Raw genomic sequence first — 81,560 nt, 5'->3', positions numbered from 1 at the left:
GGTGCTTTTGCCGTTACGCACCACCCCGTCAGTAGCTGAACAGGAGGGACAGCTGATAGAAACAGAAGCCACTGGAGCACCTCAAAAACACCATCATACACTAAATCAGTAAGTTGGCAGCATCACCGTTTTCCTGATATAAAATCAGAATCAAAATGTATCAAAAAAGATATATATATGTCTGCTGAATCTGGTGGTAATTATTATCGGATGTTTTTATTTTCTGGTTCTGGTTATTTTTATCAACCGAAAAAAGATGATGATAAGCTTATCGAATCAAATAACTCCACCAAGCTCAACCAGGATAAAAGCCATGAAAAAAATCACTATCATTAGTTTGTTTCTTATCTTACCTTTGAAAGCAAATATTATTCCATCTATATCATTACCAGATAAATTAAGTGAGTCGAAATATTCTGTAAGAATGCTTCGCATTGATGCAAGGATTGACTATCGCGTGGAAACCCCTGAGTGTAAGAACGTAAAATTTAATGATTACTTTTTCTTAAATGAAAATATTAAAGATCTCAATGATAAAAACCATGTTTATGATCCTGAGTTTTATCCAATTACATTATGGAGTTGTTCATATAGCAGAGAGGTGTATGATGTTGGTGAGTATGGCTCACATATACAGCACATCGTTTTTGATAAAAATAAAAACATATGGGTGATAGATGATGATGCAACAAAAACAAATAATAAATTTAAACCATCAGTTTTATATAATATAAGTTCAGTGAATGCACAGGGTTTCTTAATCATTGATGAGAATATTTCGGAGATGGATAAAACAATATACGAAGATGATAACATAAAAAAGAAATTTTATTTTTGTATGATTGATGGCTCACATGCTTTATGCGGCGCAGGCAGTTTAATCAGAAAAATAGATAATCAGTTGATTGATTTTACGCCATACATATTAAAGTCACTGGAAAGTATGGAGATTGGCGTTAATTAAAAAGGAATATCCGATATTAATATACTCTAAATAATTTGAGTTACAGGAATGCAGTAAATTTCCAGGAGTCTGGATGTTGGATACTGAGATGAGCGTATCATTAATGACGAGGTTACTCTGCGTTATTTAAGTGGTTCATGCCGCTTTAGTTCTGTCTTTGACACAGACGAGTGGCTTAAAATTTCAGGTGAGAGCAATTATCATTTTTCTGTTCCACTTGATAATATGTATCATTTTTATCAGGTCAGCATCGTTATAGTATACGTACAGTGGATTATTTAATCGTTGATAGAAACTGGCCTTCAAAACAAGAAAATTACTATCATGCGCTACGCCTGTTGACGTTTACGCCTAATAAGATATGCCAGAAAACAGATAATGGCAGGGTTATTCTTCAGCATAAAATTAACTGTCATAAGAATGGTAATGGCGACACAAAAAGAAAAACCATGAAATATAATGAAGGTACTTTTAAATATATGCTCAAAAAAATCATTGGCGCTCTCGCGTCAATTATTGGTGGGCTACTTGTTTTTTTATGTGTCTATTGGTTATTTCGTCTGGATACCTGGACAGAACGAGGGATTTATACAGGCATCTCTATATTTTTGGCTCTTATTCTCATAAAAATACTATCATTTTTCAATGATGAATAGACGGCAGGAAAAACCGTGAGTGTCTCACACCGATTCTTGCTGGATGTCAAATTTCGAAAGTCTGCTCTGCTGATACCCTATACAGAAGAACTGGTTCAACAATTATCAGACAGTAGCAGGAATCGAACCCACACCAGGCAAATCACGTAGATAATTCTGTAAGGGTTAGTTTTGTGGTGGTCTTGATAAACGGTAAAAAATAGCTTTAACAGTCCATTAGCCCAAAGGACTTCTCCAGGTCCGGGCACCAACCATTCAGATGCGGACGCCCTATGGCGTCCGTTTTTTATTTATAAAATCAACAAGTTACTCCGCTCTTCATGTTCACTACTGTTCATTAAAATATACTGGCAGCCACCGCTTTTTGTGGGTAAAAACGCCGGTTTTCTGCATAGCGCATGACGCTATTGAAACGTTATTTAGCAAATCCTGTCTGAACCAGAAATTAAGTCTCTGTTAACCTGCGCTATTACAGAAAATCATAGAACAGTTGTCTCAAAAGAATATCGTCCTGAAGGACGAGAACCCACGGCATTTTCAGGAGATGAGTCAACCGCGACAGAAAAAAATTATATTAATAATTTTTAATTATTTTTTAGAAATCCAGACAAGATTCAAATTAAAAACATTTATTTTCAATCGGTTATAAAAAATATCGCAACACACGTCACATTATTAACATGTGAATGATTGTGTTAAGTTAATGTAAATTGTATGTTTCAACATACCACTATTTTACTGCGTCCCGGCGCGCTCATCCGGATGGAAGGAGATAACATGTCAGCCTTATCAACTACTGGCCATAATGACGGGATCACTCTCCATTGTTTACAGAGCATTGCGCAACTCATTCCTCTGTCGTCGGCGGTTTTTTATCGTGTTAATGCTTATTTAAAGCCGGAAGCCTATGTTTTACATAACATTTCCAATAGCACACACCAACAATATCTGGAGCATTTTCAACCATTAGACCCGCTATCGCCTTCCCGGTTCGGCCAACAGGTTATTACCGTAGCGACGATGACGCCCGGTATCTGTGCCCGTCATCGCCATTATTATCATGAATTTATGCTACCTAATCATGTGTGCGACATGATTGAGATCTTTATTCGTCGGGGCCATCGTATTATCGCGGGCATTTCATTAATGCGCGATATACCTTTTTCCAGCGAAGAGCGTTTGCGAGCCCAGGCAGTACAACCATTACTGGGACTGGCAATTCATGATTTTCTTCAGGAAGACAACAATCTGACGTCAATATTGACCGCCAAAGAGCGTGAAATTGTGGGAATGGTCTGCGAAGGGGCCAGCAACAAATTGATTGCCCGTCAGTTGAATATTTCTCTCTCAACAGTGAAAACGCATTTACGTAATATTTTTGCTAAAACAGAAGTGATAAATCGCACGGAACTGGTTTCCCGAACCAGAATGTCCTCGGTACAATATTTACAGCATATGTGAAAGCGTTCTTTTTAACCCGCGTCAATTGCGGGTCTTTTCCCCATGTGTCATATGTGCCTGAATTAATACCACTCTCTGAGCTGATGCCGCAATAAAATGTCATATTATCTGGCGTCGGTATCCTGTTGCAGCCATTGATTCATGGCCTGATTGATCATATTTATCACACTAAGCAGAAGAACACGCTGGTGCCGCTCAAGCCGCAGATAACGGCGCAGCGGCGGCATTTTACAAACCACTTCGCTAGCAGCCCATAGCTCAATGCTGCAATACCATTCCTTATGATGTAAAACCAGAGTAAACCGACGATAATCCAGTTCACTCAGAGCCTGTTGTAAATTGGGGAAACGATTAAGATAGCTAATCAGCCCGGCGGTACTTTTACTGCCAGTAAAAATGACGGGATAACGTTTCAGCCATCCGGGCTGATGAGCGCGAATTTTGCCCTGCAAAGGATAATTGATTGTGCCTTTCACCCTGAATTCACAACTGTGAATACTGGCCATGAATAACCGTTTTTGCTGAACATGGCAGATAACCTGGGTAAATGCATTCAGATGCAGCACGGCGCTATGTTCGGTCAATTTTTCACAACGCCAGCCGCTCAAATCACGTAACACCATGTTCATTAATGTGCTCTTAAACCAGGGGACGGAGGACATCTGGCGTCATCTCTTCATTGTTTCGCTTTTCATAATTGCCCATCGCCCGTTCCACGACCTCTTCTACCGGAAGCGGGAGGAAAGGATTAACCCGTTGCACACATAATGTCCAGAATAAGGCATAGGCGGCAGTCAATCCAAGCATAATACCGAATGGTATAAGTACATCCCGACTGTTCATTCCTGGAGGCGCGATATTAATAATGGCGATAATAATACCCACGCTCGAAATAATCTGAGGTAAGGGAAACCAGGGGGCCCGGTAAGCGCGTGGTAAATCGGGGCGCCGAATACGTAAGATAACGACCGATAACGTTACCAGCAGATAAGCTACTCCCCAGGCGCAGACCGCAGCGAGGATCAGCGGAACAATGTGGTCGATATCACCGTTCAGATACCAGGCATGTAAACAGGGAATCGCAACACCGAATGCGATGGCGATGACCGGTGTTTTAAAGCGGGGGTGCAACCAGGTCAGAAACCGCGGCAAAGCGCCGTCCAGCGCCATGCCGTATATAATACGCGGTACTGCCGCCATCAGCGTATTAATCGTCGCACATCCCGCTAACAACAACCCCACGCCCAGCCAGTATTGCCCGACATGTCCCATGACACGATTGGCAAAGGCGGGAATAGCCATCGGCGTATCCAGTAAAAAGATATGGTTTGCCGCATCGACAACCACATTATTTACCTGCCGGTTAATCGCAGCACCATAGAGGAACATACAACCTGCCACCGCTAAAAGGCCAAGCGCCATCGCTCTGGGGATCGTACGATGCGCTTTTTTAATTTCCGGCGCCATTGGCGTTACCAGTTCACAACCGACGAACATAAACATCGCCATGCCAATATAACCAAACAGACCAGAAAGATTACTGACATCAAGCGGTGCGCCAAACCACCCGGAATGATGAGTGACCGGGGATAACAGGATCCCGCATAAACCGAAGATGGTCAGGGTAGTCCACATACCGAAAGTAAGAAATACTTCCACCTTGCCAAATACTTCAACACCAATGGCATTCAGTAACCCGAAAACCACTACCATGCCGACGCCAACCATCCAGGTATTGTGCTGCATGGCCACGTGCTCACTAACAGACTCAAAGTTCACCAGCGCCATGACGCCAGCGAGAATCGTTTCTGCCGTGCCGGCAAAAATGTGTACGATCAGGTAAGCGCAAAGCGCACCGGTGATAGCGAAAAAACGCCCCATCCCGCAGGAAATATAGTCGTAGACGGAGCCAGTCGTGGGAATGAGCGTTGCCGCTTCGGCAAAGGTGGTAATCTGCGCTTGCATCATAATAAATGCCAGTAATACCGCAAGGGCAAAGGTATCTCCCCCTGAGCCAAAACCACTGGTCACGGTCAGGATCACCGGGCTTGCCATAATCAGCCCGACGGAGCTGGCAAGTGTCGTGGGGAAACCAATAACGCCACGTTCAAGATGGCTGGCAAGTCTGTTTTTAAACATGGTCAACCTCTTCACTATTATTACAACAATAAATTACCGCTCCGGAATAACGTTTATTTATGGCAGGCAGCGCATCTAACAGGTATCGTCCTGAAGAGGGATAACGGTAAATAACGTTGTGACGCCGTCCCCGCATGCGCTAATAGCAAGTGGGGAGCGCGTTATTCTCCCCAGTGATGCCAACGCTACTGACGAACAATTAAAGGATTCAACCCTGTTTATGGCTTTCAACGTTTGCCAGATAATGTTTTACAAAACGGGGCGTTAAAACTTTCCATGCCACTTCGGTTCCCTGTTCAACAAACCAACTATCGCCCGGTGAAAAACGTATCGGTTCCTGACCCGCAACAGTGAGTTCCACTTCCCCTTCCAGCACGGTTGCGTGCTCGGTAAAGGGATAAATCATAGTGAAACCGCCGCGGGTCGATGAAAACAGTCCACAGGTAAATACGTCCTCAGGTTTACCGTAAATCATCGCAACGGCGACCTGGGGATCGCCTTCTGTTGGCAACGCCCCTAACAGGCTGACACTCCCGACTGGCTGTAATTCAGGAACAGGTTGATTGAGTTTAAAAGCGTGCATTAATGTTCTCCTGGTTAATTCCGGCCTTTCCAGAAACCGGCTGTTTGATGTATCAGTTTTCCCGCACTGACCAGCAATAGACGTAGACTGTCGCGACCATAAATTGTCGCGTGGGGAATGCTACTCATCAGACGATACCGCTCGGAACCGCCATTTATTCCTTCGGCCAGGATTTTGCATACAATATGGGAAGGCGTGACGCCAAATCCGGAATAACCCTGAACATAAAAAACATTATTGTGTTCACGAAGCGTGCCAATCTGCGGAAACAGATTCGCGCTACAGGCCATCGGTCCGCCCCAGGCAAAATCGATTTTAACGTCTTTCAAATAAGGGAAGACCTCCGTCAACAGAGTGCGGTTCCAGGCAGCAAAATCGTGCGGGGTATATTCAAGAAACCTTGTGGCGCTGCCAAACAGCAGACGGTTTTCTTTTGTGAGACGGTAGTAATTTATCACCGGGCGGATATCACTAAAAGCCCCGCGCAAGGGACTGATCCGCTCAACAAGCTCGCTGGAGAGAGGTTCTGTAGAGACCTGATAAGAATAAGTAACCAGCGTTTTCTTATAAATTTCTGGTTCCAGATTATTGAGAAAGCTATCACAGGCCCACAGCAATTTGGCCGCTTTTACGCTGCCCATCGCAGTACGTACCCGCACAGTTTTACCGTAACTGACCTCAACCACAGGTGAATATTCGAATATCTTCACCCCCAGCGAATTCGCAGCCTGAGCGGAGCCCAGCAATAAATTCAGCGAGTGGACATGCCCTCCCCCCATATGCTTGAGAACACCGCAGTAGACGTCGGAACCAATAACCTGCTGCACGTCTTTACCGGTATAGAGTTCAATATCGTCTTCCGGCGTAGCGGCTTTGAATTCTTTTTCCCATTGTTGCAGCGTTTTTAACTGCCGCTGGTTGTAGGCCAGATAACCATATCCGGGGACAAAATCAGCATCAATATGGTATTTACGAATTCGCTCCCGAATAATACCCGCGCCGAGGTTCGAGATTTTAAACAGCGTCTCCATTCCCGCTGCGCCTACATATTTTTTAACGGCTTCGATGTCGTGACCTATACCGGCCATTACCTGACCGCCGTTTCGTCCGGTGCCGCCATACCCAAGATGACGGGCTTCCAGAACGACAACATTAGTGATCCCCTGCTCCGCCAGTTCCAGCGCGGTATTGATGCCTGAAAAGCCACCGCCAATGATCACCACATCGGCATCAATATCCTCTTGCAGAGCAGGAAAATGCAACGGGTATTTTTTCGTCGCGCCGTAGTAATTCAACGCATCGAGTTTTGTATTCATCGCGTTACCTTGTCATCACGCTTGACTAAGAGCGCTATCACAGCACGGTAACGTTTTACAAAATATCGTCCGGAAGAATGACGTTCTTTGGAACGATATTCAGCCCCGAAAAAGTATGTTGGGATGGAAAAACGTACATTCCTGACCTACAGGCACTTCTGATGAGCGATGTGACATTACTTGCCGAAGTAACGACTTTTTTACGCCAACGACACGGACAATTTATTGCAGGTGAACGTCAGGCCGGAAACGGCACGAACTTCTCGGTCACTAACCCAGCCACAGGCAAAATCATCGCCGACGTTGTGTCGGCAACCCCTGCGCAGGCAGAACAGGCCATGCAGAGCGCCAGACGGGCGTTTGATGTCTGGCGTAAAATGCCAACGTTACAACGCGGCGCATTACTGCTGAAACTGGCTGATACTCTTGCCGCTCATCGTGAAGAGTTAGCTCAACTGGAAAGCGTCTGTTCAGGTAAAACGATTATGCTGTCGCGCGGTCTTGAACTCGATCAGTCAGTGGCCTTCCTGCGTTACTTTGCCGGTTGGGCAGGAAAAATAACCGGTGAAACGCTGAATGTCTCCCTGCCATCAATGGGAGAAGAGAGATACACAGCGTTTACCCAACGCCAACCCATTGGCGTGGTCGTCGGTATTGTGCCGTGGAATTTCTCAATTATGATTGCTATCTGGAAACTGGCCGCAGCGCTGGTATGTGGCTGCACCATCGTCATTAAACCAAGTGAATATACCCCGCTGACACTGCTGCGAGTCGCTGAGCTGGCTAAAGAGGCAGGTTTCCCTGATGGCGTAATTAACGTGGTAAACGGTGCTGGCGGTGAGATAGCGCAACAGCTGATCGCGCATCCAGATTGCGCCAAAGTGAGTTTCACCGGGTCAGTTGCGACAGGTGAGAAAGTCCGGCGTTCGGCAACATCGTCAGGAAAACGCGTTACCCTCGAACTGGGAGGGAAAAATGCGGCGCTGTTTCTCAATGATCTCTCGGCACAAGCCATGGTCAACGGTATTCTTGAAGCCGGTTATCTGAATCAAGGACAGATTTGTGCTGCCGCAGAGCGTTTTTATCTGCCCCAGGAAAAACTGGATACGGTCATGACGCTCCTCAGGCAACGGTTATCGGAGATCGTGCCCGGCTCGCCTTTAGATGAAAAAACGGTGATGGGCCCGCTGGCGAATCAGGTTCAGCTTGAAAAAGTGCTGCATCTGATTCAACGCGCACGGGAAGAAGGGGATACTATTGTTTACGGCGGTGAAACTTTACCCGGCGAAGGGTACTTTTTACAGCCGACGGCGGTAAAAGTGCGTAGTAAAAACAGTACGCTGATGCACGAGGAGACCTTTGGCCCTGTCTGTAGCTTTATCGGTTATCAGAATGAAAAAGAGGCGCTTTCGCATATTAACGCTTCGCCATTCGGCCTTGCTGCAAGTGTGTGGTCGGAAAATATGTCTAAGGCATTACGCTACGCTGAAGATATTGATGCTGGCATGGTATGGGTCAATATGCATACCTTCCTCGATCCCGCGGTACCCTTTGGAGGGATGAAAGGATCGGGTAGTGGTCGTGAATTTGGCAGCGCGTTTATTGATGACTATACCGAACTTAAATCGGTCATGGTCCGTTATTAACCATCCTGAAAATGATGCAGGCAGATCAACCATACCGAAAGGTGGACTGTCTGCCTGATTATCAGGTTCGTTCGCTGCGTTTTATTGCTTGTGGGTAATGTTAAACGCCCGGCCCGGCGTTCCTTCCTGCATTACTCGCGCCATCTACCGTTAGAGTAGGCTATCTCCAGTCTTAACGGTTCAGACTCATCCTGTAACATCGCTTCCAAAGACAACGCCAGCGTCTGATGATAGGCATCTTTTACACTGACTTTCAGCATGTTGATGCTCGGTTCATAACGTAAAATAGCAGCGCGAAGCTCACGGCAAAACCAGTTGAGAACCCGTTTGTCACCCACATTCACCTCGTGCCATTCCGGCATACCCCGAGTGAGCAGCGGCGGTAATGTCTCGCCACCTGGCACGGCGCAAGAGTTGAATAAACACATTAATTTGCGGCGTACCAATTCATGTGGGCTTATCCCCTCAACCAAGAGCCTGTCGAATAGCGCGACCGGAATGGTTGGCGTCATCATCATTTCCCTATCTGGTCCATCGCCAGATCCCATACTGACGTTCTGGACTCCTGTTGAGCGCCGTCTGGTTTCTCGGCAGTGATTTGCCATTCGATTTTCGTGAAGTTCAGCGACATCGTTTCCACCGGCTTACCGCCGGCGCCGCCGCTAACACTGAGTTGTGATATCAGCACGTTTGTCAGGGTATAAACGATAAGCGACCGCATTTTGCCGTCGTCATTGCGGCACAACGTCAGCACCGCGGTTCTAATTAGCCTCCCGCTACAGCAGTACTCATTGAGCACAGGCGTGGCGAGGTCGACAAATTTGGTGAGCGACATTTCACCAACATGCGCGCGCCCGGAAGTCCGCTCAGTGAGGCTAACATCGTTATTTACCTGCATTGCCACATTGTGGCTATAAGACATGATCTCTATCTGATCTTCAAAGCCTCCAACCTGGCTTTCGCCTTTGATATTGTCGAGCTTTAAAAAAATCGCATCCATGATTTATCTCCTTGTTGATCAGGTGGCAGTTCAGCAGCCAGACGAATACCGGCGGCCAACGCTTGTGACTCTTATTAAAAGCGCAACGACCAAAAAACACAGCGTGAAAAGCGCCAGGTTTGCAGGGATTTTGCCAACGTTTACCCACGTCTGATGAACGTTATTCCACTGGTTGCAATGCAATAGAGGGTTTTGGCCCGCTGTGGCCAAATACAATTGAGGTTATACTGAATGCTCTCTGCCATATTCAATCCCTTTTATCGCAAAGTATCCCTGGTGCCGGTATCACAGCGTCGTTATTCAAAAATTGACATTTCAGAATAATAATCAGCTATATATAAAAAACACATCAAAAAGCAAATATCAACTTAATTTTTACTTATTTAATAAAAAAATCCAAATTGATTTACATCAATTAACACATACAAAAACATTAAAAATCAAAGCGTTAAATAAAAATTAATCACTATGGGAATTTTATTTTTCTTAATACTCACATTATAAATGTTATTTGCTTATTTTCCTGTGAACACTAAAAAATGATTTAAATCAAAAAACAAACTATTCTCGTTGATTAACGTTTTGACCGAAATAAAAAAGATTTTATACGTCCCGGGATAGTCTCCCTTTCTGATGGATAATATGCATTAACGAGCGGGCAAACAGGTAACTTCTGCCCGGGTAATCCGTTACCCGACTGATATTAACATTGTCATGAGGTGATATCATTTGCCCGGCCAGCCATAATCATCCGGAACCGGCGCTACGCCACGAACATCAGGACGGAGCATTTTTTGTCGATCCTCTTCGTCATCCACCCAGACACTGGCTATCTCTTCACAGGTTGCAAACCATACGCCATCATGCCCTTTAATATGTTCAATCAAACGTGACAACATCATCATATGATGCCCATGACCGATTATCTGCGGATGAAGGGCCATCGCATATAAACCGTTTTCCTGATGGTGATAAGCATAGGTAAAAATATCCTTCCAGCGTCGCAGAACACCGTCAGTATCGCTCATCCCCTCCTGGTTGCCGGTATACGCCAGTGCGGGAAAATCATCCAGATACCAGCTAACAGGAATTTCCAGAATCGCGCTGGCCGGGCCTGCGATATTTCCCGTTTCCCAATTCACCTGCCAACGTTGAGGATGGTAAGGCACAAGATCTCTCGCCATCAGGCTACTGTCATAGAGAAAACCGGCTTCCTCCAGAAGATCCAGCGTATTCTCGCTATAATCCCAATAGGGAGAACGGTATCCCACAGGGCGTATGCCAAAATGTCTTTTATAACAGGCGAACGCCAGATCCATAAGTCGGCGTTCTGTATCACGATTCACCAGAGTCGGATTTTCATGATAGTAGCCATGGTGAGCGATTTCATGCCCGGCATCAAAAATCGCTTTACTGATTTCCGGGAAGGTGTCTACAGTGTGTCCGGGAATAAAAAAGGTGGTTTTGATATTATTTTCTTTAAACAATTTCAGAAGCCTTGGTACGCCAACTTGTGCACCAAACTCTCCTCGTGACATAAAGGATGGCGACGGTCGATTAAATCCGCCCAGCCATAAAGACTGAGCATCTACATCGACACCAAGATTGACCGCAATCCTTTTACCCTCAGGTAATTTTAAATATCCCATAACGACCTCCAGCTAATACATAGAAGGGACACATTCTGTTATTTAATGTGTGATGGCCAGATATTATATATGCCTGCTTTTCTGCGTCTGTCCTTGAACGTTGTTGCTGCCCCCCCAAGTCTATTTTCATATAGAACATCGAGGTTAATTTCTCCTGAAATGACATCCTCTTGATTGACGTGCGCCTCTGCGATAATACCTTGTGGATTTTTCCACACGACATCACAGGGGCTTAAAATTGAACTTCGGGCCCAGCAGCCTGGCAGTGGCCCGCCCGGGTTTCCGCCTAGGCAACAGTGAACAAGATAAATTTGATTTTCAATACAACGTGCGTGGCAACAATGCCTGACTCGCCAAAATCCCTGTTCAGTAAACGTAGCGGAAGGCGTTAAAATTAACTCCGCACCCTGTTCCGCCAGCGTCGCGGCACACTCCGGTATTTCTGCTTCATAACAAATATTAAAACCCACCTTTGCAAATGGCAGTTGAAAAACAGCCATTTTATCGCCTTCCTGAGTATACCAACCCCGTTCAGCCGGGAAGATATGCGTCTTACTGTGAGCATAATGTTCGCCATCGGGTCCCCATATATGCGCAACATTCTCATAGCGATCTGCTCCAGTCTGCTCCAGATGAGAGCCAGCAATAATGAACTGTCCTCTTTCTTTCGCTTCCTGTTGAAAAAGCTGCTTATAGGCATCCGTAAACTGATCAATTAAAGTTAGGTGTGAAATGGGTCTTTCTTGCCATTTTTTCAATAGTGTAAATAACTCAATGGTAAATAGCTCCGGGAAGATAACGACATCAGCCCCCTGACTTTTATTAAGAAGTATCCTTACCTTTGTTATGAAATCTTCAAAAGTGTTTATTTCAGTAACAATATACTGACAGGCTGAAACAGTAAAATTACGTGACATCGTGATATCCCCGGCATGAAATTTAAACTTAAATTAACGTATAGCGCATGGAGAATATTAGGGAGCGGACATTACGACATCAGGTTATTTTTTGTGAAGCTGCGCAAAATATATGGAGAAAAGAGTAGAAGCATTGAACCTTTATTTACATAAAGGGGACTTTATCGATGATCGCAGCGAGACAGAGAGTCGATAAAAATCCAGGCGAAAAACAATAACCCTTACCACAATATTATTTTCAGCATCTGAAAATAATCAGGCAAACTAAATGATAACGCGCTGGTATAAAACCAACGCGTATTTTTACCGATAAGGGTAATGAAGACGGCCACCCGAAGGTGGCCGTTAGAACCCGGTAGCGCTTCGCTTATCAGGCCAGTGAAACCGAGACAGCTTTAGCGGTGAGACGCCAGCGGCTGTTCCGTCATTGGCGGGTGGTGCTTTTCCGGATCTTTAATCAGTACCCACAGGATGATGGCGCCGATAATATCGAACAGACTGAGTGCAATGAAGAACGGGCCGTAACCGATAATAGCGACCAATGCCCCCATAAACAGGTTGAAGCTTAACTGTCCCATCCATGCCGCAGATCCTGCCAGACCGGCAACCGTCGCGACCTCATTTTTCTTGAACAGGTCAGCGCTCATGGTAATCACGACGGTAGACAGCGTCTGGTGCGCAAAACCGCCAATACTCATCAATGCAATGGCGACATACGGGTTAGTCGTAATGCTGACAAAACCGATCGAAATCATCAAAACAGCGCCGATGGTAAAGCTACAACGACGCGCATTGATCGTGGTCATGTGCATCTTTTCCATGAAGAACTTCGCCAGGAAACCGCCTGCAACGCAGCCAAAGTCCGCCGCCAGGAACGGCAGCCAGGCAAACATGGCGATCTCTTTTAACGGCAGATGCATCACGTTAATCAGATACAGCGGCATCCAGAAACTCAGCGTTCCCCATGCCGGGTCAGCCAGAAAACGGGTAATCGCCAACGCCCAGAAGTTACGCTTTTTAACGATCTCTTTAACGGCCGGTTTTTTATTATCGTCCTGGAGATAGCTTTCCTGGCCGTCTTCGATATAACGCAGCTCTTTGTGGGTGATCCACGGGTGTTTATTTGGCGAGTTATAAATCAGGAACCAGGTGATGGCGAACAGCACGCCGATCCCACCGGTAATCACAAACGCCATTTCAGTACCGATGCCGCTATCAGCAAAGGTCAGCATCGCCCAGACCACCAGCGGCGGCGCCAGCATCGCACCAATCGAAGTACCGATATTAAACAGGCCCCCCGCAATACCGCGTTCTTTCGTCGGGAACCATTCGGCGCTGGCTTTAATCCCGGCCGGAATCGCTGACGCTTCGGTTAGCCCCATCAGACCACGCAGAAATGCCAGGCTTATCCAGCCGCCGGCCAGCGCGTGCGCCATGTTAATCAGCGACCATAACAAGGCAAAGATAAAGAAGCCGATTTTCAGTCCGATGACATCCATCAAATAGCCGGTGATCGGCTGCGCAATGGTGTAACAAAGCTGGAAGGCGCTCACCACCCAGGAATATTGTTGCTCATCAAAATGGAGTTCTTTCATCATCGCTGGCGCCGCAACGCTAAGCGAGCTACGGGACAGGTAGTTTACGATGGTCCCTACGCAGACCAGGCCGATAATCCACCATCTTAATTTTGTCATCTTCATGATAAAGCCTCGTTAAAAAACATTAGCTCCGCGCCGTCTGACCTGTAGCGGGAAAACTGAAATCACAAAAATTGGTTGACCAATCAATATTTTCTCATCCGGACCGGTCAAAATCTGGCGGCAACTCCCGCACTTAATATTCTTGAAATAAATACATCAACTCATTTCAAGTTGAATGGTGAATGCTTTTCACCCAGCAAAAATTGACGCAGATCAAATAAATAAAATTGGCAGACCGTGAATGATGATATTTGTGATTTGGTTAGCCAATTTAGACAACAAGGTTGACATGAGGAAAATTTTGGTTGAATTTAGGGGTCAGAACGGGTTTACAAAGCACGTTTCGATGTTGGCTGGCAATGGGTCAACCACGAAGACGTTATCGCAAGAAGAGGAAACGAGATATGAAACAAACCTGGCGCTGGTACGGACCTAACGACCCGGTAACGCTGTCAGATGTACGCCAGGCTGGCGCAACCGGCGTGGTAACGGCGTTACACCATATCCCGAATGGAGAAATTTGGTCGGTAGACGAGATCCAGAAACGTAAAGCTATCGTTGAAGAGGCGGGTCTGGAGTGGTCTGTGGTAGAGAGCGTACCTATCCACGAAGATATCAAAACCCACACCGGTCAGTACGATTTATGGATCAAAAACTACCAGCAAACGCTGCGTAACCTGGCGCAATGCGGTATCTATACGGTTTGCTATAACTTTATGCCGGTACTGGACTGGACACGTACGGATCTGGAATACGTATTACCGGATGGTTCCAAAGCGTTGCGTTTTGACCAGATTGAATTCGCCGCGTTCGAACTGCACATCCTGAAGCGTCCGGGAGCAGAAGCCGACTATACGGCAGAAGAGATTGCTCAGGCAGAGCGGCGTTTCGCCACCATGAGCGAGGAAGACAAAGCACGTCTGACCCGCAACATTATTGCCGGTTTACCTGGCGCGGAAGAAGGCTATACGCTGGATCAGTTCCGTCAACACCTGGCGACGTATAAAGATATCGATAAAGCAAAACTGCGTGAACATTTTGCCTATTTCCTGAAAGCCATTATTCCGGTTGCCGACGAGGTTGGCGTGCGTATGGCCGTTCACCCTGACGATCCGCCGCGCCCTATTCTCGGCCTGCCGCGCATTGTCTCTACCATTGAAGACATGCAATGGATGGTGGAAACCGTTAATAGCATGGCGAACGGCTTCACCATGTGTACCGGATCTTACGGCGTGCGCGCCGACAACGATCTGGTTGATATGATCAAGCAATTTGGTCCGCGCATCTACTTTACGCATCTGCGTTCTACGCTACGCGAAGAGAATCCGAAGACCTTCCACGAGGCCGCCCATTTGCACGGCGATGTGGATATGTATGAAGTCGTTAAAGCGATTGTGGAAGAAGAGCACCGTCGTAAAGCCGAAGGTAGCGACGATCTGATCCCGATGCGCCCGGACCACGGTCATCAGATGCTGGACGATCTGAAGAAGAAAACGAATCCGGGTTATTCCGCCATTGGCCGTCTGAAAGGGCTTGCGGAAGTCCGCGGCGTCGAACTGGCTATCCAGCGCGCTTTCTTTAGCAAATAACCTTCTTTCGCATGGCGCGACGCGTCATGCGATTTCCCCTACTCAATGCAATAGCAACATGCCTCGCCCCGGAGATCGCGGGCGAAGACGTCGAATGACAGGAGTTTGCAATGGAACAGAATATCGCCACCGCCCAGGTTTCCGTCGCCCGCCCAAACTGGGACAAATCACGTCTGGTATCCCGTATTGTGCATCTGGGCTGCGGGGCGTTTCACCGCGCGCACCAGGCGCTCTTTACCCATCATCTACTGGAAAAGAGCGACAGCGACTGGGGCATTTGTGAAGTGAACCTGATGCCGGGTAACGACGCGCGGCTGATCGCGAACCTGAAAGCGCAAAATCTGCTGTACACCGTTGCAGAACGCGGCGCAGAAAGCACCGAACTGAAAATTATCGGTTCAATGAAAGAAGCGCTGCACCCTGAATTCGACGGCCATGCAGGGATTCTGGCGGCAATGGCGCGCCCGGAAACCGCCATCGTCTCCTTAACCGTGACCGAAAAAGGCTACTGCACCGACCCCGCCAGCGGCGAGCTTGATGTCAATAATCCGCTTATCCAAAACGATCTTGCCCATCCACAGCAGCCTAAATCCGCCATTGGCTATATTGTCGAAGCGCTAAACATGCGCCGGGAGCAAGGACTGAAAGCTTTTACCGTGCTGTCGTGTGATAACGTACGCGAGAATGGTCACGTCGCGAAGGCTGCCGTCCTCGGCCTGGCAAAAGCTCGCGATGCCGCCCTCGCCGCATGGATTGCCGACAATGTGACCTTCCCCTGCACCATGGTTGACCGCATTGTTCCGGCGGCGACCGAAGAGACGCTACAGCTGGTTGCCGACCAGTTAGGGGTTTATGATCCTTGCGCTATCGCCTGCGAACCCTTCCGCCAGTGGGTCATCGAAGATAACTTTGTGAATGGTCGCCCGGACTGGGACACCGTCGGCGCGCAATTCGTTGCAGACGTCGTACCGTTTGAGATGATGAAGCTGCGTATGCTTAACGGCAGCCACTCTTTCCTCGCCTATCTGGGTTATCTCGGCGGGTATGACACTATCGCCGATACCATGACCAACCCGGCTTACCGGCGCGCGGCGCTGGCGCTGATGCTTGATGAACAAGCGCCGACGTTATCAATGCCGGAAGGCACCGATCTGGAAGGGTATGCGAATTTGTTGATCGCGCGTTTCACTAACCCCTCGTTGAAACACCGCACCTGGCAGATCGCGATGGATGGCAGTCAGAAACTGCCGCAGCGTTTGTTGGACCCGGTGCGCCTGCACTTGCAACAGGGCGATGACTATCGCCGCCTGACGCTGGGCGTCGCCGGATGGATGCGTTACGTCGGCGGTGTCGATGAGCAAGGTAAAACCATTGATGTCGTCGATCCGCTGCTCGCGCAGTATCAGGCGATTCATCAGCAATATCAGACGCCGGAAGAACGCGTTCGCGGGCTACTGGCCATCGAGTCTATCTTTGGCAACGACCTGCCGAAGAACCACGAATTTGTGCAAGCCGTTACCGACGCTTACCAACAGCTATTGCAGAATGGCGCGAAAGCCACGGTAGAAGCGCTGGCTAAGTAAGGAGATAAATCATGGCTACGTTTATGACTGAAGATTTTCTACTGAAAAACGACATTGCCCGCACGCTGTACCATAAATACGCCGCGCCCATGCCGATTTATGACTTCCACTGCCATTTAAGTCCGCAGGAAATCGCCGACGATCGCCGTTTCGATAACCTCGGTCAGATCTGGCTGGAAGGCGACCACTATAAATGGCGAGCGCTACGAAGCGCAGGCGTGGATGAGTCGCTGATCACCGGCAAAGAGACCAGCGATTATGAAAAATATATGGCCTGGGCCAATACCGTACCAAAAACGCTGGGCAATCCGCTGTATCACTGGACGCACCTTGAACTACGCCGTCCATTTGGCATTACAGGTACGCTGTTCGGACCGGATACCGCGGAAAGTATCTGGACGCAGTGTAATGAGAAACTGGCGACGCCGGCCTTTTCCGCGCGCGGTATTATGCAGCAGATGAATGTGCGGATGGTCGGAACCACCGACGACCCGATAGATTCTCTGGAATATCACCGCCAGATAGCCGCCGACGACAGCATTGATATTGAAGTCGCGCCAAGCTGGCGCCCCGACAAAGTTTTCAAAATCGAACTGGACGGCTTTGTCGATTACCTGAGGAAACTGGAAGCGGCGGCAGATGTCAGCATTACCCGTTTCGACGATTTACGTCAGGCGCTCACTCGCCGTCTCGACCATTTCGCCGCCTGCGGCTGCCGCGCGTCCGATCATGGCATTGAAACGCTGCGATTTGCGCCGGTGCCCGACGACGCGCAGCTTGACGCCATTCTGGGCAAACGTCTGGCTGGCGAAACGCTGAGCGAACTTGAGATCGCCCAGTTTACCACGGCGGTGCTGGTCTGGCTGGGCCGTCAGTACGCCGCGCGCGGCTGGGTGATGCAGCTACATATTGGCGCGATCCGTAATAATAATACCCGGATGTTCCGCCTGCTGGGGCCGGATACCGGCTTTGACTCCATTGGCGATAATAACATTAGCTGGGCGCTCTCCCGTTTGCTCGACAGTATGGATGTGACCAATGAACTGCCCAAGACTATCCTCTATTGCCTGAACCCACGTGATAACGAAGTCCTGGCGACCATGATCGGTAACTTCCAGGGGCCGGGAATTGCCGGAAAAGTGCAGTTTGGTTCCGGCTGGTGGTTTAACGATCAGAAAGACGGGATGCTGCGCCAACTGGAGCAACTGTCGCAAATGGGACTGTTAAGTCAGTTTGTCGGGATGCTGACCGACTCCCGCAGTTTCCTTTCTTATACGCGACATGAATATTTCCGTCGTATTCTCTGTAACCTGCTGGGACAGTGGGCGCAGGACGGAGAGATTCCTGATGATGAAGCGATGCTAAGCCGTATGGTTCAGGATATCTGCTTCAATAATGCCCAGCGTTATTTCACGATTAAATAATCGCTATTAATCTGTGAGCACAGGTCTCAGGTATTTCGAGGGGCAGGAAGGCGGTAAGAGAGTGAGAAATTTAGCAGTAACGCACTTTTCCAGCCAAAGTCTGGCCGCCGATAAAAAGCAAAGATGTTGCTGATTAATCCCGAATCACTTACTAAGGTAAGTGATTCGGGTAAACAAACCCAGCCATCTTCTGCGTCATGCTTTTTTTCTCTGTCCGGAATAACTCCAGTGCAGAAAGTGTGATACATCAGTCCTATTGATAATGGCTCCTGTTGGTTATACGGTAATAACTCATGACTTCACAGTGTGGTTTCTTTTAACAAATCGACAGCCAGCATTTCCAGCTGGTTAACCACCTCATTACTGGATCGCTCCATTCTGTCGAGTTCTTGCGACATCGCATTCATATCGCCTGCGGCAAAATAGTTCAGCGCAGAGTGACCAGCGGTATGCACCTCTTTATGCGGCGCTTCCAGACTACGGAAACTGTAGTAATTGCTAAACTGCTGTCCTTCAAAGCCGTAGTACCATTTCCCCAGCCGACACTGATCGTGCATCGTTATTTTACTGTTTATGTCTTTATTTAAGAGTAATTTGTAGACTTCCATTTTCCAGATAACATGGTCAACTTTGACAATATTCAAAAACTGCACCGTAGAGATGTACTGCATGACCGATTTCATGCTCAGCGATTTATCGATGACGATGCCAATAGACTCCACAATTTGATTTATGTTAGTCGTAATATTATCAATAACCGGCTGTTGGTTATCCAGCACCTCACTCACTCTGGCCGTATTATCTTTGATTACAGAGGTTAACGTACTGACGCTTTTCGAACTGTGTTTAACATCTTCGGACAGGTTTTTCACCTCTTTCGAAATAACGCTAAAACCACGCCCGGCATCCCCTACGCGCGCGGCCTCGATCGCGGAGTTAATCGCTATCAAATTGGTCTGGTTAGCGATCTTCTGTATCTCTTTAATACACGCATTAATTTGCGTTAAGGAGGTATTTAAGTCGCCCATACGACAGCCAATATCCGACGAAGTCGTGCCAATTTCGGTGATAAATTCCACGAGCGATTTTAATGAACTTCTGGCTTTATCATTCTGTTCGTTAAGTTCATTAATGCGTTCTTTTTCAATGTTGAGCTGCTCACAGGACTTAATGATGGCATTACGAATGATATCGATCGTCGAGATCCCCATCAGAATTTTTTGACACAGTATCCGCTCATAAGGCTCAGGAGTATCCACCACCACGTCAGACGCATTAGCGCCAGATTCTGCTGCTGGCGGCGGTATTTTTACAACATTATTATTCCAGTGGCGCAAGCCTAATACTTTTTTAAACATATACCATTCTCCTTATTATATGTGGACATCCTGATCTATGCCTGGATAAAGTATTATCAACTCATGCTAACATAATGAAAAATCGGCTGTCATCTGCCATAACCATACGCTCACCAGAATAAGACAAAACGTCCACCAAACTTAAATAATTACAAAGTAAACTATTCAACAATACCATTAACAGTCATGATGGAAGTCGCTTCGCTTTATACGGAAATATTATTTACAAGGCTGACAACAATAGCTGAATAATAATTAACTGCATTTACTTAGGTGTAGCTATATCTCGCCACGAAGATTGCAGACAGGGTTTAAACGCAAACTTTTGCAATAGAAAAATAACCTAACGTAAACTTTTTATATGACCAATAATATCATTTGGACTCATCAATATATTATGCTGTCCGTTTACCAACCAAACAGGCATGACCTAAATCCAAAGGAATGGGCGCAGCGTAACCAGCCGCAAAAAGTATCGATTAGTCGAAAATCAGGAAACGGATGCGCCAACGCGGCGAGCGTCACCGCCTGCGTCAGGAAAGTTAAGAATAATTTGTGATATTATTTCTCATATGTTACCAGTAAATGGCAGGCTGATAGCCGTTCGCTGGTAAACACAACAGGCGGGATATCGGCACACACGCCGATATCCCGACGAGAATGCCCCCGTTACGCTTTGATGACGATTAACGGTTCAATATCGCTCTCTTTTTTAATGACTAATGAATCATCGCCGCGCAGGCACGTACCGCCGTAGTTACCGCCCACGGTAAACGTACAGACCTGAATATACTTCCCGGCGACCTTCGGCAGGCACCACAACTGCTGATAGATATTTTTCTGCGTGGCGAACTTGCCGCTGGTTTTATCCAGGAGCTCTTCCTGATGGCTCACCAAATCGATATTACTACCGCAACGTCCGGCGATCGGTTTTACCGCATAGCCGGTCTGCACCAGCTCATCGTTAACGGTAAAATCCGTGTCGAGCAAATAGCGATGATGCGGGAACAGCGACCACAGGATGGGCAGGATCGCTTTGTTACCCGGGATCACCGTCCACAGCGGTTCAAACACCAACACTTCCGGGCGCAGTAATACATCAATCAGCCGGACTTCATTTTCCGGGTGCCCGGTACGAATAGGCACTGCGGCATACTCCGTCTCGCTGACTTCGCGTATCTGCTCCATCGCCGTTTCCCACGCCCAGGTTTTCCAGACACAATTCACCAGCCGTCCGTCGCCATCGATCAACTGCCCAGCGTCATCCCAGCGCAACTCGCCCAGCCCGCGGAGAATTTTGCTCGCGAAACCGGCCTGATGCAGCGCCTGCTGCATAAACTGCGCGTGATAGTCCTCCTCGATATCATCATCCTGCATGATATGGACGAAAGGACGCGCTTTACTGTGTTTCCAGGCGCCTGCCAGCTCGTTAATTAAGCCCTCTGCCGGGTTATGCCCTTTACCGGTATAGCCCTGCTCAGCCCATTTTTCGAGAATTAATCCCGCTTCGGTATGGCATGATGCGGAATCGGCATTGTATTCATAGACTTTCAGCCCGCGTTCATCCATGCAGAAATCCATACGACCAGTGATCATATGGTGACGACGGCGCTGCCAGGAGAGGCGCAGGCGCGGCCAAAGAATTTTGGGGATATCGAATAGCGCCAGCAGATTATCGTCTTTTAAAACTTTGTCCGTGGCGTGCAGGTACATCAAATGCAACTCATTGGTCGCTTTGATAAGCTCCTGTTCAGCGCTCTCGGTGATGGTAAAATACTGGTACGGGTCCTGATTGATAACGTGTCCGTTCGCCTGTACATAGGCTTTTTGTAACGGATCGCGCTCATCCAGCCACTGACCGTCAAACTGACCTTTCTCTGGCAGTCTTGCGCCGCGAATCGCCAGCGACTGATTCGCGATGTCAGGCTGTGACAAACTGTATTGCGTGTCGTCGGTCTGGATCATCCAGCCTAAAATCGTCGTGTCATCAAAGGTGTCGCGCAGGGTGTAACACCCGTTTTCTACAACCATTTCCAGTTCGCGAGTCCACTGCTGCCCTGGCGGCAATGGCGTGTGGATAACGTTTTGCTCAGCAATACGAATTTTGTTATCCAGGAGCTGGGTGATAATCGCAACGTGCCCGGTTTCGTTAAACTCGCCGCCCTTTTGCCAGATGAGCAGCGCCCCGGCCTCCGGCGCGCGCGGCGAACCGTTCGGGAAGGCCTGCAAAGGCAAAATATTGTCATTCACGACCTCGCGCAGAAAACGCAGCGAGAAGATTTCCCAGGCCATGCCGACGTCAGTAAAAACAACGCCATAATTCAGAAAGAGGAAACGGCGGGCAAATTCCACGCACTGCCATTTATGCCCCATGTATTCATCGTCGATGTAGCTACGAAAAGCTGCGTCGTCGTCGTCCCACGGATCGAGGGAATTGTAATCTGAAGAGTAGATCGCTACGCCGCCGGGGGCGTAACCCAATAATGTCCCGAAGGGGGCATCCTGACTGGTGGTTCCTTTGCTCATGCACTTACCTCAAAACAAGACCGCCTGAGCAGCCTGGCGTGATTTCGCTCTGATTGTCTGCTCTGTGACACTAACCGGACAGAGGTCGACATAATCATACACCTCAATAAGGCACACTGAGGCCAGAAGGTTAAAATTTCACTCGCCGGAATGTCCCAATCGGTTAAATGTCCGGTTAGCAAGCTGCTACACTGCTTCAACACCACCACTGTGAAGGCAGGTCAATATGGCAGATAATACTTATCAACCCGCAAAAGTCTGGACGTGGGATAAATCCGGCGGCGGCGCGTTCGCTAACATTAATCGCCCGGTTTCCGGCCCGATGCACGACAAAACGCTGCCCGTCGGCAAACATCCGTTACAGCTCTATTCGCTGGGGACGCCTAACGGCCAGAAAGTGACCATTATGCTGGAAGAGCTCCTGGCGCTGGGCGTGACCGGCGCCGAATATGACGCCTGGTTGATTCGCATCGGCGAGGGCGATCAGTTCTCCAGCGGCTTTGTTGACATCAATCCGAACTCAAAAATCCCGGCGCTGCGCGATCACTCACACAACCCGCCGATTCGAGTTTTTGAGTCGGGCGCAATTCTTGTTTATCTGGCGGATAAGTTTGGCCATTTCCTGCCGCAGGATCTGGCTAAGCGCACAGAAACCCTTAACTGGTTGTTCTGGCTACAGGGCGCGGCGCCGTTCCTCGGTGGCGGTTTCGGTCATTTCTATCATTATGCGCCGGTAAAAATTGAGTACGCCATTAATCGCTTCACCATGGAAGCCAAGCGTCTGCTGGACGTGCTGGATAAGCAGTTAGCTCACCACCCGTATGTCGCGGGAGAAGAGTACACTATTGCCGATATGGCCATCTGGCCGTGGTTCGGCAACGTGGTGCTGGGGAATGTCTATGATGCAGCGGAGTTTCTGGATGCCGGAAGTTATCAAAACGTACAACGCTGGGCGAAACAGGTAGCCGAACGTCCGGCGGTAAAGCGGGGGCGCATTGTCAACCGGACCAACGGCCCATTGAACGAACAGCTTCACGAACGCCATGACGCCAGCGACTTCGAAAACCATACCGAAGATAAACGTCAAAGTTAAACCATGATGCCGGATGAGGTAGTAATGTCGTCATCCGGCATGGTATTCCCTGCTGACGCTTCGCTTATCAGTTCTGCGAGTGTGTCATATTCGGCGCTTCACTAAACCCATGTTGCATGAGAATCGACCTCGCCCGTGCTGATAGTAAAAAGTCGGCAAGCGTTTTTCCCTGCTCGCTCAGGCAGGCAAAGCCATATTCAGCCACGGGATTATAAGGTTCCGGGATATCAACCACTCGCAGCGAATTAACCAGCCGTAGCCTGGGAGCATAGCTGGCATAGCCGATAAAGATATCGGTGTAATCATGATTGATGAGCCATTCCGCCGCCAGCCGGCCCGCCGGTAACGGCAAAGTCTGCCTGCCGCCAACCAGCGCTACCGCGCGTTTTCGGACCGCTTCGCCCTCCTTGCCCATCCGCGAAAAAAGCTGTTGCGTATAATCGCCGGAAGGATCGCAACCTGCTGTTGAGGTGCCGATCCGCAGATCCCGCCGGGTTAACAGCGACAGCCAGTCCTCGCCTTCACGCATCGCCTGCGCCCGCACGCTCAGACACAAACGGTTCGTCGTAAAAGGCGCGACCCACAGCGCCCGCCCGCTTTCCAGCAGCGCCTGCGGATGCGCCAGGTTCGCCGAAGCAAAAAAGTCGCACGCTTCGCCCGCTTCGATGCGTTCACGTAACAACCCCGCCGGACCGAAATCACATACCGCATCCGCCTGAAACGCCGCCATTAGCTGCGGCCAGACGACACGCAAGCTCCCCGCAGCCAGTATTCGCATCACTGTACGCCCTGATAGTCAGTACGGTAAAAACGTTGATACCAGTCGTTAGCGGCCTTTTGCATGTCAATATCGTGGAATTTTTCCGGATAGAGTTTTTTCGCCATCCACAGTTCGCCGATTCCCACCGCCTCCGGCATCGGATATCCCCAGGCTTTGGCATAATCCGGCATCAGGTAAACCCGATGATGCTTCACCGCGTCAATGACCTGCCACTGGGGATTGTGCAGGATCTCATTGACGACCTTCGGATAGCGATTCTGGACAAAGATCACCTGTGGATCCCAGGCGATCACCTGCTCCATTGTCACCTGCTTAAAGCCTTTCACCGAGGATGCCGCTACATTCAGCGCCCCCGCATGGGCCATCATCAGACCGGTATATTTACCGGAACCGTAGGTGGTCAGCTCCGGATTCGCCATATAGGCGCGAACCCGCTCATTTTCAGGAACCGACTGCAAACGGTCGCTGACCATTTTGCGACCTTTATCCATCGCCTCAATCAGCGCTTTCGCCTCCTGCGGTTTATTGACGATATCGCCAATCAGCGTTATTCCTTCACGCAGCCCGCGGTTGTAAGCCTGCTCTTCATCGGCCAGGGTCGGGTTCATTTTAGCCTGCTCGCCAACAACATCATGGCGCAGCGAAATCGCCACCACCGGAATGCCAAGACGGCTGATCTTGTCGATCATCTCCTGCGGAGCGTAATTCGTGACAAACACCACCTGCGGGTGCAGCGCCACCAGTTTTTCAGGATCAACGTGCGTTAGATCGCCCAGCGAGGCTTTTTGCGCCAGTTCCGGCGCCAGACGCGCATAGCCGTCGCCTAATTGCTGTTTCCAGTTCGCCATGACCCCAACGATTTTGTCAGTGGCATTCATCTGTACAAGGAGATTGAGCGTTTGATGCTGGAGCACCACCACTCTGTCGACGGTGTCGGGAACCGTGACTTGGCGGCCAATTTGATCGGTAAAAGTACGCGCCGCCTGTGACATTAACGGCCAGCAAAAAAGCAACGCCAGCAGAGAGAGCTGGCGCAAAAATTTATTCATAGGTTTCGCCCCATAATCGATATATAAATAATTATACAACGATTATAGAGCGATATAATAGAGGTGATTAAGGGATCACGCGCTGGTTATGTCGTACTCCATGCGGCGCAGCGCATCTAACGTGGCTTTCGCTTCGTCTTCGTCAATGATGCTCATCGCAAAACCAACGTGTACCAATACCCATTGCCCTATCAGATCGGCTGGCTTACCTTCACAAATCAGAGCAATATTGACATCACGTTTGATGCCACACACTTCCACCTGCGCAAGCTGGTGAATATCATCTCCGACGGCCAGCACCTGACCGGGGACGCCAATACACATAATTAACCACCTGAAATAAAATGCGGGTTATTCGACCTCAATACTTTTTACTTTCAACGAATCGCCGGTATCCACCCGCAGGCGATCGCCATGACAATGCGGACATTGCGCGTCATGCCTGAGAATTTCCACCACCTGACTGCAATCCCAGCACCAGGCCTGGGCCGGTCTGTAGTCGATGTGCAATTCGCACCCTTGCGCTAAAGTCCCCTGGCAGGCGATGTCAAAGCTGAAACGAACCGCGCGCTCTTCAACGCACGAAAGCGCGCCTATCTCCAGCCATACGCCGGTGACGCGCGCCACGCCGTGCTGTTCTGCCTGCTGCTGAATAATTTCAACGGCGCTTTGGCAAAGAGACAGCTCATGCATTCTCACAGCTCCGACGGCCAAACAGCAACGCGCGCCGGCTTGTCTGCGGCGCATCAGGATTGCTTACCGGCAGGGATAGCAGCATCCGCGCGCAGTCATCCGCCAGCCGGACGCCCTCTTCCGGCGACAGGCTACGGGAAAGCGGCGACATCAACGAGCAGGCAAGATATTGCGAAACGCCTTCCAGTTCGCCAACGGTAAAGGTCATCGTGCCATAAGGCAGTTGCAGACCGAGTTTTTCACCGACGGTACGCCCGGGCCAGATCTGGTCCGGGCCAGGGAAGATTAATGCGCTTAACATCCACGGCGTAATTACCGTGCCCGTCCATTGTCCTTCAAACAACGTAAAATCAGAGACATGCACAGGCATAGTCGGATGCAGAAACGAAAGATCGTGCATCGAACGATGGGCTATCTCTTCAAACGCCGCCTGAACCCGGGCGACGGGCGCCGTGTCGAATCCGGAAAACGTTTCAGACATGCGCCGTCTCCTTAGGAATTGCTTCGACGCCGGATTCACGCAGCGCAGCAAGAACCTGCTCAAGCGCAGGTTCAATCATCGCTTCTACGGTTGGCGTTAAGCCGATGTGCGGTTCCAGCGACTGTGGAATAACGCCGACCAGGGTCAGTTTCTTCGGAAACTCGCCGGTAAAGCGGAGGGCCGACAATACGTCGGCCAGTCCAAGCTGATGGGGGGAGATTTTGTTGGTGAACAGCGCCGGAACTTCATCGTCGCGCAGTACCATAATGGTTCCCGGCGCGTTCTTTTTCGACACGATGGCGTCGGCAATGATCAAATGATCACGATTCGCCATATCGCCAAGAAGTTCCATTCCCGCCGTACCGCCATCCAGAATCTCAACGAAATCCGGCAGGGTGTATCGTTGCTCTAACGCTTCAACAATACGCACCCCGATGGCTTCATCGGTCAGCAAAATATTGCCGACCCCTAAGACTAATATCCGCATTACAAAACCTTCACCGAGACCACTTCATTGCCATCGGCGTCCACCACGTGCACCGCGCACGCCATGCAAGGGTCGAAGGAGTGGATGGTACGTACCACTTCCAGCGGCTTCGCCGGATCGGCGATCGGCGTACCGACCAACGACTGTTCGTACGGCCCCACGTCATCGTTGAAGTTACGCGGACCTGAGTTCCAGGTCGATGGCACCACTGCCTGATAGTTACTGATAATACCGTCTTTAATCACCATCCAGTGAGACAGCATACCGCGCGGCGCCTCCAGGAAGCCCACGCCTTTGAACTCGCCCGTCGCCGGAATGTTCGGCTTCACAAACGTGGTGTAATCGCCTTTGCCGATATTTACAATCAGCGCGTTGTATTGATCCTGCAATATGTTTTGCAGTTCACAACAGTGAACAGTACGCCCGATGATACGACCCAGCGTAGAGTGAAGTTGCGCCATTTCCAGCGTTTTGCCGGTCAGCTTCTGATAAAGCGCAATGATTTCATTGAGCTTGGCCTGGGTGGATTCACGACCTGCAGCCAGTTTACACAGCATGTTCGCCAGCGGCCCGACTTCGACGGTTTTGCCGTAGAATGTCGGCGACTTGACCCATGAGTATTTACCGTCATCCGACCAACCGTCGTAAGCCGGGATCGTAGTGCCTTCCCACGGCGCCTGCGGCGCTTCATCTTTGTACCAGGCGTGCTTCGCGCTCTCCTGAATACCTTTAATCAGGAATTCGTCGGAGTGAGAGGTGATCGGACGGTATGTCGACAGATCGGCATTGGTAATGTAACCGCCCGGGAACAGGAAACTGCCGTTTTTACCGTCGGTCGGGAATTCCGGCGCGCTCAGGTAGTTCACCGCGCCTTTGCCACGCTCCAGCCATTCCGGATAGTAGGCCGCGATGACTGCGGTATCCACTTTATACACCTGCTCGACAAAATCGCTCAGCTTATCGATAAACGATTTGATGTACATCAGGCGTTCAAGGTTCAACGTACCGATACTGTCGAGATTGATCGGGTTCGCCACCCCACCGACCGCCAGGTTCTGGATATGCGGCGATTTACCGCCCAGCAACGCCACCACGCGGTTAGCGTCACGCTGACATTCCAGCGCCTGCAAATAGTGGGCGACCGCAATCAGGTTGACCTCCGGCGGTAACTGCATTGCCGGGTGCCCCCAGTAGCCATTGGCGAAAATACCTAACTGACCGCTGGCGACAAGATCCTTGATCTTGTTCTGAACTTTCGTGAACTCTTGCGCGCTGTTCAGGTGCCAGCTCGACACGCCATCCAGCATCGCAGAAGCTTTTTCCGGATCGGCTTTCAGCGCAGAGGTAATGTCCACCCAGTCCAGCGCAGAGAGCTGGTAGAAATGGACAATGTGGTCATGGGTGGTATGCGCCGCCAGAATAATATTACGGATATACTGCGCGTTGACGGGAACATCAATATTCAGCGCGCTTTCTGCCGCACGAACGGAGGAGATCGCGTGAGTTGTCGTACAAACGCCGCAAATACGCTGCACAATCATCCACGCATCGCGCGGATCGCGGTTCTTCACGATCTCTTCCATACCGCGCCACATGGTGCCGGACGCCCATGCTTTGGATACGACGCCGTTCTCAATTTCGCAGTCAATGCGTAAATGACCCTCAATACGGGTTACCGGATCAATAGTAATTCTCTGGCTCATGCTTTGCTCGCCTCATGACGATTATGATCGTTTTGTTTTAAAGGAGGAAGTATCGGCAGTAGACGAATGAGTACGATGTATGCACAAATCTCAATAGCCACAAAACCAATAGAAATCAACAGCTCTTCCCAGGTTGGGAAGTAGTGGTAGCCGCCACCCGGGTTGAATGCCACCAGCGAATAGGTCAGACGCCACGTCGCGCAGCCCAACAGCGCGCTCAGCGCCGACAGGTACAGCATACGAGAGTCATTACGCAGTTTCGCCACACGCAGCACCACTAACGGGAAGACCATCAGGACGACTTCAATCCAGAACATAGCGGAGTAAAAATCGCCGGCAAACGCATAGGACAGCTTGTCGCGATAAATCAGTTCGCCAAAGCGCAGGACGACGAAAATCGCCAGCAGCACGCTGATGGTATTCGTCAGCTTAACAAACAAATTTTTCTCATCCGGACCGTTTCCTTTCAGGCCTGCCTGAACCAGCGAACCCTCAAATATGACAATAGAGAAGCCCATGATAAACGCGGTCAGAACCGAGAACAGCGGCAACATTTCATAGCTTTGCCATAGCGGATGCACTTTATAGCCCGCCGAGATCATCAATGACCCCATTGAGGACTGGTGCATCGTCGGCAGCAGCGCGCCCAGCGCGATAATAAAGAACATCACCTTATTCAGACGCTTGAGCGACACTTTCCAGCCCAGACGTTCAAACAGGGCAGGCGCAAACTCCAGCGCCATCACGCCGATGTAGATGGTCATACAGACCGCCGTCTCAAACAGTACCGAGTTCACGTTGAAGTGACCTGGAATGTAGAAGTACGGCAGGTTCCAGTAACGACCGACGTCGATAGTGATCGACAGGCCGCCCAGCGAGTAACCAAACAAGCTTGCCAGCAACGCCGGGCGCACCAACGGATGGTATTGCCCACGGTTAAAGACATACACCGCCCATGCCAACGCCCAACCGCCGCAGGCAAAGCCGGTGCCGATCAACAGGTCAAAGGCAATCCAGACGCCCCACGGGAAACCGCCGTTCAGGTCGGAAACGGAGCCCAACCCGAAGACCAGACGCTTCACGATAAGGAGCATACACAGGACGATTAACGGTCCAAAAATAATGACCGGTTTACTGATGATTTTTCCGCCCAGCGGTTTTGGATCATGACTCATGATCGTCTCCTCCATCGTGATGGTCGTTTTTGCTATTACGACGAACCAGCACGGTTAAGCCCGCCAGCGCAGCCAGGGGTAGTATCATGCCTTTATAAAGCGTGTGTTGAACATGCTCGGAGCGCGCTCCGGTTGAAAGGTCATCCAGCTTCGGCAGATCCAGATCTTCATAAGGAACGCCTGTCAGCACCAGCACCTGAGTACCACCGCCCTCTTTTTCACCGTAGAGGTGTGGGTAGTATTTAGGCACCGTATGCAGATAGGTGTCGTCCGTTTTCAACGTCTGGCGCGGATAGTGATATTCACTGCCTGGTTTGAGGGCCAGACGTTTTTTCGCTTCCGCCATCAGCTCTTCACGAGTACCGAAAATGACGGCCCCTGCCGGACAAACTTCCACACACCCAGGCAAACCGCCTTTATCCAGACGCTCAACGCCTTTCTGGTTACACAGCTCACACTTGTGAAGCGCGCCAAACGGGTTGTTGTAGTCGTACTTAGGTACGTTGTACGGACAGGCAACCATACAGTAACGGCAGCCGGTGCAGACATCTTTGTCATAGTGGACGATGCCGGTTTTCGGATCTTTTTTCAGCGCCGACACCGGGCAAACGGAAACGCAGTTAGGATCGACGCAGTGCATACACTGTTTCTTGATGTAGGCATAGCCGTTCTCTTCCTGATCTTTGTTCACGCCCGTGCCGCTACGCCATACCTGAATAATGTTATTGGTATACGGCGACAGCTTGTCGTTGTTCGACCAAGTCTGCTCCCCTTCCGGGTTACGCGCCGGGAAGTTGATATCCTGACACTTTGTGACGCAGGCCTGACAGCCCACGCACAGAGTGGAGTCATACAGCATACCCAGCGAACCTGGAATCGGCGGACGGTTTTCTGCAGCCGCATGGCTGACAGACGGCGCGGCGCCCAACAGCAATGCTCCACCGGAGGCTGCTTTAATAAAGTCACGTCTGTTCACGGTTATTCTCCCCGTGAGTCAGCGTTATCTTTCTTTTGCTGACGCCCCAGTTCACGTACCGCCATCACGCTGACGCCGGCAACCAGACCGACTACGCCGCCAAGCAGACCGACAGCGCCCGCAGAGATATTGCCGCCTTCTTTCATATTGACGTCAGGTTTCTCTGAACGCGGAGTTTGGTTTTCGACATGAGCAAGCTGGTGAATGCCCTTATGGAAGCCGATACCTTCTTCGTTACAGCCATAGCAAGGATGACCGATCGCCACTGGCCAGACGCCGCCAACGTCACAGAACTGTAACGTAGAACAGTTGCCCCAGGTTTCCGGCCCTTTACAGCCAAGATGGTAGAGACACCAGCCCTGACGGTGGCCTTCGTCGCCAAATTCTTTGGCAAAACGGCCTGCGTCGAAGTGTGGACGACGTTCGCAATGCTCATGAATCAGACGGCCATAGGCAAAGGTTGGACGATTTTTCGCATCCAGCTTCGGCGGCGTGCCGTAAGTGATGATATGCGCGACGGTCGCCAGGAAGTTATGCGGGTTTGGCGGACAACCTGGAATATTGATAACCGTTTTGCCCGGTAAGACTTCCTGCAGACTGACAGCGCCGGTTGGGTTTACGCCAGCCGCAGCAACGCCGCCCCATGCCGAGCAGGAACCGATAGCGATAATCGCGGCTGCGCCATCAGCGGCTTTGCGGATGTGATCCACGATCGGCTCGCCGGCAACCATGCAGTAGATACCGTTATCTTTTAGTGGGATAGAACCATCCACCACCAGAACATATTGCCCTTTATACTTCTCCAGAGCGTTATGTTTGTTTTCTTCGACCTGGTGACCGAATGCGGCGGAAAGTACCTCGTGGTATTCCAGAGAGATAGTCTCCAGAACGAGGTTTTCAACGGTTGGGTGTGTAGCACGAAGCAGTGATTCGGTACAACCGGTACACTCCTGAGCGCCAATCCAGATAACGGGCGGACGCTGTGGATTGGATACCGATTCTGCCATTTCTGCGGCGGCTTTGCTACTGAGCCCCATAGTAGCGGCCAGTGCTGCACAAAGCTTCATGAAATCACGACGGTTAATGCCGTGAGAAGTGATGAGAGTATTATCTCCAGTCATTTTATAGTTATTCCGTTACGAAGACCTGGCTTTTATTTTGCACTGTTCGCGAAGAAGTTATTGCGATCGGTACGCCATTTACCACACTTTTTTTATGGTTATGTGCGCCATAATACTTCGACGGAACAGTAAAACGAAGGGAAGAGGCGATAGTGTAATTAATTAAAGCAAGATAATACCCCTGTTGGATCAACCTTCGAGTCGATAACCGGCCATAAAGAAGCGAACCGCCATCCCGGAATGATTCTCTTTAAAGAAATCCATCACCATTTCTTTATCCAGACCATAGCGACGCGTCAGAATTCCAGCCTCCCACGCGCTAAGTTGACGATCGCCGGTCTTTTCGAACATACGGTGTGTAAAACCCAATACAAAGCCACGTTTATACTCAGAACAGAAATTCACCGCATGATGCGCGCTATATGCATATGGCGCGTGCAACCCGGCCATTAACCCTTTCCCAAAATGATTATTCATCTGACCTCCTTAGTCGCTATATAATAAATTATATAGCGACTAATTAAATGAAGGCCAGCGCATTACGCGCTTTTTTGCTTCACATCAGAAGGCAACCCATTCATCAGTAGACTGTGCGGGAGTCGACGCCATTCTCTGAACGCCAGGCGCCGCTTTCGCCGTTACGTGTTGTTGCGGCTCACTAGCGGAAAGCCGGAACTGCTGTACGGAGCGTTGCAAATCCTCCGTCTGCCGTTCCAGCGCCGCCGCCGCCGCGGAAACCTGCTCAACCAGCGCGGCGTTTTGTTGCGTAACGCTATCCATTTGCGTGATCGCCACGCCAACCTGAGAAATACCTTTACTCTGTTCTTCGGAGGCGGACGCGATCTGTTTCATAATCGTCGTCACTTCCGTGACGCCGCGCAGGATGGCGTCCATCGTCGCGCCGGTCTCCTGGACCAACTGCGCGCCCTGCGCTACGCGACGTACCGATTCGCCAATTAAGGCTTCAATTTCTTTCGCCGCCCCCGCGCTGCGGCTGGCCAGGTTACGTACCTCACCGGCGACCACCGCGAAGCCGCGTCCCTGCTCGCCCGCTCTGGCCGCTTCTACCGCTGCGTTCAAGGCCAGAATATTGGTCTGGAAAGCAATACTATTAATCACGGTAGTAATTTCGGCGATCTGCTGCGAACTGGCGGAAATACCGTTCATTGTTTCTACCACATCGGAAACCAGTTCACCGCCTTTTCCTGCCGTTAGCGAGGCGGCATCCGCAAGCTGACTCGCCTGGCGAGCGTGTTCGGCGTTCATTTTCACCGTTGCGGTAAGCTGTTCCATGCTGGCGGCCGTCTCTTCCAGCGCAGCGGCCTGTTCTTCCGTTCGGGAAGAGAGATCGTTATTACCGGTAGAAATTTCCGTCGCGCCGCGCCAGATATTGTCGCTTCCGGCGCGGATCGTACTCACGGCTTCGCGTAAACTGTCCTGCATCGCGCGCAGTAGCGGCACCAACCGGCCTACGCAGTTACGCCCCAACGCTTCAATCGGCTGGCTAAGATCGCCTTGCGCGATACGCTGAAACTGCTGACGGATACGCTCCAGCGGTTTCACCATCATTGCAACCAGATAGCGATCGGTAAAAATCAGGATAGCAATGCCCAGAATCACCGCCGTAATAAGCAGGATGCGGATGGTATAGGTTTTACCATCGACCATCACACGTGTGTTATCCAGCATGGCGCCAGCTTCATGACTAAACCGTTCCGCGCTGGCGCCGAACGCGCGGCTAAGTGCGGGCGTGACCGTACTGGCATGTTCGCTCCAGGCGGTCAGCGATCCTTGCTGCGCCAGTTGCATTTGAGGAACGACGCCTTTCTCCAGCAAGGCCTGCCAGTTGGACAAGACCTCCCTTGAGATATCAGGGTTCATCGGCCCTGGCGATAGCGCTTTCATCTCCTCCAGCTTCTGACGCATATTCTCGAGCGACTGCCGGGCGGGCGCAAAATCGGGCGTGCCGCCGCCGATTTTTACATCCATCGCGCGGCTAAGGCGGGTAACAAAGCGGAAATATTGATCGTTACCCTGGCTTAGCACCGTCATTTGCCGCACAAGATGCCGGTCAATATCATTTCCTTCCGAAACTTCGGATAAAGCATGGACGCTGTATAACCCCACCCCCGACCAGAGTAGACAAAAAAGTCCCAGTATCGTCAGCATGACCATACGAATAGTAAAGTTTTGCAGCAAACGCATATGAATTTCCTTGCTGAATATAAGAGATTAGTCATCAGACGATGACGCACTCTCGTTATCGGCAAGGCGCGGAGAATATATAATGCATTCTCCATTTTTTTACAGTTATCGCCGTTTACGTACCCGCAGATGTTATATATCTGTGAACGCAGAGAAAATCTTTTAGTCTTATTACTGGGTAAATGAATAGATGTAGTAAAAATATTGCGTAAGGCTGCAGGGAGACGCTTATCCGCCGTTAAAGAAGCGCTGTTTTACAGCCGGGCTCAGCATCCTTTGCCCGACTGCCCCGCCGTGGACGGCGGCTCAATGGTTATGTCGCGTCAATCTGTCCAGATAGCCCATCACGAACGCCGACAGGACAAAGGTCAGATGGATGATGACATACCACATTAATTTGTTATCCGGGACGTTTTTCGCATCCATAAACACGCGTAACAGGTGAATGGAAGAGATAGCGACTATCGATGCCGCCACCTTATTTTTTAGCGAAGTCGCATCCATTTTCCCCAGCCAGTTCAGCTTCTCCTTGCCCGCAGAGATATCCAGCTGAGAGACAAAATTCTCATACCCGGAGAACATGACCATTACCAGCAATCCGCCGACCAGCGTCATATCAACCAGCGATAACAGCACCAGAATCAGATCGGCCTCCGCCAGGGCAAAAACGTTCGGCAGAACGTGTAGAATTTCCTGGAAAAATTTTAGCGCTAAAGCGATCAGCGCCAAAGAGAGGCCAAAATACACCGGCGCGAGCAGCCAGCGAGACGCATACATTACATTTTCAAGAAAGCGTTCCATAGGGACCTGTCAGGTAACTAAAACCAGCAACAGTATATCTCAACCATGCAACATCAGATCAACATGCAGTTAAGAGCCTATCCCACCAGGCGTTATTGGCGCAGCCAGTTTGGACACGGACAGCGCGCAAAAACCGGAGCGTACACGTAGTACGTGAGGTTTGACTCGCTACGCTCGCCCTTCGGGCCGCCGCAAGCGGCGTTCAAAACGCTAACGCGTTTTGGCGAGCACTGCCAGGTCCAAAATGGCAAGTAAAATAGCCCTAATGGGATAGGCTCTAAATCTCATCCGGTTTAACCTGTGGGCGCTGATATTCCGGCCATACCAGCGCGACCAACGCCGGGTAGGCTTCAAGACTGAACTCACGAAAACACTGGCGTAAATTAAGGACGTCCAAATCCGAATACGGCACCTTTTCTCCGTTCAGACAACGCTTCTTAATATTGTCGTAATACTTATAAACGGCAGAGTTAAGGTCGCTGCAACGACGCTGTGCGTCAAATAATCCTGGCGTTTCATTCAACTCAGTCATTGTCATTCGTTTTATCGTTGCATGAAGGAAATCGATATATTCATGGTTAACGCGCCAGTACCATACCGGCGTTATCGAATTCATTAATACTGAGAAATGATCTTCGCCCTCTTCCTTTGTCATGGGTTCAGTTTGATTTAAATTTACGACTTTTCCACCAGGACGTTTTTTATTAACCTCCCACATCAGGAAGAGTATCGCGCCGGTCAGTAATAGCAATATAATAACAGAATAAAAAATACTGTTCATAGCAGGCTCCATTTTTTTTGATTTTAAAATTACGCCATGTTATTGTCAACGAAACCTACACTATTAAAAATAGTATACCACTGATCGTAAAGGATATTTAGTCATGCTTCCTGAGCATCTGGTTTCCTCTCATTTTCGCCTGTCATCGCCGCCCCCTGAAGCCACAGAAAACAGTAAAAATTTGCCTAAGGGAAAGACAAAACTCAGCGATTTCGAGCCCGATATTTTAATTAGCGCTAACGCTGCCGGGCAACACAGAAACGTATTATTTGAAGAACGCGACCGTCATATTAAAGAACGTCTGTATTGTGTGGCTAAAATTGAAACGTTTGCCCGCCTGATAAACGCACTACAGGCAGAAGGCGATATTGATGCCCAAACGCTAAGTAAAATACTGGCGGATAAAACCGCAATGATAAATGAAAAAGGCAATGCCATTTGGCTTAATTTAATCACTCGCGAAACCAATATGCCGCTATTTTATTCACTGGAAGATAAAGATGAAAGAAGTTGAAGACAATAACGTTTATTTGGCTTTAGACAACCATAAAAGTGATGAATTTATCTTAAAGCAAAATCTTGCAGCGCTAATCGCCAGTAAAAATGCCACCCTGGAAAAGGTAACGCAGGAGGTGGTATCCATACCGGCGGCGTTAGTGCGCCTGAAGTGGCAAAACCGACGGGAGATGTATGCGTTACAGGTCAAAGAGGAGATTTATGGCGCGACCATCAATGCCATTATCGAGCAGCATCCTGAATTACGAGACAAAATTATGTCTCGTCTTGAAAGTGACTGGCAGCATCTGCTGGCTCGCGAGACGGCAACCTTACGTCTGATGCGTAAGCTTTCCGATGGCGACTACCGGACGCGCAACGTCACCACCGTCGCACGGCAAGAAAAATAACCTTCATGGCTAGTTAACTCTGTTGTGAATACGGGCGAAGCATAAGGATCGTTCTGATTCTCCCTCTTACGGTAGTAAAAGTGTCTACGCTTAAAGGGTGTTCAACCTGAAGGGAGAAGCTCAATGTCTCATCTATACGACCCTACCACGCAGTATTACACCGGCGAGTATCCTAAGCAAAAACAGCCGGCGCCCGGCGTCCAGGCGAAAATGACGCCTGTTCCTGACTGTGGTGAAAAAAGTTATGTCGGCAGTGGTCGCCTTAAAGATCGTAAGGCGCTGGTGACAGGGGGCGACTCCGGGATTGGGCGCGCTGCCGCTATCGCTTACGCGCGTGAAGGCGCAGATGTCGCGATCAACTATCTGCCAGCGGAAGAAGAGGACGCCCAGCAGGTTAAAGCGCTGATTGAGGAGTGCGGCCGTAAAGCGGTGTTATTGCCAGGCGATCTTAGCGACGAATCTTTCGCCCGTTCGCTGGTCCATAAGGCGCGTGAAGCGCTGGGCGGGCTGGACATTCTGGCGCTGGTGGCCGGTAAACAGACGGCAATCCCGGAGATAAAAGATCTGACCAGCGAGCAATTTCAGCAAACCTTCGCCGTTAACGTTTTTGCTCTGTTCTGGATAACCCAGGAAGCGATTCCGCTGCTGCCAAAAGGCGCCAGTATTATCACAACGTCGTCTATCCAGGCGTATCAGCCCAGTCCGCACCTGCTGGATTATGCGGCAACCAAGGCGGCAATCCTCAATTACAGCCGTGGCCTGGCGAAACAGGTGGCGGAAAAAGGAATTCGTGTGAATATTGTCGCGCCTGGCCCTATCTGGACAGCGCTGCAAATTTCCGGCGGTCAAACCCAGGATAAAATTCCGCAGTTTGGTCAGCAGACGCCAATGAAGCGGGCCGGCCAACCGGCAGAGCTGGCGCCGGTGTATGTCTATCTGGCAAGCCAGGAATCCAGTTACGTTACCGCAGAAGTGCACGGCGTGTGCGGCGGGGAGCATTTAGGCTAACGCATGAAGTCGATTACGATGGCGCACTTCTGTTACGCAAGGCGCCATCTTAGGCAATAAAAAAGCCGGGTGGCGACTTCGCCTTACCCGGCCTACAGCATCAGCAGAATACTTATTTCGCTTTCGCGGTCTCTTCGCCGACCAGACCAATCTTGAGATAGCCCGCCTGATGCAGCATATCCATCACTTTCATCAGGGTTTCATACTCTACGGTTTTATCCGCGCGGAAGAAAATCGTAGTATCCTTTTTCCCTTCCGTCAGGGCCGTTAGCTCGGCAATCATCGTATCATCCGTCACCGGATCGTTACCGATAAACATGGTGTTATCCGCTTTCACCGACAGATAAACCGGTTTTTCCGGACGCGGCTGTGGCGTACTGGTAGAAGCGGGCAGATTCACCTTGACGTCCACCGTCGCCAGCGGCGCAGCCACCATAAAGATAATCAGCAGAACCAACATGACATCGATAAACGGCGTCACGTTGATTTCATGCATTTCGCCGTTGTCATCCAGGTTCTCGTTAAGACGCATTGCCATGACGCATTACCCTACCCGTAATTTCTGCGCGGCGCGTACCGGCTGCGCACTGGCGCTCGCATTCAGATCGAGATCGCGGCTTTGCAGCAGCAATACCTGCGCCGCCACGTCGCCCAGCGTTGCTTTGTAACTGCCTATCTGACGTGCGAAGATGTTGTAAATGACGACCGCCGGGATCGCGGCTACCAGCCCAATCGCCGTCGCCAGCAGCGCTTCCGCAATACCAGGAGCAACCACCGCCAGGTTGGTGGTCTGCGTTTGCGCAATACCGATGAAGCTATTCATAATGCCCCATACGGTGCCAAACAACCCGACGAAGGGGGAAATGGCGCCGATCGTCGCCAGATAACCGTTGCCTCGTCCCATGTAGCGGCCCACCGCTGCGACGCGACGTTCCAGACGGAAGCCGGTACGTTCTTTAATCCCTTCGTTATCTTCGCTGCCCTGAGAGAGTTCCAGTTCATTCTGCGCTTCATTGATGAGCTGTGCGCTGAGGCTTTTTGCGCTGAAACCTGCCGCAATGTCGGAAGCCTGATCTAAGGAGCGCGCATCGGCTAATTGCAATTGTTCGCGCTTTAAGCGGCGCTTTTGCGTGAAAAACTCAACGCTTTTACTGAAGAAGATAGCCCAGGTGACGACTGACGCCAGAATCAAACCAATCATCACGCACTTCACGACAATATCGGCGTGCTGATACATGCCCCAGACGGAAAGATCCGTCTGCATCAAATTATTACCCACTCTGTATCTCCAGGACGCAAATCACAAAATCTGAGCATAATAATATCAAAACAACGTCGAATTGATAGTCGTTCTCATTACTATTTACATACTGCCGCACCTTTACTGCTTTTTCTTTGCGCTTACGCATTAAAAAAGCCACCTGTTTTTATTTTGGCAAAATTTTCATCTGTATCACACGTCGCCAGGGTGCAGATGGTTATATTCATGCTAGTTTAGACATCCAGACGGTTAAAATCAGGAAACGCAACATGACGGATAAACAGTTGGATACCAAACTGGTAAACGCAGGACGCAGCAAAAAATACACGCTTGGCTCAGTGAATAGTGTGATTCAACGCGCTTCTTCACTGGTGTTTGACACCGTCGAGGCCAAAAAACACGCTACCCGCAATCGCGCCAACGGCGAATTATTTTACGGACGCCGGGGAACGCTGACTCACTTTTCGCTCCAGGAAGCCATGTGTGAACTGGAAGGCGGCGCCGGATGCGCGCTCTTCCCGTGCGGCGCGGCGGCGGTCGCCAACACCATTCTGGCATTCGTTGAGCAGGGCGACCACATCCTGATGACCAACACAGCCTATGAACCCAGCCAGGATTTCTGCAGCAAAATTCTCGGCAAACTGGGCGTGACGACAAGCTGGTTCGACCCGCTCATCGGCGCTGATATCACGCAACATATTCAGCCGAACACGAAAGTCGTTTTTCTGGAATCCCCCGGTTCTATTACCATGGAAGTACATGATATTCCGACCATTGTCAGTGCGGTCAGACGCGTCGCGCCAGAAGCCGTCATCATGATTGATAATACCTGGGCGGCTGGCGTTCTGTTCAAAGCGCTGGAGTTCGATATTGATATCTCTATCCAGGCGGGCACTAAGTATCTGATTGGTCATTCTGATGCGATGGTCGGGACTGCCGTTGCAAATGCGCGCTGCTGGGAACAATTGCGGGAAAACGCCTATCTGATGGGGCAAATGCTCGACGCCGACACGGCTTATATGACCAGCCGCGGTCTGCGCACGCTCGGTGTCCGACTGCGCCAGCATCAAGAAAGCAGCCTCAAAATCGCCGCATGGCTGGCGAACCATCCTCAGGTCGCGCGCGTTAATCATCCGGCCCTGCCGGGTAGCAAAGGTCATGCCTTCTGGAAACGAGACTTTACAGGCAGCAGCGGTTTGTTCTCCTTTGTGCTCAATAAAAAGCTGACCGAGGCAGAATTATCAGCCTATCTGGATAACTTTTCGCTGTTCAGTATGGCCTACTCCTGGGGAGGCTACGAATCGCTGATTATTGCTAATCAGCCGGAACAGATCGCCGCGATTCGTCCCGCAGGCGGCGTAGATTTTACCGGTACGCTGGTTCGGGTGCATATTGGTTTAGAGAGTGTTGATGATTTGATCGCTGATTTAGCCGCCGGCTTCGCCAGAATTGTGTAAAGTTGCCGGGGATGGACATATATGCAGACAATTTCCGTGGAAAAGTCTGCGTTTGTTGCGTCCGGGATCAAGGCATCCCGGACGATTCAGGAGTACAATAGGCGAATAAAAGCATAAATGCTGTTCCACAGGAAAGTTCATGGCTGTCATTCAAGATATTATCGCTGCGCTCTGGCAACATGATTTTGCCGCGCTGGCGAATCCACACGTTGTTAGCGTCGTCTACTTTGTCATGTTCGCCACGCTATTTTTAGAAAACGGTCTGCTGCCAGCGTCATTCTTACCTGGCGATAGTCTGCTGCTACTGGCAGGCGCGTTGATCGCCCAGGATGTGATGCATTTTTTGCCGACGATTGGCATTCTCACCACCGCGGCCAGTCTCGGCTGCTGGCTAAGTTATATCCAGGGACGCTGGCTTGGTAATACGCGTACCGTCAAAGGCTGGCTGGCGCAGCTTCCGGCAAAATATCATCAGCGCGCCACCTGCATGTTTGACCGCCACGGTTTGTTAGCGTTGCTTGCCGGGCGCTTTCTGGCGTTTGTCCGCACTCTGCTGCCAACAATGGCGGGTATTTCCGGCCTGTCCAACCGCCGGTTTCAGTTTTTTAACTGGTTAAGCGGCCTGCTGTGGGTGACTGTCGTGACCAGCTTCGGCTACGCGCTCAGTATGATCCCGTTTGTTAAGCGCCATGAAGACCAGGTAATGACATTTTTAATGATCCTTCCCGTCGCGCTACTGGTCGCCGGACTGTTAGGTACGCTGGTCGTGGTGATTAAAAAGAAATACTGTAACGCCTGACGTATCCATAATCGGCCAGGATGGCCCGGTTACGCTTCGTTGACCCGTGGCGGGATGCCTCACTTAGCTCCCTTGCATTGTCCGCATTCTTGCCGCATCTTCGCCCGGCGTAACGCCAAAATAACGTTTAAACTCCCGGCTAAACTGCGATGCGCTCTCATAGCCGACCCGCATCGCCGCGGCGCTGGCCTTCATACCGTCGTGAATCATCATCATCCGCGCTTTATGCAGTCGGTAGCTTTTTAAATACTGCAACGGCGAGGTGCTGGTGACCGCCTTAAAATTATGGTGAAACGCCGACACGCTCATGTTCGCTTCTGCCGCCAGTTGCTCAACATTCAGGTTCTCGGTGTATTTCATTTCGATCTGTTTAAGTACGCGACTGATCAGGCTAAAGTGCGTCTGGCGACTAACCAGTGCAAGCAGCGCCCCGCCGCGCGGCCCCATCAGCACATGATAAAGAATTTCGCGAATAATTTGTTTTCCCAGAATCCGCGCATCCAGCGGGCGCTCCATCACATCCAGCAATCTTTCCACCGCACATAAAATCTCGTCCGACAGCGTGGCGGAGTTAATCCCGCTGGCTGCCATCGGCAACTGGAAACGCTCATCTTCGCCAATGTCCATGAGCAACTCTTGCAGTTGCAGCACATCAATGTCGAGCCGAATACCGGCCAGCGGTACCTCCGGCGTCGCCCAGGTCTCACATTCAAAAGGGAGCGGTACGGTCAGTAAAAGATATTCATTAGCGTCATAACGAAACTTGCGCTTGTTAATATAGCCAATTTTATGGCCGGAAAAGAGAAATATGATGCCAGGCTGATACATGACCGGCGTGCGCGGCCCCGGTTCAACACCATACAACAGACGAATGCCCGCCAGCCGCTCGCTGATTATTTTATCATTATTTTTTAAATGATTAATTTTATCCGCCAACTGTAAGCAAATTGCTTCACGATTCATAACGCGCCATTTTTTCATCAAATCCACTCCGCTGGATTGTGCGCATTTTTAGCGATTTTCTCCAGCATTCTGGAGAAATAGGCAAAACATTGGCAGAAATGTGCATTGAGAGACATCCCTCACGAGACCACAATGATGGCCATCAGGCAGACAGCCGCCTGCCCTCTTTTTACCCACATAAGGGAATGAGCAATGAACAATTTCAAATTACATACCCCTACCCGCATTCTGTTTGGTAAAGGTGCTATCGTCGATCTTCGCGATCAAATCCCGCAGGACGCCCGCGTGCTGATTACCTATGGCGGCGGTAGCGTGAAAAAGACCGGCGTACTGGCGCAAGTTCAGGAAGCGTTAAAAGGACTGGATGTACGGGAGTTTGGCGGTATTGAACCGAACCCGTCCTATGAAACGCTGATGAAGGCCGTGCAGCTTGTGCGCGACGAAAATATTACCTTCCTGCTGGCCGTTGGCGGCGGTTCCGTACTGGACGGCACCAAATTTATCGCCGCAGCGGCGCAATATACGGACGGCGTCGATCCGTGGCACATTCTGGAAACCGGCGGTACTGAGATTCGTAGCGCAATCCCGATGGGGTCTGTGCTGACCCTACCGGCAACCGGCTCAGAATCGAACGCCGGCGCAGTCATTTCCCGTAAAACCACTGGCGACAAACAGGCCTTCCACTCCTCGTTCGTGCAACCGGTGTTTGCCGTACTGGACCCGGTCTACACCTATACATTGCCGCCACGCCAGGTTGCGAACGGCGTCGTGGATGCTTTCGTCCATACCGTTGAGCAGTACGTCACTTACCCGGTTAACGGCAAAATTCAGGATCGTTTCGCCGAAGGTATTTTACTCACACTGATCGAAGAAGGTCCCAAAGCGCTGCAAGAGCCTGAAAATTATGACGTCCGCGCCAACGTGATGTGGGCCGCTACTCAGGCGTTGAATGGCCTGATTGGCGCTGGTGTTCCGCAGGACTGGGCGACGCATATGCTGGGCCACGAGCTTACCGCGATGCACGGTCTCGATCATGCCCAGACGCTGGCTATCATTCTGCCTGCGCTATGGAACGAAAAACGAGACGTTAAACGTGCAAAACTCCTGCAATATGCTGAACGTGTATGGAATATCACCGACGGTTCCGACGACGAGCGTATTGATGCCGCCATTGCCGCCACCCGCCGTTTCTTTGAACAGATGGGCGTGCCTACCCACCTGTCCGATTACGGTCTGGATGGCAGCACTATTCCGGCGCTACTGGCTAAACTTGAGGCGCATGGATGCACAAATTTAGGTGAAAATCAGGATATTACGCTGGATGTCAGCCGTCGGATTTATGAAGCGGCGCGCTAAGGTTTTTTCGCCTCTGACTTTCGTTTTTGGCCATTTCGTCCAGACTTAAGTCACTTAGTCTCGCCGGCCCCGACTCCGGCGAGCCAATTAAAAGAGGAACACATCATGGCTAATCCAACCATTATCAGGCTACAGGATGGCAACGTAATGCCACAACTTGGGCTGGGAGTCTGGAAAGCAAGCAATGAAGAGGTGATCGCGGCGATTCATAAAGCGCTGGAGGTGGGCTATCGATCGATTGATACCGCCACAGCATATCAGAATGAAGAAGGCGTCGGCAAAGCGCTAAAAGCAGCGAGCGTAGCGCGGGATGAGCTGTTTATCACCACCAAGTTGTGGAATGACGATCAAAAACGTCCCCGCGAAGCCCTGCAGGAGAGTCTGAAAAAACTGCAGCTTGATTATCTCGATCTCTATCTGATGCACTGGCCTGTACCGGCTATCGATCACTATGTCGACGCCTGGAAGGGCATGATCGCGCTGCAAAAAGAGGGGCTGGTAAAGAGTATCGGGGTCTGTAACTTTCAGATCCATCACCTCCAGCGTCTGATCGATGAAACCGGCGTTACCCCTGTGATCAACCAGATCGAGCTTCACCCCTTGATGCAACAGCGCCAGCTACATGCGTGGAATGCGACGCATAAAATCCAGACCGAGTCCTGGAGCCCGCTGGCGCAGGGTGGCGAAGGCGTATTCGATCAGAAAGTGATTCGCGAACTGGCGGATAAATACGGCAAAACGCCCGCCCAGATTGTTATTCGCTGGCATCTGGACTGCGGGCTGGTCGTCATTCCGAAATCCGTCACCCCTTCCCGTATCGCGGAAAACTTTGCTGTCTGGGATTTCCGTCTCGATAAAGATGAATTAGGCGAGATCGCAAAACTGGATCAAGGAAAACGCCTCGGTCCCGATCCGGATCAGTTCGGCGGTTAAGCCGGATTTATCGCACGCCATGCCCGACGATGTCGTCGGGCTTTTTTGCATTCCGAAACATTAAGAAACAATTACGCGCATTTAACAGTATATTTCCCCCACACACAAGCGCAGAATTATTCTGATTTTGTGAATATTTATTCATATTTATTATGAATTTACTTAATACATATAAAATATTTATGGATGTGTGATTGTGGCGGAAAAAAAATCTCAGGGCGTCAAATGGCTCCCATTTATTCTTATTCTGGTTATCGCCGCCGGACTGTGGCAGCTAACGCCCCCTTCCGGGTTAAGCGCACCGGCCTGGCATTCCGCGATTATTTTTGTCGCGACGATCGCCTCTATCGTGGCGAAAGTGCTGCCTATTGGCGCGGTCGGTATTATCGGCATCACCGTCTTTGCGCTCGCCTATGCTGCCGGCGACAAAACGGCCAGCGGCGCGATTACCACGGCCTTGAGCGAGCTGAACAGTTCGCTGATCTGGCTTATCGTCGTCGCCTTTATGATTGCCCGTGGGTTTATCAAAACCGGGCTGGGTCGGCGTATCGCCCTACAAATGATCCGTCTGTTAGGTAAACGAACGCTGGGTCTGGCTTATGGCCTGGCGTTTGCCGATCTGATCCTCTCCCCCGCGATGCCCAGTAACACCGCGCGCTGCGGCGGCGTGATTTACCCGATCGCCGACTCGCTGGCGCGCAGCTTTGATTCACATCCGGAAGATGAGTCTCGCAGCAAAATCGGCACCTTTCTGATCACCTGTATTGGCAATGTTAACGACGTCACCGCCGCACTGTTTATGACCGGTTATACGGGTAACCTGCTGGCGGTAAAACTGGCGGCGAACGCCGGCGTTACGTTGAGCTGGGGAAGCTGGTTTATCGCCGCGCTCCTGCCTTGCCTGGTCTCTTTTCTTATCGTCCCGCTGCTGGTCTACTGGCTGACGCGCCCGGAAATTAAACATACGCCGGATGCGCCGGATTTGGCGCGCAAAGAGCTGGCGCAAATGGGCAGTATGACGCGCGGCGAGTGGCTCATGCTGGCGACCGTCGGCGTGTTGCTGGTGCTATGGATTTTTGGCAGCTCGCTCGGCGTGGATGCCACGACGGCCTCTTTTGTCGGTCTCTCGATTTTATTACTGAGCGGCGTGCTCACCTGGGAAGACGTTAAAAGCGAAAAAGGCGCCTGGGATACGTTGATTTGGTTTGCCGCGCTGCTGATGATGGCTAACCAGTTGAAGAAACTAGGATTCACCAGCTGGTTTGGCAACCTGATTGGCGACAGCATCGGCAGTACGATGCATGGAACCAGTTGGATAATCATCCTGCTGCTGCTTAACGCAGCCTATTTTTATACCCACTATTTTTTCGCCAGCGGCAACGCGCAAATCGCCGCGCTGTATGCGGTATTTCTGGGTGTCGGTCTGCATCTGAATATACCGGCAGCGCCGATGGCGCTTATGCTGGCGTTTACCAGCAGCCTGTACTGCTCTCTTACGCAGTATACCCACGCACGCGGCCCCATTCTATTTGGCGCCGGATATGTACCGACGGGCGTCTGGTGGCGAACGGGATTTATTATCAGCCTCTTTAATCAGGCGGTCTTTTTGACAGTCGGCCTCGCATGGTGGAAAGTGCTGGGTCTTTACTAAACTCAGTCGCGGAGATAATCGAGCGGTTAACCGTCTCTTCCGGCCCGACATTTGTCGGGCTTTTCGGAAATCATCAACTCCCCCCGTTAGCCCGCACTTGTTAATATTTACAACTCCGCCTCTTCATCAAGGATGTCATCATGAAAGCGTGGTCAACAGGGTCGTTGCCTCTGCTTCTTCTGCTATTTAGTACTGCGGTGTTTGCCGGAGAATCCCCGGAGCAGGCGATTACCCGACTGTATCAGCCGCTGGTGGAAAATAGCGACAAAATATTGTCAGGTGGATTTATCGTCGATTTACGGACGAATGCCAATGTGACAACGGGAGGTATAACGCCCTGGCTGAGCAATAATCTTCTTTGCCGCTGTCAGGACGAGATGTTTGTCTCCGCCGAATTGATTGATACCACGCCGCTGAATGCCGGACGTATTCATGCTCTGGTACAACTGACGCTTAATAAAGAGAACGTCGGCGCTCATCGCTTGTTAGGGCTAACGCTGGTTCGCGATCGCGACAGCGAACTCTGGTTAGTGGAAGATACCGACGACGGAAGCGAACTCCCCAAAAGTCTGCGCAGTGAAATCCGTGAAGATACGAGGATAAAAAGTACGGCGACAAGAGCTGAACCGGGGAGAGATTCATTCTCCTGGCCGATATCTATGGCGGCCTTGCTGGCCAATCCAGAAAAATACCATCTGCAAAAAATAGTGGTCATCGGCGTCGGAAATATCGAATTTGAAGGTAACGCGCTATTCCTTGATAAAGACGCTTGGTTGAATAACGTTGACGGCAACAGCCTGTGGCTGGATATCGGCTTTCCTAACCCGGTCATTACCCTCGCCAAAGCGCGTCAGCTTAACGGCGATTATGTGATGATCGCGGGAACGTTCGATATGGACATGAACGGCCATTTCGGCGCGTGGCCCGGCGGCATTACCGATATCACACGCTACGAGCGCGTAGCACCGCGGGCGGAAAATGAACGTAAAAGGCAGCAGGATATTAAAGAACTCGAGGCCGAAATGGCTAAACAAAAGAGTAAAAAATAATACTGCTTACAGACTCAGATCGGATGGATTAAACCGGGAATAAGGAAACGCCCAATGAAACATATCCTCCTCTTGCTCAGTTTTTTTTTGACGATTCCCGCGCTGGCGCGAACGCCGCCGTTATCGCCAGAGCAGACGGTCAGGCAGATTTACCATAGCTATGAAATAGAATCTGATTCCCTCTATTTTGGTGATACAACGGAAAAATCGCTTATTTCCACGCGGATGAAAAACGTCATTCTCCTGAACGATCGGTTGACCTTACCGGGCGATATTGGCTGGCTGGACTCCGATCCGCTTTGTGACTGCCAGGAATATGACCACCTGGTGTTGGAAAATATAACCATTCACCAGACGGATGTCTCTCATGCTGACGCCACCGTACAGTTTCGCCCTTTCAAAGACTCTCCGGAAGCCATCACACAAACGCTGAAACTGATCGCCGAAGGCGACCGCTGGCTTATTGACGATATTATCAGCCCGCAAGGCAGTCTCTGGCAGGCAATTAATAGCGAAAATCAGAAAACCCTTGCGTCGCTGCGATCGCTGCAAAGAGAGCGCCCGCAACATTTTGTCCGTGAACTTTTCAACCGTCTGGATGATTATAGCTGGCCGTGGACATGGGTTGTTTCCGCACAGTATCGCCAGGCGGTGAATGATTATTCTCAGACAGCATATAAAAATAATGATATTCCTGCATTTGGCCGCCTTAGCCATTTTGCCTGGCCGTGGCGCTGGACGACATCATCTGCGTATCGTAACGCCTTTCTTGCCGACGCCCCTATAACCATCGAACCTGATAACGATCAGGATACGGAAATGGAAACCGATAAGTTATATTTCTATGATAATCCGATATTTTTTGGCAAAGAATCGCAATTTGCCAGGTTGAATAGCATTCAGGTGATTGCAGAAAATAACGATCGCGCACGTATCCATGTCCGTTTTACGCTGACCGATTCGTCAACGAAAGTGCAGGATTTATTGCTTCACCGCACGCAGGGCCAATGGGAGATTGAAGACTTTATCCGCCCGGATGGCGGAAGCCTGCTAAAAGCAATGCAACAGACCACCCGCCGACGCTTATCTACTATTTCACCCAAATAAGAGAAAATTAAGGAACAATAAATGAAAAAATTTTTACTGTGGGAACCATTATTCTGGCGACCAGTCTGTTAAGCGGTTGCGTGAATGAAGAAAGAGTTAATCATTTGTCCTCTGATATTCAGACTCTGAATGCCAAAATAGACAGACTCCAGCGGGATATCAACGCCCTGCGCCCGGAGGTTTATGCGGCCAAAGCCGAGGCCAGTCGTGCGAACACGCGTCTTGATGCGAAGGATTTCTTCGATTGCCTGCGCCTGTATTCAGATTATTAAGCTGTTGCGTTGCTGGCTATCGCACAATAACAGGATATCGCCGGGTTCAGATCCATCCAGATAAACGAAGCGCCGTTTATTACGCTGGTACGGAGATTTCCCGCCAACAAACACAGGAGAAAACGATGACCGTTGCAGATACCGTATTGATTAACGGCAAAGTGGCGACAGTCGATCGTCATTTTCGTTTCACCCGCGCCATCGCGGTGAAAAACGGCTGGATCATCAACGTCGGCGAAGATGAAGAGATAAAAACACATATCGGCCCCGACACGCAGATTATTGATCTGCAAGGCAAGCTGATTCTGCCCGCCGCCCACGATGCCCATGTGCACATTAGCTGGTTGGCGGCGAGCTGGAAATGCGTTAATTGCAGCACGGCACGCACGCTGGAGGCGCTTTTAGCGCTGCTGCGCGAGCGAGCGGCAACAACGCCTCCCGGCCAGTGGATCCACGCCTGCGGCTTCAACCCCGCCATCATCGACAGCCGCCGCCCGCTGACGCGTCATGACATCGACAGCGCGACGCCCAACCACCCTGCCTTTCTGGCCCTCTGGGATGGTCACTCCTGCCTCGTCAACAGCAACGCGCTGGAGATCGTCGGCATCACCCGCGAGACGCAAGATCCCATCGGCGGGTACATTGGTAAAACGCCAGACGGCGAACCGGACGGCAACTTCCTGGATATCCCGGCGCTGCAATTGATTACACAAGCCATGCCGCGCCCGACGGTGGAAGAACTAAAAGAAAACATTATCGCGGCCCAGCGCTTTATGAACCGTGAAGGCTATGCCAGCTATACGGAAGGCGCTATGGGGCCGGGCGAGACGGGCGCCGCTGGCGTATCCGGCATTGCCGCTTACCGCCAGCTACTGGAAGAAAAAAAGCTCACGGCGCGCGTCTCTCTCGCCTTTTATGCCGCCGATAAAGGCGTTCAGTCTTATGAGATTTTAAAACACACGCTGGACGCCAGCGGGCTACCGGAATTCCCCGATAAAAACTGGCTGGACTGCCACAGCGTGAAGATATTCTGCGACGGCGTGCCGATGTCGCACACGGCGTGGATGAATCAGGATTACGCCGACAGGCCGGGTTGGGCTGGTCGTTCGGTATTTTGCGGCCCAACGGCCAGCGAAGAAGAACAAATTCAGGAATTTCATAAAATGGCCCTGCTGGCGCATCAGCGCGGCTACCAGTTAGCCGTTCACGCGGTCGGCGATAAAGCGGTAAAGGTCACCATCGACGGCTTCATTAACGCCATTCAAACCTGCCCTGGCCCGCAGCGCCGCCACTATGTGCTGCATGGTTCAATGGGGGATCGCGAAGATTTCGTCAAGGCGGCGAAATACGGCATTATCTTGTCCGAACAACCCTCCCCCAGCGGATCGGCATACGACTACGAGCGCCGGGCGCAGGTCTGCGGAATCAAAGGCGAAATCGGGAAGGGGCTGAAAGATATCATCGACCTTGGCGTCACGGTGGCGGGCGGCTCCGACGGTATTATGGATCTCGTCAACTGGCGGCAAATGGTGCAGGCGGCGGTCACGCGCAAATCGGCGTCCAGCGGCAAGATTATCCGCCCAGAGCTGGCGATAAGCGTGGCGGACGGCGTGCGAATGTACACTATCAATGCGGCGTATCAGGAGTTTCAGGAACAGGTTCGCGGCTCTATCGAAGTGGGAAAAGTAGCCGATTTTCAGGTACTGGACAGGGACATTTTCTCGGTGCCGCATGAGGATATCGGCAATAGCCAGGTACTGCTGACGATGGTTGACGGCAACATCGTCTGGCAATGCCAGGAACAGGTATTGCAGATAAGGAAAGGCGGATGAAAACCGGGCGGCGGTGTTTTTTCTTGTTAATACTTTGCGCTTTTAGCCAGGGCGCGCAGTGTAGTGAAACGCTTGCGCAGGCGATTATGCGTATTTACGGCTCCCCACAGGATCGGATGAATTATGACATCTGGCTGCGCGGTGAGATGTTAGAGAACCACCGTACCGCATCCGTCGCCAGCAAACCACTTTTTGACACGCCGGCTAATGCGCTGTGTTTTTGCCATAACCCAAACGATATCTCCGTTGAAATACGTCAGGCAAACTCCTTTGCCAGTGATAAATTCGCTGAGGCGGACATTACCCTGAAAGAAAAAAATCACTCGCGCTGGCTAACGCTTCAGTTGCATAAACCGCACGATCGCTGGCTAATTGCCGATGTTGATAATATCGATGATCCGCTGCCGTCACTGGGGCGACAGCTTCACAATGACACACAATTAAAATTATTAATCGCCCCGCAACTGGCAATCAATAATCAAAAAATTGCAGATGTTACTATTGCAGAATTACTTGCTCATCCAGACGAATACCATAGCAGAAAAGTTCGCATTCGTGGTCTGGTCCTCATTGGCTTTGAGCGCCACGCTATTTATGGCGATCCACAGCAAGATGGATTATGGCTGGAAAATTTTCTCGTGCCCTATACCGTAAGCCGTAACCACACAGAGGCGTCGATGGTGGTTGAAGGCATCTTTGATATGCGTGTATCCGGACATTTAAGTCATTATCCTGGTGGAATAACAAATATTACCCGTTATGAGAAAGTGCAGCCCACAAGGGCGAGTGCGGTTACAGATATTTCATTCACCGATCTTCTTCAGCATCCGGATCATTATCATCAGAAAAAAATACGTTTACGCGGATACGTTATTCTCGGTTTTGAACATGCGGCGATTTATGCCAATAAAGACGCAACGCAGAGAGAAAATGGATTTTGGTTGGGAAATTTCGTCACTAATATTCCTCTCGACCTCCAGAAGGACGGAGGATACGAGGTGCTGATTGAAGGCACTTTTAACAAAGACGGGCATGGTCATATGGGGCTCAGCGCAGGCGAGATAACCGACATATCTCACTACGAGACAATCACGCTCCCAGAAAACGTAATCCAGATTAAAAACCAGGGAGCAAAGGAATGAACAACACCCTGATTTTAAATAGCAATAAGATTTTCTCTTTACCGGGTTTATCGTCGATTTACGCAGTAATGCAAATGTCACTAAAAGCCACATCACGCCCTGGTTAAGCAGTCGGCTGCTCTGCAACTGTCAGGATTTCGAAAATCTGGCGCTGGAGGATGTCGATATCATGCCAAAAGACGCCAGCCACGTCGATGCAACCGCGCGCGTGCAGATTCAACTCACGCCTGGCGAAAACAAGACAGCTACGTTGTTCAGGCAGGAGATTGTGCTACAGGGTATTGAGGGGCACGGATGATTGCTGATGTGATTCGCGAACAAAGCGGCAGCCTGCTGGCGCAAATGCGCACGATAACCATCCGCATAGAAAAGGAATAAAAATATGTATCGTTCACTTTGCCCAATCTGCCGTGTAAACCGGCTAATGACGCCTCACGAAGTGGGCGACGTCTGCCCGTTAATGTCGGATTTCGGCTACGCCTCATCCAACCTATAGTCAACGGGATCGAAGCGCTGTCTGTGTTCACACTGCCTGCGACAATAACACCTGACAGGATAGGTTCTTAACGTCGGGTTACCTGAATATTACGGCCCGTAGCTAAAAAGCTCATATAGCCACCATCCAGGAACCGCAGCAATGATGCCAGCTAAAATGATTCCTGCACAAAACGATAGTCTGTTTTCACTTTTTTCAGAATTACATGCTTTAACGGCCAGTATGATTATCAAAATAGCCATTAGAGCAACGACAAAAAGACAAGGTATAATAATCATACCCATGATATCCCCTCCTCTGGGGCTGTGTGCAAGCATCATGCCTTAATCATTAAGGTAATATATAATTAATTTATACAATCAATAATATTGAAATAAAATATAAATCTCCCCGTAATTTAGCAATTACTAAAGACCGATACAATATATTTAGATGTCTGTTACTTCCAAAAACATTAGCTTCCAGAAGCAACAGATTCAAAGGTAATTAACGCCCTGCGCCTTTCCCGCGCTTCTTATTCGCAGCAAGCCCCTGCCGCTGATGTTCCACCGGCGTATGCTTGGTCAACGCCGGGCGCGTGTTGCGGTTCTGGCGACGCGCTTCGCGCATCTCTTCAATGGTCGGCGCAGGCACCAGACACTCACGGCGACCGCCAATCAAATGCTTTTTCCCCATCGCTTCCAGCGCCTGGCGAATCAGCGGCCAGTTCGCCGGATCGTGATAACGCAGCAGCGCCTTATGCAGGCGACGTTGCCTGTCTCCCTTCGGCACCACCACATCTTCACTCTTATAACCAATTTTACCCAGCGGGTTTTTGCCGGTGTAATACATGGTGGTCGAATTCGCCAACGGCGACGGGTAGAAGTTCTGCACCTGATCCAAACGGAAGCGGTGGCGCTTGAGCCACAGCGCCAGATTCACCATATCCTCGTCCCGCGTGCCCGGATGCGCGGAGATAAAATATGGGATCAGATACTGCTCTTTTCCGGCCTGTTTAGAGTAAAGGTCAAATAACTCTTTAAAGCGATCGTAGCTGCCCATACCCGGCTTCATCATTTTCGACAGCGGACCTTCTTCAGTATGCTCCGGCGCAATCTTCAGATAGCCGCCCACATGATGGCTTGCCAGCTCTTTAATGTAGCGAGGATCTTCTACAGCGATGTCGTAGCGCACGCCGGAGGCAATTAAGATTTTCTTAATGCCTTTCAGCTCACGGGCGCGGCGATAAAGATTGATCGTCGGCGTATGGTCAGTATCCATATGCGGACAGATATCCGGATAGACGCATGACAGGCGACGACAGGTCTGCTCCGCACGCGGCGACTTACAGCGCAGCATATACATGTTCGCGGTAGGACCGCCCAGATCGGAGATCACGCCGGTAAACCCCGGCACCGTGTCGCGGATCGCTTCGATCTCGTTGATGATAGAGTCTTCTGAACGGCTCTGAATGATGCGCCCTTCATGTTCAGTGATCGAGCAGAAAGAGCAGCCGCCAAAGCAGCCGCGCATGATATTGATCGAAAAGCGGATCATCTCATAGGCCGGAATACGGGCATTGCCGTAAGCCGGGTGCGGCACACGCTGATACGGCAGCGCAAACACGCTATCCATCTCTTCAGTGGAGAGCGGTATGGCGGGCGGGTTGATCCAGACATAGCGGTCGCCGTGTTTTTGCATCAGCGCCCGCGCGCAGCCAGGGTTAGTTTCGTGATGCAGAATACGCGACGCATGGGCGTACAGCACCTTGTCGCCTTTCACCTTTTCAAAGGATGGCAGCAGGATATAGGTTTTTTCCCACGGCTTCGGACGCGGCGGCTGCACGGTAATCGCTTTAGCTTCCTGCTTTTTCGGCGCGACCGGCTTGTTATCCGCGCACGGCAGATCCTCGCCATAGGGATGGGGAATTGGATCGATTTTACCCGGCGTGTCCAGACGAGTGGAGTCGACGCCGCTCCAGCCAGGCAGCGCTTCTTTAACCATAATCGCAGTGTTACGCACATCACGAATCTGATCGATGGTTTCGCCCATTGCCAGACGATGCGCCACTTCCACCAGTGGACGCTCGCCGTTGCCAAACATCAGCATGTCGGCTTTGGAATCGACTAACACCGAACGACGCACAGTATCAGACCAGTAGTCGTAATGCGCGGTACGGCGCAGACTGGCCTCAATGCCGCCAAGGATCACCGGGACATCTTTCCACGCTTCTTTGCAACGCTGGGTATAGACCAGCGTGGCGCGGTCCGGGCGTTTGCCCGCGACGTTATCCGGGGTGTAGGCGTCATCGTGGCGCAGCTTACGGTCAGCGGTGTAACGGTTGATCATCGAGTCCATGTTGCCGGCGGTGACGCCGAAGAACAGGTTCGGTTTTCCCAGACGCATAAAGTCGTCTTTGCTGTTCCAGTCCGGCTGGGCGATGATCCCCACGCGGAAGCCCTGCGCTTCCAGCATACGACCGCAAATCGCCATGCCGAAGCTCGGATGGTCGACGTAGGCGTCGCCGGTTACCAGAATAATGTCGCAGCTATCCCAGCCAAGTTGATCCATCTCGTCACGTGACATCGGCAAAAACGGCGCCGGCCCAAAGCAGGCGGCCCAGTACTGCGGCCAGGAGAAAAGGTCGCGATCCGGTTGGATCAGGGAGATAGCGCTCATATTGCTTCCAAAACGATTGGCAAAAAAATAATCAAAGGTCGGGGATTATAAGCCGTATCTATAGCGAAAATGAAGGAGATTATCGCCTTATATGCAGGGCTGGCGCGAAATAGAAACAACTTTCAACGGTCTGGCCTGAGGCGTTTGAAATTGGTCTTATGAATATCTCCAAATTGGTATGCAATTAATTATACCCACGTCTAAAAACGCAGTATCGTCATAACAACAAAAAGTAAAAAAACATCACATTATCAGCAATATATAAAAAAACTTCGCTGAATTGCCCACGACGCTGTTTTTACCATGACTTTCTTCTGTGAACCAGATCTCTTTCTTTGGTCTATTGATTAAATTAAATTGGCTGACAGAATTCAGGGGATAAAGAACACCATCACCACGCCTTTCCCCTACGCAACACCTTACGTATCAGCAGGTTATTAATTAATCAACGATAACCACAGGAATCCCAACCTATAAGGAAGCAGATATGAAAAACACACGTTCATTCACAACATCAGCGGTATTACTGGCCGGCTGTTTGCTGTTGGCATTTCCAGCGCTCGCCAAAACGACGCTGAAACTGAGCCACAATCAGGATAAAAGCCACGCCGTTCACAAAGCGATGAGCTATCTGGCCGATAAAGCGAAAGCCTATTCGGACGGCGAATTAAATATTCGTATTTACCCCAACGCCACGCTGGGCAACGAACGTGAATCGCTGGAATTGATGAACTCCGGCGCTCTGCAAATGGTGAAAGTCAATGCGGCATCGCTGGAGTCTTTTGCGCCGGAATATAGCGTGTTTAGCCTGCCGTTTTTATTCCGCGACCGCGATCACTACTACAACGTACTGAAAAGCGACTTAGGGAAACGCATTCTCGCGTCCTCCGAAAGCAAAGGCTTCGTCGGCTTAACCTGGTACGACGGCGGCGCCCGCAGTTTTTACGCTGGTAAGCCCATCACTCAACCCGACGATTTAGCCGGTATGAAAATCAGAGTGCAGCAAAGCCCCAGCGCTATCGCGATGGTGAAAGCGCTCGGCGGCGTGCCGACGCCGATGGCGCAAGGCGAACTCTATACCGCGCTCCAGCAAGGCGTGGTCGATGGCGGCGAAAACAACCCCGTGGTTTATGCCGATATGCGTCATGCGGAGGTGGCGAAATTCTATTCCCGCGACGAGCACACGATGGTGCCGGATGTCCTGGTCATCAGTACCAAAGTACTTAACAAATTGAGCGATAAAGAGCGGAAAGCGTTATATAAAGCCGCAGATGAATCCATGCAGCAAATGAAAGACGTCATCTGGCCCGCCGCGGAAAAAGAGGCTTATGAGAGCATGAAGGCCATGAACGCGACCGTTGTTGATATTGATAAATCCGCGTTCAAACAGCGTGTTAAGCCCTTGTTTGATGAGTTCCGCGCGAAAGATGCTCAGTCAGCGAAGGATCTGGAATACATCGAGAATATGTAAATCTGCCGGGCAGGGTTCTCCTGCCCTTTACAGGATGTAATATGCGAATACTCACCAATGCACTGAACAAAATACTGGCCGGGTGCTGCTGTATTATTCTGGCGGTCATGGTTGCCTGCGTATCCTGGCAGGTGGCGGCGCGCTTTATATTCAACGCGCCAAGCAGCACGCTCGACGAATTCACCCAGATTCTTTTTATGTGGATGATTCTGTTAGGCGGCGTCTATACCGCCGGATTAAAAAAACATTTAGCTATCGATTTGTTAGCGCAAAAACTCTCCCGAACGCCCGCCCTCGTGCTCGACAGTATCATTCAGGTGATTATTACCGTGTTCGCACTGATTTTTATGGTGTACGGCGGTGATATTATTGTTGAAAAAGCGGCGCACGTCAGCCAAATGTCCCCGGTATTAAAATGGCCTATGGATAAAGTCTATTGGGTCATGCCGATTAGCGGCGTCATCCTGGTGTACTACACCATTGTGAACGTTATTGATAATTATCATCAGCGCCATCTTCGCTAACGAGGGATATATGGACTTTGAATATATTTACCCAATAATTGTTTTATTTGGCAGTTTTGCCATTATGCTGGCGGTCGGCGTTCCTATTACATTCGCTATCGGGCTGTCGTCCTTATTCTCAATCCTGATAGCCCTTCCCCCGGATGCGGCAATCTCGGTTATTTCGCAAAAAATGACCGTCGGTCTCGATGGCTTTACGCTGCTGGCGATCCCCTTTTTTGTGTTAGCCGGCAATATCATGAATACCGGGGGAATCGCCCGGCGCCTGGTGAATCTGGCTCAGGCGTTAGTTGGCCGCCTTCCCGGTTCGCTGGCGCACTGCAATATTCTGGCGAACACCCTGTTTGGCGCGATATCCGGCTCGGCTGTCGCTTCTGCGGCCGCGGTGGGCGGCATCATGTCGCCATTACAGGAAAAAGAGGGCTACTCTCCGGCGTTCTCTACGGCGATCAACGTCGCTTCGGCGCCGATTGGCCTGATGATCCCGCCCAGCAACGTGCTAATTGTCTATTCGCTGGCTAGCGGCGGCACCTCTGTCGCCGCCCTGTTTTTGGCAGGCTACCTGCCCGGCATCTTAACCGCGCTGGCTTTAATGACGGTAGCGGCGCTGTATGCCCATCGCCACCATTACCCGGTTGCCGAACGTATCAACCTGCGGCAGTTTCTGTCGGTATTCCGCGATTCATTGCCCAGCCTGTTGCTGATATTTATTATTATCGGCGGCATTATCGGCGGCGTATTTACGCCAACAGAGGCCTCTGCGATCGCGGTAATCTATAGCCTGGCGCTGGCGGCCATTTATCGAGAAATTAATGTGAGTAAGTTGCGCGATATTCTGCTGGATTCGGTAGTAACCAGCTCTATTGTTCTCTTACTGGTCGGCTGCTCAATGGGAATGTCATGGGCGATGACCAATGCCGATGTTCCTGAACTGATTAATGAAATGATTACCAGCGTGTCCGAAAATAAATGGGTCATCTTGCTGATTATCAATCTCATTTTGTTATTCGTCGGGACATTTATGGATATTACCCCGGCTATTCTAATCTTTACGCCTATTTTCCTTCCCATTGCTCAACATCTGGGAATCGACCCTGTCCATTTTGGCATTATTATGGTTTTCAATTTAACCATCGGACTGTGTACGCCCCCGGTAGGCACTATTTTGTTCGTCGGTTGCAGTATCGGCAAAATCAGTATTGATAAAGTCGTCAAACCGCTATTACCGATGTTTCTGGCACTCTTTGTGGTCATGGCGATGATTTGCTACTTCCCGCAGTTGAGTCTGCTGCTTCCCACGCTGTTTGCTCCTTCCTGAAAACCCTGACGGGTCTGCGCTATTCAGACCCGTACTCGGACGCTTTACGACGCTGGATTCACCAGCATTTGCCCAATCGAGCCGCGGTCAGCCATTTCCAGCGTCTGGCTGTTGAAATAGAACGGGAAGTGCGGCCAGGACGGCTGACCGTAATAGACCAGCAATTCGACTTGCCCATCCACCCAGACGGTATCTTTCCAGCCTCTATCTTCCGGGAACGGCATAGCGCCGTTGACGTTACGAATCAGGAAAGAGACGCCCTCAATATGGAACGACTGCGGCATATCGGCGCGTACCGTCCAGCGCTCCCAGGTGCCTTGTTGGGCGGTAATATCAATGCGATTCACATCCCACAGTTGGCCGTTAATCCCCGGATCGTCGCCAAGACTGATGTCCCGACTGCGGACAGGCGCGCCGCTCATGATCTCCGTCGGCAACAGACGCATCGGCAGATTATCGGTCACCAGCGGCAGCAATCCGGTTGGCCGTAACGTCAGCACCAGGGTCGAAACCAGAATACTGGAAGGCTCAAAGAAACCGCGAATCCGATCGACTATGCTGGCCGCTTCCCCGCAGGTGATCGAGACTTCGTCGCCGTTGGTCATATCAACCAGGATTTCACGTCGCTCGCCGGGCGCCAGTGACAACTGTTTGACGGAAACCGGCGCAGGTAAAAAGCCCTGATCGCCTGAAATCACATGCAGCGCCCGGCCATCGCTCATCTGAAGCTGATAGCGCCGCGAGTTCGAGGCGTTCAACAACCGTAACCGCACCCAGCCGCGGGACACTTCGACATAGGGGCTTTGCGCGCCGTTCACCAGCAGAGTATCGCCGACAAAACCACCGCTTCCCGGTTCGCTATACTCCGGCGTCCCAAAGTTATCCAGCCGTTTATCCTGGATAATGACGGGAAAATCATCCACGCCGTAATGGTTCGGAATGGGCAGCGTTTTACTGATGTCGTCTTCGACCAGCCACATTCCGGCCAGGCCGTTATACACCTGCTGCGCAGTGCGGTTAGGCGTGTTAGCGTGATACCACAGCGTGGCGGCGCTCTGACGAATCGGCAACACCGGCGCCCAGTCCGCGTTCGGCGACATCATACGCGCCGGGCCACCCATCAGCGGCCCCGGCACCAGTAAACCAGCAACCGTCATGGAGACATTTTCTGCCAGGCGGTTGCTATAGATGAGTTTAACGTCATCGCCTTTCCAGACGCGGATTGTCGGCCCCAGATAACGACCGTTCACTCCCCAGACCGGCGCGCGCGTGCCTTGCGTAAAGGACCAGTGCGCTCGCTGTAGCGTCATAAACAACGGCTGCCCGCGACGGGACTCCAGCAACGGCGGAACAGGCAACGGCTGTTGCTGACCGGCAGCATTCGCCCTGAGGGGAATCGCGCCTGCACATAGTGCGATTCCCGATGCCTGAAGAAACTGACGCCGACTGAATGACATATAAGCTCCATGTAAAACAGGCTAAAGAGTTGTGCCTGAAAAAATGATTTCTACAATAACAGAGTAAGGCTGCTTAAACCTTACCGGTCGCTTCACGTTCCGCAACCTCTTTATCAAGTTCCGCGATTTTTTGCTCCATTAACGCACGGCAGTGGGCCGCCAGCTCGCGAACCTGATCTTTACCATATTCGCTGACGTCGACTGGCGGCAGCATTTCCACAATAACCAGTCCGTTGTTCAGGCGGTTTAGATTGACTTTGTTAGAGGTGTTGGAAACGCAGACAGGAATGATCGGCACACCAGCCGCGATAGCCGCATGAAACGCGCCGGTTTTAAACGGCAGCAGACCGCGTCCCCGGCTACGCGTACCTTCAGGGAACATCCAGATAGAAATACGGCGCTTTTTAAAATGGTTAACCACTGCCGCAATGGTGCTATGCGCTTTGGCGCGGTTATTACGGTCAATCAACAGATTACCGGTCAGCCAGTACAGTTGCCCAAAAAACGGGATCCAAAGCAGGCTTTTTTTCCCCACCGTCACCGTTGGCGGCTGCACAATATTCGCCGCCGTGACCATATCATAATTATTCTGGTGGTTAGCAATATAGATAGCATTGCCATAGTTTTCCGCGTCGGCGGGTTTGCGGCACTCCACTTTCAGGCCAAACAGCGGGGCCAGACGGCCGAACATATGTCCAAACGTCGCCACGTGTTTTGGGTTACGTGGGCTGAAAAGGCAGTAAATAGAACCGAAAACACAGACCAGAATGGAGTAAATAACGGTAACAATAAGACGAAAAATATATAGCATAACAACCTCTGAAGGCCTAAGAGCCCGGCATTCTACGTCACCTGAAATTCAGGTTAGGATTTTGGTAAGTGTGGCTCTCTGGAAAAACGTATTGTTAATCGCAATGCACGAATAAACAACGGTTTTACGGGAAATTTTAATGTTAATCCGATCTGAAACCGTAGGCCGGATAAGACGCTACTGCGTCGTCATCCGGCAACGGCAGAGCGCCGGATGGCGGCTTAGATGCCTTGTCCGGCCTACGGGTGCCCCTCTCTTACTCTTCGCTGTCGCCATGACTTACGCGATGCGGTGAATCAATCTCAATGCGATCGATACGCTGCAGGCCGCGCATTAATGTGCCACGGCGTCCGCGTTCGCCGACCACCTTCTGTAACTCTTCAGGGCGCAGTTTGATTTTGCGCTTCCCGACATGGATAGTCAGAGTGCTTTGTGGCGGCAGCACGTACAGGTGCGCCAGTCCATCATCGCCTTTCGCCGCTTCCGCAGAGGGGATATTAATGATCTTATTCCCTTTGCCTTTCGACAGCTGCGGCAGAGAGTCTACCGGGAACATCAACATCCGTCCGGCCTGGGTAATCGCCAGCAGCATATCGTGCTCGTCTTCAATCACCAGCGGCGGCATGACGTGCGCATTTTCCGGCAGTGTAATCAACGCTTTACCGGCACGGTTACGGGCAACCAGATCGTTAAACGTACAAACGAAGCCGTAGCCCGCATCCGACGCCATCAGCAGTTTCTGGTCATCGCCTTCCATCAGCATATGCTCCACGGTCGCCCCCGGCGGCAGCGTGAGTTTGCCGGTCAGCGGCTCGCCCTGCCCACGCGCCGACGGAAGCGTAATGGGATCAATAGCATAGCTGCGCCCGGTGGTATCAATAAACACCACCGGTTGATTGCTCTTACCTTTCACCGCGGCTTTAAAGCTGTCGCCCGCTTTATAGTTAAGCCCCGGCGCATCAATATCATGACCTTTGGCGCTGCGCACCCAGCCCATCTGCGACAGCACGATAGTCACCGGTTCGGACGGCAGCATGTCGTGTTCGCTCATCGCTTTAGCTTCTTCGCGCTCACGCAGCGGAGAACGGCGATCGTCGCCATAGGCATCGGCGTCCGCCTGTAGTTCTTTTTTCAGCAAGGTATTCATTTTGCGTTCGGACGCGAGAATGCCCTGCAACTGGTCACGCTCTTTTTCCAGCTCGTCCTGCTCGCCGCGAATTTTCATCTCTTCCAGTTTGGCGAGATGGCGCAGTTTCAGTTCGAGAATCGCTTCCGCCTGGGTTTCGCTGATGCCGAAACGCGACATCAGCGCGGGTTTTGGCTCATCCTCGTTACGGATAATCTCAATCACTTCGTCGATGTTGAGAAACGCCACCAGCAAACCTTCGAGAATATGCAGGCGCTTAAGCACTTTCTCCAGACGATAGTTCAGACGACGGCGTACCGTGTCGCGACGGAACGCCAACCACTCGGTGAGGATCTCCAGCAGGTTTTTCACCGCCGGACGACCATCCAGACCGATCATGTTCAGGTTAATACGGTAGCTTTTTTCCAGATCGGTGGTGGCGAACAGATGGTTCATCACCTGCTCCATATCCACACGGTTGGAGCGCGGGACAATCACTAAACGCGTCGGGTTTTCGTGATCTGATTCATCGCGCAGATCGTCCACCATCGGCAGTTTTTTATTACGCATCTGCGCAGCAATCTGTTCCAGCACTTTCGCGCCAGAGACCTGATGCGGCAGCGCGGAAATTACCACGGCGCCGTCTTCTTTGGTCCATACCGCGCGCATACGCACGGAGCCCCGCCCGTTTTCGTAAATTTTACGAATTTCCGCACGTGGGGTAATGATCTCCGCTTCGGTCGGGTAATCCGGCCCCTGGACGATATCCAGCAACTGATCCAGCGTCGTTTTCGGCTGCTCAATCAGCGTAATCGCCGCTTTCGCCACTTCGCGCAGGTTGTGCGGCGGGATATCTGTTGCCATCCCCACCGCAATACCGGTGGTGCCGTTCAGCAGGATGTTCGGCAGACGCGCCGGTAACATTTTCGGTTCCTGCATCGTGCCGTCGAAGTTTGGCACCCAGTCCGCCGTCCCCTGGCCGAGTTCGCTTAACAGCAGCTCGGCATATTTGGACAGGCGAGATTCGGTATAACGCATTGCCGCGAATGACTTCGGATCATCCGGCGCGCCCCAGTTTCCCTGGCCATCGACCAGCGGGTAACGGTAAGAGAACGGCTGCGCCATCAGCACCATGGCTTCATAGCAGGCGCTGTCGCCGTGCGGATGATACTTACCCAGTACGTCACCGACGGTACGGGCGGATTTTTTAAATTTAGCGCTGGCGTTCAGCCCCAGCTCTGACATCGCATAGACGATGCGGCGCTGTACCGGCTTCAGGCCGTCGCCAATAAACGGCAACGCACGATCCATGATCACGTACATGGAGTAGTTTAAGTAGGCGTTTTCCGTAAATTCATGTAGCGCAAGGCGCTCTGCCATATCGCTCATTAACAGGGGATCCTCAATCTGCATGCTGACCGTTCGGACGGCAATATTGCCGCAGATAATACCCTATCTCACGGTCTGAGTCACAAACCGTGAGCCAGGTGACGAGGAAGTTAACGAAGCGGCAGATAGATATCCGTCAGCAGCTCATGTTCCGCCACCTCATTGACGAAATTCAGGTACTGGAAGAAGACCGGAAAATCGCGCAGCGTCTCGCCGCTGGCCGGTAGCCATTCGCGGAATAAATACCACACGCTCTCCGGGAGGCTGTCGAGCGATCCCTGATGGCGTACCACCGCGCAGCGCCCGCCAGGAATCTCGCTATTCACCACGCCAACGTCATTTTCGGCTATCGGCTGGTGGACGCTGCCGCAGATATCAAAGCGGAATTGATCCGGCGGCGTCGTCTGCGGGTCGTGCCAGGCAATACCAAAAGTTTGACTGCTGGCAATCGGCGACTGGCCCGTTTCGCGCCGCCATGCAATAAATTTCGCCGCGCTGGCGTTGACCTTATCCGGATGCCCCAGATGCGTCAGCATCGCGACGCGGGTAGGTGGAAATTCAACGATTTTTACGTCCATGACATGCTGCTCCTGTAACGCAAGTTTAGGAACGCGTTGGTGCCAGGCCAGCCAGTCCGGCGATTGCCGAAACCGGCGCGGGCTTTGACCAAACGCGGTTTTGAAAGCACGTGTGAACGACTCCGGATTCTGAAACCCGGCATCCAGCGCGATATCGATAACTTTATCTTGCGGATTAAACGCCAGCCGCCATGACGCCCGGCGCAAACGCAGCCACTGGATATAGCGATAGAGCGGAAGCCCGCTCCAGACGGTAAACTGCCGGTGAAAATGAAACGGCGAGCTGTGCGCCATCCGGCTTAACACCTCAAGCGACAGAGGCTCATCCAGATGACGCTCAATGTGGTCGCAAACGCGCCGCAGACGTTCGGAATAAGCCGCGCTGATCAGGTCATTCATCACTGCCTCCTTGTGGCCTATTCTGCCCACCGGGCGGCTGTGAATCCTGACCGATCTTGCGCAATGTGGGATTACGGATTCACTTTACGAATCTGTTTTACGTCGATTTCGACAGAGTTCCAGTCTTTATCCACTTCGCCCTGAATTTCAACGGTATCCTGCGGGGTTACGGTCAGGCCGTTCCAGCGCTTGTGGTCAATATCCACATTGATAGTACCGGTCGCATCTTTAAACACATACAGGTCGTCGGAAATGCGCTCGACGATATTCCCGCGCAGCGTTACCCACGCATCGTCACGCAGCGATTTAGCGCTCTCTACCGTCGTGCTGCTGCCGTTCGGGCCGACAAATCCGCCGCCTTGCGTTTGCGTCGCCGACGGGCCGGAGAAACCGCCCTGCTGAGCCGCCAGAACCGGGGTAGAACACAGTGCCATAACGGCAACGATTGCAGCTAATTTTTTCATGATTACTTTTCCCTTTCATGTCGTTTCAGATCCATTTAATAAGGTAATCCTTAACAACTTCTTAAGGCAAAAAAAGAATCTTTTTTTCTGTACATCGCCTGCGGCGACAAGGTTAACTGACGATAACGCGAGTTACCGCAAGGAAGAACAGATGCGAATTTTACTGGTAGAAGATGACACACTTATTGGCGATGGCATAAAAGCGGGTCTGAGTAAAATGGGTTTCAGCGTCGACTGGTTTACCGAGGGACGCCCGGGCAAAGAGGCGCTTTACAGCGCGCCTTATGATGCGGTTATTTTAGATTTGACGCTGCCAGGCATGGACGGACGGGATATTTTGCGCGAATGGCGCGAAAAGGGTAAACAGGAACCGGTACTGATCCTGACGGCGCGCGACGCGTTAGCAGAGCGCGTCGAGGGGCTACGTCTGGGCGCCGATGACTATTTATGTAAACCTTTCGCGCTCATTGAGGTCGCCGCCCGTCTGGAGGCGCTGGTACGCCGCGCCAGCGGTCAGGCCAGTAGCGAATTGCGCCACGGCCAGGTGACGCTCAATCCAGGCAATCTCGTCGCGACGCTTGCCGGCGAACCGCTGGCCTTAAAACCAAAAGAGTTCGCGTTGCTGGAACTCTTACTGCGCAACAAAGGTCGCGTGCTGCCGCGCAAGCTTATTGAAGAGAAGCTGTATAACTGGGATGACGACGTGTCCAGCAATGCAGTGGAAGTCCATGTTCATCATTTACGCCGCAAGCTCGGCAGCGAATTTATTCGCACCGTACACGGCATCGGCTACACCCTGGGTGACGCATGAAATTGACGCAACGTCTCAGCCTGCGCGTCAGGCTGACGCTTATTTTCCTGATTCTGGTCTCCATCACTTGGGCAATTTCCAGTTTTGTGGCCTGGAGAAAGACGACGGATAATGTCGACGAGCTGTTTGACACACAGTTGATGTTGTTCGCCAGACGGCTTAGCACCCTCGATCTTAACGAGATCAACGCCCCGCAGCGCATGGCGCATACGCCAAAGAAATTAAAACATGGGCATATCGATGACGATGCGCTGGCGTTCGCCATCTTTTCCGCTGATGGCAAAATGTTGCTGCATGATGGCGACAACGGCCAGGATATTCCGTATCGCTATCGCCGGGAAGGTTTCGACAATGGCTATCTGAAGGATGACAACGACCTCTGGCGTTTTTTGTGGTTGAACTCGGCGGACGGCAAGTATCGTATCGTCGTCGGTCAGGAGTGGGATTACCGCGAAGATATGGCGCTGGCGATCGTAGCGGCGCAATTAACGCCGTGGCTGATCGCCCTTCCCTTCATGCTGCTGATTTTATTGCTCCTGCTTCACCGCGAGCTCAGACCGTTGAAAAAACTGGCGCAGGCGCTACGCTTCCGGTCGCCGGAATCGGAAACGCCGCTCGACGCCAAAGGCGTACCGAGCGAGGTTCGCCCACTGGTCGAAGCGCTTAATCAGCTTTTTAGCCGCATCCACTCCATGATGGTGCGCGAACGGCGATTTACCTCCGACGCCGCCCATGAATTGCGCAGCCCGCTGGCCGCGCTGAAAGTACAAACCGAGGTGGCGCAGCTCTCGGGCGACGATCCGCTATCGCGTGATAAAGCGCTGACCCAGCTCCATGCGGGGATCGATCGCGCCACGCGGCTGGTCGATCAGCTACTGACGTTATCGCGTCTCGACTCGCTCAATAATTTGCAGGATGTAGCGGAGATTTCGCTGGAAGAGCTGCTGCAGTCCGCGGTAATGGATATTTATCATCCGGCGCAGCAGGCGAATATCGACGTGCGTTTACAGCTTAACGCCCATGACGTCATACGTACCGGCCAGCCGCTACTCTTAAGCCTGTTAGTGCGTAACCTGCTGGATAATGCGATTCGCTACAGTCCGCAGGGCAGCGTCGTCGACGTTACCTTACATGCCCGCAGCTTCACCGTCAGAGATAATGGCCCCGGCGTAGCGCCAGAGATTCTGACGCATATCGGCGAGCGTTTTTACCGCCCGCCAGGCCAAAGTGTGACCGGCAGCGGTCTGGGATTATCAATCGTCCGTCGCATCGCTACGCTGCACGGCATGACGGTGTCGTTTGGCAACGCCGCGGAAGGTGGATTTGAGGCCGTAGTACGCTGGTAGCAGAGATTTTTGCCAAAAACGCAAAAGACTTTGCACATTTTGCTAATTTCACCGCACCGCCCGTCAGCGTAGAATCAGCAGCAAACGCATTTCTTGAGGACACAAAATGAGTAACATCCTGATTATCAACGGGGCGAAAAAATTCGCGCACTCCAACGGCCAGTTGAATGACACCCTGACCGAAGTTGCCGATGGGCTGCTGCGCGATCTGGGTCATCAGGTTAAGATCGTCCGCGCCGACAGCGACTATGACATTAAAGAAGAGGTGCAGAATTTCGTCTGGGCTGACGTGGTGATTTGGCAGATGCCAGGCTGGTGGATGGGCGCGCCATGGACAGTAAAAAAATATATGGATGATGTCTTTACCGAAGGTCACGGCACGCTCTATGCCAGCGATGGCCGCACGCGTTCCGATGCCGCTAAAAAGTACGGTTCCGGCGGTCTGGTGCAGGGGAAAAAATATATGCTGTCACTGACGTGGAACGCGCCGATGGAAGCATTTACCGAAAAAGATCAGTTTTTCCACGGCGTAGGCGTAGATGGCGTCTATCTGCCATTCCATAAAGCCAACCAGTTCCTGGGCATGGACGCGCTGCCAACGTTTATTGCCAACGACGTGATTAAAATGCCGGATGTTCCGCGCTATACCGCAGAATATCGCAAGCATCTGAGCGAAATTTTTGCTTAACTGGTCATCCTGGAATTAGAAGGAGTTAACCATGCTTACCGTCATTGCCGAAATTCGCACGCGTCCGGGCCAACATCACCGTCAGGCCGTCCTCGACCAGTTTGCGAAAATTATTCCAACCGTTCTTAAAGAAGAGGGGTGCCACGGTTACGCGCCGATGGTGGATCATGCCGCGGGCGTGAGTTTTCAGACTCTGGCGCCTGACTCGATCGTGATGATTGAACAGTGGGAAAGCGTTGCGCACCTTGAGGCGCATCTGCAAACCCCGCATATGAAAGCCTATAGCGACGCGGTAAAAGACGATGTGCTGGAAATGAATATTCGTATTCTGGAATCCGGCGTTTAAGTTATTACCCTCGTCTGACGTCTCCCTGATGCGATGCGCAAGTGTCGCCATCAGGCTGCGGCGTCATGTCGGATTCGCTTATCCGGCCTGCGCCACGCAGACCGGATAAAGCGTGCAACAACCGTTACACGTCGAGATCCGCGAGATCGCCTTTTTCCTGTAGCCAGTTGCGTCGATCTTCAGAACGTTTCTTCGCCAGCAGCATATCCATCATCGCGTTAGTACGCTGATCGTCTTCATCGCTAATGGTGAGCTGCACCAGGCGGCGAGTATTTGGATCAAGCGTGGTTTCGCGTAACTGCATCGGGTTCATTTCACCCAGGCCTTTGAAACGCTGTACGTTCGGCTTGCCTTTCTTACGCTTCAGTTGTTCCAGTACGCCCGCCTTCTCTTCTTCCGTCAGCGCGTAATAGACCTCTTTACCCAAATCGATACGGTATAGCGGCGGTAGCGCGACATAGACATGACCATTCTTCACCAGCGCGCGGAAATGTCTGACAAACAGCGCGCAAAGCAGAGTAGCGATATGCAAACCATCGGAGTCCGCATCCGCCAGGATACAGATCTTGCCGTAGCGCAGCTGACTCAGATCGTCGCTGTCCGGATCGATACCGATCGCCACGGAAATATCATGCACCTCTTGCGAGGCAAGCACTTCATCGGAAGAGACTTCCCAGGTGTTAAGGATCTTACCTTTGAGCGGCATGATCGCCTGATATTCGCGATCGCGCGCCTGCTTGGCGGAACCGCCTGCCGAATCCCCTTCCACAAGGAACAGCTCGGTCCGATTAAGATCCTGCGCGGTACAGTCCGCCAGTTTCCCCGGCAACGCCGGACCGCTGGTGAGCTTTTTGCGCACCACTTTTTTTGCGGCGCGCAGTCGCCGCTGCGCGCTGGCAATCGCCATCTCTGCCAGTTGTTCCGCCGCCTGCACGTTCTGGTTCAGCCACAGGCTGAAGGCATCTTTCACCACGCCGGAAACAAATGCCGCACATTGACGCGACGACAGACGCTCTTTGGTCTGCCCGGCAAATTGCGGGTCCTGCATTTTCACGGAAAGCACATAAGCGCAGCGATCCCAGATATCTTCCGCCGACAGTTTGACGCCGCGCGGCAGAATATTGCGGTATTCGCAAAATTCGCGCATCGCGTCGAGCAGGCCCTGGCGCAGACCGTTGACGTGCGTCCCCCCCTGCATGGTCGGGATCAGGTTGACGTAGCTTTCCGTCAGTAATTCGCCGCCTTCCGGCAGCCACAATAGCGCCCAGTCAACCGCTTCCGTTTCACCGTTAAAATTACCGATAAACGGCTTTTCCGGCAGCGTCGGCAGGCCGTTTACCGCTTCGCCCAGATAGTCGTTCAGACCATCCTGGTAGCACCAGCGCTGCTCGCTGTTATTCACTTCATCTTTAAAAGTGATTTCCACACCGGGACACAGCACCGCTTTTGCTTTCAGAACGTGCATTAAGCGAGAGACAGAAAAACGCGGGCTGTCGAAGAAACTTTCGTCCGGCCAGAAATGCACGCTGGTGCCAGTATTACGTTTACCGCAGGTGCCGACAACCTGCAAATCCTGCACTTTTTCGCCGTTTTCAAACGCGATGTTATAGACCTGACCGTCGCGGCGCACGGTCACTTCCACGCGCTTTGACAGGGCATTCACTACCGAAATCCCCACCCCATGCAGACCACCAGAGAACTGATAGTTCTTATTGGAGAATTTACCGCCGGCATGAAGTCGACAGAGGATCAGTTCTACCGCCGGAACCCCCTCTTCCGGATGGATATCCACCGGCATCCCGCGTCCGTCGTCAATCACTTCCAGCGATTGATCGGCATGTAAAATGACATCCACGCGTTTGGCATGACCTGCCAGTGCTTCATCCACACTATTATCAATCACTTCCTGACCCAAATGGTTGGGGCGGGTCGTATCGGTGTACATCCCCGGGCGGCGGCGTACCGGCTCAAGCCCAGTGAGTACCTCAATGGCATCAGCGTTATAAGTTTGCGTCATGGTTTAATTAGCAATTCGAATTGATTGTCAGCAACTGTGCAGTCCAAGAAAATCGACAATCTGGTTGAAATAATCTTCGAAGCCCGTGAATGCGTGATTACCCCCCTCGGTCACTGTCTGACGGCAGGAGGCGTAATATGCCACCGCCTGGCGGTAATCCAGCACTTCATCGCCCGTCTGTTGCAGTAGCCAGATCAGGTCCGGCGCTTCCAGCGGGTCAATCTGCATGACTTTAAGATCATAAATATGGCGAGACTCTAGCACATATTGCTGCCCGGTGTAGGGGTTCTCGTTCTGACCGAGATAGTCGGTCAGTAATTCAAAGGGCCGCACGGCGGGATTCACCACCACAGCCGGCAGCATAAAACATTGCGACAGCCAGGTGGCGTAATAACCACCCAGCGACGATCCTACCAGCCCTAATGGCGCACCGCCATGCTCAAGCACGAGAGATTCCAGCAACTCCGCCGCATCGGCAGGATACGGCGGTAGCTGAGGGATGATCATCTCAACATGCGGATGACGCTCCGCCAGCCAGTTTTTTAGCTGGCACGCTTTTGCCGAGCGAGGGGAACTGTTGAATCCGTGCAAATAGAGAAGCGTAGACATCAGTATCCTTCCGAAGCGGTATCGGGTCGGAACCGGGTATCCTGCAGGCGATGCACTTCCGTCTCCAGGACGCCGTTCGCCCGGAGCTCCAGCGTACGCCAGCCCGGCGCGATAGTATCCAGCGTAAAGTTCGCGCAGTGCGGTTTGAACTGTACGCAGGTTGACGGCGACGCCAGCAGACGGCGACCGTTCCAGTCAAGATCCAGCTCCTGGTGAATATGTCCGCATAACAGATATTTTACACGCGGGAAATTCGCCAGCACGCTATCCAGCTCACCGGCATTACGCAAGCTGTGCTGATCCAACCAACTGCACCCTGCCGGCAACGGATGGTGGTGCAAAAGGAGCAATGTCTGTCTCTCTGGCGCATCGGCGAGCTTACGCTCAAGCCATTCCAGTTGGAACTCGCTCAGTTCGCCATGCGGGACGCCAAACACCTGGCTATCCAGCAACAAAATCTGCCATTGTTCACCGATTAACACGCGCTTAGCCGGGGAAATCCCCGCCTCTTGCAGCGCGCTGTACATTGCCGGCTGAAAATCATGATTGCCCGGTAGCCAAACGCAAGGCGCGCGAAAGCTTGCGATACCCTCAGCAAAATGCTGATAAGCCGCAGCGGATTGATCCTGCGCCAGATCGCCGGTGGCCACGATCAGATCATATTCATACTGTTGCGCCCGAATAGCCTCCAGCACGGCCTGGTAACTTTCCCAGGTATTGACGCCTAACAGCGTTTCATGCTTTTCGGCAAACAGGTGAGTATCTGTAATTTGTAAAATCCTGACTCGGGCCTCACCAGCCAGAGGTAGGGTTAACAGGCTTTCCAAATGGTGTCCTTAGGTTTCACGACGCTAATAAACCGGAATCGCCATCGCTCCATGTGCTAAACAGAATCGTAGCCAGTCGGCCAGAAACTGATTAATTTGATGCTTTTCGTCGCGTTGATGCAACTTTTTATTTGGATAATCATACCGCGCTTTGAAGCGAAAGATCTGCTGGCTTGAACACACTTCAGCCACCATCGCATCATGGTAGAGGCGCACCGTCAGCGACGGCAGGCTCCAGTAGGTGATGGCTGGCGCCGTTTGCTCGATCGTTACAAGCGTAGTGTATCGGGTCGATTCCACAATCGTTAACCGATATTGTACGTTGCCCACCTGATAGCTCACCGTTTCACCGGGGGCGTCATTGCGCGGCAGCAGGCGGCGCAATTGCGAAAAATTGATTTCGCACAAACGCATCATTTCTGGGAAGTCAGGTGTATAACGCTTCATTTTTTCCACTCGTTTTTTAACTCTTGATGATGCAACTGAAGCCATTGCAAAGCGATGACTGCGGCTGCGTTGTCGATTTTCCCCTCTTCTACCCACTGGTATGCCTGTTCCCGGCTTACCACATGAACCCGAATATCTTCGTTTTCATCCGCCAGACCATGAATACCTGCCGCGGTCGTGGCGTCCACTTCACCCACCAGAATAGATGAGCGCTCGCTGGTTCCTCCTGGACTCGCCAGGTAACTGATGACCGGTCGGGTGCGGCCTACGGTCAGCCCCGCTTCTTCCATCGCCTCCCGCCGGGCGACCGCCTCAATGGTTTCGCCTTCTTCTATCATGCCGGCGACCATCTCCAGCAGCCACGGCGTAACGCTTGTGTCATACGCGGCAATACGAATCTGTTCGACCAGCACCACCTCGTCACGTTCAGGGTCAAAGGGTAGCAAGACGGCGGCGTGCCCGCGCTCAAAAATTTCGCGCTTTACCTCGCCACTCATTTCTCCGTTGAATAAACGATGGCGGAATCGATACACATCCAATGAAAAAAAACCGCGATAGCGCGTTTCCCGTGCAATAATTTCTACATCGCTTTTGGTGAAAGTAACTGGCAAGTTGTCTGATTTACGCATTGTGCTGCCCTGCTAGCAATAATGATTAAATGATGAATTTCAAGGGTGGTTGACTGCTGTTTTATCACCCTTGTGGTAAATTGGTGCCAATTAAGGCTCGTATGGCACGTAACGCCAACTTTTTGCAGTGGCGGATTCTGCTAGAATCAGCAATTATTTTTACAAATTGATCAGCGCTAAATACTGCTTCACAACAAGGAATGCAAATGAAGAAATTGCTCCCCATCCTTATCGGCCTGAGCCTGTCGGGGTTCAGCACACTAAGCCAGGCAGAGAACCTGATGCAAGTTTATCAGCAAGCACGCCTGAGCAACCCGGAATTGCGTAAATCCGCTGCCGATCGCGATGCTGCATTCGAAAAAATTAACGAAGCGCGTAGTCCTTTACTGCCGCAACTGGGTTTAGGTGCCGACTACACCTACAGCAACGGTTATCGCGATGCGAACGGTATCAACTCCAATGAAACCAGCGCTTCCCTGCAATTAACGCAGACGCTATTTGATATGTCGAAATGGCGTGGGCTCACCCTGCAAGAAAAAGCAGCAGGCATTCAGGATGTCACCTATCAGACCGATCAGCAGACGCTGATCCTCAATACCGCGAACGCGTATTTTAAGGTATTGAACGCTATTGATGTGCTTTCCTATACCCAGGCGCAAAAAGAGGCTATCTACCGTCAGTTAGATCAAACGACGCAACGTTTTAACGTGGGTCTGGTCGCCATTACCGACGTGCAAAACGCCCGTGCGCAATATGATACCGTACTGGCGAATGAAGTGACCGCCCGCAACAACCTGGATAACGCGGTAGAAGAGCTGCGCCAGGTGACCGGCAATTATTACCCGGAGCTGGCGTCGCTTAACGTCGAGCATTTTAAAACCGACAAACCCAAAGCTGTTAATGCGCTGCTGAAGGAAGCGGAAAACCGTAACCTGTCGCTGTTGCAGGCGCGTTTAAGTCAGGATCTGGCGCGCGAGCAAATCCGTCAGGCGCAGGATGGTCACCTGCCAACGCTGAATTTAACGGCCTCAACCGGCATTTCTGATACCTCTTATAGCGGTTCTAAAACCAACTCCGCCCAGTACGACGATAGCAACATGGGGCAGAATAAAATCGGCCTGAACTTCTCCCTGCCGCTGTATCAAGGCGGGATGGTTAACTCGCAGGTAAAACAGGCGCAGTATAACTTCGTCGGCGCAAGCGAACAGCTGGAAAGCGCGCACCGTAGCGTGGTGCAGACCGTACGTTCTTCCTTTAACAATATTAACGCCTCCATCAGTAGCATCAACGCGTATAAACAGGCGGTCGTTTCCGCGCAAAGTTCTTTGGATGCAATGGAAGCCGGTTACTCGGTCGGTACACGTACCATTGTTGACGTACTGGATGCCACCACCACTCTGTATGATGCCAAGCAGCAACTGGCCAACGCGCGTTATACCTATTTGATTAATCAGTTAAATATCAAATATGCGCTCGGTACGCTGAACGAGCAGGATCTGCTCGCGCTTAACAGTACGTTGGGTAAACCTATCCCGACGTCGCCGGAAAGCGTAGCGCCGGAAACGCCAGAGCAGGATGCTGCCGCAGACGGTTATAATGCCCATAGCGCCGCGCCGGCAGTACAGCCGACCGCCGCTCGCGCCAACAGCAATAACGGCAATCCATTCCGGCATTGATAAGTTATTCGCTGGCGCTGCGCTTATCAGACCTGTGCCCTTGTAGGTCTGGTAAGCGCGGCGCTACCTGTCATAAAGCCGCACCTGAACGTAAGACAACGTAAAGATCCTGCTATTCCGCCGCATTCTCGCCTTTTCTCGCTTCAATTTCGACCAGTCATCCTCTATTCTGAACGCATGTTGTATTTACCACTGGGTCCTGGAAGACAAATATGAAACGGACAAAATCCATCCATCACGCATCATTTCGCAAAAGCTGGAGCGCGCGGCATTTAACGCCGGTCGCCCTGGCGGTTACGGCTGTTTTTATGCTGGCTGGCTGTGAAAAAAGCGATGAAACCGTATCGCTGTATCAAAACGCTGATGACTGTTCAGCGGCGAATCCGGGCAAAAGCGCGGAGTGTACAACTGCGTATAACAATGCGCTGAAAGAGGCCGAACGTACTGCGCCTAAGTACGCTACACGCGAAGATTGCGTCGCCGAGTTTGGCGAAGGTCAGTGCCAGCAAGCGCCCGCACAGGCTGGCATGGCGCCGGAAAATCAGGCGCAGGCTCAACAATCCAGCGGCAGTTTCTGGATGCCGCTTATGGCAGGTTACATGATGGGGCGTCTGATGGGCGGCGGCGCAGGCTTTGCGCAACAGCCGCTGTTTAGCTCGAAAAACCCGGCCAGCCCTGCATACGGCAAATATACCGATGCGGCAGGTAAAAACTACGGCGCGGCGCAACCGGGCCGGACAATGACCGTACCGAAAACCGCGATGGCGCCGAAACCGGCCACCACAACAACCGTTACCCGCGGCGGTTTTGGCGAATCCGTCGCCAAACAGAGCACCATGCAGCGTAGCGCTGCCGGTACTTCAACACGTTCGATGGGCGGCTGATACGCATGGAAAGAGTCAGTATTACCGAGCGCCCGGACTGGCGCGATAAAGCGACTGAATACGGGTTTAATTTTCACACTATGTATGGTGAACCGTACTGGTGTGAAGACGCTTATTACAAGTTAACGCTCGCCCAGGTGGAAAAACTGGAAGACGTTACCGCCGAGCTGCACCAGATGTGCCTCAAGGTAGTAGAACGCGTCATCGCCAGCGATGAGCTGATGACGAAGTTTCGTATTCCAAAACATACCTGGGGTTTTGTTCGCCAGTCCTGGCAAACGCAACAACCGTCGCTCTATTCCCGCCTCGATTTGGCCTGGGACGGCATCGGCGAGCCTAAGCTGCTCGAAAATAATGCCGACACGCCAACATCGCTGTATGAAGCAGCGTTTTTTCAGTGGATTTGGCTGGAAGATCAGATCAACGCGGGCAATCTGCCGGAAGGCAGCGATCAGTTTAATAGCCTGCAGGAAAAGCTGATTGAACGCTTTGCTGAACTTCGCGAGCAGTATGGTTTTCAGTTGCTGCATCTCACCTGCTGTCGCGATACGGTTGAGGATCGCGGCACCATTCAGTATTTACAGGACTGCGCGGCCGAAGCGGAAATCGCCACCGAATTTCTCTATATCGACGATATTGGTCTGGGGGAAAAAGGCCAATTTACGGATCTGCAGGATCAGGTCATTGCGAACCTGTTCAAGCTCTATCCGTGGGAATTTATGCTGCGCGAGATGTTTTCCACCAAGCTGGAAGATGCCGGCGTGCGCTGGCTGGAACCGGCCTGGAAAAGCATTATCTCCAATAAAGCGTTGTTGCCGCTGTTGTGGGAGATGTTCCCGGACCATCCGAATCTGTTGCCTGCGTATTTCGCCGAAGACGAACATCCGCCAATGGATAAATATGTCGTGAAACCGATCTTCTCCCGCGAAGGGGCGAACGTATCGATTATTGAGAACGGTAAAACGATCGAATCCGTGGAAGGCCCGTATGGCGAAGAGGGTATGATCGTGCAACAGTTCTATCCGCTGCCAAAATTCGGCGACAGTTACACCCTGATTGGTAGCTGGCTGATTAACGATCAGCCCGCCGGAATTGGTATCCGTGAAGATCGGGCGCTGATCACCCAGGATCTCTCCCGCTTCTATCCGCATATTTTTGTCGAAGGATAGATTCTCCTGTAAGCCCGATGCGCGTAGCGCCATCGGGCAATCATTCAGCGCCTTATCCGGCCTACCCCACCTGCACCGACAACATACTTATACTGCCCATCTCAATACCGTCGACCGGGATGGTGATAGGTTCCTTGCCGTCCCAGGCGCCAAGTACATACAGCAAAGGTAAAAAGTGCTCCGGCGTCGGGTTCGATAAGGCCCCCCCTTCATGTTGCAGATAATTCACCAGCGGATGGTGTTCTACCGGCCCCTGCCACGTCAGATTGGCTTTCACAAAGTCATTAAATGACGCCGCCCAGGGATACGGTATATTGTCACCGTGCCAACGCACAGTCCGCAGGTTATGAACCACATTCCCGCTGGCCACCAGCATCACGCCTTCGTCACGCAGCGTCGCCAGTTTACGGCCCACCTCAAAATGCCATGCCGCCGGTTTGGTACTATCAACACTAAGCTGCACCATCGGGATATCCGCATTCGGATACATCTTGATCAATACGCCCCAGGAGCCGTGATCAAATCCCCACGCTTCTTTATCGAGCGCGACGGGAACGGGAGCCAACAGTTCAACCAGACGCTGCGCCAGCGCAGGCGATCCAGGGGCCGGATAATGCGTGTCATACAGCGCCTGCGGAAAACCGCCAAAATCATGGAGAGTTTGCGGCCTTTCCATCGCTGTGACGCCCGTCCCGCGGGTATACCAATGCGCCGACACCACCACTATCGCCTGTGGTCGCGGCAGGGCTTCCCCCAATCGCCGCCAGGCGCGGGTATAATCATTATCGTCCAGCACGTTCATCGGGCTGCCATGCCCCAAAAACAATGCTGGCATACACGTTAAAGACATGATGTTATCCTTACAGGAAAGACATTTTGTTAACATCACCATACGCTTTCTTCACAGAGGAAGAACTCAGATAACTATGATGAAGATCATCAGTTATTTTGAAGGTCAGGTTCGGACGGCAAATTGATAAGGAGTAATGGATGTCAGTACCACTTATTCTGACCTTACTGGCGGGCGCCGCCACCTTTATTGGCGCGTTTCTTGGCGTTCTCGGCCAAAAACCGTCTAACCGCGTGCTGGCTTTTTCGCTGGGCTTCGCCGCAGGGATCATGCTGCTTATCTCGCTGATGGAGATGCTGCCCGCCGCGCTTGATACCGAGGGGATGTCGCCTGTACTGGGCTACGGGATGTTTATTATCGGCCTGTTGGGCTACTTCGGGCTGGACCGCCTGCTTCCTCACGCTCATCCGCAGGATCTGGTGCAAAAAAGGCAGCAGCCGCTTCCCGGCTCGATAAAACGCACTGCGATTTTATTGACGCTCGGCATTAGCCTGCACAACTTTCCGGAAGGGATCGCCACCTTTGTCACTGCCAGCAGCAATCTTGAACTGGGTTTCGGCATCGCACTGGCGGTGGCGTTGCACAATATTCCTGAAGGTCTGGCGGTTGCCGGCCCGGTTTATGCCGCGACGGGCTCAAAACGTACCGCGATTTTTTGGGCCGGTATCTCCGGCATGGCGGAAATTCTTGGCGGCGTGCTGGCGTGGCTGATTTTGGGCAGCCTGGTTTCACCGATCGTTATGGCGGCTATCATGGCGGCAGTCGCCGGCATTATGGTGGCGCTCTCCGTCGATGAACTGATGCCGCTGGCAAAAGAGATCGATCCTAACAATAACCCCAGCTATGGCGTGCTTTGCGGTATGTCCATCATGGGGCTCAGTCTCGTCATTTTGCAGACGATAGGTATCGGTTAAGAGAAACGTCGCGCCGGATGCAGGCCTTTAGCCAGGCAACATCCGGCTGCCCGTCAAGGATATGCGCTATTTCTGCTCATTCATCACGCTGTCGCCTTCGCTCGTCTGGCGAAAACGTTTCGTTCGCGCTTCAAGTAATGCATCTCTGTCTTGCCGAAACGCTCTGCAATAACGCTTCATATGGCAAATATACCCTACTACCACCAGAACGATTAATATTATCCAATACCAGGCAATAAACATCCTTTTTACCCTTAAAATTTAACATCACTAAACATTTAACGTTAAAATTTTACATACCCTTATTTTGACGTATTCATATACTGGCATATTTGTGGAACAAATAAATGATTTTGATCATATAAATCAGTGGTGAAACACAATAATGAAAGAGGTATTAAGCAGAAAACAATGTCGATAAGATCACACTTCGTACTAATTTATATTGTTCTTAAAATATCACACTCCTACTATCGACTCACTCAGGCAATTAAAAAATATTGATACAGAATATACTTTAAAATAAGTAACAGCATCATGACTTATATTTAAAGACCAATCATTTACCTCATTTATTATTCATAAAAACATAGTATATTCAGAAGTATTATATTTAGAAGTTGTATATAAGGAGATATATCCATGTTTGACCAATACCGGAAAACAATACTTGCCGGTGCCGTCGCACTGACATGCGGACTCACCGCAGCCAGTACGTTTGCCGCAGGTTTTCAACCGGCGCAGCCCGCAGGGAAATTAGGCGCAGTCGTTGTCGATCCTTACGGTAATGCCCCTCTCACCGCACTGGTGGAATTAGATAGCCATGTTATTTCAGACGTTAAAGTTACTGTACATGGCAAAGGGGAAAAAGGCGTTCCTGTTACTTATACCGTTGGGAAAGAGTCTTTAGAAACCTATGACGGTATTCCTATTTTTGGCCTTTATCAGAAATTTGCCAACAACGTCACGGTAGAATATAAAGAAAACGGCAAAGCCATGAAGGATGACTATGTGGTGCAGACGTCCGCCATCGTCAACCATTATATGGATAACCGTTCTATTTCAGATCTCCAGCAAACGAAAGTTATTAAAGTCGCGCCAGGATTTGAAGATCGCCTTTATCTGGTAAATACCCATACCTTTACGCCGCAGGGCGCTGAATTTCACTGGCACGGCGAAAAAGATAAAAATGCGGGCATTCTTGATGCCGGTCCGGCGGGCGGGGCTTTGCCTTTCGATATCGCCCCTTATACGTTTGTAGTCGACACCCAGGGTGAATACCGCTGGTGGCTGGATCAAGATACCTTCTACGACGGCCACGATATGAATATCAACAAACGCGGCTATCTGATGGGTATTCGTGAAACGCCTCGCGGCACCTTTACCGCGGTGCAGGGCCAACACTGGTACGAGTTTGACATGATGGGGCAAATTCTTGCCGATCATAAACTGCCGCGCGGGTTCCTGGATGCGTCTCATGAATCCATCGAAACCGTGAACGGCACCGTACTGCTGCGCGTCGGCAAACGCGATTACCGCAAAGAAGACGGCATACATGTTCATACTATTCGTGACCAAATCATTGAGGTTGATAAGTCTGGCCGCGTAGTAGACGTTTGGGATTTAACCAAAATCCTCGACCCTATGCGTGATGCGCTGCTCGGCGCGCTGGATGCGGGCGCAGTATGCGTGAACGTCGATCTGGCCCATGCCGGACAGCAGGCGAAACTTGAACCGGATACGCCGTATGGCGATGCGCTTGGCGTTGGTGCCGGTCGTAACTGGGCGCACGTCAACTCTATCGCTTATGACGCGAAAGACGACTCCATTATCCTTTCTTCCCGCCATCAGGGTATTGTAAAAATTGGTCGAGATAAGCAGGTGAAATGGATACTGGCACCGTCTAAAGGCTGGAATAAGCAGCTAGCCAGTAAATTGCTGAAACCGGTAGACGATCATGGTAAGCCGTTGACCTGTGACGAAAACGGCAAGTGTAAGGACACCGATTTCGATTTCACCTATACCCAACATACGGCATGGCTTTCCAGCAAAGGCACGTTAACGGTCTTTGATAACGGCGATGGTCGCGGCCTGGAGCAACCGGCTCTACCGACCATGAAATATTCCCGTTTTGTCGAATATAAGATCGATGAGAAGAAAGGCACCGTACAACAAGTTTGGGAATACGGTAAAGAACGTGGATATGATTTCTATAGTCCTATTACCTCGGTTGTTGAATATCAAAAAGACCGCGACACCATGTTCGGCTTTGGCGGTTCTATTAACCTGTTCGACGTTGGTAAACCCACAGTCGGCAAACTGAATGAGATTGACTATAAAACGAAAGAAGTGAAAGTTGAAATTGATGTGCTGTCGGATAAACCCAACCAGACTCACTATCGTGCATTACTGGTTCATCCAACGCAAATGTTTAAATAAATCACGGGAAGGAATTAATATGTCATCTAAATGGATTACCTCTTTATTTAAAAGCGTAGTATTAACCGCGGCATTGGTCACTCCTTTTGCGGCATCGGCTTTTACCGAGGGCACAGATTATATGGTTCTGGAGAAACCGATTCCTAATGCGGATAAAACGCTGATTAAGGTATTTAGCTACGCCTGCCCTTTCTGCTACAAATATGACAAAGCCGTAACAGGTCCGGTTTCTGATAAAGTAGCCGATCTCGTTACGTTCACTCCGTTCCACCTGGAAACAAAAGGCGAATATGGCAAACAGGCCAGCGAAGTATTTGCAGTCCTGATCGCCAAAGATAAAGCTGCCGGGATTTCGTTATTTGATGCTAAATCACAATTCAAAAAAGCGAAGTTCGCCTGGTATGCGGCTTACCATGATAAGAAAGAGCGCTGGTCAGATGGGAAAGATCCGGCGGCATTTATTAAAACCGGGCTGGACGCCGCAGGCATGAGCCAGGCTGATTTTGAAGCGGCGCTGAAAGATCCTGCCGTTCAGGAGACTCTGGAAAAATGGAAAGCCGCCTATGACGTTGCCAAAATTCAGGGTGTTCCGGCTTACGTCGTCAACGGCAAGTACCTTATCTATACCAAAAACATCAAATCCATCGATTCTATGGCTGAACTCGTTCGGGAACTGGCCACTAAAAAATAAGCAGGGAAACGATTATGGATTTTATTAAGGGATTATGGCGAGACCTACGCGCAAGACCAGTAGATACGCTGGTGAGATGGCAGGAACAGCGCTTTCTGTGGCTGTTAATGGCCATCGCGATGGGAGGGTTAATTATCCTGGCGCACTCGTTCTTCCAAATCTATCTCTACATGGCGCCGTGCGAACAGTGTGTTTACATTCGTTACGCGATGTTTGTGATGGTAATTGGCGGGGTGATTGCGGCGATAAATCCCAAAAATATCGTGCTGAAGCTGATTGGCTGCATCGCGGCGTTTTATGGCAGCATTATGGGCATTAAGTTTTCTATTAAGCTTAATGGTATCCATCATGCGGTACATAATGCGGACCCCGATTCACTTTTTGGCGTGCAAGGATGTTCGACTGACCCGACCTTTCCTTTCAACTTACCGTTGGCGGAATGGGCACCGGAGTGGTTTAAACCTACCGGAGACTGCGGTTATGACGCGCCTATCGTCCCTGATGGCGTAACGCTCAGTAGCGTACAGCAGTGGTTTGTCGATCTCTACCAGCAGTCTGAAGGCTGGTATCTGCTTCCGCCCTGGCACTTTATGAACATGGCGCAGGCATGTATGTTGGCCTTTGGGTTGTGCCTGATTCTGCTGCTGGTGATGAGCGGCGCCTGGGCATTGAAACTGGCCAGAGGCAAATAACCTGAATAGATAAACCAAAGCAGAGGTCTGCATTCAGGCCTCTGCTTTTCTCACAATAATTTTACCATTCAGCTTATTCGTCGTTCTTTGAAACTGAACAATATGGCACCGAAGGTGACTAGTCCTGATATAGGTTGACAGTTTTTTGTCTGTAAAACGCCTGATGAACATCATCGGGCGTTTTGTATTTCAGGGCCAGGTGTGGCCGTTCATGGTTATAAATTGCCACGGACTCTTTTACT

The 81,560-nt window shown here is 51.2% G+C and carries 79 protein-coding genes and 1 pseudogene; 37 read left to right on the top strand and 43 right to left on the bottom strand.

The genetic code is table 11. The features are described 5' to 3' along the window. The coding region (locus tag ACH0WD_RS21900) for an IS1 family transposase (RefSeq protein WP_001568368.1) at positions 1–72 on the bottom strand (72 nt) is incomplete at its 3' end. A 105-nt stretch (positions 73–177) separates the two neighbouring features. Between ACH0WD_RS21900 and ACH0WD_RS21895 the strand changes: the two genes are divergently transcribed. From ACH0WD_RS21895 to ACH0WD_RS21880, 4 genes are all read left to right on the top strand, one after another. Further along, positions 178–336 (top strand): hypothetical protein, encoded by a 159-nt coding sequence (locus ACH0WD_RS21895; RefSeq protein ID WP_395202378.1) that lies wholly within the window; start codon positions 178–180, stop codon positions 334–336. Further along, the gene (locus tag ACH0WD_RS21890; protein WP_000724402.1) at positions 314–964 is read left to right on the top strand and encodes a hypothetical protein; all 651 of its coding nucleotides are present in this window, start codon (positions 314–316) and stop codon (positions 962–964) included. Before ACH0WD_RS21895 ends, ACH0WD_RS21890 begins: the two co-directional genes overlap by 23 nt. 269 nt (positions 965–1,233) lie before the next feature. Then, positions 1,234–1,620 (top strand): hypothetical protein, encoded by a 387-nt coding sequence (locus ACH0WD_RS21885; protein ID WP_000385067.1) that lies wholly within the window; start codon positions 1,234–1,236, stop codon positions 1,618–1,620. Positions 1,621–2,397: 777 nt separating this feature from the next. Further along, on the top strand, positions 2,398–3,081 hold the full coding sequence (locus tag ACH0WD_RS21880; protein ID WP_001747491.1) for a LuxR family transcriptional regulator: 684 nt from the start codon (positions 2,398–2,400) through the stop codon (positions 3,079–3,081). 104 nt (positions 3,082–3,185) lie between these two features. Here the strand turns inward: ACH0WD_RS21880 and ACH0WD_RS21875 are convergent, their stop codons facing one another. The 4 genes from ACH0WD_RS21875 to ACH0WD_RS21860 form a co-directional block, all read right to left on the bottom strand. Next, positions 3,186–3,743, bottom strand: coding sequence for a DUF3156 family protein (locus ACH0WD_RS21875; protein WP_000100107.1), 558 nt, complete (start codon positions 3,741–3,743; stop codon positions 3,186–3,188). Beyond that, the gene (locus ACH0WD_RS21870) at positions 3,721–5,220 is read right to left on the bottom strand and encodes an APC family permease (protein ID WP_000475960.1); all 1,500 of its coding nucleotides are present in this window, start codon (positions 5,218–5,220) and stop codon (positions 3,721–3,723) included. The genes ACH0WD_RS21875 and ACH0WD_RS21870 overlap by 23 nt, the downstream gene beginning before the upstream one ends. A gap of 208 nt (positions 5,221–5,428) precedes the next feature. Beyond that, positions 5,429–5,803: a cupin domain-containing protein gene (locus ACH0WD_RS21865; RefSeq protein WP_000542984.1), complete on the bottom strand. Its 375-nt coding sequence runs from the start codon at positions 5,801–5,803 to the stop codon at positions 5,429–5,431. Positions 5,804–5,817: 14 nt separating this feature from the next. Continuing rightward, positions 5,818–7,119: an FAD-binding oxidoreductase gene (locus ACH0WD_RS21860; protein ID WP_001093168.1), complete on the bottom strand. Its 1,302-nt coding sequence runs from the start codon at positions 7,117–7,119 to the stop codon at positions 5,818–5,820. Between the two features lie 161 nt (positions 7,120–7,280). On the opposite strand from ACH0WD_RS21860, the gene ACH0WD_RS21855 reads away from it, so the two are divergent. Beyond that, positions 7,281–8,765 (top strand): NAD-dependent phenylacetaldehyde dehydrogenase, encoded by a 1,485-nt coding sequence (locus ACH0WD_RS21855; RefSeq protein WP_001286404.1) that lies wholly within the window; start codon positions 7,281–7,283, stop codon positions 8,763–8,765. Between the two features lie 131 nt (positions 8,766–8,896). Here the strand turns inward: ACH0WD_RS21855 and iraD are convergent, their stop codons facing one another. The 5 genes from iraD to ACH0WD_RS21830 all read right to left on the bottom strand — a co-directional run bounded on the left by iraD (position 8,897) and on the right by ACH0WD_RS21830 (position 14,031). Next, on the bottom strand, positions 8,897–9,280 hold the full coding sequence (gene iraD, locus ACH0WD_RS21850; protein WP_001537588.1) for an anti-adapter protein IraD: 384 nt from the start codon (positions 9,278–9,280) through the stop codon (positions 8,897–8,899). Beyond that, positions 9,280–9,765, bottom strand: coding sequence for an Hcp family type VI secretion system effector (locus ACH0WD_RS21845; RefSeq protein WP_000338762.1), 486 nt, complete (start codon positions 9,763–9,765; stop codon positions 9,280–9,282). The genes iraD and ACH0WD_RS21845 overlap by 1 nt, the downstream gene beginning before the upstream one ends. A gap of 725 nt (positions 9,766–10,490) precedes the next feature. Beyond that, positions 10,491–11,414, bottom strand: coding sequence for a polysaccharide deacetylase (locus ACH0WD_RS21840; RefSeq protein ID WP_000540891.1), 924 nt, complete (start codon positions 11,412–11,414; stop codon positions 10,491–10,493). 38 nt (positions 11,415–11,452) lie between these two features. Beyond that, positions 11,453–12,331 (bottom strand): carbon-nitrogen hydrolase family protein, encoded by an 879-nt coding sequence (locus tag ACH0WD_RS21835; protein WP_000089254.1) that lies wholly within the window; start codon positions 12,329–12,331, stop codon positions 11,453–11,455. Positions 12,332–12,726: 395 nt separating this feature from the next. Then, the gene (locus tag ACH0WD_RS21830) at positions 12,727–14,031 is read right to left on the bottom strand and encodes an MFS transporter (RefSeq protein WP_000784371.1); all 1,305 of its coding nucleotides are present in this window, start codon (positions 14,029–14,031) and stop codon (positions 12,727–12,729) included. 404 nt (positions 14,032–14,435) lie between these two features. Between ACH0WD_RS21830 and uxuA the strand changes: the two genes are divergently transcribed. From uxuA to uxaC, 3 genes are all read left to right on the top strand, one after another. After that, positions 14,436–15,620: a mannonate dehydratase gene (gene uxuA, locus ACH0WD_RS21825; RefSeq protein ID WP_000815487.1), complete on the top strand. Its 1,185-nt coding sequence runs from the start codon at positions 14,436–14,438 to the stop codon at positions 15,618–15,620. Positions 15,621–15,730: 110 nt separating this feature from the next. Further along, positions 15,731–17,203 (top strand): fructuronate reductase, encoded by a 1,473-nt coding sequence (locus ACH0WD_RS21820; RefSeq protein WP_000437132.1) that lies wholly within the window; start codon positions 15,731–15,733, stop codon positions 17,201–17,203. Positions 17,204–17,214: 11 nt separating this feature from the next. Beyond that, positions 17,215–18,627: a glucuronate isomerase gene (gene uxaC / locus ACH0WD_RS21815; protein ID WP_000190182.1), complete on the top strand. Its 1,413-nt coding sequence runs from the start codon at positions 17,215–17,217 to the stop codon at positions 18,625–18,627. Positions 18,628–18,926: 299 nt separating this feature from the next. Here the strand turns inward: uxaC and ACH0WD_RS21810 are convergent, their stop codons facing one another. Continuing rightward, on the bottom strand, positions 18,927–19,985 hold the full coding sequence (locus tag ACH0WD_RS21810; RefSeq protein ID WP_000475246.1) for a methyl-accepting chemotaxis protein: 1,059 nt from the start codon (positions 19,983–19,985) through the stop codon (positions 18,927–18,929). A 669-nt stretch (positions 19,986–20,654) separates the two neighbouring features. Further along, positions 20,655–22,511, bottom strand: a complete 1,857-nt coding sequence (gene gss / locus ACH0WD_RS21805) for a bifunctional glutathionylspermidine amidase/synthase (protein WP_000033690.1) — start codon at positions 22,509–22,511, stop codon at positions 20,655–20,657. A gap of 226 nt (positions 22,512–22,737) precedes the next feature. On the opposite strand from gss, the gene yghU reads away from it, so the two are divergent. Continuing rightward, a complete protein-coding gene (gene yghU, locus ACH0WD_RS21800; protein WP_000774849.1) occupies positions 22,738–23,604 on the top strand; it encodes a glutathione-dependent disulfide-bond oxidoreductase in 867 nt (288 codons plus the stop codon). 67 nt (positions 23,605–23,671) lie between these two features. On the opposite strand, the gene ACH0WD_RS21795 is transcribed toward yghU, so the two are convergent. The 14 genes from ACH0WD_RS21795 to ACH0WD_RS21730 all read right to left on the bottom strand — a co-directional run bounded on the left by ACH0WD_RS21795 (position 23,672) and on the right by ACH0WD_RS21730 (position 35,857). Further along, positions 23,672–24,382 (bottom strand): molybdate ABC transporter substrate-binding protein, encoded by a 711-nt coding sequence (locus tag ACH0WD_RS21795; RefSeq protein WP_001220947.1) that lies wholly within the window; start codon positions 24,380–24,382, stop codon positions 23,672–23,674. Further along, on the bottom strand, positions 24,382–25,434 hold the full coding sequence (locus ACH0WD_RS21790; RefSeq protein WP_001032006.1) for an ABC transporter substrate-binding protein: 1,053 nt from the start codon (positions 25,432–25,434) through the stop codon (positions 24,382–24,384). Before ACH0WD_RS21790 ends, ACH0WD_RS21795 begins: the two co-directional genes overlap by 1 nt. A gap of 75 nt (positions 25,435–25,509) precedes the next feature. After that, complete coding sequence (hybG, locus tag ACH0WD_RS21785) at positions 25,510–25,758, bottom strand: hydrogenase maturation factor HybG (protein WP_000334887.1); 249 nt, start codon at positions 25,756–25,758, stop codon at positions 25,510–25,512. A gap of 27 nt (positions 25,759–25,785) precedes the next feature. Continuing rightward, positions 25,786–26,127 (bottom strand): hydrogenase maturation nickel metallochaperone HypA, encoded by a 342-nt coding sequence (gene hypA / locus ACH0WD_RS21780; protein WP_000544945.1) that lies wholly within the window; start codon positions 26,125–26,127, stop codon positions 25,786–25,788. Continuing rightward, positions 26,120–26,608 carry a hydrogenase-2 assembly chaperone gene (gene hybE / locus ACH0WD_RS21775; RefSeq protein WP_000004951.1) on the bottom strand — a complete coding sequence of 163 codons (489 nt, stop codon included), beginning with the start codon at positions 26,606–26,608 and terminating at the stop codon, positions 26,120–26,122. Before hybE ends, hypA begins: the two co-directional genes overlap by 8 nt. Beyond that, positions 26,601–27,095 (bottom strand): HyaD/HybD family hydrogenase maturation endopeptidase, encoded by a 495-nt coding sequence (locus ACH0WD_RS21770; RefSeq protein ID WP_001221960.1) that lies wholly within the window; start codon positions 27,093–27,095, stop codon positions 26,601–26,603. The genes hybE and ACH0WD_RS21770 overlap by 8 nt, the downstream gene beginning before the upstream one ends. Then, positions 27,095–28,798 carry a hydrogenase 2 large subunit gene (gene hybC / locus ACH0WD_RS21765; RefSeq protein ID WP_000083043.1) on the bottom strand — a complete coding sequence of 568 codons (1,704 nt, stop codon included), beginning with the start codon at positions 28,796–28,798 and terminating at the stop codon, positions 27,095–27,097. The genes ACH0WD_RS21770 and hybC overlap by 1 nt, the downstream gene beginning before the upstream one ends. After that, positions 28,795–29,973, bottom strand: a complete 1,179-nt coding sequence (gene hybB, locus ACH0WD_RS21760; protein ID WP_000017678.1) for a Ni/Fe-hydrogenase cytochrome b subunit — start codon at positions 29,971–29,973, stop codon at positions 28,795–28,797. The genes hybC and hybB overlap by 4 nt, the downstream gene beginning before the upstream one ends. Beyond that, complete coding sequence (gene hybA / locus ACH0WD_RS21755; RefSeq protein ID WP_001081721.1) at positions 29,963–30,949, bottom strand: hydrogenase 2 operon protein HybA; 987 nt, start codon at positions 30,947–30,949, stop codon at positions 29,963–29,965. The genes hybB and hybA overlap by 11 nt, the downstream gene beginning before the upstream one ends. 2 nt (positions 30,950–30,951) lie before the next feature. Next, positions 30,952–32,070, bottom strand: coding sequence for a hydrogenase 2 small subunit (hybO, locus tag ACH0WD_RS21750; RefSeq protein ID WP_000145429.1), 1,119 nt, complete (start codon positions 32,068–32,070; stop codon positions 30,952–30,954). 189 nt (positions 32,071–32,259) lie between these two features. After that, the gene (locus ACH0WD_RS21745) at positions 32,260–32,547 is read right to left on the bottom strand and encodes a DUF2623 family protein (RefSeq protein ID WP_001059119.1); all 288 of its coding nucleotides are present in this window, start codon (positions 32,545–32,547) and stop codon (positions 32,260–32,262) included. Positions 32,548–32,631: 84 nt separating this feature from the next. Next, a complete protein-coding gene (locus ACH0WD_RS21740) occupies positions 32,632–34,275 on the bottom strand; it encodes a methyl-accepting chemotaxis protein (RefSeq protein WP_001238431.1) in 1,644 nt (547 codons plus the stop codon). A 306-nt stretch (positions 34,276–34,581) separates the two neighbouring features. Beyond that, a complete protein-coding gene (locus ACH0WD_RS21735; RefSeq protein WP_000439335.1) occupies positions 34,582–35,076 on the bottom strand; it encodes a TIGR00645 family protein in 495 nt (164 codons plus the stop codon). Positions 35,077–35,353: 277 nt separating this feature from the next. Next, a complete protein-coding gene (locus ACH0WD_RS21730) occupies positions 35,354–35,857 on the bottom strand; it encodes an ESA_00282 family adhesion-associated protein (protein ID WP_001534190.1) in 504 nt (167 codons plus the stop codon). Between the two features lie 103 nt (positions 35,858–35,960). Between ACH0WD_RS21730 and ACH0WD_RS21725 the strand changes: the two genes are divergently transcribed. From ACH0WD_RS21725 to ACH0WD_RS21715, 3 genes are all read left to right on the top strand, one after another. Then, positions 35,961–36,371: a hypothetical protein gene (locus ACH0WD_RS21725; protein WP_000936441.1), complete on the top strand. Its 411-nt coding sequence runs from the start codon at positions 35,961–35,963 to the stop codon at positions 36,369–36,371. After that, positions 36,358–36,762: a hypothetical protein gene (locus ACH0WD_RS21720; RefSeq protein WP_000665656.1), complete on the top strand. Its 405-nt coding sequence runs from the start codon at positions 36,358–36,360 to the stop codon at positions 36,760–36,762. The genes ACH0WD_RS21725 and ACH0WD_RS21720 overlap by 14 nt, the downstream gene beginning before the upstream one ends. A gap of 123 nt (positions 36,763–36,885) precedes the next feature. Next, a complete protein-coding gene (locus ACH0WD_RS21715) occupies positions 36,886–37,770 on the top strand; it encodes an SDR family oxidoreductase (RefSeq protein WP_000019032.1) in 885 nt (294 codons plus the stop codon). Between the two features lie 112 nt (positions 37,771–37,882). Here ACH0WD_RS21715 and exbD read toward each other — a convergent pair whose 3' ends face one another. Together exbD and exbB are read right to left on the bottom strand one after the other, a co-directional pair. After that, a complete protein-coding gene (gene exbD / locus ACH0WD_RS21710) occupies positions 37,883–38,308 on the bottom strand; it encodes a TonB system transport protein ExbD (RefSeq protein ID WP_001251476.1) in 426 nt (141 codons plus the stop codon). A gap of 6 nt (positions 38,309–38,314) precedes the next feature. After that, a complete protein-coding gene (exbB, locus tag ACH0WD_RS21705) occupies positions 38,315–39,049 on the bottom strand; it encodes a tol-pal system-associated acyl-CoA thioesterase (RefSeq protein ID WP_000527859.1) in 735 nt (244 codons plus the stop codon). A 251-nt stretch (positions 39,050–39,300) separates the two neighbouring features. On the opposite strand from exbB, the gene metC reads away from it, so the two are divergent. Together metC and yghB are read left to right on the top strand one after the other, a co-directional pair. Next, a complete protein-coding gene (gene metC / locus ACH0WD_RS21700) occupies positions 39,301–40,488 on the top strand; it encodes a cystathionine beta-lyase (protein ID WP_000130270.1) in 1,188 nt (395 codons plus the stop codon). Between the two features lie 139 nt (positions 40,489–40,627). Beyond that, complete coding sequence (gene yghB, locus ACH0WD_RS21695) at positions 40,628–41,287, top strand: DedA family general envelope maintenance protein YghB (RefSeq protein ID WP_000268444.1); 660 nt, start codon at positions 40,628–40,630, stop codon at positions 41,285–41,287. A 63-nt stretch (positions 41,288–41,350) separates the two neighbouring features. Here yghB and ACH0WD_RS21690 read toward each other — a convergent pair whose 3' ends face one another. Next, positions 41,351–42,250, bottom strand: coding sequence for an AraC family transcriptional regulator (locus ACH0WD_RS21690; protein WP_001078198.1), 900 nt, complete (start codon positions 42,248–42,250; stop codon positions 41,351–41,353). 192 nt (positions 42,251–42,442) lie between these two features. On the opposite strand from ACH0WD_RS21690, the gene yqhD reads away from it, so the two are divergent. From yqhD to ACH0WD_RS21645, 9 genes and pseudogenes are all read left to right on the top strand, one after another. Further along, on the top strand, positions 42,443–43,606 hold the full coding sequence (gene yqhD / locus ACH0WD_RS21685; protein ID WP_001058720.1) for an alcohol dehydrogenase: 1,164 nt from the start codon (positions 42,443–42,445) through the stop codon (positions 43,604–43,606). A gap of 105 nt (positions 43,607–43,711) precedes the next feature. Continuing rightward, positions 43,712–44,539, top strand: a complete 828-nt coding sequence (dkgA, locus tag ACH0WD_RS21680) for a 2,5-didehydrogluconate reductase DkgA (protein ID WP_000013096.1) — start codon at positions 43,712–43,714, stop codon at positions 44,537–44,539. A gap of 165 nt (positions 44,540–44,704) precedes the next feature. After that, positions 44,705–46,190: pseudogene (locus ACH0WD_RS21675) on the top strand (DASS family sodium-coupled anion symporter). Positions 46,191–46,330: 140 nt separating this feature from the next. Continuing rightward, positions 46,331–47,239 (top strand): hypothetical protein, encoded by a 909-nt coding sequence (locus ACH0WD_RS21670; RefSeq protein WP_000649289.1) that lies wholly within the window; start codon positions 46,331–46,333, stop codon positions 47,237–47,239. A gap of 54 nt (positions 47,240–47,293) precedes the next feature. Beyond that, a complete protein-coding gene (locus ACH0WD_RS21665; RefSeq protein ID WP_000680564.1) occupies positions 47,294–48,346 on the top strand; it encodes a DUF3828 domain-containing protein in 1,053 nt (350 codons plus the stop codon). 29 nt (positions 48,347–48,375) lie between these two features. Then, positions 48,376–48,618, top strand: coding sequence for a lipoprotein YqhH (yqhH, locus tag ACH0WD_RS21660; RefSeq protein ID WP_229578409.1), 243 nt, complete (start codon positions 48,376–48,378; stop codon positions 48,616–48,618). Positions 48,619–48,743: 125 nt separating this feature from the next. Next, positions 48,744–50,450 carry an amidohydrolase gene (locus ACH0WD_RS21655; protein ID WP_000214882.1) on the top strand — a complete coding sequence of 569 codons (1,707 nt, stop codon included), beginning with the start codon at positions 48,744–48,746 and terminating at the stop codon, positions 50,448–50,450. After that, positions 50,447–51,592, top strand: coding sequence for a hypothetical protein (locus tag ACH0WD_RS21650; protein WP_000847942.1), 1,146 nt, complete (start codon positions 50,447–50,449; stop codon positions 51,590–51,592). The genes ACH0WD_RS21655 and ACH0WD_RS21650 overlap by 4 nt, the downstream gene beginning before the upstream one ends. Before the next feature lie 169 nt (positions 51,593–51,761). Further along, positions 51,762–51,890: a hypothetical protein gene (locus ACH0WD_RS21645; RefSeq protein WP_001747738.1), complete on the top strand. Its 129-nt coding sequence runs from the start codon at positions 51,762–51,764 to the stop codon at positions 51,888–51,890. A 287-nt stretch (positions 51,891–52,177) separates the two neighbouring features. Here ACH0WD_RS21645 and ACH0WD_RS21640 read toward each other — a convergent pair whose 3' ends face one another. Together ACH0WD_RS21640 and ACH0WD_RS21635 are read right to left on the bottom strand one after the other, a co-directional pair. Then, entirely contained in the window at positions 52,178–52,372 is a 195-nt protein-coding gene (locus ACH0WD_RS21640) for a hypothetical protein (RefSeq protein WP_000525386.1), read from the bottom strand. Positions 52,373–52,574: 202 nt separating this feature from the next. Further along, complete coding sequence (locus ACH0WD_RS21635) at positions 52,575–54,746, bottom strand: YgiQ family radical SAM protein (protein WP_001274458.1); 2,172 nt, start codon at positions 54,744–54,746, stop codon at positions 52,575–52,577. Positions 54,747–55,233: 487 nt separating this feature from the next. Here ACH0WD_RS21635 and ACH0WD_RS21630 point away from each other — a divergent pair, with 487 nt between their 5' ends. From ACH0WD_RS21630 to ACH0WD_RS21620, 3 genes are read left to right on the top strand one after another with little or no spacing between them, the layout of a single operon-like run. Then, on the top strand, positions 55,234–56,217 hold the full coding sequence (locus ACH0WD_RS21630) for a TRAP transporter substrate-binding protein (protein WP_000799367.1): 984 nt from the start codon (positions 55,234–55,236) through the stop codon (positions 56,215–56,217). A gap of 41 nt (positions 56,218–56,258) precedes the next feature. Continuing rightward, positions 56,259–56,741: a TRAP transporter small permease gene (locus ACH0WD_RS21625; RefSeq protein ID WP_001221828.1), complete on the top strand. Its 483-nt coding sequence runs from the start codon at positions 56,259–56,261 to the stop codon at positions 56,739–56,741. Between the two features lie 10 nt (positions 56,742–56,751). Next, complete coding sequence (locus tag ACH0WD_RS21620; RefSeq protein WP_000345259.1) at positions 56,752–58,059, top strand: TRAP transporter large permease; 1,308 nt, start codon at positions 56,752–56,754, stop codon at positions 58,057–58,059. 44 nt (positions 58,060–58,103) lie between these two features. Here the strand turns inward: ACH0WD_RS21620 and ftsP are convergent, their stop codons facing one another. From ftsP to ACH0WD_RS21595, 5 genes are all read right to left on the bottom strand, one after another. Further along, positions 58,104–59,516: a cell division protein FtsP gene (ftsP, locus tag ACH0WD_RS21615; RefSeq protein ID WP_000010658.1), complete on the bottom strand. Its 1,413-nt coding sequence runs from the start codon at positions 59,514–59,516 to the stop codon at positions 58,104–58,106. A 73-nt stretch (positions 59,517–59,589) separates the two neighbouring features. Beyond that, positions 59,590–60,327 carry a 1-acylglycerol-3-phosphate O-acyltransferase gene (gene plsC / locus ACH0WD_RS21610; protein ID WP_000965730.1) on the bottom strand — a complete coding sequence of 246 codons (738 nt, stop codon included), beginning with the start codon at positions 60,325–60,327 and terminating at the stop codon, positions 59,590–59,592. A gap of 256 nt (positions 60,328–60,583) precedes the next feature. Next, positions 60,584–62,842 (bottom strand): DNA topoisomerase IV subunit A, encoded by a 2,259-nt coding sequence (parC, locus tag ACH0WD_RS21605; RefSeq protein WP_001281852.1) that lies wholly within the window; start codon positions 62,840–62,842, stop codon positions 60,584–60,586. Between the two features lie 110 nt (positions 62,843–62,952). Next, positions 62,953–63,819: a GyrI-like domain-containing protein gene (locus tag ACH0WD_RS21600; RefSeq protein WP_000998810.1), complete on the bottom strand. Its 867-nt coding sequence runs from the start codon at positions 63,817–63,819 to the stop codon at positions 62,953–62,955. A gap of 71 nt (positions 63,820–63,890) precedes the next feature. Next, the gene (locus ACH0WD_RS21595; RefSeq protein ID WP_000731552.1) at positions 63,891–64,283 is read right to left on the bottom strand and encodes a YgiW/YdeI family stress tolerance OB fold protein; all 393 of its coding nucleotides are present in this window, start codon (positions 64,281–64,283) and stop codon (positions 63,891–63,893) included. A gap of 151 nt (positions 64,284–64,434) precedes the next feature. On the opposite strand from ACH0WD_RS21595, the gene qseB reads away from it, so the two are divergent. The 4 genes from qseB to ACH0WD_RS21575 all read left to right on the top strand — a co-directional run bounded on the left by qseB (position 64,435) and on the right by ACH0WD_RS21575 (position 67,474). After that, positions 64,435–65,094, top strand: coding sequence for a quorum sensing response regulator transcription factor QseB (qseB, locus tag ACH0WD_RS21590; RefSeq protein WP_001221574.1), 660 nt, complete (start codon positions 64,435–64,437; stop codon positions 65,092–65,094). Beyond that, positions 65,091–66,440, top strand: coding sequence for a quorum sensing histidine kinase QseC (qseC, locus tag ACH0WD_RS21585; protein ID WP_000779327.1), 1,350 nt, complete (start codon positions 65,091–65,093; stop codon positions 66,438–66,440). Before qseB ends, qseC begins: the two co-directional genes overlap by 4 nt. Before the next feature lie 106 nt (positions 66,441–66,546). After that, positions 66,547–67,128 (top strand): NAD(P)H-dependent oxidoreductase, encoded by a 582-nt coding sequence (locus ACH0WD_RS21580; protein ID WP_000065416.1) that lies wholly within the window; start codon positions 66,547–66,549, stop codon positions 67,126–67,128. Positions 67,129–67,159: 31 nt separating this feature from the next. Beyond that, entirely contained in the window at positions 67,160–67,474 is a 315-nt protein-coding gene (locus tag ACH0WD_RS21575; protein ID WP_000958587.1) for a putative quinol monooxygenase, read from the top strand. A gap of 124 nt (positions 67,475–67,598) precedes the next feature. Here the strand turns inward: ACH0WD_RS21575 and parE are convergent, their stop codons facing one another. From parE to nudF, 5 genes are read right to left on the bottom strand one after another with little or no spacing between them, the layout of a single operon-like run. After that, entirely contained in the window at positions 67,599–69,491 is a 1,893-nt protein-coding gene (parE, locus tag ACH0WD_RS21570; RefSeq protein ID WP_000195318.1) for a DNA topoisomerase IV subunit B, read from the bottom strand. A gap of 27 nt (positions 69,492–69,518) precedes the next feature. Then, on the bottom strand, positions 69,519–70,100 hold the full coding sequence (gene yqiA, locus ACH0WD_RS21565) for an esterase YqiA (RefSeq protein WP_000105722.1): 582 nt from the start codon (positions 70,098–70,100) through the stop codon (positions 69,519–69,521). Beyond that, positions 70,100–70,927, bottom strand: a complete 828-nt coding sequence (gene cpdA, locus ACH0WD_RS21560) for a 3',5'-cyclic-AMP phosphodiesterase (RefSeq protein ID WP_000444735.1) — start codon at positions 70,925–70,927, stop codon at positions 70,100–70,102. The genes yqiA and cpdA overlap by 1 nt, the downstream gene beginning before the upstream one ends. Positions 70,928–70,951: 24 nt before the next feature. Beyond that, entirely contained in the window at positions 70,952–71,374 is a 423-nt protein-coding gene (locus tag ACH0WD_RS21555) for a DUF1249 family protein (protein ID WP_000833385.1), read from the bottom strand. After that, positions 71,371–72,003, bottom strand: a complete 633-nt coding sequence (gene nudF, locus ACH0WD_RS21550; RefSeq protein WP_001231950.1) for an ADP-ribose diphosphatase — start codon at positions 72,001–72,003, stop codon at positions 71,371–71,373. The genes ACH0WD_RS21555 and nudF overlap by 4 nt, the downstream gene beginning before the upstream one ends. 200 nt (positions 72,004–72,203) lie before the next feature. Here nudF and tolC point away from each other — a divergent pair, with 200 nt between their 5' ends. From tolC to ACH0WD_RS21535, 3 genes are all read left to right on the top strand, one after another. Further along, on the top strand, positions 72,204–73,679 hold the full coding sequence (gene tolC, locus ACH0WD_RS21545) for an outer membrane channel protein TolC (RefSeq protein WP_001663008.1): 1,476 nt from the start codon (positions 72,204–72,206) through the stop codon (positions 73,677–73,679). 212 nt (positions 73,680–73,891) lie between these two features. Beyond that, positions 73,892–74,563 carry a DUF1190 family protein gene (locus tag ACH0WD_RS21540; RefSeq protein ID WP_000831528.1) on the top strand — a complete coding sequence of 224 codons (672 nt, stop codon included), beginning with the start codon at positions 73,892–73,894 and terminating at the stop codon, positions 74,561–74,563. 5 nt (positions 74,564–74,568) lie between these two features. Further along, positions 74,569–75,732 carry a glutathionylspermidine synthase family protein gene (locus ACH0WD_RS21535; protein WP_000442833.1) on the top strand — a complete coding sequence of 388 codons (1,164 nt, stop codon included), beginning with the start codon at positions 74,569–74,571 and terminating at the stop codon, positions 75,730–75,732. Between the two features lie 61 nt (positions 75,733–75,793). Here ACH0WD_RS21535 and ygiD read toward each other — a convergent pair whose 3' ends face one another. Beyond that, entirely contained in the window at positions 75,794–76,582 is a 789-nt protein-coding gene (ygiD, locus tag ACH0WD_RS21530; protein ID WP_001674726.1) for a 4,5-DOPA dioxygenase extradiol, read from the bottom strand. Between the two features lie 140 nt (positions 76,583–76,722). Between ygiD and zupT the strand changes: the two genes are divergently transcribed. Further along, positions 76,723–77,496 carry a zinc transporter ZupT gene (gene zupT, locus ACH0WD_RS21525; RefSeq protein ID WP_000115874.1) on the top strand — a complete coding sequence of 258 codons (774 nt, stop codon included), beginning with the start codon at positions 76,723–76,725 and terminating at the stop codon, positions 77,494–77,496. A gap of 66 nt (positions 77,497–77,562) precedes the next feature. On the opposite strand, the gene ACH0WD_RS21520 is transcribed toward zupT, so the two are convergent. After that, positions 77,563–77,739, bottom strand: a complete 177-nt coding sequence (locus ACH0WD_RS21520; RefSeq protein WP_000469259.1) for a hypothetical protein — start codon at positions 77,737–77,739, stop codon at positions 77,563–77,565. A 399-nt stretch (positions 77,740–78,138) separates the two neighbouring features. On the opposite strand from ACH0WD_RS21520, the gene ACH0WD_RS21515 reads away from it, so the two are divergent. The 3 genes from ACH0WD_RS21515 to dsbI are packed head-to-tail and all read left to right on the top strand — an operon-like array spanning position 78,139 to position 81,318. Next, positions 78,139–79,935: an aryl-sulfate sulfotransferase gene (locus tag ACH0WD_RS21515; protein WP_000460265.1), complete on the top strand. Its 1,797-nt coding sequence runs from the start codon at positions 78,139–78,141 to the stop codon at positions 79,933–79,935. 19 nt (positions 79,936–79,954) lie between these two features. After that, complete coding sequence (locus ACH0WD_RS21510) at positions 79,955–80,626, top strand: thiol:disulfide interchange protein DsbA/DsbL (RefSeq protein ID WP_000096230.1); 672 nt, start codon at positions 79,955–79,957, stop codon at positions 80,624–80,626. Between the two features lie 14 nt (positions 80,627–80,640). Beyond that, positions 80,641–81,318 (top strand): protein-disulfide oxidoreductase DsbI, encoded by a 678-nt coding sequence (gene dsbI / locus ACH0WD_RS21505; RefSeq protein ID WP_000345576.1) that lies wholly within the window; start codon positions 80,641–80,643, stop codon positions 81,316–81,318. Positions 81,319–81,560 lie beyond the last annotated feature (242 nt).

This window comes from Salmonella sp. 2020_1395, from assembly GCF_043848115.1.
GTDB lineage: Bacteria > Pseudomonadota > Gammaproteobacteria > Enterobacterales > Enterobacteriaceae > Salmonella > Salmonella enterica.
The sequence above is the reverse complement of the archived record's forward strand: the minus strand, read 5'-3'. Positions and strand labels throughout refer to the sequence as shown.

Excerpts from the sequence above, each read along its gene's own strand:
- ACH0WD_RS21810 (WP_000475246.1), bottom strand. The coding sequence starts at position 19,985 with ATGTTTAAAAAAGTATTAGGCTTGCGCCACTGGAATAATAATGTTGTA.
- hybE (WP_000004951.1), bottom strand. The coding sequence starts at position 26,608 with ATGTCTGAAACGTTTTCCGGATTCGACACGGCGCCCGTCGCCCGGGTT.
- ACH0WD_RS21555 (WP_000833385.1), bottom strand. The coding sequence starts at position 71,374 with ATGAAGCGTTATACACCTGACTTCCCAGAAATGATGCGTTTGTGCGAA.
- ACH0WD_RS21595 (WP_000731552.1), bottom strand. The coding sequence starts at position 64,283 with ATGAAAAAATTAGCTGCAATCGTTGCCGTTATGGCACTGTGTTCTACC.
- yghB (WP_000268444.1), top strand. The coding sequence starts at position 40,628 with ATGGCTGTCATTCAAGATATTATCGCTGCGCTCTGGCAACATGATTTT.
- ACH0WD_RS21875 (WP_000100107.1), bottom strand. The coding sequence starts at position 3,743 with ATGTCCTCCGTCCCCTGGTTTAAGAGCACATTAATGAACATGGTGTTA.
- hypA (WP_000544945.1), bottom strand. The coding sequence starts at position 26,127 with ATGCATGAGCTGTCTCTTTGCCAAAGCGCCGTTGAAATTATTCAGCAG.
- ACH0WD_RS21855 (WP_001286404.1), top strand. The coding sequence starts at position 7,281 with ATGAGCGATGTGACATTACTTGCCGAAGTAACGACTTTTTTACGCCAA.
- hybG (WP_000334887.1), bottom strand. The coding sequence starts at position 25,758 with ATGTGTATTGGCGTCCCCGGTCAGGTGCTGGCCGTCGGAGATGATATT.
- ACH0WD_RS21740 (WP_001238431.1), bottom strand. The coding sequence starts at position 34,275 with ATGCGTTTGCTGCAAAACTTTACTATTCGTATGGTCATGCTGACGATA.
- ACH0WD_RS21640 (WP_000525386.1), bottom strand. The coding sequence starts at position 52,372 with ATGGGTATGATTATTATACCTTGTCTTTTTGTCGTTGCTCTAATGGCT.
- ACH0WD_RS21895 (WP_395202378.1), top strand. The coding sequence starts at position 178 with ATGTCTGCTGAATCTGGTGGTAATTATTATCGGATGTTTTTATTTTCT.
- ACH0WD_RS21830 (WP_000784371.1), bottom strand. The coding sequence starts at position 14,031 with ATGAAGATGACAAAATTAAGATGGTGGATTATCGGCCTGGTCTGCGTA.
- qseC (WP_000779327.1), top strand. The coding sequence starts at position 65,091 with ATGAAATTGACGCAACGTCTCAGCCTGCGCGTCAGGCTGACGCTTATT.
- exbD (WP_001251476.1), bottom strand. The coding sequence starts at position 38,308 with ATGGCAATGCGTCTTAACGAGAACCTGGATGACAACGGCGAAATGCAT.
- ACH0WD_RS21835 (WP_000089254.1), bottom strand. The coding sequence starts at position 12,331 with ATGTCACGTAATTTTACTGTTTCAGCCTGTCAGTATATTGTTACTGAA.
- ACH0WD_RS21730 (WP_001534190.1), bottom strand. The coding sequence starts at position 35,857 with ATGAACAGTATTTTTTATTCTGTTATTATATTGCTATTACTGACCGGC.
- ACH0WD_RS21845 (WP_000338762.1), bottom strand. The coding sequence starts at position 9,765 with ATGGATGCGATTTTTTTAAAGCTCGACAATATCAAAGGCGAAAGCCAG.
- parC (WP_001281852.1), bottom strand. The coding sequence starts at position 62,842 with ATGAGCGATATGGCAGAGCGCCTTGCGCTACATGAATTTACGGAAAAC.
- qseB (WP_001221574.1), top strand. The coding sequence starts at position 64,435 with ATGCGAATTTTACTGGTAGAAGATGACACACTTATTGGCGATGGCATA.
- ygiD (WP_001674726.1), bottom strand. The coding sequence starts at position 76,582 with ATGTCTTTAACGTGTATGCCAGCATTGTTTTTGGGGCATGGCAGCCCG.
- ACH0WD_RS21690 (WP_001078198.1), bottom strand. The coding sequence starts at position 42,250 with ATGAATCGTGAAGCAATTTGCTTACAGTTGGCGGATAAAATTAATCAT.
- ACH0WD_RS21575 (WP_000958587.1), top strand. The coding sequence starts at position 67,160 with ATGCTTACCGTCATTGCCGAAATTCGCACGCGTCCGGGCCAACATCAC.
- yqiA (WP_000105722.1), bottom strand. The coding sequence starts at position 70,100 with ATGTCTACGCTTCTCTATTTGCACGGATTCAACAGTTCCCCTCGCTCG.
- ACH0WD_RS21720 (WP_000665656.1), top strand. The coding sequence starts at position 36,358 with ATGAAAGAAGTTGAAGACAATAACGTTTATTTGGCTTTAGACAACCAT.
- plsC (WP_000965730.1), bottom strand. The coding sequence starts at position 60,327 with ATGCTATATATTTTTCGTCTTATTGTTACCGTTATTTACTCCATTCTG.
- hybC (WP_000083043.1), bottom strand. The coding sequence starts at position 28,798 with ATGAGCCAGAGAATTACTATTGATCCGGTAACCCGTATTGAGGGTCAT.
- ftsP (WP_000010658.1), bottom strand. The coding sequence starts at position 59,516 with ATGTCATTCAGTCGGCGTCAGTTTCTTCAGGCATCGGGAATCGCACTA.
- ACH0WD_RS21645 (WP_001747738.1), top strand. The coding sequence starts at position 51,762 with ATGCCAAAAGACGCCAGCCACGTCGATGCAACCGCGCGCGTGCAGATT.
- ACH0WD_RS21745 (WP_001059119.1), bottom strand. The coding sequence starts at position 32,547 with ATGAATAATCATTTTGGGAAAGGGTTAATGGCCGGGTTGCACGCGCCA.
- ACH0WD_RS21580 (WP_000065416.1), top strand. The coding sequence starts at position 66,547 with ATGAGTAACATCCTGATTATCAACGGGGCGAAAAAATTCGCGCACTCC.
- ACH0WD_RS21880 (WP_001747491.1), top strand. The coding sequence starts at position 2,398 with ATGTCAGCCTTATCAACTACTGGCCATAATGACGGGATCACTCTCCAT.
- uxuA (WP_000815487.1), top strand. The coding sequence starts at position 14,436 with ATGAAACAAACCTGGCGCTGGTACGGACCTAACGACCCGGTAACGCTG.
- dsbI (WP_000345576.1), top strand. The coding sequence starts at position 80,641 with ATGGATTTTATTAAGGGATTATGGCGAGACCTACGCGCAAGACCAGTA.
- ACH0WD_RS21725 (WP_000936441.1), top strand. The coding sequence starts at position 35,961 with ATGCTTCCTGAGCATCTGGTTTCCTCTCATTTTCGCCTGTCATCGCCG.
- ACH0WD_RS21620 (WP_000345259.1), top strand. The coding sequence starts at position 56,752 with ATGGACTTTGAATATATTTACCCAATAATTGTTTTATTTGGCAGTTTT.
- ACH0WD_RS21790 (WP_001032006.1), bottom strand. The coding sequence starts at position 25,434 with ATGAATAAATTTTTGCGCCAGCTCTCTCTGCTGGCGTTGCTTTTTTGC.
- ACH0WD_RS21715 (WP_000019032.1), top strand. The coding sequence starts at position 36,886 with ATGTCTCATCTATACGACCCTACCACGCAGTATTACACCGGCGAGTAT.
- ACH0WD_RS21870 (WP_000475960.1), bottom strand. The coding sequence starts at position 5,220 with ATGTTTAAAAACAGACTTGCCAGCCATCTTGAACGTGGCGTTATTGGT.
- ACH0WD_RS21735 (WP_000439335.1), bottom strand. The coding sequence starts at position 35,076 with ATGGAACGCTTTCTTGAAAATGTAATGTATGCGTCTCGCTGGCTGCTC.
- ACH0WD_RS21510 (WP_000096230.1), top strand. The coding sequence starts at position 79,955 with ATGTCATCTAAATGGATTACCTCTTTATTTAAAAGCGTAGTATTAACC.
- ACH0WD_RS21625 (WP_001221828.1), top strand. The coding sequence starts at position 56,259 with ATGCGAATACTCACCAATGCACTGAACAAAATACTGGCCGGGTGCTGC.
- ACH0WD_RS21670 (WP_000649289.1), top strand. The coding sequence starts at position 46,331 with ATGAAAGCGTGGTCAACAGGGTCGTTGCCTCTGCTTCTTCTGCTATTT.
- yqhD (WP_001058720.1), top strand. The coding sequence starts at position 42,443 with ATGAACAATTTCAAATTACATACCCCTACCCGCATTCTGTTTGGTAAA.
- ACH0WD_RS21820 (WP_000437132.1), top strand. The coding sequence starts at position 15,731 with ATGGAACAGAATATCGCCACCGCCCAGGTTTCCGTCGCCCGCCCAAAC.
- ACH0WD_RS21770 (WP_001221960.1), bottom strand. The coding sequence starts at position 27,095 with ATGCGGATATTAGTCTTAGGGGTCGGCAATATTTTGCTGACCGATGAA.
- ACH0WD_RS21890 (WP_000724402.1), top strand. The coding sequence starts at position 314 with ATGAAAAAAATCACTATCATTAGTTTGTTTCTTATCTTACCTTTGAAA.
- zupT (WP_000115874.1), top strand. The coding sequence starts at position 76,723 with ATGTCAGTACCACTTATTCTGACCTTACTGGCGGGCGCCGCCACCTTT.
- ACH0WD_RS21655 (WP_000214882.1), top strand. The coding sequence starts at position 48,744 with ATGACCGTTGCAGATACCGTATTGATTAACGGCAAAGTGGCGACAGTC.
- gss (WP_000033690.1), bottom strand. The coding sequence starts at position 22,511 with ATGAGCAAAGGAACCACCAGTCAGGATGCCCCCTTCGGGACATTATTG.
- ACH0WD_RS21865 (WP_000542984.1), bottom strand. The coding sequence starts at position 5,803 with ATGCACGCTTTTAAACTCAATCAACCTGTTCCTGAATTACAGCCAGTC.
- ACH0WD_RS21535 (WP_000442833.1), top strand. The coding sequence starts at position 74,569 with ATGGAAAGAGTCAGTATTACCGAGCGCCCGGACTGGCGCGATAAAGCG.
- ACH0WD_RS21650 (WP_000847942.1), top strand. The coding sequence starts at position 50,447 with ATGAAAACCGGGCGGCGGTGTTTTTTCTTGTTAATACTTTGCGCTTTT.
- ACH0WD_RS21665 (WP_000680564.1), top strand. The coding sequence starts at position 47,294 with ATGAAACATATCCTCCTCTTGCTCAGTTTTTTTTTGACGATTCCCGCG.
- ACH0WD_RS21520 (WP_000469259.1), bottom strand. The coding sequence starts at position 77,739 with ATGTTTATTGCCTGGTATTGGATAATATTAATCGTTCTGGTGGTAGTA.
- dkgA (WP_000013096.1), top strand. The coding sequence starts at position 43,712 with ATGGCTAATCCAACCATTATCAGGCTACAGGATGGCAACGTAATGCCA.
- ACH0WD_RS21635 (WP_001274458.1), bottom strand. The coding sequence starts at position 54,746 with ATGAGCGCTATCTCCCTGATCCAACCGGATCGCGACCTTTTCTCCTGG.
- metC (WP_000130270.1), top strand. The coding sequence starts at position 39,301 with ATGACGGATAAACAGTTGGATACCAAACTGGTAAACGCAGGACGCAGC.
- ACH0WD_RS21515 (WP_000460265.1), top strand. The coding sequence starts at position 78,139 with ATGTTTGACCAATACCGGAAAACAATACTTGCCGGTGCCGTCGCACTG.
- iraD (WP_001537588.1), bottom strand. The coding sequence starts at position 9,280 with ATGATGACGCCAACCATTCCGGTCGCGCTATTCGACAGGCTCTTGGTT.
- ACH0WD_RS21600 (WP_000998810.1), bottom strand. The coding sequence starts at position 63,819 with ATGAATGACCTGATCAGCGCGGCTTATTCCGAACGTCTGCGGCGCGTT.
- parE (WP_000195318.1), bottom strand. The coding sequence starts at position 69,491 with ATGACGCAAACTTATAACGCTGATGCCATTGAGGTACTCACTGGGCTT.
- ACH0WD_RS21840 (WP_000540891.1), bottom strand. The coding sequence starts at position 11,414 with ATGGGATATTTAAAATTACCTGAGGGTAAAAGGATTGCGGTCAATCTT.
- nudF (WP_001231950.1), bottom strand. The coding sequence starts at position 72,003 with ATGCGTAAATCAGACAACTTGCCAGTTACTTTCACCAAAAGCGATGTA.
- ACH0WD_RS21795 (WP_001220947.1), bottom strand. The coding sequence starts at position 24,382 with ATGCGAATACTGGCTGCGGGGAGCTTGCGTGTCGTCTGGCCGCAGCTA.
- yghU (WP_000774849.1), top strand. The coding sequence starts at position 22,738 with ATGGCAGATAATACTTATCAACCCGCAAAAGTCTGGACGTGGGATAAA.
- hybO (WP_000145429.1), bottom strand. The coding sequence starts at position 32,070 with ATGACTGGAGATAATACTCTCATCACTTCTCACGGCATTAACCGTCGT.
- tolC (WP_001663008.1), top strand. The coding sequence starts at position 72,204 with ATGCAAATGAAGAAATTGCTCCCCATCCTTATCGGCCTGAGCCTGTCG.
- ACH0WD_RS21630 (WP_000799367.1), top strand. The coding sequence starts at position 55,234 with ATGAAAAACACACGTTCATTCACAACATCAGCGGTATTACTGGCCGGC.
- hybB (WP_000017678.1), bottom strand. The coding sequence starts at position 29,973 with ATGAGTCATGATCCAAAACCGCTGGGCGGAAAAATCATCAGTAAACCG.
- ACH0WD_RS21860 (WP_001093168.1), bottom strand. The coding sequence starts at position 7,119 with ATGAATACAAAACTCGATGCGTTGAATTACTACGGCGCGACGAAAAAA.
- ACH0WD_RS21540 (WP_000831528.1), top strand. The coding sequence starts at position 73,892 with ATGAAACGGACAAAATCCATCCATCACGCATCATTTCGCAAAAGCTGG.
- uxaC (WP_000190182.1), top strand. The coding sequence starts at position 17,215 with ATGGCTACGTTTATGACTGAAGATTTTCTACTGAAAAACGACATTGCC.